Origin of the sequence: Methylocystis rosea (assembly GCF_003855495.1) — a bacterium.
Classification (GTDB): Bacteria; Pseudomonadota; Alphaproteobacteria; order Rhizobiales; family Beijerinckiaceae; genus Methylocystis; species Methylocystis rosea_A.
The window spans coordinates 793,110-904,570 of the sequence record NZ_CP034086.1 but is presented as its reverse complement, the minus strand read 5'-3'; the positions used below and the strand labels follow the sequence as shown (position 1 = coordinate 904,570).

The window sequence follows — 111,461 nt, the reverse complement described above, 5'->3', positions numbered from 1 at the left end:
CCAGACAGATGGTAAGAGGATGGCCATGGCGGACCTACACAAATTACGCGAAAGGCCGCCGGAGGCCGAGAAAATCACGATCAATGTCGGATATGTCGATCTCGGCCATATCGATCTCTTGGTGCGCGAAGGCTTCTACTCCAACCGCACCGACTTCATCCGCACGGCGATTCGCAATCAGCTCGGCGCGCATGCGGACGCGGTCAAACAGTCCATCGTGCGCAACACGCTTGATCTCGGCCTGCGCCACTACAGCCGCGAAGATCTCGAGACCGTGAAGGCGGCCGGCCGCAGACTGCGCATCCATGTCCTGGGACTGGCGTCCATCGCCGAAGACGTCACGCCGGAACTCGCGCGCGAAACCATCGAATCCATCACCGTGCTCGGCGCGCTGCAAGCGAGCAAATCCGTCAAGGCGGCGCTCCAGGACCGCATCAGTTGACCTTCCCCATTCTCCCGCGAGGCGTAGACAAAATGAAAAACCTCCTGACGAGCGCCTTCAACCGGGCGACGCAATTGACGCGCGAGCGAAATCTCGCGGAAGCGACGCGCGTGCTGATGGGCGCGCTGACGGCTGACGGCGCTGCGACGCCAACGCCGCAGCCCGCGGCGCATGCCGAGCCGCATCCCCCGACGTTTCGCCTGCGCCGTCCGCTCGGCGAGACGGTGGAGTTGCTGCGTCACGCCGGTCTTCCAGGCCTCAATCAAAGCGGCGCGCCGCTCGTCGGCCTGCGACAAGCCCCCAAAATCGACGTTCCGCCGGGCGCCGCCTATCTCTCGCGCAGCTATGTCGGCCCGGCCGGCGCCCGCGACTATAAGGTCTATGCGCCCAACGGCGTTGGAGACGGCGAACGGCCTTTGATCGTGATGCTTCACGGCTGCTCGCAGAACCCCGACGACTTCGCCGTCGGCTCGCGCATGAATGAGCTGGCTGAAGAACATGGTTTCATCGTCGCCTATCCCGCGCAGTCGACCACGGCCAATCAGATGGGCTGCTGGAACTGGTTCAACCCGGCGGATCAGACCCGCGAAAAGGGCGAGCCCAGCCTCATCGCCGGCATGACCCGCGCCATCATGGCGGAATGGCGCGTCGATGAGTCGCGCGTCTATGTGGCGGGTTTGTCGGCCGGCGGCGCCATGGCGGCGACAATGGCCGCGACCTATCCGGAGCTCTACGCCGCGGTGGGCATACATTCCGGTCTCGCGCATGGCTCGGCCAGCGACGTCGCCTCCGCCTTCGCGGCGATGGGCGGTAAATTCGAGCTCGGCGCGGCGCGCAGGTCGCTGTCTGACGACTACGTGCGGACGATCGTCTTCCACGGCGAAGCCGACCAGAAGGTGCATCCGACCAACGGGGAAACGATCATTGCAGGGGCTCGGCTCGATCTTGCCGATGCGCTCGCGCGCGAAACGCGCGAGACTGGATCGGCGGGCGGGCGAAATTACAGCCGAACCGTCATCGCTGACGCGCGCGGCGTGCCGCAGCTGGAGCATTGGGCTGTCGAGGGGCTCGGCCACGCCTGGTCGGGCGGCAATCCCGACGGCTCCTTCGCCGATCGCCATGGTCCTGAGGCCTCGCGTGAAATGGTGCGGTTTTTCCTCGCGGACGCGACGCCGTAGCGCAGGCGCTGTGGAATCTATTGCACACTGATTTTACGAAAATTGCCGTTACTGCTCCAATCAGAAGGCGGTAGGGAGAGACTTTGTGTCCTATAAAGCCAGAGGCCCTTTTTCGAAAGCTTGAAGGCCGCTACTTGATGTGCGCCTCCGACCGGCTTGGTCCACAGCGGTTTAACGAGTTCCAATTTTGGGTTGTTTGGATCCTGATAGTAGATGAATTGCCATCCGAGACCATAGTTCGGGTCTGATTGGACTTTGATGTCGAATGGCTGATTAACGATGATGCCGGCGCCATCATCTGGGCTGACGATTATGGGCGCATAAGCCTGAACGATAAGCGGTTGCGCTTTTGCTTCGGCAAGAAGCTGCTGTTTCTGCTGGACAGACAAGGCGTTCGCGGTACGCGGATAGGGCGGAACGCCCCAACTGTCCTGGATTGTATCTTCCAAATTGTAGGAGAAATCCTCGCCGCTTTTTATCACGTCCGCGCTGCATGTGACGCTGTTAAGCCAGGGGTCCACTCCCCCACAATGAGCGTGCGTCTTCACTGTCCCGTATTTTCCGAATTTCGCGATCTCCTGGACATCTTGGCCACTCCACATGCCGTCCACCGTGTAGGGTATGTTGGAGGCTGCGCCATTGCTCAACGCGCATTGGCCCTGGAAAAAATAGATGTGCGCTCCTGGACTGAATTTGTGAGACCTCAGCGTCGGCGTCGCGCAACTGACCGACGCCTCTCCCTTTGTGTCGAGAGAACAAAGAAAATGCGTTGGCCAATCGATTAAACAGTCCGCGGCCGCTGGCGATACAAACGCAACCAGCGAACCAGCGACGATGGTTGCCAACAGCGCGCGCCTCCCCTTCCGATCGCGCTCAAATGAGGCAGATTCACAGTGGCAGGTTTCGGATAGGCGCATCTTGACGAACTCCTAAACTTTGGGGTTGAGGCTCAAATTGCGTTGGCGCCACAACGCTCTACAATGTCCAATTGTCGCAACTCTCCCACGCCAGTGAAACAACCCCCATGCGACTATTCATCGCAAAGCGAACTGTCTTTCCCCCTGACAGGGAGTGGGACGTTCAAGATTTGTGGATCGATGATCGGGTTTCGGGAGACTTCAACCTGGCCCTTAGCTGAGCCCAGCCGCGCGTGTCGAACTGAACGACGCAAACTGTCACACGTCCGTCTCATAAGGTCTCCATCTGCGCGCCATGCCTTACGTCCGCGCGCTCGCCTTCGTCCTCACGATGACGGCGGCTTTTGTCTTGCTCGTCCCGCTACAGGCGCTGGCGCGCCGGCGCGGCTGGCAAATTCAGCATACGATCCAGACGCGCTTCTGCCGCGTGGTCTGCGCCGTCATCGGCATAAAGGTCGCGGCGCGCGGCGCCCTGCCCTCGACGGCGCCGCGCCTTGTCGTCGCCAACCATGTGTCATGGACCGACATCATCGCGCTCGCCAGCCTTTATCCATTCATCTTTCTGGCGAAGAGCGAAGTCGCACGCTGGCCTGTGCTCGGACTGCTCGCGCGGCTGCAAGGCACGGTCTTCGTCGAGCGCGGCGCGAGGCAGGATGTCTCGCGCGTCAATGGCGCGCTCGCTGACGTGCTGCGCGCCGGCGGCGATCTCGTCATCTTTCCCGAAGGGACGTCCAGCGACGGCGCGGCGGTCCTGCCCTTTCGCTCGGCGCATTTCGCGCCGCTGGAGGCGATGGCGGCGCGCGGCGAAGCGCCGACGCTCGCGCCCGTGGCGATCTCTTATTCCGACGGGGTGGAGAGGATAGACGTCGGCTGGTATGGCGACATGACCTTCCTGCCGCATCTGTGGAGCCTGATGAAGCGCGGCCGCACGCAGTGTCACATCGTTTTCTGCGACGCGATCCAGACGACCGGCAAGGATCGCAAGACGCTCGCGGCGGAGACGCGCGCGAGCGTGCAGAAGCTGCGCGCGTCGGTTGGTGGGGCTGAGCGAGTAGGACGCGCCACTTGCAACGACAATAAGCAGTCCTCATCCTGAGGAGCCGCCGAAGGATCATTGGCGAAGAACTATGCTTTCAAAGCCGCCATCAAAGATAGGGCGTGTGATTTGGTATCAATACTTCTGGAGACGATGTTAATTCCGCGAGAATTCGCTTTGCTTGCACCATGCGGTGAGCGCCTACTTTCTTTTTGGGAAATCTCGTGATCGATGACAGGGTTCGAAAATCCACGCCGCAATGCGTTCCATATAGCGGCGGCTGTATAGAGATGTGCATGTCACGGGTAAATAAAAGATAGGCTAACGCATCTCGGTAGCCCTCTGCATAGGAAGCGTTCCAGTAATCTCTCTTTCGTCTGAACTCCTTCGCACGCATTTCATATGCTTGTGCTAACTGCGAGACGTGGCAACAACAATGATATTCGCCCGTGCTTTTTCGCCTAGATATTCGTCCTAGTCCGTGAATGAGCCCGTCCTGGTAACTCAGCGCGAACACAAGAAGGGGATGTCGACAAGAAGATAACGCGTTGGCAGCGCTGCTATGTTCATCGACAACTCGATCCAGCAGTTCCTCGCAGGACTCAAATGCGTGATCAGGAAGTATGCCAGCCCTGCTCTCTACGTGCACGCGTAGCTGTTCAAAAAAATATGCACCGTCTGTTTCAATTGGCGTCATCGGAATTGGAAATTTACTCAACCTATCAACGTCAATATGTGGTGAAACAAAATATGAATGGCGCAAGTTAGGATAGGTAATTTTTGCAAGACGGTGAACCAGTTTCAAAAAAGTGGAGTCTGACAAAGAATATCCAGTATAAATGAACGTTTTCTGAGCTAGTAGCGCTTTGAGTTGGGCTCCCATAACGCCGTTATTAAGCCTTCGCTCCGAGGCTTTATAATCTTCTTCTGTTGCGACAATCGACCCAAGATTTCGAATTGATCCGTGGATCTTCATGAGTCTGCGTTTTGAGGCGTTCCAGAGCGGCATGTCGCTGTCGTTGACAAACGCGTCTAATACACACTCCCGTTCAAAAAAATCGTCCCAATTCGTTGTGATCACGTCCTTTATCATAAACATTGGGGAAATTGCTCTGTGAAACCGCGTCATCCGGTTGTAAAACTCTCCAAATGAAACGAAGTAGTCAAATCTGGCCTTTATAGATTGGATTAGCTTTATGCGTCCGTCCGGTTGACTGCAGTATTTGCTCATCAACTCTGGAAATGAGCTGTTGTGGTCTTCTTTCAATTCCGCAGCAATTCGTCTGTAGAAAGTGTCGCGCGCGTGATCAGGGTTCTCGGTGCTTATTCCGCCACCCGCGAACACGACGACGTTACCGTTCAGAAGTTCATCAACCAAATGGTTGGGAATCGAAAATGGTAGGTCATTTTTGCAAAAGGCGCAGCGGCACTGCTCGTCTGCTTCCATCGATTGTGCTCAAGCCAGAAACCACGACGAGCGAGGACTCGTCGTGGTTGAATAACACGGGAGGTCGAACCGAAAGCTGCCAATCGCTGATCTCACGAACACCCCGTGGTCGCCCCACACGTCTCGCACTTCAGACACGTGCCGTTCCTCACCAGCGTAAAATTCGCGCATTCGGGACAGGCTTCGCCGACATAGCCCTTCATGCGCGCTTCGGCGCGTTTCTCGGCGACGCCGGTGACGGTCTTCGTCGGCTCGGTCCAGCCGAGCGTCGAGGTCGGATCGTCCGCCTCATGCGCCGCGTCCGGCGTCTCGCGTAAAGCGACCGCCCCGCCGCCCTGCACCACCATCAGCCTGTCGGTCTTGGAGCGCAGCAGACCGCGCGAGACGACGGAGTTCGTCTCGGGCGCCTTGCCCTCATGCTGGCCCTTGCCGAGCACGTCATGGCCGACGTCTTCGGGCGACACATGCGCGAGATCGTTGCGGCCGAGATAGGAGACGGCGAGCTCGCGGAACACATAGTCGAGGATCGAGGTCGCATATTTGATCGCGTCATTGCCCTGCACCGGACCCGCGGGCTCGAAGCGGGTGAAGGTGAAGGCGTCGACATATTCCTCGAGCGGCACGCCATATTGCAGGCCGAGCGAAATCGCGATGGCGAAATTATTCATCAGGCTTCGGAAGGCCGCGCCTTCCTTATGCATGTCGATGAAGATTTCGCCGAGCCGCCCGTCTTCATATTCGCCCGTGTGCAGATAGACCTTGTGGCCGCCGACCGTCGCCTTCTGAATGTAGCTCTTGCGCCGGTTCGGCAGCTTCTCGCGCTCGCGGATCACCTGATGCACGACGCGCTCGACGATGCGTTCGGCGATGGCCGCGGCGCGCGCCGGCATGTTGGCGGTCACGAGTTCCTCGACGACGTCCATCGCGTCGATGTCGTCATCGCCGGCGATGAGCTGCGCCGAGAGCGGCTGCGAGAGCTTGGAGCCGTCGCGATAGAGCGCGTTGGCCTTGAGCCCGAGGCGCCACGACAGCAGATAGGCCTGTTCGCAATCCTCGATCGAGGCGTCATTGGGCATGTTGATGGTCTTGCTGATCGCGCCCGAGATGAAAGGCTGCGCCGCCGCCATCATGCGGATATGCGAGTCGACCATGAGATAGCGCTTGCCGGTGCGCCCGCAGGGATTGGCGCAGTCGAACACCGGATAATGCTCGCGCTTCAAATGCGGCGCGCCTTCCAGAGTCATCGCGCCGCAGATATGCACATTCGCGGCGTCGATGTCGGCGCGCGAGAACCCCAGATGCGTCAGCAGATCGAAGTTCTTGTCGTCGAGCGCGGCCGCTGGAACTTTCAACACGCCGGTGAGAAAGTCCTGCCCGAGCGTCCATTTGTTGAAGACGAATTTGATGTCGAAGGCGCTGCGCAGCGCTCCTTCCACCGCCGCGATCTTCTCGTCCGTGAAACCCTTCGCCCGCAGGCTCGTGGTGTTGATTGCGGGCGCGTTGGAGAGCGAGGCGTGGCCGACGGCATAGGCCTCGATCTCGGCGATGTCGCTCTCGCGATAGCCGAGCGAGCGCAGCCCTTCCGGCACGGCGCGGTTGACGATCTTGAGATAGCCGCCGCCAGCGAGCTTCTTGAATTTGACGAGCGCGAAATCGGGCTCGATGCCGGTCGTGTCGCAATCCATCACCAGGCCGATGGTGCCGGTCGGCGCGACGACGGTGACTTGCGCATTGCGATAGCCGTAGAGTTCGCCTTGCGCGAGCGCTCTGTCCCAGGCGGCGCCGGCGCGTTCGACCAAGAGCTGATCGGGGCAGGACGCGACGTCGAGCGGCACGGGCGCGATCGCCAGCTGCTCATAGCCGACGCGTTCGCCATGCGCGGCGCGGCGATGATTGCGGATGACCCGCAGCATCGCTTCGCGATTCTCCATGAAGCGCGCGAAGGGGCCGCGCTCCTTGGCCATTTCGGCGGAGGTCGCGTAGCACACGCCCGTCATGATCGCCGAAAGCGCGCCGGCGATGGCGCGGCCGGCGTCGCTGTCATAGGCGACGCCAGACGACATCAAGAGGCCGCCGACATTGGCGAAGCCGAGGCCCAGCGTGCGGTAGTCATAGGACAGCTGCGCGATTTCCTTTGAGGGAAACTGCGCCATCAGCACCGAGATTTCGAGCACGACGGTCCACAGCCGCACCGCGTGCTCATAGGAATCGACGTCGATGCGCTTGGTCTCGAGATCGCGGAACTGAAGCAGATTGAGCGAGGCGAGATTACAGGCCGTGTCGTCGAGGAACATATATTCCGAACACGGATTGGACGCGCGAATGGCGCCGCCCGCCGGGCAGGTGTGCCAGTCGTTGATCGTCGTGTGGAACTGAATGCCGGGATCGGCGGACGCCCAGGCGGCGTAGCCGATCTTCTCCCACAGATCGCGGGCTTTCAGCGTCTTCGCCGTCTTGCCGTCGAGGCGCTTGATGAGGCTCCAGTCGCCGTCCTTCTCGACCGCCTGCAGGAACTCGTCCGTGACGCGCACGGAGTTGTTGGAGTTCTGACCCGAGACGGTGAGATAGGCTTCGCTGTCCCAGTCCGTGTCATAGGTGTCGAAGTGAATGTCCTTGTAGCCCTGCTTGGCGAACTGAATGACGCGCTTGATGTAATTGTCCGGCACGTCGTTTTTGCGCGCGAGCTTGATCTCGCGCTTCAGCGCCGGATTGATCTCGGGGTTGAAGCAGTCGTCGCCGGGCCCTTCGCAGTTCATGCAGGCGCGCATGATCGCCTTCAGATGCTTCTTGACGATCTTGGATCCCGTGACGAGTGAGGCGACCTTCTCTTCCTCCTTCACCTTCCAGTCGATGAAGGCTTCGACGTCGGGATGATCGATGTCGACGACGACCATTTTCGCCGCGCGCCGCGTCGTGCCGCCGGATTTGATCGCGCCCGCCGCGCGATCGCCGATCTTGAGGAAAGACATCAGGCCCGAGGACGAGCCGCCGCCGGAAAGCTTCTCCTTCTCGCCGCGCAGCTTGGAGAAATTGGTGCCGGTGCCGGAGCCATATTTGAACAGCCGCGCCTCGCGCACCCAGAGATCCATGATGCCGCCGTCATTGACGAGATCGTCGGCGATCGACTGGATGAAGCAGGCGTGCGGCTGCGGATGCTCATAGGCCGATTTCGACTTCACCATCTTGCCGTTGGCGTAGTCGACATAGAAATGCCCCTGGCTCGGCCCGTCGACGCCGTAGGCCCAGTGCAGGCCAGTGTTGAACCATTGCGGGGAATTGGGCGCCGCCATCTGCATGGCGAGCATGTAGCGAAGCTCGTCGCTGAAGGCCTGGGCGTCTTCCTCGGCGTCGAAATAGCCGCCCTTCCAGCCCCAATAGGTCCAGGCCCCGGCGAGACGGTCGAAGACCTGCTTGGCCGAGATTTCGGAGCCGTTGCGCTGGTCCTTGGGGAGTTCGCTGAGCGCTTCCGTATCGGCGACGGAGCGCCACAGGAAGGACGGGACGGAATTCTCCTCGACGCGCTTCAAGCGCGCCGGCACGCCGGCCTTGCGGAAATATTTCTGCGCCAGAACGTCGGCCGCGACCTGGCTCCACTGGTTGGGGACGTCGATATTGTCGAGGGAAAAGACAATCGAGCCGTCGGGGTTGCGGATCTCGCTCTTCGTCGTGCGGAACGGAATGTTCGCATAAGGAGATTCGCCCGCCTTGGTGTAGCGCCGCTCAATTTTCATCGTCTCATCCCCTCAAAGCGCAGGCGTCCGCCCGCACGCAGCCGTTCGCCGGCCCGCGACGCAATTTCTTGCCAATTCTGAACTCGAAAGACGCGCGCCCCGCGCTCGCGGATGGATACGCCGCGATTGAAAGCACGCCGAAAACGAGGATCACGCCCACGCAAAGCAACGCTCACGTCCGGCTGTCGCCGAGAGCCGCCGAACGTCTTAAAGATCGTTCGCCGCGTCGCCATTGCGTGTTGCCTCCAGACTGCGTGAGTCCTGCGACGACGTCAAGATATAGTGATGAAAATTAAAAAAGCGACAACATGTGGATAAGTTAGTGGATAAGGGGGAAAATTCCAGTCGGGCAGGATTGAACGTCCGGCATCTGCGCAGATTCGGCAAGCGGGACTTTTTGAGCTGCATCAGCGCGCATCAGCCCTCGCCCTTCGAGACGCCTGCTATCGCAGGCTCCTCAGGGTGAGGGCATGGGGGTGGACGTTGCGTTTGGTTAACTGCGCATTGCGCTTGAGCTCACGGTGCGCCAGCAGTCCTCATCCTGAGGAGCCGCCGAAGACGGCGTCTCGAAGGACGAGGACTGCCCGCCTCCAGAACTGGCTCGGCTCTTACGGAAGATGGCTTCTCATCGTTCGAGTTTGACTATCCTCACTACTTGCAGGCTTTCGCGTCCGCCGGCTGGAGCAGAAAGGCGTGGTTCTCCGCATTGTCCGGGCTCAGATAGAGATAGCTGGAGCGCCCGCCCGCATCGGGCCCCGGCATTTCCAACCGCTCGACGACCGTCACGAGCACACGCTCGGCCAGCGCTGCGATCCGGAAGGAGCCGGACTCACTGTAGCCGATCCGGCAATGATGCACGCCGTCGTTCTTGGCCTTGCAGAGGTCGGTTTCCTCGGCGGAGACCGAAGCGTTGCATAGAAGACCGCCGCGGTCCTCCTTGCAGGCGCCGAAGGTGGAAAAGGTTCTCTTGGCGCGCCCCTTCGTCGAAAATTGCAGCGTCGCCGAAAAGGGATAGGGCGGCGTGTCCTTCCGCGTTTCGATCGACAGCCACGCTTTGTCGACGATCTGATTCTTGTGAGCGGAAAGATGCGCCTTGTCATAGGCGCGCGCGTAACAGCCGAGCGAAGGGAGCGGCTCCGCCTGCGCCGTGACCGTTGCGAAAACAAAAGCGCAGATCGCCGCGCTGACGATGAGATGAGATTTGAACATTCGGACTCCTGGAGCGAGAAGTTCAAGTGTAAACCGCAACTGGTGCGTCACAGCAGCAATTCTCGCGTCACAAAAGCTTCGCCTCCCCGTGATCTTCAAGCGGGGAGATCGCAGCGGAGCGAGTCGCACATGTGGACGGTCAACGCGGATTTCGGTCAGACGATCTTCGCCCTCGTCAATTTTCCGCAAGCGGATGCAAAAAAGCCGAAAGCGGCCAAGAAAACGCTCGGTGAAACGCTCGGCCGTCTCGGCGCGCTGGAAGTGCGGCTCGCGCGCGGCAAGAGGGAAGTGCGCAAGGCGCAGCGCCTGCGTTACGACGTCTTCTACAAGGAAGGCGGCGCCATTCCCGATGCGCGCACGGCCTTCACCCGGCGCGACGCCGACCGTTTCGACAAATATTGCGATCATCTCATCGTCATCGATCACGCGGCGCAGACACGGCGCGGCAAGATCAGGCCGAAGATCGTCGGCGCCTATCGGCTGATGCGCGACGACATGGCGAAGAAGGCCGGCGGCTTCTATTCCGAAAGCGAATATGACGTCGGGCCGCTGCTCGCCCGTCACGCCGGCAAGCGTGCGCTGGAGCTCGGGCGCTCCTGCGTGCTCGCGCCCTATCGCAGCAAGCGGACGATCGAACTCCTGTGGCGCGGGCTTCTCGCCTATGTGCGCGCGCACGACATCGACGTGATGTTCGGCTGCGCAAGTCTGCACGGCGCCAATCCGCTCGCCCATGCGCAGGCGTTGAGCTATCTGGCGCATTACGCGCCGGCGGAAGAGGCGTGGCGCGTCAGCGCGCGAGACGAGCTGCACACGCCGATGCGGATGCTGGCGCGCGACGCGTTCGATCCGCGCAAGGCGCGCGACGCGCTCTCGCCGCTGATCAAAGGCTATCTGCGGCTCGGCGCCCGTTTTGGCGACGGCGCCGTCGTCGACCGCAAATTCAACACGACGGATGTTTTCGTGGTGATGCCGGTCGCCGAGATCGACGCGCGCTATCTGGAATTTTTCGGCGGCGCGCCGCACCGCCGCGCGGCGTAGCGTTTCCATCATTCCCGACGCGCGCGCCGCCACTCGGCGCGCTGCGCAGTCCAAGGCCCTGAACCGGCTGGGCGCCGGCAGCGCCGCCCCGCTCTGGCCCCCCCCCCCGCTGTCCGGAGTCTCCCTAAAGATTTTTCCCTGCCCGCCGCCTCTTGAAGACCGGGCGCGCCGCTCTGTTTAATCAAGAGCGCGGCCGCGCGCGAAAATCGCCGCGCAGGAGCAAAAACATGGACGCGAAGAGAGCCACCACACCTGAAGAACGCCATGAGCTGCGCGAGGTCGTCGGCCTGTTCGACACCGTCGACACGCTGCAGTCGGCGATCGACGATCTTCTCACTGGCGGTTTCGACCGCTCGGAGATCAGCCTACTCGCCGAAGAGGACACCGTGCGCCAAAAGCTCGGCGATACCGACGTGAGCGCCGACGCGCTTGAAGACAGTCCCAGAGCGCCGCGCACGCCATACATCGATCGGGAGTCGCTCAATATCGGCAAGGCCTCGATCGTCGGCGTGCTGTTCTACGTCGGCGTCTTCATTGGCGCCGGAGTCGCCCTTGCCTGGGGCCTGTCGCTGACCAGCGCCATCGCGGTTGGACTGTTGACCGGCGGCGCAGCCGGGGTTTTGGGCCTGCTGGTTTCCAAGCTCGTCGGCGACCGTCAGACCAAATGGGCGCAGTCGCAATTGAAGCATGGCGGACTGCTGCTTTGGGCTCGCGTCTGGAACGACGAGCGCGAACGCGCGGCGATGGAAATCATGCAGCGCCACGGCGGCCGCGACGTGCATGCGCATGTGGGGGCATAAGCGCAACCGTCGGTTGTCAACAGCTCGGATCGCTTCTAGCATCGCCTTGTAAGGCCCGCGGCGGATCGGCGGCGGGCCGGTTCTTGTGCGTGACGCCATGCGTATCGCCGTGCGTGTTTTGGCGGTTCTTATTGTTTTTTGCTTTTGGGTCGTTGCGGCGCAGTCGGCCTTCGCTGGCGCGTGGCTCATGCCGCCGGGCGAAGGACAGGCGATCGTCACCACGACTTTCGCCGACGCGCGCAAAGCCTATGACGCCAGCGGCCGACTGATCCAAACGCCCTCCTATCGCAAGTTCGAGACGCGCCTATACGTCGAGCATGGCCTTCTTGACTGGCTGACGATCGTCGCTGAAGGCGGCTATATGAATTTCTCCGGCGCCGCCGGGCCTTACGATCACCTCAACCTGCTCGTCGAGGAAGCCAAAGCGGGCCTGCCGCTATCACTCCAGGGACCGGCGGGCGCGCGCTATGACGGTCTCGGATTGGGGGCGCTCGGCGCGCGGTCGCTGCTCTTCACCTGGGGCGATTACATCGTCTCGCTGCAGGCGGGCGTGCGGGCGGCCTCGCCCGCGGCGCGGCGGTTCCTCGATATGCGCGATCCCGTGCAGGCCGACCTGCGGCTGCTCGTCGGCCGACCCTTCGAGCTTTTCGGCTTTCCCGCCTTTGTCGACGCGCAACTGGGTTATCGGTCGCGCGGACAGAATGGCGACGAGATCCGCGCCGACCTCACCGCTGGGCTGCGACCCCTGCCCCCCATCCTGTTTCTCGCTCAAAGCTTCTCCGGCTTTGCGCCGAGAGGCGGCCCGGCGGGCGTCGTCGCCGCGCAGAAATTTCAGTTGAGCGCTGTTTACGACATGACGGCGTCGCTTTCGTTGCAGATCGGCGCGATCGCCGCGCTTGGCGGCGTCAACTCTCCCGCCGAGCGCGGTCTGATCAGCGCATTCTGGTAGCGAAAATTTCTGTGAATAAGCGTCCGCTAACGTTCGCTGAAAGCCAGTTAGAACACATAGATAGCGATTTTATGTCCGCTTGCGTTCGTGGGCGTGTCTGGGTATTTATTTGATGGATATTCGATGATTTCTGTCTGGCGGTCATGTCGAAAACGCTCAAAGAAAGCCCACTAACAACCCGCAACTCACGTGCTGCCCTGCCGATCGGACTCCATTGGCGTCGTATCGACGCCGAGGGGCATCTCGGGTATCGAAAGGGGAAACGCTCAGGCACTTGGTTCGCGCGCTGGCGCCACGGGAAGGGGTATCGGCAAGCGCCGCTTGGCCCGGCTGACGACGCCATCAACGCCGGCACGCTCTCCTTTGAGGCCGCCATGAAGGCGGCACGCGAGCTTCTCGAAAAGGAGCGCGCGGCCGCCGCCGCAGAAGCCGCGGGGCCCGTTCTCACTGTTCGCTTGGCAGTAGAGGCTTATGTTGTGATGCGCGACGCTCGCGACAGTCGCCGGGCAGGGCGAGCGAAACGCAGCGATGCGGCCTCAAGGCTCTCCCGCTACGTCATCGGATTCCGCGCATACGGCAAGCGGGTGGCGATCTCCGCTACGCCGCTTGCCGATGTGCCGCTGAATGCACTTGACGAGAAGGAGCTGCGTCGCTGGAGCGAGACGCTGCCCGAAATCCTCAAGGCGGCGACCAAGAAGCGGCTAATGGGCGACGTTCGCGCTGCGCTCAATGCCGCTTACGCGCACGATCGAGACCGCCTGCCTGCCGCACTGCCCGGCATCATCAAGCACGGCTTGCGCCCTTCTGCGCGCGACGACGACGCCGAGCCGATCGCGAGAGACAATCAGATCCTTTCCGATTCCGAAGTTGCGCGGATCTTGATGGCGGCGCGTGAAATCGACTCGGAAGAAGGTTGGGACGGCGATCTGTTTCGCTTCATTCTCGTGCTTGCAGCTACGGGGGCACGATTCTCGCAGGTCGCGCGGCTGAAGGTCGGCGACTTACAGATCAGCGAACGCCGCCTGCTTATTCCACCAAGCTATAAGGGCCGGGGCGTCCGCAAAGCGCCGGCGATAGTAGTTCCGGTAGGGGCAGATATCGTCGAGGCGCTCGCGCCTATCACCGAACGCCGGCCGAAGGATGCCCCGCTACTCGAGCGCTGGCGACACGTGCACGAGCCCGGAATCTTGGAATGGCGCAAGGATCGCCGAGTGGCGTGGAGCGATGCCAGCGAGATAGCGCCTGCGTGGCGTGCAATCCGGCAGCGCGCCGGCCTGCCTCTAGTCGTCGCCTATTGTCTGAGACACAGCAGCATTGTGAAGGGCCTTCGCGCAAACCTTCCATTGAGGCTCGTCGCCGCGCTCCATGACACGAGTAGCGAAATGATCGAGCGGCATTATGCCAAGTGGATCACGCACGGACTCGAGGAAATGGTCCGCGCCGCGATCGTCCCGCTCGTTCCGTCTGACGCTGACAATGTTGTGAGCCTGCACGAGCGCGCCAAGAGATAACGAACGCGCAGGGATAGGCCGACGGGCCGACAAGTCGGGGTGCACCTCCTGATTTCCCTGCGCACTGCAAGGTGCAACACTCGCGAGGTGCGCGATGAATGAACCACTCAACGTCCTGCGTATGCTAGCCTTGCTGGCCGTTGGCAAAATGACACCAGTCGACGCCGATAAATGGTCCAGCGAAACCGGCGAGCCGCTTCCCTACGGCAGGCCGGCGCCGGTCTTTTATGACCCAATGGGCGAAAGATACTGGTCGCCACTACAGGGCATCGCATGGATTGCGACGCGCGACGTGGAGCGGGTCCGCGACGTCTCGGAAGGATTTCGTCGATGGTGGACTGAACTGCGCGAGCGCGACGCTGATGCTGTCGACGTAGCCGATGGGCCGCGCTGCGTGTGGATTCGAGAGACGATCGGCCCCGCGACTTTCGCTGAAACGGCGGCTAATTGCCGGGAGGCCCACAAAGCGCGACACGAGTTATGGCTCGAACTGGAAAAAGGTAATATTCCAGCCTCAGGCTTCAAGGGCATTGTGCCAGACGGCCTGACGCTGCAGGGAGCCAATCTCACCGCCATCACGCCGGCGCGTGAGCGTGCGCCGATCCCGCCTTATGCCTGGGCTGATTTGAAATTCCCTGGCGAAAATTCCGATCCTTCGCAGTGGCGCGGTAGCGCCGACGAGGCGGTCGCCCTAGCGTGCATCCGCGCCGATGACCGATATAGCGACGGGCCCGATCGTGTGCGGAGCGACGCAGGGCTCGTTTACACGGGTGTGCGGATTCCGCGCGATGAGGTCCTGAAACTTTGGCGTCCGAATGTCCACGTTTCTAGACCCAGCCGCACCCCAGGCAGGCCAGGTGGGATAGCGGACAGAGTCGAAGCAAAGATGAGAATTGACGCCGCGGCAGGCTACGATTTAGCAGGCGCCACGCAGTTCGAGCTCCAAAAAAAATATGGGACCAAATCGCGCAATCCAGTCGTCGCCGCGAGGAAAAAAATTCTGTCTGAAAACAGTAGAGACAATTAGAGACCAAGGACAATTAGGGACAGTCACTAGCCTCATGCATCTTCACGTCATCGCACGGACGCGACGATTGGAGGTGCAAAATGCAGCAGCAAGACACAGGCAAAAAGATCGCGGCCCCCCTGGGCAAGGTCGCCCACAGCATCGATGGCGCATGCGAAGCAGCGGAAGTAGGCCGGACATCAATTTTTGAAGCTATTCGCGCAGGCGAACTGAAAGCCCATAAGCTCGGCCGCCGGACGATCATCCTCGATGAAGACTTGCGCGGTTGGCTCGCGTCACTCCCGCTTGTGTCAGGCGCTGCGTGAACGATGACACCCGAGCAGCGCGCCATAATCTCGACCCGCACGCGCGAAGCGATGGCGCCGCTCGAGGTGCGGCGGAGGATTTCCGAAGCGACAAAGCGCGGAATAGCGGCGCGCGCTGAATGGGCTCCGGAACTCATCGCTTTGCGAAGCGCCTGGCGGGGCGCCAGTCCTGAAGCCCGCGAGCGATTTCTTGATGAGCTGCTTCAGCCCTTGCGACGTGCTCATCTAACCTGCGCTGAAATATCAGAGAAGGCGTGAGATGAACCGAGAGTTCGCCGCGCTGAAATTTAGGTGGCTCGAAAGCATCGCCGCAAATCACCAATTGTCAGCGAGCGCATGCCGGCTCGCGATTGACTTGAGTCGTCGCTTCAACTCGGAAACTCGCACGACGTTCGTCGGCATCGACACACTCGCGAAGGACACCGGCCTTTCGCCGAGCAGCGTCAAGGGACTGCTGGCGGCGCTGGTCACCCACGGCCATCTCAGCAAAAAATCAGGGGGCGTGGGTAGGGGCGCGGCCAACGAATACAGCCCTATTGATCCGCAAAAAAAGGGGGCCAGCTCATTGACCCCTTTTCCAACGAAAGGGGCCAGCTCATTGACCCCTTTTCCAACGAAAGGGGCCAGCTCATTGACCCCTTTTCCAACGAAAGGGGCCAGCTCATTGACCCCTTTTTCTGACGAAAGGGGTCAATTTTCCCCTCAAAAAGGGGTCAGCCAGCTGGCCCCCTATCCTATAAGTATTAATCCTAATACGCGCGTGCGCGCGCGAGATCGCGCTGTCCTAGCAAGGCCAATCGAGAAGTCGACGATCGAAAGATCGCGCCAATACGATCATCAACCTGGCCCCACAGTTTTTGTCGAGAAAGGATCTTCGCAGTGGACTGCGTGGGCTGAATATTTAGCAGACCGTGGCGGCAGGCCACTAACCGCGATCCAAACACGGCTCGGCTTCGGGACATATCGATCGGCCGAATGGCCACCCGGATGCGCTCCGGCAGGCCCGCTCGTCACTGCGGAGGCGGCGGAATGATCGCGACTTCGTCGGGCCTTTTCGAACTCGCCGCCGGTCTGCGCCAGCGCGCGGATGCCGTCGAAGAGCTGGCGCGCCAGTTTCACGTCTTTGAACGCAACGCGGCCATCGTCTCGGCGTTGTGCCTTTATCCGGGAAAGCCCTCTCGTTGTGCGAAGGCTCTCGCGAGCGACTTGAAGTCGTACGCCGGCAATCAATGGCTGCGTGACCGTCGTCATGAGTCGCTGCCGGCTTTAGCCTCAGACAAGCATCGGGCCTGGTTTCGAATCTTGCGCAGCCGCAGCGGCGAGCCGATTGGCTGGCGCCAAATCCTCAACATCGCCGATTTTTGCAATGGCCAGCCGTTGAAACTGCAAAACGCGCTGTGTGACTCTGAGCACGATAGGAGCGAGATGCATGGCGATTTTTGACTTTCTAAAACCCAAAACCGGCGACGTCGCCAGTCTCGAAACACAGCTACAGCGGCTGCTCGCCGAGAAGGCACAGGTAACGGCGGAAGTCGAAGCTTACGGCTCGAGGCGCGCCGATCTGTTGCTATCCGACTCGGATGACGACGCGATCGTCAGATTTGATACTGAGCACGCTAAAGCCTGCGTGCGCTTGGAACGCTTGGAGGTCGGCGAGATCGCGCTCCTCGAGCGTATTGCCGTTGCCAAAGATGCCACGTTCCGCGCGGCCGAAGCGCTACGCCGTGAAAAGTCGGCGGAAGATCTGACCCAGCGCGCCGTCGTGATCGATCGGACGTTTGGGACGCTGTGCGCGCAGCTCGAAGAATTCATCGCCGCGACGCCGCCTGATTGCATCGACATCAAAGGCTATCGCGAGTTTTACGGCATTGGCAGCGCGCTCACGCCGACACAGGTCGCATCAGCGCTTTTGACCGAAGCATTGTATCAGCGAATGCCAGATTTATTCGAACAGGAAGGTCGCGACATTGTCGGAAATTTCTGGTCCTGCAAACTTCCGCTTCGCTACCGAAAGAAAGGAAGCGGGGTCAGCGCTGAACTTCCGAAAGGCAATGTAGAAATTCGGTTCTTGCCCTTTTCGGGTGCGGCCGATGAAACCTTGATCGCGCCTATGAGGGACAAGGCGCTCTCGCTTCGCGCCAGCGAGGAAATGCGCGAGGCCGCCGAATGACGACCGCGCCGTGCGCCTGCCTGTCCGTCAAATTCGATCACGCGCCACACGACGCTCCTGCCGCCGCGCACGACATGTTGTGCGAAGAGATCGCCGAGCTCGCCAAGACCTTCGATTTTTTTCCACTGGCGGCGCATGAGGCCGGCCACGCTGTTGCGGCCGCCATCATCGGCCGGCCGGCGAAATACGTAACTATCTCGTTGTCCGGCCCCCACACGATGTATTCCGACGTTCCGGGCGACACGCGCGTTCTCGCGTCTATCTTTTGCACCGTTGCGGGCAAAGTCGGCGATGCCGTCGCAACAAGCTCGGGCTGGTTCCCTTCGTGGCCGCTGCTTGCAAGCTATATCGAACGCGCTCGTGCGGGCGAGGGTGTAGGCCACTGCGATTGTTGTCAGGACGCCCGCCTACTGGTCGAATCCTTCCAGCATATGGATGACCAAGCGCTGGTCGAGAACTGGCGCGAAATGTTTCGCTTGGCCTTCGACGTCTTCTACGACGACGATGTGCGTGGCGCGCTGCTCAGCGTCGCCAGCGCGCTGATCGACAAGACGATCCTACATCAGGACGAAATAGCACAAATTTGCGATCGCTATTCGCTTCCAACCTTCAAGGAAATCATACCATGCAACGCTTCCTAGAGCTGCCCCGCCAGTTGCGCGGGGCGCAGCTGCGCGCCGAATCCTTCGATGGGGCGGCGAACACGGTTGTCGTCATTTGGACGACCGGCGCGAAGGTAAGGCGCTATTCGTGGCGTGACTCGACCTATTATGACGAGGAACTTGTTGTCGAGCCCGGCACCGTGCGTCTCGACCGTCTTAACGCTGGCGCGCCCTTCCTCAATACGCATAGCGACTGGTCGCTCGAGGATGTGATCGGTTCCGTCGTGCCAGGCTCCGCCCGCGTCGAGAAGGGCAATGGCTATGCGACAATCAAACTCTCCGGAGCCCCAGGCGACGCCGATAATGTCGCCAAGATCAAGGACGGCATCATCCGCAACGTCTCGGTTGGCTACATCATTCATCGCGTCGAAAAGATGGAAGCCGATGATGGGATGGTTCCGGTTTGGCGCGTGACCGATTGGGAGCCGATGGAGGTGTCCGCCGTTCCTGTTCCCGCCGATCCCGGCGCGACGATCCGCAGCGCCGCCCGCAAGGAAGACACCGAACGGCTCTATCGCGCCGTTCTAGTCGAGCCTCGGCCGTCCGTCGTGCGGAGCCGTTCATTGGCGACGCAAGACGCGCCTGGCTGGGTGGCTCCGTTGAAATAGAGGAGGCGGTCGATGGACTTCAATGACCTGCATGCTCTCGATAAGCAACGCCTGATCGATTTGGGCGATGCCTGTCGAGCGCTACCAGACCACCAAGCCACAAAAGATGCACGCATTCTGCTAGGCGTGCTGATGCGTCGTTATCGTGCTGGGGATGACTCTCAGCTCGGCGCAGTGGTCACTCGGCTTCGGGTTATCGCTGCCACCGCGGAGCGAGAGGAGTTTCCACAGCTTGCGTTGAACGCGATCGTTGGCGCGAAGGCGAGAGCAGCATCAAGCGATATGAAAAAAGCCTCGCGGGTCCTTCCTAGCCTCGCTCCGCCTGCGGGCGCGTAGCTCCCGATAAATCCCTAGAGAACCTGCCGAAAATTAGGGTTCACAAAGGTTCACAGTTAACAGATGGCCGTTAACCGTCCTAATCAGCTTGTCTCTCCTGCCACGTTCGCGCGGTCCATTGGCGTTTCGCGCCCGGCAATTAGCAAGGCGATCAAGGTTGGGCGCGTCCCCGTCTATGACATTTCCGGCGCCAGCGTGCCCGCTGATTACACCGGCCGAAAGTTTGTCCGCCGCGATGAGGCGCTCATCGCCTTCCGCTTGTCGCGCGCCCGCATTGATGACGATGTCGTCGCTGAGGCCGATGCCACTCTCGCCGCCTTGGAGCAGGAGGCGTCACCGCCGAAGACCATTGCGCTCGGATCAAATCCCTCCAGCGCTTCGTCTTCGCTGGCTTCCGCTAAAACCGAAAAAGAAGAGCTTGTGTCCGAACTCTTGCGCATGCGCTTGGCGCGCGAGCGTGGAGAACTGATCTCGCGTGGGGCTCAGCTCGCCGCTTTTGAAGCCGCAGGCTCTGCCGTGGCTCGGTCATGGCAAGCGCTCCCGACATGGGCGGAGGAATTGTTTTCCGTCGCGCAGCAAGGCGGCGTCTCGGCGCTTACCGCCTTGCTGCGCGCTAAGGCCGTTGAGCAATGCGCTCATATCGCGGATCTGATGGCCGCGGCCGCCGCCGATGAGTCGGAGAGCAGTGACGATGAATGGACATGCGAAACTGCCAAGGGCGCGAACTGATGTCCGAACAGGCGGCAGAATTCGCCGGTCAAAACGAGAGATAGCATCACCGCATGACCAAAAACTATTTCGAACCATTCGGAGGCGGCGTCTTCGCTTCTGGCCGTAAGACGATCACGGGCGGTGCGATCGAGTTCAGCATTAAGCTCGAAAACAATCTCGCGCCGCTGTTCGAGAAAGCGGGCGCGAAGTCGCTTTATGCGCTCGGCAAGGCGATCGACGAGGTCGGAAGCAAGACGAAGACACAGGTGACGCGCGCCGTCGCCAAGCAGGCCGGCGTGAAATACGGCGCGGCGAGGGGCGTGATCGTCTCGCGCCAGGCGCTCGGGCGCGGGCAAGGCGAATACAAAATCATCGCCCACGACGTGACGCTGAGCCTCAAGGAATTCTCGCCGAAGCAGACGGCGAAGGGAGTTTCGGCTGCGCCCTGGGGCAAGCGCAGCGTCTTCCCTCACACCTTCATCGGGCCGAATGGGCACGTCTTTGCGCGCGAGATGGTCGGAAACCAGCGCGCCGGCAGGCTTCCAATTTCCAAGCTGTTCGGTCCGGCGATCCCCAAGGAACTCGTTAAAGGCGAAACCGAAGCGACATTCTATCGCGTCTCTGCGAAGCTTTTCGATCAGGCGGTCGAAAAGTGGCTCACGCGCGTTTTGGAGAAATGAGAAATGGTGAAGACGCTTAAATCTGAACTCGTCCTTGGGGCAAAGGATCAAACCGGATCAACGTTTTCTCAGATCGCCGCGAAAATGCGGTCCGTTGGCGATACAGCGGCCCAGGTTTCGCGCCGAATGGACGGCGTGTCGTCGCGCATGTCGTCGGTTGGCCGACTGAACCTCCAGCGCTTGGAAGCACATGCCGCGATCGCACAGCGCATGTCGTCAGGCTGGGGCGCGCCCATCGCCGCCGCCGCCGTCAGCTCCAAGGTCGCGGCGATCAATCAGAAGATGGCGGGAATTCGCTCTGGTCTTTCGGATTTCACCGCTGCCGCCGCGCCGGGGACGGCGGGAATGATGCTCGGCATGGGAGGCGCCGCGGTCGGCGGTCTTGCTGTTGGCGGCGCTGCAGCTTATGGCCTGCGCCAGGCCGTGTCTTTCGATAAGGCGTTCGCCGACGTCAAAAAGAAGGTTGAGCTTCCGGCTGGCGAGTCGTGGGACACAGTCGAGCGGATGATCAACAGCGTTGCGCGGCGCTTCGGCATCGCGCGCGAAGAAATGGCGGCGCTGACAGCACAGGCGGGCCAGTCGGGCGTAGCGTTCAAGGACCTCGCTGGATTTATGGAATTGACTGCGAAAGCCTCTGCCGCATGGGATATGCCCGCGCAAGAGGCGTCCGAAAAATTGGCCAAGATTCAGGCTCAAACGCAATGGACAATTCCGCAGCTGAAGGAATGGGCCGATCAGGTCAACGAGCTTGGCGACAAGTCCGCGGCAGCGGAGCGGGATATTGTCGAAATGTTCGGGCGATCTGCCGCCGCGGCGAAAGCGGCGGGTGTGCCATTCGCGACGACGCAGGCGATTTTGACGTCTCTCTCGGGCGTCGGCATGCAGCCGGAAGTGTCATCTCGATTCTTGAATTCGCTGACGGGAACGCTCGCGACCGCCTCCGCGCCGAAGAAGGGCTTGGATCCCTACAAAGCGCTCGGGCTTAACGCGTCCGCCGTAGCAAGCGGCATGAAAACCGACGCGACGCATACGATCATCCAATTTCTTGAGCGACTTGGAAAGAGCAAGAACCGCGTTGCGATCGCTCAGGCACTGCTCGGAAAGGAATGGTATGACGAAGGGCTGCGCAGCGGTCAGGCGCTACCCGAGATCGTCAAGAATTTGAAGCTCATCAATTCCGGGTCTTGGCAGGGATCCCTAGATCGCAACATGGTGACGACGCTCGAAACCACCGAAAGCCATCTGAAGCGCTTCGGCATCCTCACGTCAGAAATCGGCGACCGACTGTCTCGTTGGGCGCTGCCCTCGATCAACGAAGGCATCGAGCGCACGCTCAAATCCTTCGACAAGATGCAAACGAAGGGGGTTTTGCCTGTCTTGGGCGAAAATGCATCGTCTGCCTGGTCGCATTTTCTCGCGAACAGCCGGCCGCAGCTTTCCCTCTCGATGGGCGGCGACGTTCCCGAATCCGTCGCTCGTGCGCCCCGGCCGCTATGGTCGCAGTTCATGGCGAACAGCCGGCCGCAGCTTTCCATGCCGCTCGGGTCCGACATTCCAGAATCCGCCGCCCTGCCACGCAAGCCGCTCGACCTATCCGGCATGCGCGCAATTCCAGCCGGGCCTGCGAAGTTCGGCTTTGGCCCCGCCGGGTTCGGCGCCAACTGGGGCGCGCTCGCCGCGGGATTAAATCCACACGCGCAGATTGAAGCAAAAGCGAAATTGGAAGGCTCAGCGCAGATTTCGAACAAGCTTGAAATAGGCCTCGCGCCGGGTTTCGCGCTCGTGCGCTCCGACTCCACCGTTCGCGCAGACGGCGCTTTGCGCGGCGACGTCGGCGTGACCATGCCTCATGAGTGATGCGCAAAAGCGAGCGAGGAAAAAATGACGACTGAGACAATTTTCACCGAAGACGAGCAGGCGGCGATCTTTTACCAGAAAGCTCGCGACCTCGCCGGAGACCTCGCCGTAGAGTGGGAAAAAACGCTCGACAACCCCGGACTCGCGCCGGCGATACATATTGGCGCAATCGAGGGCTTTATCGACGCGCTCGCGCGCTTGGGCGACCTCGAGCCGACGATTGAATTCCTCGAAAAAACCGCCGCCGGCCTTCGCGAGGCGGCCCAAAAACTGGAGGCCGAAAGCAAGAGCCAAGCGTCGGCGCCCGAAGATGTCGGAACGCCGCGCGCGTGACGAAAATCGTCATAGAGAATCGCTTGCTCTTTGGTCAGTTCGACGATCACGCCGCGTCGTCGACTGCTCATTCCTTCGCGAGCCTGTCGCCGCCATCGGCGACACCCTTGCTCGACGAGCGGCCAATCGACTTAGGCGCGCCGTCCGTCGAGCGCGGCGATCGCTTGTCGCCGACGACGCCGAAAGCGACGCCATCCGCGCCGACGACGCGCCGCGCCGTTCCACATATGCCCGCGACGTCTGCGCCGGTCGCGCCGCAGCCACAAGGGCGATCGCCGCCAAGCGTCGGGCCGCATGATTTCGCCCGCGGCCTCGCCCTGCGAGGTTCCGCGTTCTCTGTCCCGCCGCACGCGCAGCGCGTCCCGGCGGGGCGCGGCCGTAACGCGATCATGCAGCGCGCCGCCGCTCTCGCGCCGCCCAGCGGAACGCCTGCGCAATGGGAAGCCGCTGCGGCGCAAAGGCGTCATGACTTCGCTGAGCAGATGCGGTCGCGGTTGCCTGGACGGGCGCTGCTGCCCCGCCGCGCCCGTCCAAACGAGTTCTTCACTGGCGAGAACGCGCGGGCGCTGAAAGAGAGCGCCGCCCGGCTGAGAATTCCGCCGGAGCGTCTGGCAGAAGTCATCGCCCATGAAACGATCGGCTCATTCTCCCCACGCAAATGGGGCGGCAAGCGCGGCCGCTATATGGGGCTGATCCAGTTCGGGCCGCGCGAGCGGCGCGAATATGGCGCGCACGATCGGCAGTCATTCAAAGAACAGCTCGGCTCCATGGAGCGTTTTCTCCTCGGCCGCGGTTACAAGCCGGGGATGGGGCAACTCGACCTTTATTCGACCGTGCTCGCCGGCCGCCCGGGTCTCTATCGGGCGCGCGACAAAAACGGCAGCGTGGCCCAGCATGTCGAGCGCATGCGCAGCATATGGGGCCCGCAGGTTAAGCGATTTCTCGCTTCTGGATCGACCGGCGCTTCGCCAAGGGCAATCGCTGGCGGGGAGACGCCCCAGGGTCCGGTTCCGCCCACGTCGACGGCAGAAAAATGGTGACCGTTATGACTGCTGTGAAAGGCCATAGCGCCGTTCGGGCGATGAAGAAGCCGATCAAGCTGTCGCAAGGCACAGTATGGGAGAACTTGGAGCTGTTTCCGACGCCACCATGGGCGACGCGGGCGCTGTTCGATATCGCCCTGCCACGCGCCGACGCCGAGCTCCCCACCTTCGCGTGGGATCCATGCGCCGGCCTCGGCCACATGGCGTCGCCGCTGTCGGAATATGCCACCGTCCACGCGAGCGACGTTCACATTTACGAACTCGCGCAGCTGCCGGCCGAGCATGATCCGCGCGAGCCGGAGTTTCGCGGCGCGCCGCTGACGACGACGTCGTTCGGAATCGATCGCGTCGATTTCTTCGACGACGAAGCTGTCTGGCCGTGCCGCGGCGGGGGCTGGATCATCGGCAATCCGCCCTTCGTTCCGGCGGCGCGCATGCTCGCCAAGGCGCTTGCGCTCGACGGCGTTGAGGGCGTCGCGCTGCTCTTGCGGTTGCAATGGCTGACAACGGAAGAGCGCTGGGGCGAAATCTACTCGAAAATGCCGCCGAGCGTCGTCGCGCCCTTCGTCGAGCGCGTGCCAATGTGTCTCGGAGGCTACGATCCGGACGGGTCGACGGCCACAGATTACGCCTGGTTCATCTGGAGCGAGCCGAAGCGCTGCAAGCTTCTCGTCAGAGCTGATCCCTCATTTCCACTCCAGCATATTCCGCCCTGCCGCGCGCGCTTAACCAAGCGCGAGGACCGCGCGCTGGCGCTGCGCTGCGTGCCGGGTTTCGTTCCGCCGTCAGTGCTGAGGAAACAATCACCGCGTCAGGAGGCGCTGGCTCTTGCGTGATCGGGGCGCGCCTCCCGCCAAATCGATTGTAAGTCGTTTCGAAGAAAGGTAATTTACGGTGCTCGCCCTTGTCGCTGAGCGTATTGCGTTATCTGAAGTATTAGGAGGCTGGCCTTATGCAATTTCAAGTCACGATCGACTGTAGCACCGCAGCGCTTAGCGGGGATTCAATCTCGCGCAACCAGGAACTCGCCAATATTCTAATCGCCGCCGCCGCGGATTTGTTGGACCAAGGCTTGGCACATGGCGACAAACTGCCTTTGCGTGACCGCAATGGCGACTCTGTTGGAATAGCCCATCTGATCAAACAACCTGACGTGATCGCTTCCAGTGCGCCCCTAAAGCAGGACGTGGGAGGCGGCGCTGAACGTCTACGCCTGATAGGCGGCCAAGCGCGGCCCTTGCGTCGCGAGCTTTTAATGTCCAGACGCTGACGATCGCGGCCTTAACAGCGCGGGCATCGCTCAGAGGCTAGCGGGCTGATACATTCTCTCCCGCCTTGGCGCGTTCGATGAGGGATTTGCGCTCTTGCTCTGACGTCTTGGCAAGCGCATCGAGTTCGACGCCCTTGCCTAGGCTTGTGCCGGCGATATCGGAGAGATCATCGCCAAGAGCAGCGCCACGTGCAGCGGCGCGCTCGATTGAACGCTTATCTTTGCCTGTGGCCTTCGATGTTTCAGAACAAAACGACAATTTGTCGTTTTGATTTTCATGCACCGCTTGTGACCTGCGATCGCCACCATGCGTCGTCTCCGGATGCAGCTCTTCGTTATATAGCCTTGCGCCTGGCGATCGCCGCCGCCAAGGCTCGTTATCCGAGCACAAAAGCTTTTGGCGCATGATGGGATGCGCAGGGGTTCGAGATGAATCATCAAACGCGCGCTGCGCTTGTCGCCATGGGGCAGGATATGGCCCGCGCGCGCGAAGTGCTGGCGGCGACGGAGCGCCGGTCGATCCTCGAAATGTATCGGCATGAGTTCATGCAAGTTGGAGGCGCCTCCAAGTCACCGAAGGCGGACACTTCAAAGACGACGAAAAAGCCCGAAGACGCGATCTCTCACGACAACCGCGTCGCTGAGATCGCCGACGTTCTCTTGGCTGATTTCGACGGGTGCCGGAAATCAAAAGCTCGCTGAGACCGCGCATATAAGCGTTTCGATAAGATCGCCCGCGAGTGCTTCAATGTCCAAAACGCGCCCCGACCGATTATCCGGATAGCGTGGCCAGTGATCCGCGTGCATGTCCTCCAACACATCAAGCGCTGCAATCGAGTCTGATGACAGCGAAAATCCATGCGCCGAAGCGATGGCATATAGATTTTTGAGCGAGTGTTTTGGCAAACGCACGCTCGGCGCGTGCCGCAGGCTATAGGCCTTAAGAGCGAGCTCGCAGCCATGAAGCACCAGCATATAGGCAGGCCAATTAATTTGGCCGCCGCTTGTGCATCCCGAAAGCTTGATAGCTGCGGCCTGATATCGACGGGCGAGGCTTAAATAATCCAACGCCGTCGATCCCGACGACGATTGCGGATAGATGGGAACCATCGGTCTCATGCAAGCCTCGAAATCGTGCGCCGCGACACGTTGCCCACGGCGCGCCGAACCAAATCATCGCCTCGCCTCTGACTTCCTCAGCCGAACGCCCGGGCCCGCCGCCGTTCTCGTCGATGAATTCGACGCCGGCCGATTCGAGCGCGGCACGGATGGCAGCCTGTGGCACCGGCGTTTCAAGAGGCGGCGGCGATCGCTAGACGGAAAGCGATTTACGAAGAGCTCTACCCGGAGACGAAGGCGGGCGCGGCTGGCGCGGATGCAAGATGGAATGCAAACGACAAATTGTCGTTTGCATCAGCGACCGCTTCCGCCACCGGCAAGGATAAGCGCTCGATCGAGCGCGCCGCCGCCCGCGGCGCCGCGCTCGGGGAAGATATCAGCGCCAGAGGAAGAGCGCAGGTCTCTCATCGCGCGCGCCAACGTCTCAGCTCGGAAGGCGGACGATGTGACGCCTTACGAAGCAATTCGCTGCAAGTCTCACGACTTGTCGCTGGTTTGATACCACCTGCGCGCGCGGCGACGATCCTCTTCCGTGGGTTCCTCATACACGAACCATCCGCGCTCATTTAGCCTAACAGACAAGGGAAGTTTTGCCATAGGACGACCCCCGTCCCATTTGCCTGGAGGGAATTCGGAGCCTTTTATGGCAAAGAGGAGCCGATCAGAATCGTGCTCGGTGTGAACTAATACAACCTTCATCCTCACTCCCGGATGTCCTCCGTTGGTGAATTCTACGCCAGCGGCCTGTAGCGCGGCCTTCAACGCATCAATCGTTCTGCCTTGCGCTGCCAACGGGCCCGGAATTGTCTCAAGCCTTTTGATGGCTGGAAGAGAGATGCCGGAGGCGGCAGCTAGGTCCTTTTGTTCCCAACGCAGGAGTGCCCTGGCGGCTCGTATCTGGTCACTCGTCACGGACATTCTCTAATTCCTATGGAACATTTTTAGACCTGAGGTATTTACATTCCTCAGGACCATATGTATACCACAGGTATCATAACTGGATCCCCGTGGCAACGCCGAGAAACCCCTTTTCGGCGCACGTCGACTGCTTATCCAAAGGAAGGGCATGAGAAAATGAAACGCGACACAACTCGCCGGGCCATCATAGCCGGCCTTGCCGCTGGGCCCGCCGCCGCGCTTCCCGCTATTGCCGGCGCGGCTCCGGACGCCGATCCGATCTTGTCCGCTCTCAAGGAAGTCGAGTTCTTGGAGCGCGCTTTCAACCGCGCCAGCTCGAAGCTTGCTCAGATGGAATCCGACGCTGAAGATCGACTTGGCCATTCTCGCCCAACAGAACTCATTGTTTGGCGCGATTATTTTATAGGCGGACATGAGATCGAGCTGAGGCGACAAGCGCTCCTCGCAGCGCGAGGATTAGATCCAGCGAAGATCGAACAGGAATACATCGACGCTAAGAAACGCGAGCGTGCTGCCATCCACCTGGGGCGGCAGTGGGACGAGAGAGCGGGAGTGGCCGACCTGGTTTCGTCGGTGAGCGATCTTCGCGAGCGCTTGATGGATTCGAAAAGGCGTTTGGCGTCGACCAAACCGACCACAGCTAAAGGCGCCGCGGCGTTGATCCGCTTTCTCTATCGCGAGCTTCGTGACGAAGCCACAAGATCACACATGCGAATATTCAAGAATCTGGCTTCGGCGTTGGAGCAATGGGAGGCGCGGGCATGAGTGCGCTCGCAAACCCAGCCGCCCACCGACTTTTGGTTCGTATCGTGCGCGTTGGCTTGGCGCTGTGGGTTATGCGCGTCGCGCAGGCTCTCGACGCGCTCGCTGAACGGCTATTGCCTGAAGATTTGCGGCGCAAGCCATGATCACCTACGATGTTTACAAGCCGACGGTTTCTCATGCCGGCAAGCGAGAACGCCCCGACCGTGGATGTAACGGCGGGGCGTTTTTTTTCGCACGCCCGCCGTCGGCGTGCCTGGTGCCCTATCTCAAGCGAGGGGGCGCGCTTTGGAGGCGCAAGCTATGCGAAATCTTGCTGCAACAGTTGCCGGCGCGGCTATCAGCCTCACGGCGTTAACCGCCCTTGCGGAGGACTCCGCCGGCGGTTTTGCAGCGATGCCCTCGGAAGTCGGCCATTGGGCCAGTTTCGACGATGTGCCCACGAAAAAGCCGACCGTGTCCACTCAAAATATCACCGACGGGAATTTCGAACAGGAAGTGCTCAAATCCGCCAAGCCTGTCGTGGTCAGTTTTTGGGCGGAGTGGTGTGCGCCCTGCCGGAGGATTGCTCCGGCGCTCGAAGAGATTGCCGCTGAAATGAAGGGCAAAATCAGGATCGTCAAACTCAACATCGACGAAAACCCCATAATGCCGAAGAAGCTTGGCTTCGTATCAATTCCGACGCTCATTTTGTTCAAGGACGGCAAAGCCGCTACGCAAAGGGTTGGCGCCGCGTCTAAGGGCGAATTGTTGCGGTGGATCAGGGGGGCCCTGTGAGCGTCTCATACAAGCGACATGAGCGGCCGGGTATCAGTGGACCCAAGTCGCAAAAGGACCCCCTGTTTCGTGGCTTCAGTAATTTGCTGACTTCATTTCGAACCGACGACCCCTTGTCCCCTGATCAGCTCGTCGCTGCCGGGTCCACTTTTCAAGCATACCTGTGCGCAGACGTGCGCTGACGTTTATTTGACGTATATTCGACGGTTTTGCTTTTTATTTTGTAAGCTATTGATTTTTTACTTTTAATACAAGCTGGGCGGGCAAGTCATCTCCGCCTTCTGGTGGCGATATTAGTTCGCGACCTGCTCTACCCTGACATGCGCCACGCCTGCCGATCTGAAGCCGAGGCTGTCGGCGGCCGAGACGGAAACGTCGATCACCCGCCCGCGCGTGAAAGGTCCGCGATCGTTCACCGTGACGACGACCGAACGATTGTTATGCAAATTGGTCACCCGCACCTTCGATCCGAAGGGCAATGTTCGATGGGCGGCCGTAAGGGCGCCGACGTGCACGCCGCTCGCGGTCCGACCCTTCAGCGCGTAATAGGACGCCTTGCCGACCCACTCGCCCGCTTGCGCCGCAGTCGACGCGAAGAGGCTCGCGAGCCCGAGCGCCAGAACTCCCGACATATGTTTTTTCACAACATTCTCCTTTGCAGAGGCCGCAGGGCGACTTGGCGGAACTCTGGCCAATAGAAATCGCTCGTGACCAAACAATGGCGAGATCAGAAGCGTCACGCCGCCATCCGCTGAGCACTTAGGATAATGATGAAACCGCGCTTAAACCTACATTGTTCCATTACTGCTTATTCTTGTCTTTGATCGACATGACAACTTTGCATAAACGCGTGTTTTAGGTTTGCGACATAAGCGCAACACTCCAGAACTATTTTTAGCAGCAAGCTCCTTCCCCTACTCGAGCGTAGAGCGCAGCACTTCTTGAAGTGCGTGCGCCGCGCGCGATTTAGTGACGTTGGGCGGGGTTGGCGGCGAATATTCAGCGCGCCAGGACCGCGCATGGATTTTCGCCTGCCAGCGCAAACGCGTTGAGACCACGATCAGGAGCTGGAAATGTCTCAATCGGTCAAGACGGCGGTCGCGACGGCCGCGTTGGTTATCGGGTTGCTGGCGCATACGGACATCGCCGAGGCGCAAAGGGGCGGCTTTGGCGGCCGAGGCGGAGGATTCGGCGGCGGCGGATTCGGCGGCGGGTTCGGCGGCGGCGGGTTCAGGGGCGGCGGGTTCGGCGGCGGACTTGGCGGGTTCAGGGGCGGCGGCTTTGGCGGCGGACTTGGCGGCTTCAGGGGCGGCGGGTTCGGCGGCGGTTTCCGTGGCGCGGTTCTGCCCGGCGGGGGCTTTAGAGGCGGCTGGGGCGGCGGCGGCTGGCGCGGGCCCGGCTGGGGCGGCGGTTGGCGCGGCGCGGGCTGGGGCGGCGGCTGGCGCGGCGGCTGGGGCAGGCCTGTGATCGGCGGTTGGGGCGGCGGCTGGGGCTGGCGACGCCCGTGGGCGCGTTCTTATTGGCCGTGGTATGGCGCAGGCCTGATCGGAGCGGGGTACGGCTTGGGTTGGGGTTCGTCCTATTATTCCAACATCGGCTACGGCAGCTGCTATCAGCTTCGCAACGTGTGGACCAATTGGGGCTGGCGGCCCCAATGGGTGAACGTCTGCTACAGCGGCTGGGGCGGCGGTTGGGGCGGCTGGAACACCGGCTGGGGCTGGTAAGCCGATCGCTTCCGCCGACATTTTGAGACTCACGCGCCCTCCCGGTTCGGGAGGGCGTTTTCGCATCGGGAGAGGAGCTGAAGATGTCTAAAGCAATCAAGGCGGCGGCCGCGACCGGCGCTCTGCTTGTTGGCTTAATCGCCCATTCCGGCGCCTCGCAGGCGCAGCGATGGGACGGATGGCATGGCTTCGGATGGGGCGGCGGAGGCTTCCGCGGCGCGGTTCTGCCCGGCGTTGGCTGGGCCGGCCGTTGGGGCGGTCGGGGCGGCTGGGGCCGGCCCGTGGGCTGGGGCCAGCCTTGGGGCTGGAGCTATTACCGCACAGACCTACCCGCCTATTCCCCGGGATACGGCGCGGCCGACGGGGGCTGGCCCAGCTACGCCAACGCCGGCTATGGCGACTGCTATCAGATCCGCAGGGTGTGGACCCATTGGGGCTGGCGACGCCAATGGATGAACGTCTGCCCGGGCTGGGGCGGCGACGGCGGCTGGGGCTGGTAAGCCCTTCCGATTTTCCGGGAGGCCTTATGCATTGGCCGCCTGCCCGGCAGCCCGAGCGGTTGCGGCGACGCTGATAATGGCTAGATTGCGGGCTTCGTCACTCGCGAGGCCACCTCATGCCGCATCATGCGCGCGTCATCATCATTGGCTCCGGCCCGGCCGGCTATACGGCGGCGATCTACGCCGCCCGTGCCCTGCTCGAGCCGGTGCTCATCGCCGGCTTCGAGCAGGGCGGTCAGCTCATGATCACGACCGAGGTGGAGAACTACCCCGGCTTCGCCGAGCCGATCCAGGGGCCCTGGCTCATGGAGCAGATGCGCCTGCAGGCCGAACATGTCGGCACGAAGCTCATCTCCGACCATATTGTCGAAGCGCATCTCGACGAGCGGCCTTTCAGGCTCACTGGAGATTCGGGCAAGTCATACACCTGCGACTCGCTCATTATCGCCACCGGCGCCAAGGCGAAATGGCTGGGACTGCCGAGCGAGGAAAAGTTCAAGGGCTTCGGCGTCTCCGCCTGCGCGACCTGCGACGGATTTTTCTTTCGCGGCAAGAAAGTGCTTGTCGTCGGCGGCGGCAACAGCGCCGTCGAGGAAGCGCTGTATCTTTCAAATCTCGCGTCGCATGTGACGATCATCCACCGCCGCGACGAATTCCGCAGCGAGCGCGTCTTGGTGAAGCGTCTGCTGGCGCAGGAGAATGTTTCAATTCTCTTCAATCACGTGATTGATGAGATCGTCGGCGACGAAAATCCGCTGAGCGTCACCGGCGCGCGCGTCAAGAACGTCGCGACCGGCGCGATTCACACGCTTGCCGCGGACGGCGTCTTCGTCGCCATCGGCCATTCGCCCGCATCCGAACTGTTCCGCGGCCAATTGACGATCAAACCGTCGGGCTACATCGCCGTCGAGCCAGGAACGACGCGCACCAGCATGCCGGGCGTCTACGCCGCCGGCGATGTCGCCGACGAAGTCTATCGCCAGGCGGTCACCGCGGCGGGCCTCGGCTGCATGGCGGCGCTCGAAGTCGAGAAATTTCTCCTCGATGCGCCGACGTCGGCGGTCAAGGAAATCGCCTGAGAGAATTCCCCTCCCCCCGCTTGCGGCGGGGAGGGGCTAGGGGTGGGGGGTCGCGCAATGAACGATAAGACAGATCGTTCAGACCCTCGAACGCCCCGCGCCCGAGAATTGCGACGCGAAGCGACGCCGGCAGAACGTAAGCTTTGGACACAGCTCCGACAGCTCGAAATCAACAACGTTCATTTCCGCCGACAGGCGCCGATCGGCCCCTATTTCGCGGATTTCGCCTGTCATCGCACGCGCATCGTCGTTGAGATCGACGGCGAGCAGCATGGCTTCGACGCTGAACGGCTGCGTGATGAAAAGCGCGCGCGATTTCTTGAGACAAGCGGCTATCGCGTGCTGCGATTTTGGAATCACGAGATTTTGCGCAATCCTGAAAGCGTTGTGGACACGATCTGCGCCGCGCTCTACCAAACGTTAGAGCCCCCCACCCCTAACCCCTCCCCGCCGCAAGCGGGGGGAGGGGAATAGACTGCGCACATGTCCGATCTCCTTTTCGAACTCTTCTCCGAAGAAATTCCGGCGCGCATGCAGCGGCAGGCGGCTGACGACCTGAAGCGGCTCGTCACCAATGCGCTCGTCGATCGCGGCCTGACCTATGAGGGCGCCGCCGCTTATGCGACGCCGCGCCGTCTCGCGCTGCAAGTGGTCGGCCTGCCTTCGCGCCAGCCCGACATCCGCGAAGAGCGCAAAGGCCCCCGCGTTGGGGCGCCGGAGGCGGCGGTCGCCGGGTTTCTGAAAAGCGCCGGCCTCGCCTCGCTCGATCAGGCGAAGATCGCGAAGGACAAGAAGGGCGCAGAGTTTTATCTCGCCGTCATCGAGCGCGCCGGCGCCGAGACGATCGACGTTCTGGCTGAAATTCTGCCGGCGATCATCAAGAGCTTTCCCTGGCCGAAGTCGATGCGCTGGGGCGCGGCGTCCGAGCGCGGGGATTCGCTGCGCTGGGTGCGGCCGCTCCATTCCATTGTCGCGACCTTCGGACCGGAGACTGAATCTCCCGAAATCGTCCGCTTCGAGGTTGACGGAATCGCGTCTAGCAATGTGACCCACGGCCATCGCTTCCTGGCGCCGCAGCCCATTCGCGTGAAGCGCTTCGAGGATTATGCGCTCTCGCTCGAGCGCGCCAAGGTCGTCATCGATGCGGCGCGCCGGCGCGACATCATTTTGCATGACGCGAAAGATCTCGCCTTCGCGCAAGGGCTGGAGCTTGTCGAGGACGCAGGCCTGCTCGAAGAAGTCGCTGGCCTCGTCGAATGGCCAGTGACGCTCATGGGCGCGTTCGACGAGAGCTTTCTGTCGATCCCGCCGGAAGTCATTCGCGCGACGATCCGCGTGAACCAGAAATGTTTCGTGCTGCGCGAGGACAACGCGCTCACCAATCGCTTCATCCTCGTCTCCAATATCGAGGCCTCGGACGGCGGCGCAACGGTCGTCGCCGGCAATGAGCGCGTCATCGCCGCGCGGCTGTCGGACGCGAAATTCTTCTACGAGACCGATCTCAAAACGAAGCTTGAAGATCGACTGCCGAAGCTCGACGCCATCGTCTTTCACGAAAAGCTCGGGACGCAGGGCGAACGCGTGGAGCGCATCGCGGCGCTGGCGAGAGAACTTGCGCCGATCATCGGCGCCGACGCTTTTCTCGCCGAGCGCGCGGCGATGTTGTGCAAGGCCGACCTCGTTTCCGAGATGGTCGGCGAATTCCCCGAACTGCAGGGGCTGATGGGCCGCTATTACGCGCGCGCGCAAGGTGAAGACGCCAGCGTCGCCGCGGCGATCGAAGAACATTACAAGCCGCAGGGGCCGAACGACCACATCCCGACCGATCCCGTGTCGATCGCCGTCGCGCTTGCCGACAAGCTCGACACGCTCGTCGGCTTCTGGGCGATCGACGAAAAGCCGACCGGGAGCAAGGACCCTTACGCGCTGCGCAGGGCGGCGCTGGGCGTGATCAGGATCGTGCTGGAGAATGAGCTGCGCTTGCAGCTCCACGGCGTCATGGCCGGGCTTGTCCCGGCCATCCACGCGCGACGTGAAGGCGTGGATGCCCGGAACAAGTCCGGGCATGACGTCGCGGCGGACCTCCTCGAATTTTTCATCGATCGTCTGAAGGTCTACTTGCGCGACAAGGGGGCCAGACACGATCTGATAGATGCGGCGCTCGGGGCCTTACCCTCTCCCCTTGCGGGAGAGGGTGGCTCGCGGAGCGAGCCGGGTGAGGGGTTATCGCCCTCATCCGATCCGGCTTCGCCGGACCACCTTCTCCCGCCAGCGGGAGAAGGGAATCCGCCGCTACAGGACGAGCTGCTCATGATCACGCGTAAAGTCGAGGCGCTCGACACATTCCTCTCAACCGACGACGGCAGGAACCTGCTCGCCGGCTATAAGCGCGCCAGCAACATCCTGAAAGCCGAAGAGAAGAAGGACGGGCCAGACGCCTATACGCATCGCCATGCGCCGAACCTGCGCATCGAGCCGCAGGAGCACAAGCTTGCCGCGGCGATCGCCCGCGCGCGAGAAGAGACCGCCGAACATCTTTCGAAGGAAGATTTCGCCGGCGCCATGCGCGCGCTGTCGAAACTTCGCGAGCCGGTCGACGTCTTCTTCGACGATGTGACAGTCAACGCCGACAACGCCGATCTGCGGTTGAACCGGTTGCGGCTTCTGGCCGAACTGCGCCGCGTGATGATGGGCGTCGCCGATTTCGGCAAGATCGCAGGCGAAAGCGCGACCGCCTAGAGCGCTTCCCGATCACATGGAATCATGTGATCGATATGGAATCGCTCGAAATCAAAATGGTGGAGCAGGTTCTCATCGAAAAAGTCTGTCAACTTTTTCGGAACCTGCTCTAAGCGTTTGTCAGGGGCAGGCGCTGCAATTCAGCATGCAGGTGATCTGCGCGAACGGATCATCCGGCGGAAGAACGATCAGCGTGCAGGCATGTATGCAGTCGTGGCACGCGTCGCGCAGGCCCGCCTCTCCCGCCGCTTGCAAGATGGGCGTCACCTTGCGCATCACCGCGAAAAGCGCGGTCTCCATCCCCTTGAAGAAGGCGGCGAAGGCCTGACCTTCGGGCGAACTCGGATCCTTCATGCGCAGGCGGACATGCGGATAGCTGTCCGCGCCGCACTTCGCGTCTCCCAAAACTTCGACGTTTTCGACAAGCGCGATTGGCACGTTAATCCAGACATCCCGCGCGACATCCAGCGCGAACAGAATGGAATTCTTGTCTGCGCCCGGCTTTGAGACGCCGACGACGGTCAGCGGGAGCAGACAGGCGTCACCGCTCTGGCGTTCCAGGAACTCGGAGGGCGAATAGACGTTCGTGCGGTTGGTCGCCATGATATCCTCCACTAGAAATCAATGAATGCCGACTGAGCCCACTCTACTTAGAGCGCCGGAATGGCGCGTCGCGAAGGATGAGCGAAACGAACCGCTACGCGCCGTTGCCGGTGAAATTGCGCGGCGCGGGCGAGATGATCTTCGCCGAACCGCCGCCGATCTCCAGCACCGACAATCCGCGTTCATTGCCGCCGTCCGGCTTGAAGCGGAAGACGCCGTCGGCGCCGTTGAAACCGGAAGGGTTGGTGAGCACGCTTTCCGAATAGCGCTGCGACCCTTGCGAACGCGACAGCGCGATGGCCAGCGACACCGCGTCATAGGCGAGCGTCGCGACGCGCGCCGGGTCGGAGCCGTATTTCGCTTTGTAGCGCTGCGCGAAAGCGTTGAAGCCGGCGTTCTCCGGCGCCGTGAACCAGGCGCCCTGCAGCGCCGGCAGGCTCAGCGTGCGCGCATCATTCCACAGGCCGGTGCCGAAAATCTGCACCTTCTTGGAATCGATGCCGTTCGCCACCAGCTCCTTCGACACCGCCTGCATCTGCTCGGCCTGCTCGGGAATGAACAGCGCGTCGAACTGATCGCGCGCGGCGGCCAAACGCTTCACTGACTCGCCGGGCGCGCCGGGCTTGTAGCGCTCGATGACCGGCACGCGGATGCCGTAAGTCGCGGCGCTTTGCTGGAACTGCGCCATCGCCAGCGTGCCATAGTCGTTTTCGGGCACGAGCGCCGCAATCGACTTCTTGCCGTGCTGCGACGCGAAGCTGACGCCGCGATCGACATAACCCTCGACCGGGAAGGACAGCAGATAGCTGCCGCGGCCCGCGGCCGAAGAGTCGGTGGAGAAGGCGATCATCGGCTTGTTGGCGGAACGCGCAACGCGGCTGGCCTCCTTGACGCCGGCGCCAAACACCGGCCCCAAAATGACTTCGGCGCCCTCGTTGATCGCGGCCTGAGTCGCCGCGGCGGCGCCCGACGGCGTCGAGCGATCGTCCTTGACGAGGATGGTCACGTCATTGGCGCCGCTGTCGGCGTAGGCGAGCTTTGCGGCGTTGAGCAGCGACGCGCCGACCGAGGACGGACCTGAAGGGCCGGTCAGCGGCACGATCAGCGCGATTTTCACCGCGCCTGTTCCGATCGTCTCCCCCTCCGCGGGGGCGACCTGGGTCGCGCCGCTGAGCTTTAGATCGCGCACGCCAGGCGCCCACGGCCCGCTCGTGGGACTGCAGGCGGCGACAGTGGCCGCAAGGCCGACGAGCGCAGCGCGCATCGTCACGGCCCCGCCGCGCGTGAACGCGCCGGCCCGCGCGCGAGAAGACAATGTCGACATGAAAACCCCCTGCGGCGCCGAGGCTCTCGCCATGGCGCGGCTATTTTGCGCTAAGGGTCCGAGTCCCTAGCCGAAAGTCAATAGACGGTCCATTTGGAGGAATTGCGGCTGGCGCGCAGTTGGCGCTTGTCCTCTTAAACGAACATCTAATATCTTAAAACGAACAAAGATCGGCGACGCGCATGACCATCGAGGCCCTCTCTCCGCCTGCTGCGAGCTACACCGCCTTTGGCCTGCGGGCCGAAGCAGAGAGAATCGAGCCGGGACTGCACCTTGTCGCGACTCCGATCGGCAATCTGAAAGACGTTTCGTTTCGCGCCCTCTCCACCCTCGCCGCAGCGGACGCGGTAGTCGCCGAAGACACGAGGGTCACCAAGACGCTTCTTGCGCATTACGGGATTTCGACGCCGCTCATCGCCTATCATGAGCACAACGCGAGGGTGATCCGGCCTCACCTTCTGGCGCGTCTGGAGGCAGGGGCGAAGCTCGCGCTCGTCTCCGACGCCGGCACGCCGCTCGTCTCCGATCCGGGCTTTCGCCTTGTCCAAGAGGCGCTCGAGAAAGGCGTGCATGTGACGTCGGTGCCCGGCCCCTCCGCCGTGCTGGCGGCGCTGGTCGTCGCCGGACTGCCGACCGACCGCTTCTTTTTCGAAGGCTTTCTGCCCCACAAGAGCGGACCGCGGCGCGCGCGGCTCGCGGAACTCGCGCCGATTCCCGGAACGCTGGTGTTTTTCGAAAGCCCGCGGCGGCTGGCCGAAACGCTCGCCGATTGCGCGGCGATTCTCGGCAAGCGCAATGCGGCGATCGCCCGCGAACTGACCAAAATGTTCGAATCGGTCCGGCGCGGCGCGCTCGATGAGCTCGCGGCGACTCTCGCCGAAGAGGATCCGCCGAGGGGCGAGATCGTGCTGCTCGTCGCCCCGCCGGGAGCGGACGCGGCGCTGACCGCGGCCGCCGATCTCGACGCCAAAATCGAAGAGGCGCTGACCGCGCATTCGGTGAAGGACGCGGCGAGCGTGGTGTCCGCGGCGACGGGCCAGCCGCGCCGACAGGTCTATGCGCGGGCGCTGGAGCTGGCGGCGGGACGGGGGAAGTGAGATGAACTTGCGCCCCCTCCCCAACCCTCCCCCGCTTCGCGGGAGAGGGAGTTCGACTCGGGTCCCTGCAATGAAACTGCACAATCTGCGTCGTTAGGGTCCCCTCTCCCGCGCAGCGGGGGAGGGACAGGGAGGGGGCATAGTGATCGCGCCCGTTTCATTGTGAGCGAGACAAAGGACGACGCCCGCCGCGCCGCCTATGTCTACGGCCTTCGCGCCGAGACGGCGGCGACGCTGTGGCTGCGGGCGCGGCTCTATCAAATTCTGGCGCGCAATTTTCGCGCGCATGGCGGCGAAATCGACATCGTCGCGCGGCGCGGCCGCACCATTATTTTCGTCGAAGTGAAGGCGCGCGCCGATCTCGAGGACGCGGCCATCGCCATCACGCCGCAAAAACACCGCCGCTTCTCGCAGGCTGTGGGCCGCTGGCTCGCCGCGAACCCCTGGGCGATGAATTATACGCTGCGCGCCGACGCGGTCTTCGTTGCGCCCGGCAGGCTGCCGCGCCATCTCGAAAACGCCTTCGAGCTGCGCGTCGGATGACGCCTCACGCGGTCTGAATAAACCGCCGCTCGGCGCCGTCCAGCGCCACTGCCGTCAACACGCCGGTCTTGAACGCATGCGTGTCGAGATTGATCCGGTTGGGCAAATCCTCGACGTTGTTATGCGGCGTATGCCCATGCACGATCACCTTCCCGAAAGGCTCGCCGCAGTCGAGAAACCCCTCGCGGATGTTCATCAGATCGTGGGAGGCCTGCATATGAAGCGGCGCGCTGCGCCGTATGCCGGCGTGGCAGAAGAAATAGCCGCCATATTCCGCCCAAAGCCGCGTTTCTTCGATGAAGCGGCGATGTTCATCCGGGAAATGCGCAAGAAATTTCACCCGAACCTGTGAGGCTCCGCCTTTCGCCACCTCCTCGCCAGCGTCGACGCCATAGGAATGCAGCGTCATCAGCGCGCCGCTGCTGACCCAGTCGTCGAGCGCCGCCGCGTCATTGATGAAGCGCAGCATCGTTTCTTCATGGTTGCCGCGCAGGGTCACGACGGGCGTCGGAAAATCCCCGGTGGACAAACGTTTCAAAACGCCATTCGAGCCAAGACCGTGGTCGACGTAATCCCCGACGAAGACGGTGACCGCCTGATCGCAGCGGCGCGCCGCAAGATCATCGGCGATCGCTTCGGCGAGAACGTGCAGAAGATCGGCGCGGCCATGAACGTCGCCGATCGCATAGATGCGCATGCCGGGCGGCGCCTCGGCGGTCGTCAAAGCTGAGGGGAACCAACGCGTCGTCATGGCTTCTCCTAAAGTCATCATTTATCGTCAGGCAGCGTTTTGACGAGCCACATAGGGCGCCTGAGGGGGTGGCCTCATCGGGGGGGAAGCCTGTGGTCCTTTCCTCTGGCCGCCTCGGCCCCGACAATGCAGCCAGACGCAGAAGGGGCGAGGGAGAGCATGCTGAATTCACAAAGGGTTTCTCATTACGCGGCTCGCCTCGCGCTGATTCTCGCGTTCGCCGTGACCTTTGTCCTCTGCACGCCGGCCCTTGCGGATACGCCGGATGAAACCTTCAAGGCGCTGGGTCTTGCGAAGACCGCCTCGCCCAAGGAGCTCTATGACGCGCTGACCAAGCGCTACTATGACGAATCGCAAGGCGCCGGCAAAGGCTCGCTCTCGAAATATTGGGAGCCGATCCCGATCTCGAAATATCTCAATCCGCACGACTTCTATAAGCCGCCGCAGACGATCGACGTCGACGCGCAGCGCGCGCAATGCGTCGAATGCCACAGCCAAGTGACGCCCGGCTGGACGCACAGCTGGAAGGGCAGCGTGCACGGCAATCTCGACGCGATTCGCAATCTGCCCGACTCGGATGCGCGCGCCTATAAGAAGGCGATGATCACGGAGGTCGAGAATAACCTCCGCTCGATCGGAACGCTCAAGAACGGCGAACCTCTGAAAGAGGTCGGCTGCATCGACTGCCATATGGGCGTCGGCAAGGACCATGGCCAGCATAAAACTGAATTGCGGATGCCCGACGCCGCCGCCTGCGGACAATGCCATGTGCAGCAGTTCGCCGAACGCGAGTCCGAGCGCGACACCTTCACCTGGCCGCAAGATCAGTGGAAGCCCGGCCATCCCTCACACGCGCTGTCGATGAAAGCCAATGTCGAAAATGCGGTGTGGGCGGCGATGGAGCAGCGCGAAGTCGCGGAAGGCTGCACCTTCTGCCATACGCCGCAGACGACCTGTAACTCGTGCCACACGCGCCACGAATTCTCGGCCGTGCAAGCGCGTAAGCCGCAGGCCTGCGCCATCTGCCACAACGGCGTCGATCACAATGAATTCGAAGGCTACATGCTGTCGAAGCACGGGACGATCTATCAGACGCGCGGCGACACATGGGACTGGAACGTCCGCCTCGCCGACGCGATGGAAAAGGGCAATATGAACGCCCCGACCTGCGCCTTCTGCCACATGGAGTATCAGGGCAAGTTCACGCACAACATGGTGCGCAAGTCGCGCTGGGCCTTCGTGCCGATGCCGAAGATCGCGGAGAACCTTAACCACCCCTGGTTCACGCAGCGCAAGGATGCGTGGGTTTCGACCTGCTCCAACTGTCACTCCGACAGCTTCGCGCGAGCCTATCTCGACGGCATGGACAAGGGCATCATCTCCGGACTGGACATCACCGAGAGGGCGCGCAGCGTGTTGGTGAAGCTCTACAACGACAAGCTGTTGCCAGGTCAGACGACGAACCGTCCGGCGCCGCCGGCGCCCGAGAAGGACGACGCCGGCGGCTTCTTCCAGCTGTTCTGGCAGAAGGGCAATAATCCGAGCGCGATCGAATATGTCTTCGCCGACATGTGGGAGCACCATCAGATCAAGCACTATAAGGGGCTCGCGCATATGAACCCCGGCGGCTACACCTATACCGAAGGCTGGTCGCAGCTCATCGGCGCGGCGGCGAAGATCAACGACGAGGATACGAAGCTGCGTGAAGGCGCGGAAATTCGCGCCGAACTGAAGCGCATCGCCGGCCAGAAGCGCGGCGACCTCGATCTCGACTCGCCGGCGCGCCGCGCCTTCGCGGGCGGTCTGGGCGTCCTCGCCATGCTTGTCGGCGCTGGCCTGCTGATGCGCCGAAAACGCAAAGGCGGGTAAACGGTTCGCCTGTCATTCCCGGCGCGCGAAGGCGCGACCGGGAATCCAGGGGGCCTTCTCCGAAGCATTTGGCTGTTGCTCTGGATTCCCGCTTTCGCGGGAATGACATTCGGGTGCGGCAATGACCTCTGGCAGTGGACGCGCATGACTCCCCGCATTCGGCTCATCGCCGGCGTCGCCCTCATCGTCTCCGGCTTCGCGCTGCTGGGCTGGGCGATCTACGCCGGGCTCAATCCCACCGCGCCGTTTGAAACGCGGCTCGCGCCGATCTCGGCGGACGCGGCGAAGGATGTCGAAGGCTTCGGACTCACGCCCGAGCGCCTCCAGCAGATCGAGGTGTCGGCGAAGGACGAGCGCCGCCCCATCGCCACGGGCGTCGTCGCGCGCGATGAAGCAGGGCGACTGACGCCGCTCACTTGGCGCAATCAGGTGACGGAGCCGATCTTCTTCGCAGAAGTTTCCGCGGCCGACGCGGCGAAGGTTCTTGCCGCAATTCGCGAACATACGCCGCAGGACGCCGTCGTGCTGGCGTGGTGGGACTTGTCGCGCGCGATCCGGCTTGTCGCCGGGCGCGCCGCGCCGCTCGACGACGCAGAGGCGCGTGGACTTCTGTTGCCGGCCGCCTGGTCGGCTGCGGGGGCGGCGGAGCGCGCGCGATGGAGCGCGGGAGTCCCGACCTCGTCAGCGAACAGCTTCACGCGTTTCATGGACGCGCTGCTCGAGTCCGATGAGACGCGCGCGAGCGAGGCGTTGAAGAAGCTTGCGGACGGCAAGCCCGCCTATGTCGCCGTGCGCATTTCGGACGCGTGGATGCTCGCCGCCGCACGGCCGCAACAGCTCTCCATCGCCTATAAGGATTTCGCCGCGACCGGCGTTTCGCACGGCCTCATCAAATCCGCGCAACAATGGATGCACGATCAAAAGATCGGAAGCGGCTTCGCTGTCGAACCGATGGGCGGCGCGACGCGGCTGCACTATTTCCAGCGCAAGAGCGACGGCGACAGGCTGATTGCGCGGCTATTGCCGTTCTCCACCTCCCTGCCCTCGCCGCTGACGCGATTTTCCCTTGTCTATCAGCACAAGGGATGGTGGATTTATCGGCTGAATGAGTGAGCCCTGCCCCTATGAAATTCCGCACAGCACATGCAGCGGAAAATGCAGGAACGACCAGTTGACGCTCGTCACCAGACGCGGCGGAATATTCTTATCGATGACGCGGTGCAGTGTCGGCAATTCGCTCCAATGCGCGTGCGGGTAAAGATGATGAGCCGTATGAAATCCTAAATTTCCGCTGCGGCGGTTGAACGCCGCATGGGTCGTGTTATTGGCGATAACAAAAGGATTGCCGGACGACTCCTTGCATCCGCAGTGATTGAGAAAATCGACATACCGCGTGAAAAAGAACACGGCGAAATGCCACGGCAGAACGAAGCCGAGCGTGAGCCACGGCCGCCACGCGAATAACGCGGCGATCAGAGTGAGATAGAGGCACTGCTCCACGAAGGCCCAGCGGTAATCGATCGGCTCCCTGATGTTTTTGAGGAAGCCTTGCTCGTAGGCTTCACGAAACGGGCCCACGATCGTCGGCCACATCGAGCGCCAGCAAAACGCCAAAGCGCGGCGGCCCGAGAAAGCTGCGCTCATCTCAAAATCCCGCGCGCGAAATTTCGTCTCGCGGCCACAATGGTGGCCGTAGACATGCTGGATGCGCCAGTTCGAGGCGGTGATCCCTGTCGCCGCGCCGAGCATGAGATCGAGCAGAAGATTGAATGCGGGCGAAGTGGTGAAGGGGTAGTGGACGTGCAAATGCAGCAGATAATTGGCCGAGCCGTTCACGGCGATGAGCGCCAGCAGATAAGCTGACAGCTCGGCGAAGGAGAGAGGCAGAAAATAGGGAAGAAAAAACGCTGCAGGCGTGATAAGCGCCTGAAGAATTTTGCAAATATCCTCTCGCCGGCAGAATGGCCGGCCGTCAAAAACCGCAATGCGCATCACGCAAACCCAGCAAAAAAGTCCGGAGTCCGCCTCTAGAGAACCCCGCCCTTCTGACCTTCCAAGCTTTGCTTAACCCTTACGGCTTGTTAACGCATCCTCACTATGGTTTGTTGCGCGACGCACCGCAGCCCCACAAATGGCGAAATTGCGGGCGATAGACCGGGCGTCGCAGCCAAAGCCGCCGCAGAGCGCCTGCCGACTCAAGGACAAATCATGAATCCAGCCGAGATCGCCGCGAGCCCTCTCGCCGCTCCTGCCGCCGACATCACGATTTGGAGCATGTTTTGGGGCGCCCATATCGTCGTCAAGATCGTCATGGTCGGACTGCTCGCCGCCTCGGTCTGGTGCTGGGCGATCATCATCGACAAGACGCTGCTTTTTGCGCGCATGCGCCGCGCGATGGACCGCTTCGAAGAAAGCTTCTGGTCGGGCAATTCGCTGGAGGAGCTTTACGGCAAGCTCTCCGAGCGGCCGCAGACCGGCACGGCGACGCTGTTCGTCGCCGCCATGCGGGAATGGAAGCGCTCCTTCCAGGCGGGCGCCAGCGCCTCCTTCATGGGCCTGCAGGCGCGTATCGAGAAGGTGCTCGACGTCTCGATCGCCCGCGAGGTGGAGAAACTTGAATCCAATCTGCTCGTGCTCGCGACCGTCGCGTCGGCAGGCCCCTTCGTCGGCCTGTTCGGCACGGTCTGGGGCATCATGACGTCGTTCCGCTCGATCGCGGCCTCGAAGAACACCTCGCTCGCGGTCGTCGCGCCCGGCATCGCCGAGGCGCTGCTCGCCACCGCGATCGGTCTTTTCGCCGCCATTCCCGCGCTGATCGCTTACAACAAGATGCAGGGCGACGTCGCCAAGGCGCAGGCGCGCATGGAAAGCTTCGCCGACGAGTTCTCGGCGATCCTGTCGCGGCAGATCGACCAGCACACGGCCTCGTCGAACCGCGACCGCGCGGCCTAAGGAGCGAGCATGGGCGCTTCCCTCTCGACCCCGGGACGCAAGGGCGGCAGGCGTCGACGCGGCGTGCCGCGCTACGGCGCCATGGCCGAAATCAACATGACGCCATTCATCGACGTCATGCTGGTGCTGCTCATCATCTTCATGGTGGCGGCGCCGCTGCTCGCAACCGGCGTCGCCGTCGATCTTCCGCAGACCAAGGCCGGCGCGCTCAACATCGATCAGAAGCCGGTCTCGATCGCCATCGACGAGAAGGGACAGGTGTTCCTGATGGATCAGCCGGTCGAGACGACGCAACTGCTCGACAGGCTGAAGGATGCCGTGAAGCAGGGATTCGACGAACGCATCTATGTGCGCGGCTCCAAGGCGGTCAACTACGGCCGCGTCGCCGAAGTGATGTCGCTTGTCATCAGCGCCGGCTACAAGAAGGTCGCGCTGGTGACGGAGCAGGAGAAGAAGTGAGCTGAGCGGAAGTGAAAATTTCGCGCTCCGAACCCGGTTTTCCCCTCTCCTCGGCGATCCACGCGGGATTGCTTCTGGCGGCGTTCGTCCTGTTTTCCGACGCCCGCAAATTCGATGATGCGGTGGAGACGGTTCCGGTCGACCTCGTCACCGACAGCGAACTCACCCAGATCATGAAGGGCGAGAAAACCGCGCGAGAGATCAAGCCCACGCCGCGCGTGGACAAGGTCGCGCCGGAAGCCGAGACGAAGCCCGAGCCGCCGCTCGCACAGGCGAAGAAGGACATAGCGACGCCGCCGCCGCCCGCGCGTCCGCTGCCGCAGCCGACGGCCGACGATGCGCCGCCGACCCCGCCCAAGCGAACCGCCGCGCTGCCGCCGAAGCCGGAGCCGCCGCAAAAGCCCATCGAAAAACAGCCAGAGCCGAAACCGGCGGCAAAGCCTAAAGCCGCAGCCCCGGCACCGGAAAAGCAAGAGCCCGAGAAGAAAGAACCTGAAGAAGCCGAAGTCGTGAAGCCAAAGCCGCCCGCCCGCACGAAGCCGGACCACACGGCAAAGGACGCGGCGGCGACGGAGAAGCCGAAAGAACGGCTCAAGATCGACGAGGTGGCGAAGCTGCTCGATAGCAAGAAGCAGCAAGACAAACCTGAGCCCGAGACATCGATCGGCGAACTCGCCGAAAAGGCCGTCAAGGAATCGAAACCGAAGTCGGGCGAGGAGAATGCGCCGAAGTCCAAATTCGACGCGGCCAGCATCTCGAAATTGCTGAGCCACGAAGCGCCGCAACGAAAGGCCGCGACCGGCCGAGCGACGCAGGCGGCGGCGCTCGGCGCGCCAACGGGAGCGGCGGCAACGATGTCAGCTTCGATGGAGGCGCGCATCGCCGCCTATATCCACGATCACTATTATCCTTGCTGGGCGTCCGGATTGTCGCTCGGCGGGCAGACCTATACGCCGATCGTGGAGTTCCATCTTTCGCGCGACGGCGAACTCGAAGGGCGTCCGAAACTGCTGAACGCCTCTGCGAGCCCGACCGAACACGCCCGCGGCGAACAGGCGATGCAGGCGGTGCGCCGCTGCAGCCCGATGCGGATACCGCCCGAGTTCATGCCCTACTACGAAGAGGCTCTACGCGAAGTCACGATCCGCTTCCAGGATTCGAATTAGTGAGCTGGTTCGTTCGTGGCGAAAGGCTTCACCCCCTCCCCAACCCTCCCCCGCTCTCGCGGGAGAGGGAGCAAACACTTTGCTTCATCGGCCTCGCGCAAACGTCGATCGTGACCGTCCCCTCTCCCGCGAGCGAAGCGATGCGGGGGAGGGACAGGGAGGGGGCTGAAACGCCGCATCCAACAACTTCGTCCATCGCGGCAATGCGCTACGCTTTCTTCACGCCGATGCCTGAAAGATATCGCCTATGACACGCTACATCACCCGCCGCGCCGCCGCCGGCCTCCTCGCCGGCGCGACGTTCGCCCCTTTCCTTCCCGCTTCTCTGGCGCGCGCCGGACGCATCATCGATCTCAAGGGCGGCGGCTTTCAGCCGGTCAATATCGCCGTCGCGCCTTTTGTCGGCGACGACGCCGCGCGCACCGTGACCTCCGTGACGCTCAACAACTTCAAGCGCTCGGTGTTCTTGAATCCGATCGACCCGGGCGCCCTGCCCGCGAACGCCGCGCCGCCGGACGGCGCCCCCTATCTCGCCGCCTTCAAGGCGGTGAACGCGCAATTTGTCCTCACAGGTCGCTCCCAACGCGCCGGCGACGGCAGGCTGAAGACGGAGTTCCGACTCTTTGACGTGACGACGGGCGAACAAGTCGCGGGCCAGCAATATGTCACCGAGGCCGCCAATATGCGGCGCGTCGCACATCTTCTCTCTGACGCCGTTTTCTCCCGCATCACTGGCGAGAAAGGTTTTTTCGACACGCGCGTCGTCTTCGTCGATGAAACCGGCTCAAAGGACAGGCGCCGCAAGCGCCTCGCCATGATGGATCAGGACGGCGCGAATGTGCGCTATCTGACGCGCGGCGACGAACTCGTCGTCACGCCGCGTTTTTCGCCCAATTCGCTCGACGTCACCTACATGTCGTTTGGCGCCGACGGCGACCCGAAAGTCCTGTTGATGAATATCGAGAACAGCCAGCGCGAAGTGGTCGGCAATTTTCCGGGCATGACCTTCTCGCCGCGGTTCTCGCCCGACGGACAGAAGATCATCATGTCGCTGGCGCAGGGCTCGACGACCAATCTTTACACGATGGATCTGCGCTCGCGCACGACGATGCGCTTGACCGACACCGGCGCCATCGACACCGCGCCCTCCTACTCGCCTGACGGCGCGCGCATCGTCTTCGAGAGCGATCGCGGCGGTTCGCAGCAGATATACGTCATGGGCGCGCATGGCGGCGATGCAAAGCGCATTTCATTCGGCGGCGGGCGCTATTCGACGCCGGTCTGGTCGCCGAAGGGCGACTACATCGCCTTCACCAAGCAGAACGGCGGCAACTTCTCGATCGGCGTCATGAAGATTGACGGTTCCGGCGAGCGCATTCTTACCGAGGGCTTTCACAATGAAGGTCCGACCTGGGCGCCAAACGGTCTCTTCCTGATGTTCTTCCGCGACTCTTCGGGCGGCGGCGGACCGAAAATCCACATGGTCGACGTCTTCGGTCGTTCGGAGACTCAGGTCCCGACGCCAGGCTATGCGAGCGATCCCGCGTGGGGCCCGCTGCAGGATTGAGCATAGGCGCGCTTTTCGATTAGACTGCCTTTATGAAACGTGTCGAAGCGATCACACGATTGCAGGAATACGCGCCGGCCATCAAGGCGCGCGGCGCGACATCGTTGTTCCTCTTTGGCTCCGCCGCGCGCGATGAAGCGGCGGCGGATAGCGATCTCGATCTTTTCATCGACTATGATCCCGCCAGCCGATTCAACGCATTTGATCTTGTCGGCATTAAACTTTTTCTCGAGGATGAGTTGAAGACTGCGGTGGATTTGACCACTCGGGACGGCCTGCATCCTCGTCTGCGCCATGCGATCGAGAAATCGGCGGTCCGCGTTTTTTGAAGGCGACGCAGCCAAACATCCCATGGCGGAGCGTTCGCGCTATCGGCAATGTACTGCGTCACGAATATCAAGGGCTATCCGATCAAATCATATGGAATGTGGTGGTCGATGAATTGCCGAAACTCAAAGAGGCGATTGCGCGCATTCGGAATAAATTCGATACGACCGGCCCTTCAAAATGACCAAACCCGTCCGCATCGAAGAAAGCTGGCGCAAACATCTCGCTGCGGAATTCGACCAGCCCTATTTCCACGCGCTGCGGGAATTTGTCCGCGGCGAATATGTCGCGGGCCGGATCTATCCGCCGGCGTCGCAGATTTTTCGCGCCTTCGACGAGTGTCCATTCGACACGGTGAAAGCCGTCATTCTGGGGCAAGATCCCTATCACGGCGCCGGGCAGGCCTGCGGCCTTTGCTTCGCCGTGGGCGCCAACACGCCGCCGCCGCCTTCGCTGCAGAACATCTTCAAGGAAATCGAAGCCGATCTCGGCCGTCCGGTTTCGCGCGATCCCGATCTTTCGCGCTGGGCGCGCCAGGGCGTGCTGCTCCTCAACGCCACGCTCACCGTACGCGAGAACGCCGCCGGCTCGCACCAGAACAAGGGCTGGGAGCAATTCACCGACGCCGCCATTCACGCGCTGTCGCGCGAACGCGAAGGCGTTGTGTTCATGCTGTGGGGCGCCTACGCCCGGCGCAAGGGCGCGAGCATCGATCGGCGCAAACATCTCGTGCTCGAATGCGCGCATCCGTCGCCGCTTTCGGCGAACAATGGCTTTTTCGGCTGCAAGCATTTCTCGAAGGCGAATGATTACCTGATCGCACACGCGGAAACGCCGATCGATTGGTGAAGTTCGAGCGCGCAAAAGTCGTGCGCGATCCCTCTCCCGATGGGAGAGGGAAGACGCCTCATTTGCCCGCCGCCGCCTCATGAATCTTGAGCAGCGCTTCGTCCGTCTGGGCGACGCGCGCAAAGCATGGACGAGACGTCACGCGCTCGACATAGGCGGAGATGTGCGCGCTTTCGGGAACAAGGCCGAAACCGACTGTCCACCGCAGCGCGCCGCCCCAAAGAATGTCGGCGGCGGTGAAGCGCTCGCCGAAGAGATAAGGGCCTTGCGTCAATTGCGCGTTGATCAGCGCCATGACGCCATCAAAATCCCCGTAGGGACTTCTGCTTGCGGGCGCCGGCTCGCGCTTCATCGAACGATCGACGATCGCCGGCTCGAACGCCGACCCGTAGAACACGAGCCAGCGCAGGTAAGGCCCGCGTAAGGCGTCGCCAATCGCCGGCGCGAGACCTTTCTGTGGAAAGGCGTCGGCAAGATAGATGAAAATCGCGCCAAGCTCCGTCACAAGCGCGCCATTGTGAACGATGGCCGGCACTTTTCCGAGCGGATTGACGGCGAGGTATTCCGGCTTGCGTTGTTCGCCAAGCTGGAAATTCAACACGCGCAGCTCGTAGGGAACGTCGAGTTCCTCAAGCAGAGTCAGCACGCTAGAGGCGCGTGTGCGCGGCGCGTAATATAGGATCGGATTGTCGTCGTTCATTGGCGCTCTTTGCGTGAAGATTAGGGGACGAACAACAGAAAAATATATGTCGCAAAAACGACGAGATGCACCAGCCCGGTCATCAGATTCGTGCGGCCGGCGCCGAAGCTTACAACGCTCAGCAGCAATGTCAGCAGCAGCAAGACGGTGTCGCGTTTTTCGAGACCGAAGACGATCTCCCGGTTCGTGGCGACGCTCAACAGCGCTACGGCGGGAACCGTGAGCCCGATCGTCGCGACGACGGAGCCGAGCGCGCCATTCAAACTTGTCTGAAGCGCGTTACGGGTCGCGGCGCGGATGGAATTCATGGATTCTGGAAGCAGGACCAGCATCGCCACAGCCGCGCCGGTCACCCGGTTCACGTCGTCGACGCCCCCCCAGCGAAGCGCCTCTTCAAGACCGGGAATGACACGCTCCGCGAGAAGCGAGACGCCAAGCAGGCTGGCGCCCAGTCCCACAACTGCGAATATCGTCACCGCGCGCGAAGGCTTCGCCTCGCCGTGGCCCACGGCCGCGACATGCACGTCGATAAAATAGGACCGGTGCCGCACGGTCTGAATGAAAAGAAATGCGCCGTAGAGCAGCACCGACAGAACGCTGACGAAAATGAGCTGAGTTGTAGACAGAGTAGGTCCGTAGCTCGACGTCGTATAATCAGGCAGAATGAGCGTAAGAACGGAAAGAGCGATCAGGATGGCGAGATAGGCGCTTGTCGCCATCGGCTGGAGTTCCTGCTCGTGATGACGGAAGCCGCCGAGCAGGAGGCAGAGGCCGACGAGGCCGTTGCAAACGATGATGATTGCGGAGAACACCGCCTCGCGCGCTTCGGTCGGATCCTCGTCGCCATGTTCGATCATCGAGGCCATGATCGCGACCTCGATAAATGTTACGGCGATGGTGAGGACGAGCGTGCCATAGGGTTCGCCCGTCTTGGCGCCGAGAATTTCGGCGTGTTGCAAGGCGGCGAAGACGGCCCCGATCAACAAGACCGCCGCGAGAGTCGACGGCATAAAATCGATGGACGCTGGAATTTTCGAGATCCAGCGCTCGCCGAACAAAAAAACCCCGGCCAGCCCCAGCGCCAGCGCCGGAAACAGGACCGCGCCAACGGTGATCCTCGCCGCCTGCATGCCGTCCCCTGATCGTCGCAGCCCAAGCTTTGCCGGACTGTGGCCAGACGGTCAGGCGGGCGCAAGGCGGGGCGCCGGGGAAATGCGCGCTGGCTCGAGGTTCTACACAGAACTTTGGTCCGGGCGGCCGCCTCCAGCGAGTCTTTCCATCGCGGCCGGCGGCGAATAGATCTAGGTGAATGACCGCTCACGCAAATCCGCGCGATCTCCCCCCTGAAGAAGACGATGTCTTTGATGCGCCCGAGGTCGCGGCGGAGGCAGAGGCGGAGCTGTGCGATTCGGGAGCCGAAGCGCCCGAGACGCCCGAAAGCGTCAAGCGCGGCGTCGACGTCATCAAGAAGCATTGGCGGCACGCGCCGAACGGCCCCGGCGTCTATCGCATGATCGCCGAAAGCGGCGAGGTGCTCTACGTCGGCAAGGCGAAAAACGTGCGCAAGCGCGTCGCAAGCTATACGCGTCTCGCAGGCCATGTGAACCGCATCGCGCGGATGATCTCGGCGACGACGACGATGGTGTTCATCTCGGTCGAGACCGAAACCGACGCGCTGCTTTTGGAAGCCAATCTCATCAAGCAGTTGAAGCCGCGCTTCAACGTGCTGATGCGCGACGATAAATCCTTCCCTTACATTTTGATCGCCATGGATCATGACGCGCCGCAGATCCTCAAGCACCGAGGCGCCCGCGCGCGCAAAGGAGACTATTTCGGTCCCTTCGCCAGCGTCTGGGCGGTCAATCGGGCGCTGAACGCCCTGGAGCGCGCATTTCTCTTGCGATCCTGCTCGCAAAGCTTTTTCGACAATCGCACGCGTCCGTGCCTGCTCTATCAGATCAAACGCTGTTCGGGCCCGTGCACCGGCGAAATCTCCATGGAGGAGTACGCCGAGCTCGTGCGGGAGGCGCGGGATTTCCTCTCTGGCAAAAGTCGCAACGTCCGCGAACAGCTGGCGCGCGAAATGACCGAAGCCTCCGAGCGGCTGGAGTTCGAGCGCGCGGCGCGGCTGCGCGACCGAATATCGGCGCTTTCAGCCGTTCAAGGCGCGCAGGGGATCAATCCGCGCAGCGTCGAAGAAGCCGACGTCTTCGCCATCGCCAAGGACGCCGGACGCTTCTGCGTCGAAGCGTTCTTCTTTCGCGCCTATCAGAACTGGGGCAATCGCTCCTACTTCCCGCGCGCCGACGCGTCGCTGTCCGAGTCCGAAGTTCTCGACGCCTTTCTCGCGCAATTCTATCAGGAGCACCCTTCGGCGCGCTGCGTTTTTCTCTCGCACCCGATCGAGGACGACGAGTTGCTCGAAGAAGCCTTGACCGCGCGGCTTGGCCGCCGCGTCGAGGTGCTCGCGCCGCAGCGCGGCGAGAAACGCGAACTCGTGGACCACGCGCTTCAGAACGCGCGGCAAGCGCTCGGCCGCAAGCTTGCCGAAGACGCAAGCCAGCAGCGCCTGCTCGGAGCGCTCGGCCAGGCCTTTGGTCTCGTCTCGGCGCCGCGGCGTATTGAGGTCTACGACAATTCCCACATCGGCGGCGCGCAGGCGATCGGCGCGATGATCGTCGCGGGGCCCGCCGGATTCATGAAAGCCCACTACCGCACCTTCAACATCAGAAGCGCGGAGATCACGCCGGGGGACGACTTCGGCATGATGCGCGAGGTGCTCACCCGCCGGTTCGCGCGGCTCGCCAAGGATGGAGAAACGGAGCAGGATCGCGAGGCTTTTCCGGCCAAGCCCGATCTTATTCTGATCGACGGCGGACGTGGCCAATTCGACGTGGCGCGCGACGTCTTGCGCGAACTCGGAGTCGAAGGGGTGGCGATCGCGTCGATCGCCAAGGGCGCCGACCGCAACGCCGGGCGCGAAACATTCTTCGTCGAAGGCCGCGAGCCGTTTCGCCTGCCGCCGCACGATCCGGCGCTCTACTTTGTGCAGCGCCTGCGCGACGAAGCGCATCGTTTCGCGATCGGCACGCATCGCGCGCGGCGCAAAAAGGAATTCACCAAGAATCCGCTGGATGAGATCGCCGGCGTCGGGCCATCACGCAAACGCGCGCTGCTCCTGGCGTTTGGGTCGGCGAAAGCGGTGTCAAGGGCGGCGCTTTCGGATCTGGAGAAGGTTCCCGGCGTCAACAAGACGACGGCGCGGCTCGTCTATGAGCATTTCCAGCGCGAGTAACGCCAGCGCGCTACTGGCCGCCGCAGGAGACGTCGCCTTCTTGGCAGGTGAGCTGATGCTGCAACCGTTTCGTCTGCTGCTCGGTCACATCCGCGAGACATTGCGCCGCGACCATGCTGTGAATGCTGCCGTCGATCGTCCCCAGAGTCTCAAAGGCGCATTGCGCATCCCGGTATTTGATCCAGGAGTTCTGCGCCTCCCGCAGTTTCGGCTGGCCTGCCGCGCTGATCTTCTTCAGCAGCTTTGCGTAAACGACGTTGAGTTCCGCGTCCGCCTGTTTGAAATTGTCGCCCTCGCACAAATTCATTGCGGTCTGCGTGTCGAGGCGGCTGCAGTCCTTTGCGAGCGCCGAGCTCGACCCATACAGAAACACAAACGCCGCGCTGATGGCGCTGAAACGTCGTAAAAGATAGGTTTTCACCGACCGATCACTCCCTTGCGCCATCGCTATTCCCAGTTGGCACGCTATCATGGGTTGTCATGCGAAAGCTTTTTCGAATCTTTTATCACGCCTATCTCAAGTTTGACCGCGACGACGGCTGGGCGGTCACGAGCTATATCGCGCTCGCAATCCTGACTTCGATGTTTCCGTTTCTCATCTTTCTGACGGCGCTCGCCGGCTTTTTCGGCTTGGGTCAGGAAGCGGACGCCGCGAGAAAACTGCTCTTCGACACATGGCCCCCGGATGTGGCCGGTCCGATTTCCCGGGAGATCAGCAATGTGCTGACGCAGCCGCGCGGCGGGCTGCTGACGCTGGGCGCGATCTTCGCCATATATTTCTCCTCTACCGGCGTGGAAGCGCTGCGCGTCGCGCTGAACCGCGCCTATGACCTCAAGGACAAGCGCCCCTGGTGGCTGACGCGCCTCGAATCAATTCTTTATGTCTTTCTCGGCGCGGCCGCGCTCCTCGCCGTCGCTATTCTGCTCGTGCTGGGGCCTCTCGCGCGCGCGATCGCCGAACGCTACATCCCCGCCCTCGTGCAGGATCTTCAGCCCCTTTACGCGCCGGTGCGCTATGGCGTCACCACCGCCCTGTTGGCCATTGCCCTGTATGCGGCTCATAAATTTTTGCCCGCGGAGCGGCGCAACCTGACCTTCATCGGGCCAGGCATCGCGCTGACGCTGATCGCGTCGCTCGCGCTCGGCGCCGGCTTCGGCGCCTATCTCGCGAGATTCGCCGGCAGCTATGTTTCGACCTACGCCGGCCTCGCCTCGATCGTGATCGCCATCGTTTTTCTCCAGATGCTGGCGGCGATCTTCATCTATGGCGCCGAACTCAATCAGACGGTCGCGACGGGCGGCAACAGCCCAGAAAACCAGGGTTAAGCGCACCTTAACCGAGATTTTTTACGCTGCCCGCATCCGCGCGCCGTTGGCGGCGCTGCGATCAAGCGAGGCTTCTCCTCATATGCGCAGCCATGCAAGGGGCCATTTTACCGAGCAGCTTCGCGAGTTTGCGGCGCGCAGGCTGGCGGAAATCCTGGGCGCCGCCTTGCTCGTGAGCGCCGCCGCCCTCACACTGGCGCTCGTCAGCTGGTCCGCCCGCGATCCTTCGCTCAACCACGCGACCTCGGGCCACGTCCGCAATCTGCTCGGCGGACCGGGCGCGATCGTCTCCGATCTATTGATGCAGCTCGTCGGCTTCGGCGCCATCGCCGCCATCGTGCCGATCGCCACCCAGGGACTGCGTCTCATGCGGCGGCGCCGAATCGGCCGCGTGATGCTGCGCGTCGGCCTCTGTGTCCTTGGCGTTTTCGCAACCGCCGCGACCGCATCGCTTTTGCCCGCGACCAACCGCTGGCCGCTGCCCACCGGCCTCGGCGGCGTCGCCGGCGACGCCATCCTGACCGTTCCACGGCTGATCTTTGCCGGCTCCGGCGTCCTGACCGCGCTCTTTGGCGCCGGCGCCGCTCTCGTCGCGATCCTCGCCGTGACCGGCGCGGCGGGGCTGGGCTTCGAGTCCGAAGCGGATATGCGCAGCCGTTCCTCTGAAGATGACGCGAAGATTCGTCCTGGCGCCGACGATGACGACGACGCCGGCGGTGAACCTGGCGTCGCGTTGATCTCGCTCGGCGCGCTGATTCATCTTGGACTGGCGCTGAAGGCCTGGATGCTGCGCGCCGCCGCAAGATTCAGACGTCGCGCCGCCACGACGGACCGGCCGCCGCCGCCGCGCTATCCGCGCGTCGAGCCGACCTTCGAGGATCTGGACGTTTTTCCCGGCTTTGCGTCGTCGGGAGCCCAAGATCTCGACGAGCCGCCCTTTGAACCCGCGGTCTCCCAGCCCGCGCCTGCGCCCCGCAGGACGCGTGCGCCTGCCCGCGCCGCGCAGCCCCGCTTCAATACGCGCTATGAGACGCCGCCCCTGACCCTTCTCGCCGAGCCGAAGAAGCAGGCGAGCGGCGTCAAGCTCCCGCAGGAGGCGCTCGAGCACAACGCGCGTCTGCTTGAGGGCGTGCTCGAGGATTTTTCCGTCAAGGGCGACATCATCAACGTCCGCCCCGGGCCGGTGGTCACGCTCTATGAGCTGGAGCCGGCGCCCGGCATCAAGAGTTCGCGGGTCATCGGCCTCGCCGACGACATCGCCCGCTCGATGTCCGCCATCTCCGCCCGCGTCGCGGTCGTGTCGGGGCGCAACGCCATCGGCATCGAACTGCCGAACCAGCGTCGTGAGATGGTCTATTTGCGCGAACTCATCGCCTGCGAGGATTTCGTCCGCTCCAACCACAAGCTCGCCATCGCGCTTGGCAAGACGATCGGCGGCGAGCCGGTGATCGTCGACCTCGCCCGCATGCCGCATCTCTTGGTCGCCGGCACCACTGGCTCCGGCAAGTCGGTCGCGATCAACACCATGATCCTGTCGCTGCTCTATCGGCTGAAGCCCGAAGAGTGCCGGCTCATCATGGTCGATCCGAAGATGCTGGAGCTCTCCGTCTACGACAACATTCCCCATCTGCTGACCCCCGTCGTCACCGACCCGAAAAAGGCGGTCGTGGCGCTCAAATGGGCGGTGCGCGAGATGGAGGATCGCTACAAGAAAATGTCGAAGCTCGGCGTGCGCAACATCGACGGCTACAATGTCCGCGTCGCCGACGCGCAGGCCAAGGGCGAGACGATCACCCGCACGGTGCAGACGGGCTTCGATCGCGAGACCGGCGAGGCGATCTTCGAGCATGAGGAGATGACGCTCTCCACGCTGCCTTATATCGTCGTGATCGTCGACGAGATGGCGGATCTCATGCTCGTCGCCGGCAAGGACATCGAGGGCGCGATCCAGAGACTGGCGCAGATGGCGCGCGCCGCCGGCATCCATCTGATCATGGCGACGCAGCGCCCCTCCGTCGACGTCATCACCGGCACGATCAAAGCGAATTTCCCGACGCGCATCTCCTTCCAGGTGACCTCAAAGATCGACAGCCGCACGATCCTGGGCGAACAGGGCGCCGAGCAGCTGCTCGGCCAAGGCGACATGCTCTACATGGCGGGCGGCGGCCGCATTTCGCGCGTGCATGGGCCTTTCGTGTCCGACCGCGAAGTCGAAGACATCGTCGCGCATGTGAAGACGCAAGGCGCGCCGCAATATCTCGACGCCATCACCGCCGAGGACGATGTTGGCGAAGACGGCGAAGCGCCCCTGCCCGGCTCGATGGACGCGGAGGAAGGCGGCGACCTTTACGACCGCGCCGTCAACATCGTGCTGCGCGACAAGAAGTGCTCGACGAGCTACATCCAGCGCCGCCTCTCGGTCGGCTACAACAAGGCCGCTTCGCTTGTCGAACGCATGGAGCAGGAAGGCGTCGTCTCCGCTCCTAACCACGCCGGAAAGCGCGAAATTCTGGTCGGCGGCGGCATCGATCGCGGCGCCTTCGATATCGAGGCGGCGGAGTAGGCTTCGCCCCCAATTCCGCCAACTTATGCTAGGAAGACGGCGACAGCTTCCCCAGAATCGGAACCCGCCGTGACATACGTTCACTTTGCCGCCCTGCTCGCCGCGCTTTCATTCGCCGACCCGGCCGCCGCTGCGACGATCGCGCGCGCGGCGCCGCCATCTCAGGGAAGCGCTCCGGCGGTCGCCGAGAATAAAGCAGCGGAGGCGAAGCCCGCTCAAGCCAGTCCCGCGGAAGCAAGGTCGAAATCGGCTGAGGTCAAGCCTGAGGACGAGAAGAGCGTCGACGCCAAGGCCGTGACGGTCAAGCCCGCGCCTGCCAAGCCCGGCGAGGCGAAGCCTGTGGACCCCTCGTCAGCCGGGAAGAAGGGCGCCAAGCCATCCGCGCAGGGGTCCTCCCCCTCCTCTGCCGCCGCCACGATCGCGCCGCCGCCCGCGCCGGAGCCGGAGAAGCCGCTCACCCGCGCCGAAGCGCTCAAGCGCGCCAACGCATTTTTCAACGCTTCGCCGGTGATGACCGCCGATTTCGTGCAGATCGGCGGCGACGGCAAGCGTTCGGAAGGCAAGCTTCACGTTCAGCGCGCCGGCCGGGTGCGTTTCGAATACGCCCAGCCGGCGACGATGGAAGTCGTGGCCGATGGCGCGCAGGTCGCGGTGCGCGACCGCAAGCTCAATACGCAGGATCTCTACTTCATCACCCAGACGCCGCTCAAATTCCTGATGAAGGACAAGATCGACCTCGAAAAGGACGTCATCGTCGAAGATGTGAAAATCGACGATTCCGGCGTCACCGTCTCTATCGAGGACAAGGCGACCTTCGGCGGCACTTCGCACGTGCGTCTGATCTTCGACCCCAAGACCTTCAAATTGAAGCAATGGGAGGTGAAGGACCCGCAAGGCTATGAGACCTTGATCTCGATCTTCAACATCGACCAGGCGAAGGTGCCGGATCCGACGCTGTTCAAGATCAACAAATAAGCCGTCGGCGATTCGCTTTCGGCCGCGATCGCCCTGTTGGCGCTGGCGCTCGGCCTATCTAGCGGTGGTGACGCCTTCGGGCGTTACGCCGCTTTTTTCTTAGGCGCGAGCAGCTTGCGGTTCATCAGGACTTCCGCGATCTGAATGGCGTTGAGCGCCGCGCCCTTGCGCAGATTGTCGGAAACGCACCACAGAACCAGCCCATTATCGACGGTCGGGTCGGTGCGGATGCGCGAGACATAGGTGGCGTCTTCGCCCGCCGCTTCATGCGGCGTGATGTAGCCGCCGGCTTCGTGCTTGTCGATCACCAGCACGCCGGGCGCCGCGCGCAAAATGTTACGCGCCTCGTCCGCCGAAATCGGCTTTTCGAATTCGATGTTCACCGCTTCCGAATGGCCGATGAAGACCGGCACGCGCACGCAGGTGGCGACAAGCTTGATCTTGGGATCTAGAATCTTCTTTGTCTCCGCGACCATCTTCCACTCTTCCTTGGTGAAGCCGTCCTCCATGAAGACGTCGATCTGCGGAATGAGATTGAAGGCGATGCGCTTGGGAAATTTCTTCGCTTCGACAGGGTTGGCGACGAACACCGAACGGGTCTGCGCGAAGAGTTCGTCCATGCCCTCCTTGCCCGCGCCGGAGACCGATTGATAGGTCGAGACCACGACGCGCTTGATCGTCGCCGCGTCGTGCAAGGGCTTCAGCGCGACGACGAGCTGCGCCGTCGAGCAGTTGGGATTGGCGATGATGTTCTTTTTGGAAAATCCCGCCGCGGCGGCGGCGTTCACTTCCGGCACGACCAACGGCACATCGGGGTCCATGCGCCAGGCCGAAGAATTGTCGATGACGACGCAGCCCTGCGCGCCGATCCTGGGCGCCCATTCCTTCGCGACGGAGCCGCCCGCCGACATGAGACAAATATCGACGTCGGAGAAATCGTAGGAGTCGAGCACCTTGCACTTCAGCGTCCTGTCGCCGAAGGAGACCTCTGTGCCAATCGAGCGCGGCGACGCCAGCGCAACGACCTCCGAAACGGGGAAGCGGCGCTCGGCGAGAATATCGAGCATCTCGCGGCCTACGTTGCCCGTAGCGCCGACGACCGCAACCTTATACGCCATGATCAACTCCAGCCGGCAATCCCGGCGCTAAGATTTCAGAAGGGAAGACCGACCGACATATTTCCCGACGGCGAAACGCCAATAGGCAATTTCCCGTTCGGCGAGTTCGGCGTCTCGTCTTCCTTCTCCTTCTGCTTTCCTCCGGGGGGCGCCGCCTTGCCGGTGGACCATCCCTCAAGCTCGCCAAACTGGCGGCTGCCGCCGCCTTGCTGCTGCTGCTGGCCGGCGCCGGCGCGCGGGGATTGCTGCGCCTTCGCTTTCTTGGCCTTCGGCTGCGTCGTGACAGAACCCGAAGCGTCCAGCGCTCCGGGATCGACCTGAAGCTGCTGCGCCGAGGCGGCCTGAGGGCCGGCGATCAGGCAGGCGGCAATGATAAGCGAAGCGCAACTACGACGAGCGCTGGTCGACATGACGCAGATCTCCCAAGACGTTTGGTCCGTCCTAAACCGGCGGCGCGGCGGGATCAAGGCGGCCCCGCGCTCAGCGCGACTCCGCTTCGTCCTGGGCGATGGCCATGTTTTTAAGCTCAGCGATCGCCTTCGCCGGCGATAGACCCTTCGGGCAGACCTGGGTGCAATTCATGATCGTGTGGCAGCGATAGAGGCGGAAGACGTCGTCCACATAGGAGATTCGATCCGTCGTCGCATCATCGCGCGAGTCCTGCACCCAACGGAACGCCTGGAGCAGCGCTGCGGGACCAAGAAACTTGTCGGCGTTCCACCAATAGCTCGGACAGGCCGTCGAGCAGCAGGCGCACAGGATGCATTCATAGAGCCCGTCGAGCTTGGCGCGCTGCTCCGGCGACTGCAGCCGCTCCTTCTCGGGGTCGGGTCCGGCGCGCAGCCAAGGTTGGATCGCGGCATATTGTTCATAGAAGATCGTCAGATCCGGCACGAGGTCTTTGACCACGGCCATATGCGGCAGCGGATAGATTTTGATCGCGCCGTCGATTTCATCCATGCCCTTGGTGCAGGCGAGCGTGTTCAGCCCGCCGATATTCATCGAGCAGGAGCCGCAGATGCCTTCGCGGCACGAGCGACGGAAGGCCAGCGTCGGATCGATTCGGTTCTTGATCCAGATCAGCGCGTCGAGAACCATCGGCCCGCAATCGTCGGCGTCGATGAAATAAGTGTCGATGCGCGGATTTGCGCCGTCGTCGGGATCCCATCGATAAATGCGCAATTCGCGCAGGCGCTCGGCCCCTTCGGGCTTAGGCCAGGTTTTGCCTTCGGCGACGACGGAGTTCTTGGGGAGGGTGAATTCGACCATCTTAATACACCCGCGCCTTCGGCTCGATGTAGGCCACCTCATTCGTCATCGTGTAGCTGTGCACCGGGCGATAATCGATGGAGGTGGTCTTCCTCTCGCGATCGATCGTCGCGAGCGTATGCTTCATCCAGTTCTTGTCATCGCGACTAGGAAAATCCTCGCGCGCGTGCGCGCCGCGCGATTCGGTGCGGTTGGCGGCGCTTTCCATCGTCGTGACGGCCTGCACGATAAGGTTGTCGTATTCCAGCGTCTCGACGAGATCGGAGTTCCAGATCAGGGAGCGATCGGTGATCTTGACGTCGGCGCCGTCGCGCCAGACGGCGTTAATCTGTTCGACGCCTTCGGCGAGGACCTCGCCGGTGCGATAGACGGCGCAGTGCGACTGCATCGTGCGCTGCATCCTGTCGCGCAATGTGGCGGTCGATGTCCCGCCGTTGGCGTTGCGGAAAAAATCGAGACGCGATAGCGCGAGATCGGCCGAATTCGCGGGGAGCTCCGGCTGCGTATCGTTGGGCTTGATGAGTTCGGCGGCGCGCTGCGCCGCGGCGCGGCCGAAGACGACGAGATCAATAAGCGAATTTGAGCCGAGGCGATTGGCGCCATGCACGGAAACGCAGGCCGCTTCGCCAAGCGCCATCAGACCTGGCACCACCTCGTCGGGATTGCCGTCGCGCTTGCGCAACGCCTCGCCGTGATAATTCGTCGGTATGCCGCCCATGTTGTAATGCACGGTTGGAATGATCGGGATCGGCTGGCGCGTCACGTCGACGCCGGCGAAAATTTTCGCGCTTTCTGAGATGCCCGGCAGCCGCTCGTGCAGAATCTGCGGATCGAGATGCTCGAGATGCAGATAGGCGTGATCTTGATTCTTGCCGACGCCGCGGCCCTCGCGAACCTCGACGGTGATGGCGCGCGAAACCATGTCGCGCGGCGCGAGATCCTTCACTGAAGGCGCGTAGCGCTCCATGAAGCGCTCGCCTTCGCTGTTCGTCAGATAGCCGCCTTCGCCGCGCGCGCCTTCAGTGATCAGGCAGCCCGCGCCATAGATCCCGGTCGGATGAAACTGCACGAACTCCATGTCCTGCAGCGGCAGCCCCGCGCGCAGCACCATGGCGTTGCCGTCGCCAGTGCAGGTGTGGGCAGACGTCGCTGAGAGATAGGCGCGGCCATAGCCGCCGGTCGCGAGCACGGTGAGCGCGGCGCGAAAACGATGGATCGTTCCGTCATCGATCTTCAGGCACACGACGCCCCGACAGGCGCCGTCCTGATCCATGATGAGGTCGAGCGCGAAAAATTCGACGAAGAACTTCGTGTCCAGCTTCAGCGCCTGTCCATACATCGTATGCAGCATCGCGTGGCCGGTGCGATCGGCGGCCGCGCATGTGCGCTGCGCCGGCGGGCCGTTGCCGAAGTCCGTCGTCATCCCGCCGAACGGACGCTGGTAGATCGTCCCTTCGATCGTGCGCGAGAAGGGGACGCCCCAATGCTCCAGCTCATAAACGGCGGGCGGGGCGTTGCGGCACATATATTCGATGGCGTCCTGGTCGCCGAGCCAGTCGGAGCCTTTGACGGTGTCGTACATGTGCCATTTCCAATTGTCCGGCCCCATGTTGCCGAGCGCGGCGGCGATGCCGCCCTGCGCCGCCACGGTGTGCGAGCGGGTTGGAAAGACCTTGGTGACGCAGGCGACGTTCAGTCCCGCCTCGGCGCAGCCGACGACGGCGCGAAGGCCCGATCCGCCCGCGCCGACGACGACGACGTCAAAGGTGTGGTCGACGATCGCATAGGCGCGACCGCCCACCGACACATTTGATGCAGGACCCTTTGCAACCATTGATCAAGCCTTCTCGAATCTCATTCGCGCCGCGCGCAGCGTCGCTGCGTCGTCACAGGACGGGATCATTGCGATCAAAGCAGCGACGTCGCGCTGCTTCCTGCTCTCGCCTGTCACGTCGACGTCCGTGGATTGCATCGTCCGACTACTTCGGCGCAGCGATGAGGAGGATCGCGAGGACCCAGATCACTGCGATGGCGCGCGACGCCCATGTGTTGGCGACGATCGCCTGCGCCTTCAACACTTTGTCGTGCACGTAATCTTCGATGATGTCGTCCATGCCTTGTCGCGCATGGATCATGCCGACCACGCCGAACGCAAGAAGCACGAGTGCGGGAAACGGTCTGCCGATTTCGGCGCGCACGCCCTCGAGCGACTTGCCGGCAAGTCCAAGAATCCACCAGGCGCTTAACACGCCAAGCGGGACCAGCGCATAAGACGTCAACCGCATGAAGCGTGCGTGAGGCGAACCGCTATGGTCGGAGACATAGGCGTCGCCGGGTCCGGTTCGACCGCTCTTGAACCTTGTCGCAACCGTCATGAGTTCGCTCCGCTCAGCTCGCCAGCGTCTTGAAGATGAAGACGAGCAGCGTCAACAGGATGCCGCCAACGAGCGTCCCCTGCGCCAGCAGTTCCCGCCCTTTCGCGTCCATGTAAAGCCCGCGGTCCCAGAGCGCGTGACGCACGCCGCCGAGCAGATGGTGGAAAATCGCCCAAACGATCATCAGCACCAGCAGATTGCCGATGAAGCCCGACCCAATCCAGGAAACGGCGGAGAAAGCGCCGCCGCCAACCGCGGCGCCGAGCAGGAATAGCGCCAGAAGCGCCATGCCGACGTAAAGCCCCGCCCCGGTGATTCGATGCGCGATCGACATCATCATCGTCAGGATGGGCTTGAAGACCGTCAGATGCGGCGACAGCGGCCGCCGCGCGGCGAGCCCGTCAGTGTCGGCGTCTGCCATGTAGAACCCTCTCGCATGCGGCCGATTTCTTCTCGGAACGCTTCCAAAGCAGATAGTTCAAATGTTGCGGCGCCGCAACTACGCGGGCGGCGCCTTCGACGGCCACATATGCAAAAGCCCCGTCTCCGGGGCTTTTGTCGCTCATCCTTGTGGCGTTCGCGTTCAGTAGGCGGCCATTGGCGGGCCGGGAGGCGCAAGGAGCCAGTTAAAGCGATAATTGACGCCGGCGCGCACAGTATTGAGATGCGCGCGCTGCTGGGATTCGACGATGAACGGCGCAACGTAGATAGAGTCGTAATTCGCGCCGATGTTTGTGTAGAGATATTCGACCTTCGCCGACCAGTTCGGGAGGAAGGCGTATTCGAGCCCTCCGCCCGCCGTCCACCCGGTTCCCACGCGGGCCTGAGAGCCAAGCCACCCGTAGTTGAGACGCAGGTCGCCATAGGCGAAGCCGCCGGTGCCGTACAGGAGCAGCTGCGCGTTCAGCAACGACACGCCCGCGCGCCCGCGCACTGTGCCGAACCAGTCGACGCTGCGCGTTGCGCCCCACCCCTGATTGCCGCCGCCGCCGACGCTTGATCCTTGAAAATCGGTTTCGAGACCGACGACGAAGAGCGGGGTCAGCTGATAATTGTAGCCGATCTGGGCGCCGCCGACGACGCCGCCACTGTTCGACGCGCTCGAGGGCGCCAGCCAATGTCCATAGTCGTATCGATCAAGCCACCCGCCGCCAAGATTGAGACCGGCGTAGACCCCGGTCCAGGTGAAGATTGGCGGCGGCGGATAATAGACCGGCGGCGGCTCTTTGCGCGAAGGCAGGTCTGCGGCCGACGCCGACAGGACGGAGAGGCAAGCCGCGACGGCGACGCCGAAAGCTCGTTTTTTCATTGGTCCCTCAATGGTGCGTTCTTGAAACGCCAGCGCCCCCGCCAGTTCTGAAATGAATGATCAACAATGGCGCAATTGCGATAATTTATCGTTCATTTTCAATGTTTAATTGACATGCTTAGCCATCCCTTAACCGGCCTGAATTCCGCCCTGAAGTTGTTAACGCGCCAGCTCACCCCGGCCTGGGGACCGGCCGATCCGACCACCGCCGGCCGCGAGCCCGACGAGCGCCAGCGACGCCAAGAGCGCGCCCGCCCAGAAGGCGGACGCGGACCCAAAGGCGTCCCAGAGCGCTCCGGCGCCGGCGCTGGCCGCAAGTAGCGCGACCCCGCTTGCCAGGTTGAAAACGCCGAAGGCCGAGCCGCGTAACGCCGCCGGCGCGACGTCGGCGACGAGCGCGGCGAGAAGTCCCTGGGTAAGACCCATATGCAGACCCCAAAGCGCCACGCCAAGCCACACGAGCGGCATATGATCGGCGACCGCCAAGGCGGCGTCGGCGGCGATCAGCGTGACAAGGCCCGCCATCAGCGGCGTTTTTCTGTCGCCGCGATCCGAGAAGACGCCGACGGGATAGGAAGCGCCGGCATAGACGACGTTCATCGCCACGAGCGCCAGCGGCGCGAGCGCCACCGGCAGTCCGACGTCGCGCGCCTTCAGGATCAGAAAAGCCTCGGAAAAACGCGCCAGACTGAAGACGACGCCGATCGCCACAACGATCCAGAAGGGGCCGCCGAGCCGACGGACTTCATCGATATGCAGCGGAAAACGCGCCGGCCGCGGCGGGCGGGAGGCTTCCGGCTCGCGCACGCCGAGCGCCAGGACCACAACGGCGAGACCCGCCGGAATCGTCGCGATCCAGAACACGAAGGGGATGCTGTTGGCTGAGAACCACATCGCGGCGACCGCGACCGCCGGCCCGAGAAAGGCGCCGATCGTGTCGAGCGACTGGCGAAGTCCGAAGGCCGCGCCGCGAATCGAGGCCGGCGCGATATCGGCGACGAGCGCATCGCGCGGGGCGCCGCGTATGCCCTTGCCGACGCGATCGATGAAACGGGCGGCCATGATCCAGGCCACATTCGGCGCCAGCGGGAACATCGGCTTGGTGAGCGCCGCAAGCCCATAGCCGATGATCGCCAGCTGCTTGCGGCGTCCGAACCAGTCCGATAGCGCGCCCGAAAAGATTTTCACGATCGAGGCGGTCGCTTCGGCGACGCCTTCGATGATTCCGACTTCCGCCATCGAGGCGCCCATCGCGCCGCCGACAAGATAGATCGGCAGCAGCGCATGGATCATCTCGGAAGAGAAATCCATGAGCAGCGAGACGAGCCCGAGCGCCCAGACGCCGGACGGTATGGCGCGCAGACGGGAAGCGCTGATGAAACTATTCATGACGCCTCGAACAAACGCGCGCCAACCCTCTCTCATAGGCAGGGAGTTAGAACAAGCGCGCGACGACCCTCTCCCTTTGGGAGAGGGTCGGTCCGAAGGACCGGGGTGAGGGGTTATAGCCTCGTAATGACTAGCCGAAAGAGATTCCCTTCATCGCAATACGCAAACTCGCGGGAAGCGGAAACCCCTCACCCGGCTGCTCCGCAGCCACCCTCTCCCGACGGGAGAGGGTTGGCGCGCGCTACGCCTTCAGCGCCTGCGCCAGCCGCGCGATTCCAGTCTCGATTTCTTTTTCGGTGAGCGCGACGAAGCCGAGCATCAGCAGCCGGTCGCCACCGTCATTGTCGTCGAAGCGCAGCGCCGAGCCCGTCGCCAGCGAACAAACGCCAACGCCGACGGCAAGGCCCTTCTTCTCCACCTCGGCGGCGTCCGGAAACCCGTCCGGCAGCTTCCAGACGAGATGCATGCCGGCCTGGTCGCCGTAGATCTCGCAGGCGCCGAAATGATTCCGCAGCGCGCCCAGCAGCGCGTCGCGCCGATCGCGATAAAGCTGGCGGATGCGCCGCAAATGGCGCCCGAACTCGCCGCTCGACATGAAATCCGCCATCGCCGCCTGTTCCAGCCAGCTCTGGCCATTGTTCATCAACATTTTCATGCGCCGCCCGGCTTCGGCGAGACGGCGGGGCAGCACGACGTAGCCGAGCCGCAGGCCGGGCCCCATGCACTTGGAAAATGTGCCGAGATAGATGACGCGCTCGTTGCGATCGAGCCCCTTCAGCGCCGTCAACGGCGAACCGACAAAACGGAAGTCGCTGTCATAGTCGTCTTCCATAATGTAGGCGTCGTACTGCGTCGCCCAGGCGAGAAGCTCGAGCCGCCGCTGCAGGCTCATGGTCACGCCAATCGGATATTGATGCGACGGCGTCACATAGGCGACGGCGCCCCTGGTTTTCGGCAGCCGCGACACGTCGAGCCCGTCCTGGTCCACGGGCACGGGATAAAGCGTCGCCCCAAGGCTTTCGAGCACGAAGGCCGCGCCCTGATAGCAGGGCGATTCGACCACTGCGGTTGACCCCGGGGTCACGAGCAGCCGGCCGACCAGATTGAAGCCGTCCTGGCAGCCGCCGACGATAACGATCTGCTCGGGATCTGCGACGACGCCGCGCGCCGGCGCGAGATGTTTGGCGACGGCGCGCCGCAGCTCCATCAGTCCTGCGGCGTCATTGTAGCTCGTGAGATTGGAGCCGACCGCCTTCAACCGATTCTTGATGTGATGCGACCAGGCCTTGAGCGGGAACGAACGCGCATCGGGCCGGCCCACCCAGAAATCGGCGACGAGACGACGGCGCTCCGGATCGGCGAGGCGATGGGTGCGCAACGTTCCACAGGCCGGCGGGACATCTTCCGCAGCGCCCTGCTCTTCCTTCTGCGGCGCGCGGTGATCGGCCGACAGAAACGCCGTGTCCGGCAGATCCGGCGAAACGAAGGTGCCGACATATGGCTTCGTGCGGATATAGCCTTCGGCGATCAGCCGCTCATAGGCCAGCACGGCCGTGTTGCGCGAGACGCCAAGCTGGCTGCTCAGCTCGCGCGTGGTCGGCATCGGGTCGTCGCATCTGAGCTGGCCGTTGAGGATCATCGACCGGATCTGGTCGAAGATCTGGTTCTGCAGAGTGTTCTTGTCTGACTCAGCCAGAATGATCGACAGTTGCACATGCCCGCTCTTGACGATGGGCGTCGGACGATCCGTGGTCGTAAAGGTCATCGCTGCAATCTCCCCTGGGCGGAAGCTAATGCGCTTCTAACCCGCGCGCATAGGTCCACAGGGAACGTAAGCATTGGCGCCAACTTTCGAGCCCATTGCTAACTAGCACGCCAGCCAGAGAGGAGAACTGTTTCGATCTGGCGCCATCAGGTTGCTTGCTCCTGGCGCTTTTACTTGGACGCACATTGGGGAAAGCTGCAGTTGACCAATCAGAGGCGCCAAGAAAAATCGAGGGAGACTAAAATGTCGTTTTCGAACTCGCGCTTCGTGCCCCTCGCGTTTTGGGTTGGTTTTCTCGCCCTGGGCCTCGCCACCAACGTCAACCACGAGCAAAAGACCCGCGGGGTCGCCCACAGCAGGCAGGAAATGAGCGTCGCCAGCGCCTCGGCCAAGCGCCTGCCCCTGCTGATCCAGGACCGCACTCAGATCGTTCGCGATTAAGCGCGTGACATATTGCTCCTCTGCGCCGCGCGAGCGGCGTTTTTTTTTACGCTGAATTCCTATGGTTTGCGCAGGGGCACGAGACGGTTCAGCACGGTGATGGACAAGAAGCCGCCGATCCAGGCGCCCACCGCCGCGAACGCCACATAGGCCCAGTTCGACGTATAGCTGATCACCGCAAAGGCCGAGAGCAGATACCAGATGCTGCTCCAGCTCGCGGCGGCGACGCGCCGACGCTCCGACACGGCGGCGTTGAAGAACACATAGACCGCGTCGGTGATGGCGGTCGAGACGGCGACGCCAATTCCGATCAGCGGGTCAATCGCAGGCAGGTCCATGGTCTCCTCCGCTTTCGCCCCGTCAGGGCGAGAGCAGCTATGGGCGGGGAGACAATCTAAGGCAATCGAGACTGGCGAAGCAGTTCGCCAAACGATCGATAGGACCACACACTCCGCGACGCTTGCGGTTGAAAAATCAGCCAGACGCCGATCCAAAGAGAATACCGCGATCCAATCATCATAGTGACGTCGGAACGATCCCCATGACAATTCAATCCTAGAACGAATTCTCTCGCAGCGGCCTTGGGAACTCTATCATCTCATCGCTTCCATAGGGGTCGGGCCCGTAGCGATTTGAACCAGTTTGCCCTCGCCTGAAAACGGTTTCGAGCAATAACCACAGCTGTATCAGCGCAAGCACAAAAACGATGACGTAGAGCGGTGTTGATTTAAAGTCTTCAAGCGCTCGGCTGAATACTGGAATTCCTAAGGAGACGGCGGCGAACCACCCGGACAAACCACGGTCATGGAGCCGCCTAACGAATGTGCCCAAGCTTGAAATGAGCACTAATCCACACGCAGCAGCAGTAACAAAGGCTCCATAGCGAAGCCCGTGCGCTGCTAGGAAGATAGCAATAACGATCAAAGCGAGGGTAACAAATACAAGTCTCATACTTATTCGCAAATAGGCACTTCTGCTAAGACGTCCTTTAGGCGAGAGATAACTCGCAAGATTTTCGGAAAAAGAACCCATTTGTAAAATTCACTCCTATCAGTAGCCCGCCTTCTATTTTAAAACGATGCTTATTTAGCGATACCTAATGACGACAGCTTGTCCGTCTCTCGAATTATCCTGCGCGAGAGCGCCGGCCACCCAGGAAACTAGGGCCGCGCCTCACGCCTATTTCCTTTAAAGAATGACATTGATCTTAAATGGTGGGCGCGACAGGGATTGAACCTGTGACCCCTACGATGTCAACGTAGTGCTCTCCCGCTGAGCTACGCGCCCCCAGGCCCGTGGGCCGGAGCGCCCGTCTATACTGACGTACGCGGCGAGGCGCAAGCGGGCTTTGCCTGCGACCTTGGGAATCAGCCTCGACCGCAAGTCACGGAAAGAATTGACGTTCCGTAAAGACCGTGGGCTTCGCGTGCAAAAGTTTTGTGACGTGGGGCGATTTCGAGTCTTGCGGCGCGCCCGCTTTGTGGCAGACTTAACGCCGCTCCCGCTTGTCGAGCGGAGAGCAGTTAAGGAGGTTTCGCATGTCCTTGCAGGGCCATATCGTCGAACTCCAGCGCCGCCACGACGCGCTCAAAAAGGAGATCGAGCAGGAACAGCTGCATCCCCAAGCGGACGAATTGAAGATCCTGGAACTCAAGCGCAAGAAGCTGCAGATCAAGGACGAACTCGTCAAATTGTCGATTAGCGAAACGCGACATTAGCGTTTCCCTTCGCTCACTTTCTGCTTCACGCCATGGGCGGAGAGAGATCTCCGCCTTATTTTTTTGGCATTCGCGCCGCGGCGCGCGATTTGCGAGACCTCGTCCTTATGCCCGTTACCGAGCTTTATCGCCCCGAGACGTTACACGAAGGTCTGGGCGAGCCCTTCTTCGACCGCGTCGCACCCGCCACGTTCCCCGAACATCGACTCCGCTACCGCAATCAGCGCTGGGCGGCGCGGGTCGGCCTCGACGGGCTGAGCGATGCGGAGTGGATCGAACATTTGGGGCGTTTCTCGCCGCTCCCGGGCGGGTTCGCGCATCCGCTGGCGCTGCGCTATCACGGCCACCAATTCCGCGTGTACAACTCGGATCTCGGCGACGGTCGCGGCTTCCTCTTCGCGCAGTTGCGCGACGCCAAGGACGGCCGTCTGCTCGATCTCGGCACCAAGGGTAGCGGCCAGACTCCCTGGTCGCGGCGCGGCGACGGGCGGCTGACGCTCAAGGGAGGCGTGCGCGAGATTCTGGCGACGGAGATGCTGGAGGCGCTCGGGGTCGACACCTCCAAGACCTTCAGCCTGATCGAAACGGGCGAGGCGCTGATGCGCGGCGACGAACCCTCGCCGACGCGCTCCAGCGTGCTGGTGCGCCTGTCGCATTCGCATATTCGAATCGGAACGTTTCAGCGCCTCGCCTTCCATGACGACGCCGCGGCGATCGAGAGGCTGCTCGACCACGTCTGCCGCCACTATTTTCCCGCCATCGCCGATCTGCCGGCGGCGGAAAGGGCCCTCGCCTTTCTCGAAGAGGTCGTCGCGCGGGTCGCCCGGCTCGGCGCCGGCTACATGGCGTCAGGCTTCGTTCATGGCGTGCTGAATTCCGACAATATCAACGTCACCGGCGAAAGCTTCGACTACGGACCATGGCGCTTCGCGCCGGTCTACGACCCGACTTTCACCGCCGCCTATTTCGACGAAAGCGGGCTCTACGCCTTTGGCCGTCAGCCCGGCGCGCTCGGCTGGAATCTGTCCCGTCTGGCCGAATGTCTGATCCCCCTTATCGGGCTAAAGACCGCCGAAAAGGTTCTGGCGACCTTTCCCAACTCTATCCAGCGGGAATTTCGCGCGGCGCTGCTCCATCGGCTCGGGCTCGCCTCTGCCGGCGACGAAGTTGACGCGGCGCTGGCGAAGGCCTTTGTCGATTTTCTGACAGTGACGCAGGCCCCCTTCGAGCGGACCTTCTTCGACTGGCGCGGCGGCATGGCGTCCGCGGCGCGCGCCAAACACAGTCCGTCGGCGGCGCATTACGAAGCCGAAGCTTTCACGCCGCTGCGCGCCGCTTTGGCCGAACACGAGCCGGCGCCGACTGCGCGCCTGGATCACCCCTATTTCAAGGGCGCGGCGCCCTGTACGATGCTGATCGACGAGGTCGAGGCGCTTTGGGCGGCGATCGCCGAGCGCGACGATTGGGCGCCGCTCTACGCCAAGATCGCTGCAATCGAGGAGATGCGGAGCGCCTATGAATGACGACAGAGCAATTCGCTTGAACGCGCCATCGCTGCGGCGCGATAATTGCGCTCCAGAGCCATCGATTCCCCAGCGTTCAATGGCTAACGGCGGCTGTCAATGAACGATACGAGCGAGATCGACATGAGCGCGACCCGCGCTGAAGTCGCACGGCTTCGGCTGGAGCATCACGATCTGGAAACCGCGATCGACGCGTTGCTGGCGGTCGGCGTCGCCGATCAGCTGCAGATTCAGCGGCTGAAAAAACGCAAGCTGCTGCTGCGCGACCGCATCGCCTATCTCGAAGACCAGCTCACGCCCGACATCATCGCTTAAGCTGGATTGGCTTCGTCCCTCCCGCCGCTCGGTAGCCGGATCGCCGCTTACGGCCGCCCCCCCGCCACGAAGCCGAGGGCGCGAAGCAGCAGCGGCATGGTGAGGCCCTGAACCACAATCGAGAAACCGACCACGGCGAAAGTGATGGCGAGTATCTCGTCGCGTTGCGGCAGATCGCCCGGAAGCGACAGCGCCAGGGCGAGCGCAAGCGCGCCGCGCAAGCCGCCCCACCAGAGAACATGCTGCTCGCGAAAAGAGATCTTCCATCGCGAAATGAAAAACAACGAACTCAATGGATAGACGACGACGGCGCGCGCGAAAAGCACCGTCGCGATCCCCACGGCCAGCGCCGTCGCCCCGACGGCGCCGAACGGGGTCGACGCCACATCCGCGCCAATCATAAGGAACACCATGGAATTGGCCAGGAAAGCCGCGAAATCCCAAAAGGACAGAACGAATTCGCGCCCCTTGAGGGTGATGTAGCCGCCTTCCTGCTCGCTCAGCAGGCCCAGATTGCCCATGACGAGACCGGCCGTCACCGTCGCCAGCACGCCGGAGACATGGAAATATTCGGCGACCAGAAACGAGCCGAACGCGGCGATGGTCGTCAGCGCCGCTTCGATGAGATGTTCCGAGGTGCGCAGCGAGGCGAGGATGGCGGCCCCGCCGAACAAGGCCCCGACAACGACGCCGCCGAACACGACTTTCACAAGAGTGAGGGCGGTCGCCGCGGCGCTCTGGTCCGCGCCGCCGCTTTGCACAAAGGCGAGCGCCATGACGAAGAGCACCGCCGCAGCGCCGTCGTTGAGCAGGCTTTCGCTTTCGACCAGCAGCCGCATGCGGCCTTTGATCCGGTTGTCCTTGAACATCGCGATGATCGCGACCGGATCCGTCGCCGCGATCAGCGCGCCAAACAGCATCGCCGAGAAGAGAGGCCAGCCGAGCAACGTCGTCATCGACGCCGTGACGACGGCTGCGGAAACGACTGTTCCGATTCCCGCGAGCGCGAGCAAAGGCAGCGAATCGCGCACCAGTTCGCGCCAGGACAGGGTCAGCGCCGCCTCGAACAGCAGCGGCGGCAAGACGAGGTCGAAAATCAGATCATGAGTCAGATGCGGCGCGAAGTCAGCGCCCGACAACGCGACGGCGGCGCCGACGATGACCAGCCCGACGGTATAGGGCAGTCTGATTTGACGGGCGGCGATCGCGACGATCATCGCCACCGCCAGCACGGCGACCGCTTGCCTCAGGCCTTCATCCATAATTCAACCACGCCGATCGAGAGAATGCTGTGGAGTCTTAGCGCGGGCGCCGCACTCTCGCGAAGCGAAATCGGTCCGCGATCGACGCCGATCGCGCGCTTGCCTATCGAGAAGCCATCGTCTATGCCGCATGGCTTCCCTTTGTAAAGGAATGCAGAGTGGGGAAGTCGAAACCGCCCGTCGCCGTCATCATGGGGTCGCAATCCGACTGGGCGACGATGCGCCACGCGGTCGAAACTCTCGCGGCGCTCGAGATCGGCTACGACGCGCGCATCGTTTCGGCCCATCGCACGCCCGATCGACTGGCGGCGTTCGCGAAGGGCGCCGAATCGGAAGGCTTCAAGGTCATCATCGCCGGGGCTGGCGGCGCCGCGCATCTGCCGGGCATGACAGCCGCGATGACGCCGCTGCCGGTCCTCGGCGTGCCCGTCGAATCTGAAGCGCTGAAGGGCCTCGATTCGCTGCTCTCGATCGTGCAGATGCCGGGCGGCGTGCCCGTGGGAACTCTCGCCATCGGCAAGGCCGGGGCGATCAACGCCGCGCTGCTCGCCGCCGCAATTCTTGCCCTCGCCGACAAGGCGCTCGCCGCGCGACTCGCGGACTATCGCGCGCGTCAGACGGACAATGTAGCGGCGACGCCGCGCGACGGCGCTTGATGCTCGCGCCTGGCGCGACGATCGGCATTCTTGGCGGCGGCCAGCTGGCGCGCATGCTGGCGCTGGCGGGCGCGCGGCTCGGCCTGAGGACGCATGTCTTCTCCCCCGTCGCCGACGACCCGGCCTTCGACGTCTGCGCCGCCCGCACGCAAGCCGGCTTTAACGACGAAGCCGCTCTCGCCGCCTTCGCCGAATCTGTCGACGTCGTGACGTATGAATTCGAGAACGTGCCCGCCCGCACGGCGCAAGTGCTCGAGGCGCATCGGCCGGTGCGCCCCAATCCCAGGGCGCTGGCCCTGACCCAGGATAGGCTCATTGAGAAGCAGTTCGTGCAAAGCCTCGGAATCGCGACGGCCGATTTTGTTCCGGTCGACAACGCCGGCGCGCTTGCGCGCGCCGTCGCGCAGCTCGGCCGCAATTCGATCCTAAAGACGCGGCGCCTCGGCTACGACGGCAAAGGTCAGACCCAGTTGCGTGACGGCGGCGACCTCGCGGTCGCCTTTCGCACGCTTGGCGGCGCGGCATGCATTTTGGAGAGCGTCGTGCCGTTCGAGAAAGAAGTGTCGGTTATCGCCGCGCGTGGACTGCACGGCGAATTTCGCGCCTATGACGTCTCCGAAAACCTCCACGAGCATCACATTCTGGCGAGGACCTTGGCGCCCGCCGAGATCGCCGACGAAACGGCGACACAGGCGATCGACATCGCCCGTCGCCTCGCCGAGGCCGCCGACTACGTCGGCGTGATCGCGGTCGAGATGTTCGTGGTCCGCGATGGCGACCGCGAAACCTTGATCGTGAATGAAATTGCGCCGCGCGTGCACAACTCCGGACATTGGACGCTCGACGGCGCGCTGACCTCGCAATTCGAGCAGCATATGCGCGCGGTCGCCGGCTGGCCGCTCGGCGCCACGCGCCGGCACGGTCGTCGCGTCGAGATGCGCAATCTCATTGGCGACGACGTCGACGCATGGCCGGAGCTGGCGCGTGAGGACGGCGCCTGTCTGCATCTTTACGGAAAAAAAGAGACGCGCGCGGGCCGCAAAATGGGTCATGTGACGCGCGTGTTCAACGATTAGACTAGCCAGTCCCGCGCGCTCTCGAGAATGGCTGCGACTCCCGCGTGCTTGATTTTCCTTTGCGCGGTGATCGCATAGAATCGCTCGCTGACGCCGTCCAGCGTCGCGATATATCTGACGCCATATTGCTCCTCGACCTGGGCGCGAACGGCGGTCGGCGCCATGAAGACGCCGGCGCCCCCCGCCCCGAATGTCTTCAGCAGGGCGCTGTCCTCGACTTCCGCGACGACTCTTGGAAAGAGACTGTTGGCGTCCAGCCATTGGTCGAGCGAACGGCGCAACGCCGTGTTGGACGTCGGCAGCAAGAGCGGCGCGCCGTCAAGGCAACGCGGGAAATTCTTCCGATAGCGCTGCTGCAGTTCCAGCGTCGCAAAGGCCGCCACGCCGCTTTCGCCGATCGGATGATTGTAGATCCGCGCATCCGCGGCGCCTGTCGCAGGCCAGTCTGAAAACACGAGATCGACTCCGTGCACGGGCAGTTCGGCCAGGAGACGCTCGGTTTTATCCTCATGACAGACGACTTGATTATGCGCGGCGAGAGCGGGTTGGAGCAGACGATAGACGAGGAGTTTCGGCAGCGCGTTGGAAACGCCGACGCTCAGCCTGACGCTTACCGCCGCCGATCGATCCTTCAAGGCGCTGCCGAGCTCGCGGCCCAGCGAAAATATTTCGTCGGCGTAATTGAACACCGTGCGGCCGGTTTCGGTCATCACCAGATTGCGGCCTTCCTTGCGGAAGAGCTGCGCGCCGATCGACGCCTCGAAAGCCGCGATCTGGCCGCTGATCGTCGGCTGCGCCAATCCGAGCTTTTCGCTCGCGCGGGTGACGCCGCCCTCCCGGGCGACGTTCCAGAAGTAGAACAAATGTTGATAGTTAAGACGTTCCATGGTTCCATAGCTTTTATCGATGAAACTAATTTATATATCCTTATTTTCAATCTCAACCCCTTACGCCATCTTTGATGACGTCAGCGCTGCGGCGGCGCTCGACCAAAAGGAGGACAGGCAATGGCGCATCGCTCCGCACTCATCGCCCTGGCCTTGGCCGGTGCGCTGGCGTCGCCCGGATTCGCCACCGGACGCGAATTCATCGACGGCGCTCCTGGACACTGCCTGCTCTGCGACCTTTTTAGCCAATTGCGCAAGCGCAGCGCAGATGCGGATTGCCGACCGCCCTCGGCCGACGACGTGGGCGCATCGGAGCAGACGGATGAAAGAACCGGCGGCCTGAATTGACGCGACCGCGAGAGAGACGCTCGGGCTGTTCTCATGCGGTTGGCGCGCGATGTCGCGCATAAGCAATAGGAGCTCAAGGTGCAGCGGTTAATCGAAGGCCTACACCACTTCCAGTCGCGGGTGTTCGGTAGCCAGCGCGAATTGTTCGAACGCCTGGCCCAAGGCCAGGCGCCGGAGACGCTGTTCATCACCTGCGCCGATTCGCGCATCGACCCGTGCCTGCTCACCCAGTCGGCGCCTGGAGACCTTTTCATCCTGCGCAACGCGGGCAATCTCGTCCCGCCATACGGCGCCGTGCGCGGCGGCGAAGCGGCGACCATCGAATTCGCGATCGCCGGCCTTGGCGTCAAGGACATCATCGTCTGCGGCCACTCGCATTGCGGGGCGATGAAAGGCCTGCTCGATCCGCCGCCAGCCACAGCCTTTCCCGCGCTGAGCGACTGGCTGTCGCACGCCGAAGCCACACGGCGCATCATGCACGAAAAATATGCGGACAGAACCGGGGCAGATCAGCTTAACGTCGCCATCCAGGAGAATGTGCTCGCGCAGCTCGAAAATCTGCGCACGCATCCTGTCGTCGCCTCCGCCCTCGCTCAGGACAAACTGAGGCTGCATGGCTGGGTCTACAAGATCGAGACAGGCGAAGTCTTTGTCTATGACCCCGCGACGCGCCAATTCGCTCTCGCGCCGACGCCGTCGGAAATGCCTGCGCGCGAGGAGAGAGAACGCGTCAGCGTCGAGGTTTGACCTCGCGCCGCTTCCGCGAACCTGAACCATTAAAGGATGCGAAAATGTCTGTAGAACTTGATGTCGCGCCTTCTCGTCTCTCGACGATCAAAGACGACGTCTTCGCTTCCGTCGTCGTGCTGCTCGTGGCCCTTCCCTTGTCCATGGGTCTCGCGCTCGTGGCCGGTTTTCCCTTCGAGAACGCCGCCGCCGTCGGCCTCATCAGCGGCGTCATCGGCGGCATCGTCGTCGGCATGCTTTCGGGCTGTCCCCTGCAAGTGAGCGGCGCGGCGAATGGCGCGGCGGTGATGGCCGCCGTGTTCATTAAGGACCTCGGCTTCGAAGTCTTCGGGCTCATCGTAATACTGTCGGGCCTGATTCAGATTGCCGCTGGCGCCCTGCGCTTCGGACCGGTGTTCCGGGCGGTCGCGCCGGCGCTGATTCAGGGCATGCTCGCCGGAATCGGCTTGCTGATTTTCGCGTCGCAATTTCACGTGATGGTCGACGATACGCCGCCCGGGACGGGACAGGAGTTCGGCGGCGTCATCAATCTCTGGTCGCTGCCGCTCGCCGTTTGGAAGGGCGTGACGATGGAGGCGCACCAATCCGCCGCCCTGATCGGACTGCTCACGGTCACCGTAATTCTCTCGTGGCGCCGCTGGGCGCCGAGATGGCTGTCCTTTCTCCCTGCCCCGCTCGTCGGCGTAGGCCTGGCGACGGCGGCCGCGGCGTTCTTTGCCCTCGACATCAAATATGTCCCGGCGCCGGACGATCTTTTGGCCGCGGTGAATTTGCCGACAACTCACACCCTTGGCAGGATCGGCGAGGGCGCGCTGTGGGCGGCGGCGTTGTCGCTCGCGTTCGTTTCGAGCGCGGAATCGCTGCTGACGGCGACCGCCGTCGACGCGATGCAGCGACGCACGCCCCGCACCCGCTACAACAGGGAACTGGTGGCGCAGGGCGTCGGCAATTTCCTTTGCGGCGTTCTTGGCGTGCTGCCCATATCGGGCGTCATTGTGCGCAGTTCGGCCAATGTCACGGCAGGCGGACGCACGAGACTCTCGACCGTGCTGCACGGCCTGTGGATTCTGCTGTTCATCACCCTCGCGCCCGACGTGCTCCGCATCATCCCCGTGGCGAGCCTCGCGGCAGTGCTGGTCTACGCGGGGATCAATCTGATCAATCTCAGTTTCGCGCGCTTTCTCTGGGGTCAGGACCGTATCGAGACCGGCATCTACGCGGCGACGTTCGCGACCGTGGTCGCGACCGACGTATTGACCGGCATTGCGGTTGGCGTCGGTCTGGCGGTCGCGCGCTTGCTCTACAGGTTCTCGCATCTCAAGATCCGCAGGGAACAGATCAACGGCATGACCGTGATCCACCTGGAGGGCGCCGCGACTTTCATACGGCTGCCGCAACTCGCCGCCGCTTTCGAAGCCCTGCCGCGGGGCGCGCGCCTCCATGTGCATCTCAACGAGCTGACGTATATCGATCACGCCTGTCTCGATCTGCTCGCGAGTTGGGACGAGCAACTTCGCAGCGACGGCGGCGAACTGGTGCTCGATTGGGATGCGCTGCACGGCCTGTTCCGGGAGCGGGCCCGCCCCACGCCAACATCGGTCGCGGCCTGATCCACCTTCTCTGTGGCGTTTGACTAGCGTGAGAGGAGTCGCTCCAATGCGCTGGGTGCTCGATTTCCACGGAGACGGCGGTGTCAGCGGCGACAATTCAAAGGACGAGGCGGCTCGCCGTTTGCGGCGGGTCCTTGCTCGGAATTTTCGTGACGACCGGCCCGGCGGCGGCTGTCGACGAAGATTTCAGGATCTGGGAAAACGTCACGACCATCGCCAAGCTCGGCTCGATTGATCCGAGTTTGGAAAAATGGCGGCTGTGGTTGGAAAGCCAGGGGCGCTTTCGGAACGATGGCGCCACCGCCGATCAGGCGCTGGGGCGCGCCGGCGTCGGCTATGCGCTATCCGACAAGGCCAGCCTGTGGCTCGGCTACGCGCATATCGCGACCTTTCCGCAAGACGCCAAAACGCAACATGAAAATCGGATCTGGCAACAGGTCCTGCTGACCGACAAGGCCGCCTTCGGCGACCTGACAAGCCGCACGCGCCTTGAGCAGCGCTTCATTCAGAACGTGAATACCGTCGAATGGCGCCTGCGCCAATTTGTGCGCTTTTCGCATCCGCTCTGGGAAAACGCCCCTTTGAGCCTCGTGCTCTGGGATGAGGTGTTTGTCCGGCTGAATTCAACGACGCCCGCAACGCGGTTCGGCTTCGATCAAAATCGCGGCTTCGCCGGCCTCGGCTATAGTTTCAGCGAGAAGGCGCGCGTGGAGATCGGCTATATGAACCAGCTCATCCAATCGCGGGCCGTCTCGCGGCGCGCGCAGACGTTCGATCACCGGATGAATCATATTTTATCGGTGAGCATGTTCCTCAACCTGTAGCGCGCCGTCAGCGCGCGACGCCATTTAGGCGAACTCCATGATCACGGCGTCGACAGCAAGGCTGTCGCCGGCCTTCGCCAGGATCTTCTTCACGGTCACGTCGCGCTCGGCGCGCAGCACGTTCTCCATTTTCATGGCTTCGACCATGCACAAAGCCTCTCCGGCCTTGACTTCCTGACCCTCCGTTACGTCAACGGTCTTCACTAGGCCGGGCATCGGACACAACAGGTGCTTGGAGGCGCCGGCGTCCTTTTTCTTGGGCATGAAGGCGACAAGTTCCGCCTCGCGCTTGGTGTAGACGCGCGCCGTGACGTCGACCCCCTGATGCGACAGGCGGTAGCCGTTGAGGATGGGCCGCGCCTGCACATAGACCGTGCGGCCGTCGACATCGCCTTCGAGCACGAGTTCGCCCGGACGCCACTGGGTCGAAACGCGATGGGCGCGCTGATCGCCCTCGGCGAAACGTACGATCAGCGCTTCGCCTTGCGCCTCGACGCAGACGTCGAATCTCTGCTCGCCGAGCATGCACACGCGTTCGCGCTCGAATTCGACCGGCCTTCCGCCGCGCAGCTGCCCGGAGATCTTCCGTTTACGCTCATTGCCGATGTGGTCCATGAGCGTCGCGACCGCGGCAAGCGTGTGCGCCAAATCTCCCCGAGGCTCGGGCGGAGAAAATCCTTCCGGATATTCTTCGCTGATAAAGCCGGTCGAGAGATTGCCCGAGCGCCAGCGCGGACTCTGCATGAGCGACGACAGAAACGGAATATTGTGGCGGATTCCATCGATCACGAAGCGATCGAGGGCGTCGGCCTGCGCCACGATCGCCCGAAGGCGGTCTGGCGCATGCGTCACCAGCTTGGCGATCATCGGATCATAGTGGATCGAGATTTCGCGGCCTTCGGTGACGCCGGTGTCGTTGCGCACCGTAACGCCGCCTTCGCGCTTCTCTTCCGGCGGCCGGTATTTGACCAGTCGCCCGACCGAGGGCAGGAAGTTGCGCGTGGGGTCCTCGGCATAAATACGGCTCTCGACCGCCCAGCCGTTGATCTTGACGTTTTCCTGCTTGAGTTGCAGCGGCTCGCCCGCCGCGACGCGGATCATCTGCTCGACAAGATCAATGCCGGTGATGAGCTCCGTCACCGGATGCTCGACCTGCAGGCGCGTATTCATTTCAAGGAAGTAGAAGCTTTTGTCCTGACCGGCGACGAATTCGACCGTGCCCGCGGAATCATAGTTCACGGCCTTGGCGAGCGCGATGGCCTGCGCGCCCATTTCGCGACGAGTCTTCTCGTCCAGCAGCGGCGACGGCGCTTCTTCAATCACCTTTTGATTGCGGCGCTGAATGGAGCATTCGCGCTCGTTCAGGTGGATGACATTGCCGTGCTTGTCGCCGAGCACCTGAATTTCGATGTGGCGCGGATTGACGATGAATTTCTCGACGAAGACGCGGTCGTCGCCGAAGGAAGACGCCGCCTCCGAACGCGCGCGCGTGAAACCTTCGATCACTTCGGCGTCGGTGAAAGCGACGCGCATGCCCTTGCCGCCGCCGCCAGCCGACGCTTTCAGCATCACCGGATAGCCGATGTCCCTGGCGATCGTAACGGCCTCTTCGGCGTTCTCGATGACGCCAAGGTAGCCGGGCACGACGCTGACATTGGCGGCCGAGGCGAATTTCTTCGACTCGATCTTGTCGCCCATCGCCTCGATGGCGCGAATATTGGGGCCGATGAAAACGATATTCGCCTCGGCGAGCGCATTGGCGAAGGCGGCGCGCTCGGACAAAAAGCCATAGCCCGGATGCACCGCTTCGGCGCCGGTTTCCTTACAGGCGGCGACGATCTTATCGATCAGCAGATAGGACTGGGCGGCGGGCGGCGGGCCGAGACGGACGGCCTCGTCGGCCATTTCGACATGCAACGCGTCGGCGTCGGCGTCGGAATAGACGGCGACGGTTGCAAGTCCCATGCGCTTCGCCGTCTTAATGATGCGACAAGCGATCTCGCCGCGATTGGCGATTAGAATTTTACGAAACATGCGCGCCCCAGTGCCCCAATCCCTCAAGCAATTGGCGCCGGACGCTCAGAAAACGCGGCCGACGCCTTCGGCGTTTATCGCTTGGCGTCGCTCTCGTCGTCGGGCCGTCGCTCCTGAACGGCGTCGACGATGCCGAAATGCCGCGCCTCTTCCGCCGACATGAAATGATCGCGGTCAAGCGTGTGCTCGATCGTCTCATAATCCTTGCCGGTGTGACGGACATAGATGTCATTGAGGCGCTTTTTGACTTTCAGAATGTCTTCCGCGTGGCGCTGGATATCCGACGCCTGACCCTGAAAGCCGCCGGACGGCTGGTGAAGCATCACGCGCGCGTTCGGGAGCGCATAACGCAGACCGGCGGCGCCCGCGGCCAGCAGAAGCGAGCCCATCGACGCCGCCTGCCCCACGCAAAGCGTCGAAACCTTCGGCTTGATGAACTGAATCGTGTCGTAGATGGCGAGCCCGGACGTCACCACGCCGCCCGGCGAGTTGATGTAGAGCGAGATTTCCTTTTTGGGGTTCTCGGACTCTAGAAACAACAGCTGCGCGATGATGACCGACGCCATGTGATCTTCGATCGGCCCGGTGATGAAAATGATGCGCTCGCGCAGCAGGCGGGAATAGATGTCGAAACCGCGCTCGCCGCGCGAAGTGTTCTCGATCACCTGTGGGATGAGATATTGGCTGTAGTTTTCGATTGGGTCGCGCATCGCGTATCGCCTCTGTGGTCCGGCGGAGGCGGATGCGCCTGCGCCGGGAACTCTTGACCGTCATATATCTGCGCCCGCGCCAGACGCAAAGACTCGATTGCGGCTGTCACGCCACGATCTCCGCAGCGCGCCGTGCGCATGAGCCTGAGATGCCGGATTTCATCGCGGCGCGCCGCCGCCTGCGGGAAGAAGACAGCCGGACGACCGACTATTCCTCGTCTTCCTTGAACAGCTCTGCGCGGGAGACGGTCTTGTCGGCGATCTTGATCAGTTTGGAGAGGTGGTCGACGACGCGCTCCTCGTAGATCGGGGCACGGAGCTGGGCGAGGGCCTGCTCATTGTTGCGGTAATAGTCCCAAACCGCCTTCTCCTGGCCTGGGAACATGCGCGCCCGCTCGACCAAAGCGTCGGTCAGATCCTTTTCGTCCACCTTCACGTCGGCGCTTTTGCCGATCTCCGCCAGAACCAGCCCCAACCGCACGCGTCGTTCGGCGATCTTGCGGAACTCGGCCTTCGTCTCTTCCTCCGTCTTGCCGTCTTCGGCGACGGGTTGGCCCGCCCGCTGGCTTTCCTGCTCGTGCTGGCCCCAGATATTGGCGAATTCCTGCGCGACAAGGCTCTCCGGCAGCTCAAAGGAATAGCGTCTGTCGAGCGCGTCGAGGAGCGCGCGCTTCATCTTTTCGCGCGACGCCTTGTCGAAATCGGCTTCGAGATTGCCGCGAACGGCGGTCTTCATCGCCTCGAGCGACTCGAAGCCGTATTTCTTGGCAAGCTCCTCGTCGAGCCCGAGCGTCTTGGGCGCCGCAACGGCCTTGACCGTCACGTCGAACTCGGCGTCCTTCCCCGCGAGCTGCTTGGCCGCATAGTCCTCCGGGAACCGGACCTTGACGACGCGTTGCTCGCCGGCGGCGGCGCCCTCGAGCTGCTCCTCGAAACCGGGGATGAAGGTTCCCGCGCCCAGCACCAGATCGACGTCCCCGCCCGCGCCGCCCTCAAAGGGCTCACCGTCGAGCTTTCCGGTGAAATCGATCGTCAGTTTGTCGCCGTTCTCCGCCTTGGCCCCTTCTGGCCTCGCCTCGAATTCCTGAGCACGATCGGCGAGAGACTGCAGCGCCTTCTCGATATCGTCATCCGCCACTTCGGCGACGGGACGCTCCAGGGAGATGTCGTCGAAAGCGCCGATGTCGAACTTGGGCAGCGTTTCGAAGGTGACGACATAGGAGAAATCGCCCTCTGCCGTCAGCGCGCGCTCGACTTCCTCCTGCCCGCCGGGGAAATCGATCTTCGGCTCGAGCGCGATGCGCAGCTCGTTTTCCTCGACGATCTTGCGGTTGGCGTCGTTCACCGCCTCCTGCAAGACGTCGCTCATGATGCTCTTTCCGTAGAGCTTCTTGAGATGGCCAATCGGCGCCTTGCCGGGGCGGAATCCCTTGATCTGGCTCTTCGCCTGAATCTCGGTGAGCTGGGCGGCGAGCTTGGCGGCGAGTTCGCCGGCCGGCAGAACCACCTTGTATTCCTGCTTCAAACCCTGCGAGGAGGTCTGCGTCACTTGCATCTCAATAGCCTTCTTAATGATGACTGCGCGTCGCCGGCGCGCGACGACGATTATTCGACTGCCACGGTCGGCGGCTCTGGTGCGGGCGGAGGGAGTCGAACCCCCACGACTTTCGTCACCGGAACCTAAATCCGGCGCGTCTACCAGTTCCGCCACGCCCGCGATCGGCGGAAGGGCCGCCTCATCCCCTGCCCGTGAACCGGGATCGCTTGAGATGAAATCGCACTGTTCGACTTCCTCTCAAACGATCCTGTTCCCCCGAAAAGGCGCAGTCCCTTGCGCGTTTTGAGGGCGCGCCAAGGCGCTCCCAAGCGCGAACTCGATTCGTCGGGCGTCGCTCTATAGCATGGTCGCGGCGGGATGCCAGCCGCCGCTGTCTATTGTGGCGCCACGCGGTGATCCGCCCCCTCGAGGCCGCGGATCAGCGTAATGACCTTTTCATGACCCTGGGGATCGCGCCATTTGGCGTTGCAGAGCGTCGGACCGCAGACGACTTCCGGAAACTTATAGAGGGGCTTGCCGCGGGCGGTTTTCAGCCCGTAGCCGACATTGGGCTTCCAGCCGCCGGCGATCAGCGACTGGCGATAGTCGGAATAGCCTTGCGAAGCCTGCGCCCACGCGGTGAGCGGCAGAAACCCGCACGCGCTGCAGAAGCCCAAAATTGCGGCAGTCTTCTTCATGCGCGGCGCGCTCATGTCTCTAGCCTCCTCGTGTTTTGGCCGTTCTCGCTCCCCTCACGGCGCGCGAGACGTTGAAGCTCTCAATCATTGCCCAACGGGCCGGGCTGCGCCATAGCTAGATGGCGATGTCACAACTCCTCTCCCGCCGCGTCGTTCTTTCGGGCGTCGCCGCCAGCCTGGCGGCGCTTCCGGCGGTGGCGCAGTCGCCGCCGCGCTCCCTGCGGCAGCTCGAAGCCCGGCCGGGGAAGGCGCGCCTGTCCGGCGGCGAAACCAGCATTCTCGGTTTCGACGGAAACACGCCGGGGCCCGTCCTGCGCTACCAGCAGGGCGACGAACTCGCCGTCCGTTTCTTGAACAAGCTTGACCAACCCGCGACCATTCACTGGCATGGCTTGCGGGGCGACAATGCGATGGAGGGCGTCGCCCCGCTGACTCAGGCGGCGGTCGCGCCAGGCGGGTCCTTTGATTACCGCCGCACGCTCGCCGATCCCGGCCTATTCTGCTACCGGCCGAGCGTCTACGGCGCGACGCCGGAGCTTGTCGGGCGCGGCCTCAAGGGCCTGCTGGTCGTCGATGAGCCGACGCCGCTGCCCGCAGACGCCGACCTGCTTCTCGTGCTCGACGACTGGCGGCTTGATGACGCGGGCCAGGTCGTCGGCGGCTTCAACGATCCGGCGGCGGCAAGCGGCGTCGGCCGGATCGGCCCGCTGCTCTGCGTCAATGGCAAGGCTGCGCCGGCCCTGCAGAGCCTCGCGCCCGGCGCTAGGGTGCGGCTGCGCCTGGCCAATCTCAGCAATGCGCGCATCATGGTGCTGTCCCTCGCGGGCGCGCAGCCTTTCGTCATCGCCATCGACGGCCAGCCGTGCGACGCCTTCGAGCCGATCAAGCGGAGCATTCCCGTCGCGCCGGGGGCGCGCTTCGAGCTGATGTTCGACATGCCGGAGACCGAGGGCGCCAGGGCCAATTTGATCTTGCGCGGACCAAATGGCGAGGATCGCGACCTTTTCGTCGCGGACGCGAAGGGCGCAAAGGCGTCGAAGCGCCCACCGATAGCGTCGCTCCCGCAGAATGCGGCGCTCCCTGCCGAGATCAAGCTTGCGAGCGCCAAGAAGGTCGATCTAGTGATCGAACCGCGCAGGAACGCGGCGGGCGCCGCCTGGACGATCAACGGCGCCTTGACGAAAGGCTACGAAGGCCAGCCTCTCTTCAAAGTGGCCCGCGGAACCCCGGTGACGCTGGGCTTTGTCAACAAGTCGGCCGCGGCGCTCGCGATGCATGTTCACGGGCAGTGCATGCGTCTCCTGCATGACCTCGATGACGGATGGGAGCCCTATTGGCGCAACGGCGTGATCGTTCCCCCCGGAAAAACCAAGCACGCCGCCTTCCTCGCCGAATCGCCTGGAAAGTGGGCCATTCATGATGATATTCTGGAGCACGAAGCGGGCGGACTGGCGACTTGGTTCGAAGTCGCCTAGAGCAAGCGTCACAAAGGTTAATAGAACGCCGAAGTAGAACCACGTTTTTTCCGTCTGTTCAGACCTTTGTCTGAACTTCTGTGACGGAAAATGCTTCGAATACGAGTTGAAGGCATTGCCAAATGCTGGATCAAACTCACTTGAAGCTTGGCGGCTTAGCCCGCCCGCGCCGCCGCGCCTTGCGTCGGGACCCGGACGGCTCGTTTTTTTGCGTCATCGAGGGGGGAGGCCTTGGCCCCGAAGTATCGGATATGATCGGCGCCGCGCACCTACGGCACCCTCCCCAAGATTTTCCGCACTGGCGCTTCGAACACCTAGAAATTGAATATGACGCGCCGACGCAATCGGTGTGGATGAACTATCGCGCAGACTCGCCGCACTGTTACACTTTGCGGATGTTGCAGGAGGCGATCGAGTTTCGCGACGCGATCAAACGTCTGGCGCAGACGGAGGGCTCGAAGTGGCCGATCCGCTACATCGTGATGGCCTCCAAGAAGCCAAATGTATTCAGCTTGGGCGGCGATCTTGCGACATTCGTTTCCTGCATCAGGAACAATGACCGTGATTCCCTGTTAACCTACGCCTACGCCTGTATCGAGGTCATGTACACGCTGACATCGGCTTTCGATCTTCCTGTCCTGACGCTCTCCGTCGTCAGAGGACAGTGCATGGGGGGCGGCTTCGAAGGGGCGCTGGCCACCGATTTTGTCATCGCCGAGGAGAGCGCGCGTCTTGGAGTGCCCGAGATCGCCTTCAACACCTTTCCGGGAATGGGCGCGGTGACGTTTCTCACCAGGCGCGTGGGGCCGGCGCGAACACAACAGATTCTTTCGGCCGGCCGCGTTTATACGGCGCGCGAACTGTTCGATCTCGACATTATCGACGTCGTCGCGCCGGAAGGCCGGGCGCTCGAAACCGCCCATGAGTGGATGCTCGACCCGGACGGCGCGAACTGGCGGCGCCGTCAGGCCCTCGTCAACTTTCGCAAGCAATGTTTCCCCGTGCGCAAAGAAGAATTGCTTCGGGTGGTCGAGCTTTGGACGGATTGCTCCATGGCCATTTCACGGCACGACCTGCGTTATATGGAACGGCTTGTTTCGGCGCAGTCGCGTCTTCCCCGCGACGAGCTTCCCTCCGGCAAGGGCGAGGCTTTGAAAAAGCCGCCGCCTTTGAAAGAGGATTAGCTCATGCTCGTCCGCGCGAAGCCAGCCGCCAGCGAAAGCTCCGATCTTCAAATCCATAGCGACCTGGTTGAAACCCTGTTCGGCACCGCCGGTTCGTTTTTTGCGGGCCTTCTCGGCGGCCTCATCGCGCCTGCGCTCGCTTGGCTCCTTCTCGGCGATCGAATCTACCTCTACTTCGTGGCGCTGATCGGCGTTCTCGGCGCCTTTCGCCTTTACGTTTTCTTTGCGCATGCGAGCACGCCGGTCTCGCTTCGCCGACGGGATTCGCTGGAATGGGAGAGGCTCTACGCGATTGGCGCGGTCGGCTTCATGACGGCGGTCGGTGTGTCCGTCGCGGTCTTGTTCTACAATCACTACAACGACGTGCTCGGCATTTACAGCATCGTCATTATGATGAGCGGCCTTAGCGGACTCGCGGGTCGCAACGCCGGCCGTCCCTGGATCGTTCTCGCGCAATCGCTCGGCCTCGCGCTTCCGCTTGCGATCGCCGCGATGATGCATGAAGAACGGCGCTACCTCGGGCTTGCGCTGATTGTCGTGCTGCTGATCGTCTCCATTCATTCAACGACGAAATTTCTGCACGGCAATCTGGAGTCGGCGCTGCGCAACGGCTTGGACGCCACCCGCCAGCGGCAGAAATTCAGCCTCGCGCTGAACTCGATGACGCACGGCCTGTGCATGGGCGACGCCGACCTGTCCGTCACGGTCGTGAATCGGCGCGTGATCGATTTCTTCGGCATCGTGGCGGCGGCGACGCCGATCCGGCTCGAAGCGCTGGCGCATGCGATCGGCAAAAGCGTCGGCATGTCGCCGCAGGAAGGCAAAATTTTTTTTGAGCGATGGAAGCGGCACGTCACAATGCCGCGTGCGAACATCTTCACGCACAAGCTCGGCGAACGTTTCTTTGAGTTTCACTGCGAACGCGCCGAAGCGGGATCCTTCATTACCGTCATCGAGGACGTGACGATACAAAAGCGCGCGCTCCGTGAGATCGAGCGCATCGCGCATTTCGACGATCTGACCAATCTCCCGAACCGCTATCAATTTCAGGAGACGCTGGAGGAGGAAATGGTTCAGCTCAGGCAACGCGGGCTCCACGCCGCGCTGCTCAACATTGATCTCGATCGGTTCAAAGACGTCAATGACACGCTGGGCCACTCCATCGGCGATCAGCTGCTGTCCGCGGTCGGAGCGCGTCTCGCCGCCTGCGTGCCGCATCCGCATGTCGTGGCGAGGCTCGGCGGCGACGAATTCTGCGTGCTGCTGCGCGCCGGCGACCACCTTCCTGACGTTGATGAACTCGCCGCCAACATACTTGCCGAGATGCATCGCACCTTCATCGTCGAAAATCACGTCATCAACATCGGCGCGAGCATCGGCATGGCTGCGGCGCCCAAAGACTCGGAGACCTCCGGCGGCCTGCTCAAATGCAGCGATCTCGCACTTTACCAGTCGAAAGCTGAAGGGCGCGGCAAGGCGATTTGGTATTCCCAGGAGATGCAGGATGCGCTGACCCGAAAGCGGGTAATCGACACCGAACTGCGTCACGCGTTCCTGGCGAACGAATTGATCGTCTACTATCAGCCGGTCGTCGATTCCCGCACCGCGACCATCGTTTCCATGGAGGCGCTGCTGCGATGGCGCCACCCGACCCGGGGAATGATCTCGCCGGGCGAATTCATTCCTGTCGCCGAAGAAACCGGCATGATCATCGAACTCGGCGCCTGGGCGCTGCGGCAGGCGTGCATGGACGCGAAATCGTGGCCTTCGAACGTCCGTGTCGCCGTCAATATCGCGCCGAGACAGTTCCAACAGAAGGATCTCGCCGAGATGGTCGCGGCGACGCTCCGCGAATCTGGATTGGAGCCCGATCGTCTCGAGCTCGAAATCACCGAAACGACGCTCATGGTGTCAGATGACGTCGACAGTAAATTACGCGAGATCGAAGCGCTCGGCGTCCGTCTCTCGCTCGATGATTTCGGAACCGGCTACAGCAGCCTCGGCTATCTCAATCGTTTCCCGGTCAAGAAGGTCAAGATCGATCGCTCCTTCGCGCGGCAGGCGATCGAGTCGCCGAAGACGCAGGCGATCATTTCGGCGATCTCCGCGCTGGCGCGGGATCTGTCCATCGATCTCGTCGCCGAGGGCGTCGAAACTGACGCTCAGCTCGCCTTCATGGCAAGCAAGAATATTTTTCTCATTCAGGGATATCTATACACGAGACCTCGGCCAATAGAGGAGCTGAGACCGCTCCTCAAGTATTGGCGCGACGCGCCGCGCCTCGTCAGCGCGGCGTGATTTTTCGATAACAAGCATCAGTTGCGCTCAAGCGCCACCAGGCTCCGCCGATCAACCCCAGGTTGCACCATGCGTTGCGCGCGAAAAATCGCGTGCGAGGCGTTATAGCGTCGGCCGAACTGAGCGAGGTAGCGCTCTATCGCAGCGGCGCCAGGCTGCGGCTCGACGACGTCTCTAACGATCAGCATTTCATGGGCGTCTTCGGCGGGGAGCGCCGTATTGCCTTCCATGAGACGTTCCGCCTTGACGAAGCCGAGCGTCCGGCCAACCGCCGCGTAAAGTCCCAGAAGATCAGAGGGATCTCCCGAGAAGGAGAATTGCGCGTCCCTTTCGGCGACGATGGCGGAGCAATGCATCGCGAAGTCGAAATCGGAGCCGCTCATCAGGCCGCGCGCCCAGGCGAGCGTGATCACCGGCGTATCGACGATCAGCTCGGAATTTTCGGCAGCCATCTCTCCGAAACCCTCCGCCGGCCTCGGCGCCTCTCGCACGCCATGCGCGAAATCATAGACGAGGTAGCGGAGCTCGTTCAGCTCGCCTCGGTCAATCGCCGACAAAATCTCGGTAATTGTACGGATCGTCAGCGCGTCAAAACCCGGCCGAGTCTTGCGCAATACTAGAGCCTGGTGGTCTTTCAACCAGATGGTCGAAAGACAGCCGCCGATGACAGAAAGTTCAGCTTCGTCGCGCAGATAAGGAAAGTTCAACATGTTTCCCGCCATAGTTTGTGAAGGCTGGATTAAGTTAAATGAAAAATTAACTTCGCCAACCCTGGCGCTCATGATTGCCTTGAAATTGCGCCGAAGTTAGGCCAAGTGCATGACGCTTAAGCAACTTCTCTAACGGCAGGCCTTATGAAAAATCATCGTCAGGCGACGAGTTTGTACAATAAAAGGGCCGCGCATACTTTTTTGCGCGCGTGTGGCCGTTGGTCGCGGGACAAGTGAGCGCAGCTAATTTATATTAACTCAAGCGCTGCTGGAGGTTCCGGAATCTCGCCCGTCGCAGCTCGCCTTCGCTCAAAGGGTGTGCGAAAACTGGCGCGTCGGAACCGGGACCTGCGCGCCAAGAAGAGACCGCTCATTGCAGAGCGGCCGGTTCAGAAGGGAGAAAACCAGATGATCATGCGATTTTTCGCCGTTGTGCTGTTCGCGGCGGCCGGCTGGGTCACGCAAGCACACGCGCATGGCGACGTCGGCATCAATCAGGGCCAATGCCTGATGAAACTCGGCCCCGATACGATGACTTTCACAGGGTATCAGCCGCAAAAGTCGCGTGAACAGTTCTGCGACGACATTCCGGACGCCGGGCCCACCATTATCACCCTGGATGCGCAGCAGGACGAACTGCGAGACATGAATCTCGAAATGCGCGTCGTCCGCGACGTCGGCCAGAAGGACGACACCGAAAATCTCGAGGCGAATACAGAGTATTATTCTCCGCCCAAGAAGTATAAGTCTGGCACACTCACCTTCGAACACGTCTTTCCGCAAGAAGGCAAGTTCATCGGTCTGGTGAAGGCGAAAAGCGACGATGGCGCGAAAGAATATGTCGCTCGCTTCCCCTTTTCTGTCGGCTTGACCCAATCCAGGGAAATAACGATCGCCGTGTTCTTCGCGGGTCTGGCGCTGGTTGGCTTCGGGCTCTGGTACAAGAATCAGTTCATCGACAAAAAGAAGTCCGCGCCGAAGGCTTAAATCGGCTTCAACTTAGCAGCTCTATTCGACCGTCGCGTAGGGTTACGCGGCGGTCCATTTGTTTGGCGAGCTCCAGATTGTGAGTGGCAATGAGCGCCGCCAGTCCGGTGCTGCGCGCAAGCGCCAACAAAGTCCCGAAAACATGCTCCGCCGTGCGCGGATCGAGATTGCCCGTCGGTTCGTCGGCAAGCAGAAGATGCGGCGCGTTCGCGACCGCGCGGGCGATGGCGACGCGCTGCTGTTCGCCGCCGGAAAGCTCCGAGGGCCGGTGCGACGCGCGCGGCCCCAGCCGCAAATAGTCGAGCAGCTGTTGCGCCCGCAGGCGCGCTTCATTCGCGCTTAGGCCATTGATCATCTGCGGCAGCGCCACGTTCTCGAGCGCCGAGAACTCCGGCAGCAGATGGTGGAACTGATAGATGAAGCCGACGGTGGCGCGCCGCAGACGCGTGCGCTCGGGGTCGGACATGCGCGACGTCGGCGCATTTGCAATCAGCACTTCGCCGCCGTCCTGGCGCTCCAAGAGTCCGGCGATATGGAGGAGCGTCGACTTGCCGGCGCCAGACGGCGCCAGCAGCGCGACCGTTTCGCCCGGGTAGATGGACAGATTGACGTCCATCAGAATGTCGAGCCGCGCCTCGCCCTCGCGATAGTGGCGCGCAATGCTGCGGAATTCGAGAACGGCCTCGCTCATCGCGACTACTCGTGCCGCAGCGCTTCGATCGGATCGAGCGATGCGGCTTTCCAGGCTGGATAGATCGAGGCGAGTACGGCGAGCGTGAGCGTCATGGCCACAATCGCCGTCACCTCGCGGGGGTCGACGATCGCCGGCAAGCGCGAGAGAAAATAGAACTCCGCGGGGAAGAGATTGGCGTCAAAAAGCTTATTAACGCCGAGGCGGATGGTGTCGAGATTTTTCGCCAGCGCCAGACCTAGCGCAAAGCCGGCCAGCGTGCCAACGACGCCGATCGAAGCTCCGATAATCAGGAACACGCGCAAGATCGCGCCTCGCGTCGCGCCCATCGTGCGCAGTATGGCGATGTCCTGAGTCTTGTCCTTCACGAGCATCGTCAACCCGGAGATGATGTTGAAGGCCGCGACCACGACGATCAAAGCGAGAATGATAAAGAGGATGTTTTTCTCGACCTGCAGCGTGTCGAAGAACGTCTTGTTGCGCTGGCGCCAATCGGTGATGATCAGCGGCCGGTCGATCGCCTTTTCGACGTTGATGCGAAAATCGTCCATCTTCTCGGGATCGGTGACGAAAGCTTCGACGACGGTCGCCTCATTCTCCCTGTTGAAGAAGAGCTGCGCCTCGGTAAGCGGCATATAGACGAAGACGCTATCGAATTCGGACATGCCGATAGAGAAGATCGCGACGACTTTGTAGGCTTTGATGCGCGGGGCGACCCCGAAAGGCGTCTGCACGCCCTTGGCGATGAGCAGGCTGACCGAGTCGCCGACGCCGACGCCGAGCGTCTCCGCCAACCGCTGACCGATGGCGACGCCGCCGGCCTTATCGAATCCGGCAAGCGCGCCGCTCTTGACGTTGCCCGCCACGCCGGGAAGCCGCGTCAGGTCCTTCTCGCGCACGCCGCGCACAAGCACGCCCGATTGGCCGAACTGAGTCGATATGCCGGCCGCGCCCTCGACCATGGGAATTGCAAGCTGGACGCCGGGCAGCTTCGCCGTCTTCGCGGAGACCCTGTCCCAGTCCGTGAACGGAGTCTCCACCGCCTGCAGAAAGGCGTGGCCGTTTATGCCGATGATCTTGTCCATCAGCTCGCGATGGAATCCGTTCATCACCGAAGTTACGACGATGAGGGTCGCGACGCCCAGCATGATGCCGAGGAACGAAAAGCCGGCGATGACCGAGACGAAGCCGTCGGCGCGACGGGCGCGCAGATAGCGCAGCGCCACCATCCGCTCAAAGGTCGAAAAGGCGCCGGCGCCTCTTGCCGGTTGCGCCGCTTCGGTCATGCCTGAGCCTGTCTCATCGCGGCGACGATGCGCGTGACGGCGTCCTGAGGCGCGAGAAGCTCCCGCTCTCCGGTGCGGCGCTGCTTCACTTCCACCCTGCCCTCAGCCAGGCCCTTGGGCCCGATCAGAACCTGCCAGGGAAGGCCGATGAGATCGAGGGTCGCGAATTTCGCGCCGGGACGTTCGTCGCGATCGTCATGCAGCACGTCCAGTCCCGCGTTCTCGAGCTGCTCGACGAGATCGGCGCAGACCTTGCCCGTCGCCGGGTCTCCGACTTTCAGATCGGCGACTCCGACATGGAAGGGGGCGACGGATTCGGGCCATATGACGCCATTGTCGTCATGGCCAGCCTCGATGATGGCGGCGGCGAGGCGCGACGGTCCGATGCCGTAGGAACCCATTTGCACGACGACCTCCTTGCCGTCCGGTCCGTTGACGACGGCCCTCATCGGTTCGGAATATTTGGTTCCGAAGTAGAAAATATGGCCGACCTCGATGCCGCGCGCCGCGACCCGCGCGTCCTCGGGAACGGCGGCGAAGGCGGCGGCGTCATGCATCTCGCTCGTCGCCGCATAGCGGCTGGTCCATTTGTCGACGACCGCCTGCAACGCCGCCGCATCGTCGAAGTCGATCGAAGCGGGCGGCGGCGCGAAGGACAGAAAATCTTTGTGGCAAAAGACTTCGCTCTCGCCGGTCGAGGCGAGGATAATGAACTCGTGGCTGTTGCCGCCGATGGGGCCCGACTCCGCCGCCATCGGAATGGCGGTCAGGCCCAGGCGCGCGAAGGTGCGCAGATAGGCGACGAACATCTTGTTATAGGAATGCTGGCCGGCTTCGGCTGTGAGATCGAAGGAATAGGCGTCCTTCATCAGGAATTCGCGCGAGCGCATCACGCCGAAGCGCGGCCGCACCTCATCCCGGAACTTCCACTGGATATGAAAGAGATTGAGCGGCAGATCCTTGTATGAACGCACATAGGCTCGGAAAATCTCGGTGATCATCTCTTCATTGGTCGGGCCGTAAAGCATCTCGCGGTCATGGCGGTCGGCGATGCGCAGCATTTCCTTGCCATAGGCGTCATAGCGCCCCGACTCGCGCCACAGATCGGCGGGCTGGATGGTCGGCATCAGACATTCGATGGCGCCGGCGCGGGTCTGCTCCTCGCGGATGATGGCGTTGATCTTGTTGAGCACGCGCAGGCCGAGCGGAAGCCAGGCGTAAATGCCGGCCGATTCCTGTCGGATCATGCCCGCCCGCAGCATCAGCCGGTGCGAGACGATCTCCGCCTCTTTCGGCGTCTCGCGCAGGATGGGCAGGAAATAGCGGGAAAGGCGCATGTGGGATCCAGTTGGGCGAATCGAAGGAGCGGCGAGCATAGCCCGTTCGCCGCCCGGAAAAACGGCGCGGGCGGAGCTTTTGAACCCGGCGCGGCCGAAAACGCAAGCCATAGACGCCCTTCCCTTTTCGCCGGGCCTAGCCATTTCGGGATCATGAACGCTTGAGGAGGCCGGCATGGGCGAGGTTATGGGCAAGTCTAAAGGTGAGCCTGCGAACAGACATCCCTGGGGAAGCGTACGCGACAATCCCGAATTCAGTCGCTTCGAACTCGACATCGATGGCGAGACGGCGCTCGCCTATTACCGCATCGACAATGACGTGATGGTCTTCACCTCAACGCAGACGCCGCCAAAGCTGCGCGGTCAGGGCGTCGCCTCAGAGCTCATCCGCAACGCGCTGGAATTCGCGCGGGCGCGCGGGCTGAAGGTTCAGGGCGATTGCGCCTTCGTCGCGGACTATGTGGAAAAACATCCGGAGTACCAGGATCTTCTTCCCTAAGCGAAACGAGATCGCTGGCGGCCCTTCTGTTCTCCGTTCTCAAAAAAGAGGCCTCGACACATGCGTCGAGGCCTCTTTCAATTTGTCGCCCCGCTCGACGGCGCTGGCTTATTTCACCACCGGCATGGTGTAGGACAAAGCCCCGATATTGCCCTTGTCGCCTTTGAAATGCGCATGGCACATCACGCAGTTCTCGGACACGACGGGTATCCCGGTGGCCATCCGCAAATAGCGCTTGCCGTCCTTTTCCATGATTTCTTCATAAGCCTGCTCGCCGCCGCCGCGCAGCCTTTTCGCCGCCGTCTTTTCAAAGGCGTCTTTGGGCTCGTCGTCGGGATCGCCAACTTTGTCGGTCAGCCCGATCAGCCTGACGTCGTACCAACCGTTCTTTTTCATCGCGGCGAAGAGCGCCTTGGCCGCCGACGCGGCGGAGGGGTCCGATGGGTGTTTGACGTAAGTTTCGTCGATCAGCACCACCGCCGTCTTGAAGACGTCATCGAGCATTTTGATGTGCTGCCGCGTGCGCTCGATCTCGGGATCCTTGATCGGGGCGGCGTTTTCAGCCGATGCGGCGAGCGTCACGCCGGCCAATCCGCCGACCATCGCAACCGCCATAACAATCTTTCTGTTGATTCCCTTGGTCATCTCTTCCTCCCGGCCCCCGGCGACCGCCTGTGGGCGCATGGGCGCCAACTTCGCTCACGACTGCTGCGTGACGGTCATTGGATGAGAGCGGTCGGAAAAGGTTCCCGAATTTTTGTTTCGCGATGACAATCGCGCCAAAACGGCGCGCACGCTTTGCGCGCAGCGCGCGCCTCCGAAAGGAAACGCCTCCATGACGAACGGACCGATGTCCTTTTCCAACTGATCGCGAATGAGACGGCGGGCGCGATGCAGGCGAGTCTTCACGGTCTCGGGCCGCAATTCGAGGATCTGCGCGGTCTCGGCGACGGTGAGCCCCTCAATGGCGCGCAGGACGAAAACCAGGCGAAAATCCTCGGGAAGCCTCTCGGTGGCCTGCTCGACGAGCCGCAAAATTTCGCGTTGGGCCAGCGATCTCTCGGGATCGTCGCAGTCTTTCGCCTGTGAAGAAAAAATGCTGTCCGACTCACTCTTCTGCGCGCCGAAGACATGAATGAGCTTCGCCCGGCGGCGGACTCGCAGCCGCGCCGCGGCCTCGTTGATCGTGATCCGTGCGAGCCAGGTGGCGAGCGCGGCCTCGCCGCGAAATTCGTCGAGATGGGTGAAAGCCTTCAGGTAGGCCTCCTGGACCACGTCCTCGGCCTCGTGACTGTCGAGCACGATGCTGCGCGCGATCCGATAGAGACGGCGATTGTTGTCCGCCATGATGAGGCGCAGCGCCTCTTCTTCGCCCGCCAGAGCGCGCGCCGCGAGCAAGCGTTCGTCTCGCCGATCGGTCTCCGGCGTCATTTGCGCCGCATGCGCCGTCCCGTCCATTGATTGGTCCTTTTCGTCAATCAAGGATAGGCCTTCTCGCGCGCGACCATAGATCCAGTGGAGGCGCATTCATGCGGGCCAGCGGACCGGAGAATTTTACGCCTCCGCCTCGGCGGCGAGATCGAGCCACTGTTCCTCAGCGGCGGCGAGCGCCTGCGCGAGTTCCTCGCGCTGCGACGCGAGGCGCGCCGCCTCCTGCGGATTGCGCGCGAAGGCGTCGGGCGCGGCGAGCGCCTCGTCGACGCGGGCGATAAGCTGCGTGAATTTCTCGACGCGCGCCTCGGCGGCGGCGAGCTTGCGCCGCGCCTGCCCAGCGTCGCGGCGCTTGGGCGCCTCCTGCTTTGATCCCTCTTGCGCTGGCGCAACGGGGACGCGCCTCGGCTCTTCGTCGCGCGATTTCGAGAGCACCAGCCGCGCATAATCGTCCATATCGCCGTCGAAGGCGCGCACGGTTCCGTCGTCGACCAGCCACAGGCGATCGGCGCAGGCCTCGAGCAGATAGCGGTCATGCGAGACCAGAACGACAGCGCCCTCGTACTCGTTGATCGCCTCGATCAGCGCGGCGCGGCTGTCGATGTCGAGATGGTTCGTCGGCTCGTCGAGGATCAAAAGATGCGGCGCGTTGAAGGTGGCGACGCCGAGCAGCAGCCGCGCCTTTTCACCTCCCGAAAGCTTGGCGATGAGGGTTTCGGCCCGCGCGCCGGAAAATCCGGTCTGCGCCGCGCGACCGCGAATGCGCGCCTCGGGGGCGCCCGGCATCAGCCGCGCGAAGACGGCGTAAGGCGTCTCGCCCTCATTCAGATCGTCGACCTGATGCTGCGCGAAAAATCCCGCCTCCAGCTTCGGCGCGCGCACCATCTCGCCGGCGCAGGCCGAAAGCCGCCCGCCGAGCAATTTGGCGAAGGTCGACTTGCCATTGCCATTGGCGCCGAGCAGGCCGATGCGATCGTCGTTGGAGATCGACAGCGTGAGCCGCGACAGCACGACCCGATCGCCATAGCCGACCGCCGCTTTCTCCAGCGCGATGATCGGCGGCGATAGCGGCTTCTCGGGCGACGGCAGACGGATCGGCAGGACCGAATCGTCGACGATCGCCGCGATCGGCTCCATTTTGGCGAGAAGTTTCAAGCGCGACTGCGCCTGGCGCGCCTTCGTCGCCTTGGAGCGGAAGCGATCGACGAAGGCCTGCAGATGTTTGCGCTGCTCTTCCTGCTTCTTGGCGCCCTTGACGGCGAGGAGCTGCGCCTCGCGTCGCTGTTTTTCGAAAGAGGAGTAGTCGCCCTTATAGAGCGTCAGCTTTCCGCGCTCGAGATGCAGAATATGCGTGGCCACGTCGTCGAGCAGATCGCGGTCATGGCTGATGACGACGACGCTCGCCGGATAGCGCGACAGATAATCGACGAGCCACAACGTCCCTTCAAGATCGAGATAATTGGTCGGCTCGTCGAGAAGCAGCAGGTCGGGCTGCGCGAACAGCACCGCCGCCAGGGCGACGCGCATGCGCCAGCCGCCGGAGAATTCCGACAGCGGCCGGCGCTGCGCCGCGGCGTCGAAGCCCAGCCCGTGCAGGATGGCGGCGGCGCGGGCGGGCGCCGAATGGGCGTCGATGTCGGCGAGCCGCGTCTGAATGTCGGCGATGTCATGCGCATCATGCGCGGCTTCGGCCCGCGCCAGCAGGTCGGCGCGCTCAAGGTCAGCCGCCAGCACGAAGTCGATCAGCGCCGTCGGACCGCCCGGCGCCTCCTGCTCGACGCGCCCGAGCCTTGTGCGGGCGGGAATTGAGATCGCGCCGCTTTCCGGGGCGATTTCGCCGCTGATCAGCCGGAACAGCGTGGTCTTGCCGGCGCCGTTACGGCCGACGAAGCCCGCGCGGGAGCGCCCCGGCAGGAACACCCCGGCGTGGTCGAACAGCAGCCGGCCGCCGAGCCGGTAGACGAGATCGTTGATCGTGAGCATTGCTGCGATGCTTTAGGGCCTCCCCCGAATTGGTGCAAACGCGAGGCCATGCGCGGCGATCTGGCGCCGCCGGTCGGTCTTGTCTTGCGCCGCCCGCGCCTCTATACACGCCCTCGCGCCGCCGCAACGCGGCCGCGCAGCCGCGCCCATCGTCTAGAGGCCTAGGACGTCGCCCTTTCACGGCGAAAACAGGGGTTCGAATCCCCTTGGGCGCGCCACCTTTAAAATCAGTAGCTTACGCCGAAAACTTCGAAGTCAAAATCTGTGCTTTGTCCAATATTTGGCCAATAAGCTCTTGTGGATTGAAGCGCAGAAATGCGCAGTTGAGCGGATAGATTTCTAACACCAATCGCACCGCTTTCTCGCCCCGCGATATGCTCTCCGCGAGCCAACTGGTCAGTGTGTTCGGTGCCGTGACTGCGAACCGAGGAGATAGTCCATGCGCGTCATGGTTCTCGTGAAAGCGACGCTGGAGAGCGAGTCCGGTCTCCTGCCGTCGACCGAGCTCCTGGAGGCGATGACGAAATTCAACGAGGAACTGGTCAACGCCGGCATCATGCTCGCCGGCGAGGGCCTGCAGCCTTCCTGTAACGGTAAGCGCGTGGCGTTCAAGGGTGCCGATCGAACCGTCTATGACGGGCCATTCGAAGAGACGGCCGAGCTAATCGCCGGCTATTGGCTCTGGGAGGTCAGGGATATGGCCGAGGCGGTCGAATGGGTGAAGCGATGCCCCAACCCGATGCCCGGCCCGAGCGAGATCGAAATCCGCCCGCTCTATGAAGCGGCCGACTTCGGCGACGCCATGACGCCGGAGATCGCTGAAGCGGAAGATCGGATCCGCAAAAGGATTTCGGACCGCTAGGCCGGCCGGAGCGCCTCGCGTCATGCACCTTGCCCTCCCACGCTCGAAAGCTGGATATCCACTGAGGGGTAGATTAAGGGAGTAAAAGCCGGGATTGTTCGGTCGAAAAAAGTTGTTTTCATAGGGGCACCAATGAAACTAGTCAGTTTCCAGATCAAGAATTACAAAGTCATCGACGATACCGGACCAGTTAAAGTAGACGAGCTCGTAACTGCGCTTGTTGGCAAGAACGAAAGCGGCAAATCGTCCGTCATGAAGGCCATGTGGAAGAGTCGCAACGTGGCGGACGCCAAATTTGATAAACTCTACGACTACCCACGTGATCGCTATTCTCGAGAACGCAAGGAAACCCAGGAGGTCACACTACTTGTTTTTGATTTGACTCCCGAGGAAGCAGATGCGCTCGTCGCACACCTTCCTGGTTCCCCTCCCCAGAAGCCGACACAAATAACTTATGCGACCTCTTATGATGGCGAAGACCAAGTTCGTCACGAGATCGCGTTCGACAAGGACGTAAAGACTAGCGCCTCCGCCGCAGAAATCCTCTCTATGATCGAGGCCATTGCCAGTTCAGCCACCAATATCGATGTCGATGGCGCTCCAGCACTACAAACCGCGCTGAATTCCGCCATCGAGCGGATCAAAGTCGACACGCCATTGTGGCAGCCGGAAAGCGTCAAAGCGATTGAGGCATTCAGTGGAGCTCTAACCGCTTGGCTTGGTATTGACGCCGCGCGGCAGTCCATAGCGATTGGGGAGCGTGAACAACTGCAGCGCCTGCTCACCGAGGCTAAGCAAGGCGATCCTTTAGTAGCTGCGCGCGCCTGGGCCGAGCAAAACTTACCCATCTTTATCTATTTTGATGATTACGGTCAGCTCGAAACGCGCATTCACTTGCCGCTGTATTTACAGCGCAAAGATTCGCCAGACCCGAAAATCCGCACGCAAACTGCGTTGTTCGAGTGGAGCGGGATTGATCCCAAAGAAATCCTTGAACTGGGCCGCGCGCGCCAGAGCGGTGAAACGGACGACGAGGTTCACCGGCGTCACGAAAAACGCCGCGCACTCTTGGATTCCTCGTCATTTTCGCTGACCGGGGACTGGATCGAGTGGTGGAGCGAGAAGCGTCACAAGATGCATTTCGACGCCGACGGAGAAGACCTAGTGCTTCGAGTGTCGGACCAGCACAACGAATTTCCAGTGCCTTTTGAGGAGCGCAGCCATGGTCTGCAGTGGTTTTTTTCGTTCTATCTAGTATTTCTTGTCGAATCTCGTAAGGCGCATATGGGGGCTGTCCTGCTGCTCGATGAGCCGGGGTTACATCTTCACCCGACCCTACAGGCAAGGCTAATTGCCCTGTTCGAACGCATTTGTAAGGCTAACCAACTGATCTACAGTACGCATCTGCCGTTTCTCGTAGACGGTGGTCACCTTGAACGGGTGCGCACCGTTCATTTGTACGGTCCCGAGCCGCAAAAAACGATGATCTCTAACGACGTGCGGCCAACTGGTGACCGGGACACATTGGTCCCGCTACAGGCCGCCATAGGCTATTCGATCGCGCAGACACTATTTCTCGGCAAACGATCAGTCATCGTCGAGGGCATCACCGATTACTGGATCATTAAGGCGCTCAACGATTGTCTATCCCGAAAGGATACTCCTCCACCGTTGCATCGGGATACCGTGCTAATTCCAGCGGGAGGCACGTCACGCCTCATGCCGCTCGCTTCGATAATGATGGCATCTGCGGGAGTGAACGAGGGCCATCTCTTGGTGCTGCTCGACAGCGACAAGGAAGGAGAACAGGCAGCGAAACGGATGAATGAGGTTTTCAGCGGAGAGTCGCCGGTGCTCATGCTCGGGTCCGCGATTGGCCTGACAGAAGCAACGATTGAAGACCTCGTTCCTCGCGACGTTTATCTGGCTGCCATCGAGCACGCCGGTTACAGCGTAAGCTTGAACACCTGTGAAAAAGCCGCCGCCACAAACGTCAAAGCCATGGAACGTGCATTTGAACGCATGAGCCAGGGAAAATTCGGCATGGCAGAGAAAGCGGCGGCTGCCCTTGTGCTGATTAATTCCTGGGGTGCTGATCCATCAGCAATTAATGATCCGATTAAAGAGAAAGCCTATGCGCTATTCGAGGCGATCAACCGGCATTTCGACGTGTTGTCATGAGTTTCCATCTTTTCGTTATCTGACAGCGGTGATGAGGCAACCAGCGAATTGGCGCTAAGGCCGACGAGGGCACCTCAGCGCGCTGTCGTATTGAAACGATCGGAATACGGAGGGCCTATTGCCGCCAACGGGAAAACAATATCTCGGCGCGCGTTACCCTTGGGTACCGGAGCACGGTTATGTGCTGTCGATTGGGACAGACCGGCTTAAGGAGCTGGAAAGCGACCTCGCGGGGCAGAGCATCTGCAGCCAAGCTGTTCCAAAAATTCCGGCGGCACTCCGCAGACGCTGGATGCTATGCTTTATCAGTGCCAAGAAAGGATATCTCACACATGTAGCGCGAAGCGTAGTTTATTACCCGGCCGAGTCCGGGAGGGACAAGCTTGATATCTGGAACGTCATGCCCTTCGGGAAGGCCGTGCGCGTCTCGGCGATCAAGACAAGTCTCCGGGGCAAGCAGGCGTGGCGAGCGAAGCAGGCGCTCGGCGGAGGCCACGTTTCGGCCGCCGCTTTCGGGCTAATCATGGAGGCATTGCGTCGGGTTGACGACAAAGCGTTCAAAGTTGCTGCAGGGTTGGTGAATCGCCGCCCGCCTCCACCAGATCCAAATCCGACCCCCGCTAAGACCAATTGGGCATATCAGCGCGACGCCGTCGTCACGGCGCTCGAGTTCGCCCGAATCCCCACGGAGCAATTGAGAGTCCCGCCGCAGCTCGACGAGGACGCAACGCCTGGCCTGACATCGATCTTTGACGGCGATGAAGACGTGACGTCGATAGAAGACTTGCTAATCTTACAAGATCTTGACGAGGGCAGCGAGGGTTGGCAGTTCATAAAACGCCAGCGCTATCCCGCCAAGCTATTCACCAACGGCGATACCAAACTCACGATCATTCTGGCCAACAAACTGCCGCTCGAAAGGCAACTCGGAGTCGACCTCATCTATGTAAATGAGACGCTAAAGTCGGTGGTCTTCGTGCAGTACAAGATGTTCTCAGGAGTTGATGGCGAACTCGGCTATAGGCCAGACGATCAGCTGAAAACTGAGATCGCGCGGATGGAAGCCGCGGCGGCGAAGCTGGCGTCGGTTGCAGCAGACGAAAGTTGCGAAGGATATCGCTTCGGCTCGGACCCGTTCTTCCTCAAGTTCTGCAGCAAGCTCCTATCGCATGACGCCAAAGGTCATGTGCCAGGCATCTATGTTCCGGTGAGCTATTGGAAGAAGTTGGCGAAAACACCTGCTGCTAAGGGTAAAAAGGGGGGTGCCATCGTCTACGCGGAGACGTTCGGTCGACGATATTTCACTCCGACGCATTTTGTCGACATGGTCGGTCGTGGTTGGATAGGGACAACAGCGCTGCAAACGGATATTCTAGTCTCCTATTTGAGTGACGCGATAGAGGGAAAGAAGAGTCTCGTACTGGCAATCGAGTCGTCGACGGACGCGGGGCCGGATGACGATTTCGAGGACGGCTATGAACCACTCCGCCAGACAGTAGCGCCACCGAAACCCAGGCATCCAGGGAAGAAGCCGAAGATTATCCAGTTGTGACAAGGATGGTCGCAGCATTGCAGCGATCAGCTGCGCTCCCGCCGTGCGCGGTCACTTCACGCAGCGTCTATTCTGGGAAAAGCAGCACGTCGGCAACGAGAGCAATTGTCTATTCAACCTGGCCACTGGTCGGTCAGCTCAAAAATGCTTGCCAAGCTGTCTCCGTTAGTTCGGCGGAATCTGCCTCCATCAGGATTGAGCTCATCGACCCTCAATGAAACAGGTGGAAGTTCTCTCACAGCCCATGGATTGCGCATCAAGCGCGCGTGCCGCTGTGCGAAGTTCCAAGGATCGATCCGTTCTGTCGAGAAGACGGCGCTTATCCGCCTATTCTGCGCGCCACGCGGCCCATTCCAAATCCCATCAGGATTACGGCTAATTTCTCCGACGCGCTCTCCGTTGGGCATTGGACGTACTACGACGCGTTCCGATCCTAAAAGTGCGTCGATACAATTTCCCTCATGCTGAAATACCCCGAGCGCGTTCACGGCAACGACGTAAGGATGATCAAGGCAACCATATTTGGATGCCTTTCTTTTTAAGGCCGCTCGAATGTCGTCATCCGGCGTAATTGTTGTGGCACCAAAACTTCTTACGCCTATGGAACGATCGGCTTCGTGACGATTCTGGCGCGGCCAAGCGCGGATTACTATCTGCGCACCATGCTCCTGATAAGTGAAGGGTGCCGCATCAGGAGCGCTTTCGCCCTCTGGCAGCCTTCCAATCCAGGCGCGGAGCTCGCGTGTCATCCTCCGGATTGTAATGGGGGCTGTCGGATTGTTTCTGATTTCCAGATCGAGGAAGTGCGCCGGACATGGCACTGCGTCGATCGCAGCGAGCGCCTGGTTCAATCTGGCCTGCTCGCCACGCTCTTGTTGAGATCGACCTGTGGCTAGCGTACCCTCGAAATAGAACCGGCTTCCATCATTGCTCTCGATCAGAAAGTCTGGCGAGCTAGGTGTGTGATCGAGACTTGGTTCAATGGCCACAACCCGATGCCCGCACCGCAAAACAAGCTCGTGAAGAAACAGTTCGAAGAATGCACTCAGATGATCTGGGTCGCTACCAGAGCGGAATCGTGCCACGAGGGCATTGCGGTGCTGTGCGGGATAATTGTCTAACCAATGATCGACCAATGCACGAACGCGAGCGGCCTCGATTCGGTTCGAGCGGTTTAGGTAGGCGAACGCGGTTTCGTCCTCGCGTGGAGGATCTTCGTTGTTTTGGTCAATGTTTTCGAAAATGCTCATTTTTCGCGGTCATTCGATATGCGTGATTGAGAGCCTGACAAAACAAATGCCCCGCCGCTACATCCACGGTCGGAGCGTCGTGACGGCACAAAATCGCCGTCGGCTGACGGAAACACTACGAACAAAATCGCGCGCGCGAAAGTCCTGGGAACACCCCTACTCCCGTCAATGCGCTGCGCCTTGCATGTTGCGAATCGTGTCGGCGTGCACGCGCTTCTGGATGCCGGCGATCGACCGCGCCGTCACTCTGGAAGTAGAGCTGCGTCTATATCCCGCGCATATGTTCTCGGATCATAGCCATCCGTTCTCCGCTGAAACCGAATGAACCACTGAGGTGGGGGAGAAAAAACCAAGGACGTGTTCCATCGGTCTTAGCGATCAAAAGTCGGGCGCCGCCGCTTTTAAGGTCTAAGCTGCCGTCATTCAGAGGAACCAAACCGTATAGATCCGAGACAATATCCATATCCCCCAATCCCGAGACGACGACAGCCTTCGGCTGTCGCTCTTCGAACATCACTTCGTTTTGCTCTTTGCAAAACGAGAGCACGTCCTTTTTGAGATCCTTCAGCCTGCCGAACTGAGCTTCCAATTTGCTTCGATCCGGCGAACTCCAGAAAAAGAGTTCGGTATAGAAAATATCCGATGTTCCGAGGAGTTTCCTTGAGCGGGTGTCCCAGTTTTTAGCGCTCCGGTTCTTCTCAATTTTTTTGGCAACCCGAAAATCGTATGAGGAGCTTGCTTCCGTTGGATAGATTTCTCCCAAGTCCCTTGGTGCAAGCGTCCAGTCCGCATCTGTCTCGCCGGGATTGATTCCCATCAATATGTATTCACAACCTGTGACATTGTTGTCGATCGGAAGATCGAACAGGAAGTGATGAGATTTCATTAGCGAAGGGTGTTTGTCAGGGAATGTCCTGATCGCTTCGAGCGCTTGCTGGATCCGCTGGTTGTTCGTCATTTTTTCCTGTCGAGATGTTTTCGCTTTAGCTGACGCGACGACTCGCCGCGTCGAAGATGCTCAGCATTTTAAGGCCGAGGTCAAGGACGGCTGAGCTTTCCGCGGTCACCTGGCGTGACGCCAGAGTGGTTTGGTCTCGTCACCACTGCTGCCGTATGCGCCTGGCCCCAGGAAAGCGACGTTCGAACGCATCGGGCTTGCTGCGTCCCCATGCGCTGTCCATCGCCGCCTTCTCTCGCCCGCCCCCAGCGTCGCCAGCGTCCGCGGCCTCCCGCAGCGTATCGGCGAGCGCACGCATTTCGTCGCCCGATAGGTTTTTCGACGCCCAGCGGACAAAGAGGGCGACGCCATCGCCATCGGCGTCGTCGACGCTCAAAGGCGAGCCCGGCCCCGTCGCGGCTTTCGCGATTGATGTTCCAGCTTCGACCGCTCCGCCGATCAGGGCCGTCCCCAGCGCCACGAGGGCCGGGTTGTCCTGAGCAAATTTTCGCGTCGTCATGACCAATTCTCCATTTGAAAGAGGATCGGCGCCCCGGCCGCAAGAGCCGGAGCGCCGTGGATCGTCGCGCATACAAGAGGGGATACCGACGATCCTGCGAGGGTTTTTAGCCACCGTCCGCTGGGCCATCGCCGCCGGAGAAAGCAGCCGGCGACAATCTCAAATTCAGTCCGGAAGGCGGGCGTCCGGATCGCGCTCGAGCAACGCCAGCGCGTCCGCCCACGCGGACGTCGTCGGATGACGACTCCAACCAAAGAAGTCGCCCCGATCGGCGCTGGTCGGCAATGCGGTGGCGGAGAGGAGTCGTTCGACCGTCGCTTTCTCGCTCGCGGGAATGGCGTCTTGCGCGAGGAGAAATCTGAGGCCCAAACGGCGCTCGACGACTTGGCGTTCAAGATCGAGGAGGCCGTGCAACAGCCGCTCCGTTGCGCCGCTTGTGCGCAGCACGGCAGCCGCCATGCGGCGCGTGCGCATTTCAGCGAGACCGACTGCGCTCTTGCGTCGCTCGACTTCGTCCTTGGCGGTTTGACGGGCTTGGCGCACAGCTTCCAATTCGTGCTCGAGCGCGTTGATATCTTCCTGAACCCGTTGCGCCGGGGAGCGCTCAAGTTCGAGAAGTTCACCGCGCGCAAGAGCGGCGACTACGCTGTCTGCGGCCCCGGTGCGGCTTTTCATTAAAGCGAGGCGCTCTTTGAACGCGTCGACGTTGTTGCGCAAATCGATGCAACGGTCATCGGCGAGTTGAACGGCCCGCTTCGCTTCGGCGAGCCGATCTCGCGCCACGTCGACGGCGGCGATCGCGTCAGCCAATTGCTGGCGCGCCTGCGCGCGAGCGGCGAGAGTGTCGTTCTCAATTTCGGCGACGGTCATCGCAATTCTCCCTCAGACTGAACGAATGCCGCGCGCGGCAGGAAATCTCGCGAAGAAATCCCCCATGCCCGCAGAATCGGCGGCAACCCGGGGACGACGATCGGCGGCAGGCTGCCGCGGCGTCTCCGGCTCCTGAAATCCATTGACGTATTGCCCAAGCGCGGTTTCGACCTCGGCAAACAAGGCGGGAGGCAAGGCGCCGCTGAGAAAATCCAAAATCGCCTGCAGGTTTTCCTGGCGCGAAGGCGAGTCGACGGCGGGCTTGCGCGCGACCGAGGGCGATGGCGAAGCGCTGGGCTTTGTCGACGTCGCGGGCTTGCGGGCGAGCGCGGACGGCGCGGCGTCATAGGCGAGGCGGGCCCCCGCAATGGGGTGACGCTCGTATGTCAGACGTGATGAATGCTTCATTTTTTTCGCTCCTCTAAATCAGCCCCATCTCGAGCGCGCGGATCATCGATTCCGAAAACTCGATCAGCCGCACACCGGCGAGCGCTTCGCCGAGCGCGCCGGCGGCGCTGTTCGCAACGTCGTCGTGCCCGCCCTGCGCGTGGTCGACGCTGTCTTTCCCGCTGCGCGCGGTCCGACGTTCCAAGCCGCATAACTGCGCGATGAGGCGCTGACTATCGAGGAGCTCAACGCGCCCGCTGTTCAGCGGGGCGAGCAGTTCACGAAAAAGATCGGACTTCGGCCGCGCACTCTGCTCAACTCTCACGCCGTGCTTTGCGAACGCTTCTGCGACCCAATCGGCGCCCCAGCGATCTGCCGTTGCACGCGAGATCCCATAGCCCCTGATGATCCCTGCGAATTCTTGGGTGACGACGTCTGGTGAAAACGGCGGACGAACTTCACGCACAACGTCCAAGACAGCAACATCGCGCTCGCCGATGCGCTCGCGATGCGCGAGCGCCAGCGTCATGCTGTCACCACCCGAACCGCCCGCAGCATCAATGAACGCGACGTATCGGACGCCTGAGACGCGCGGAAGCTCGAAACGGCCAGGGATGACGCATGCGGCAACCGTTTCTGGCGACACGAACGTGTCAATGTCCGAACGCCATTGGGCGCCCCACTCAGCCGATGCCCGGGCGGCGTCCTCCTCGTAAGCAGCCGCGATCTCGTCGGCCGGCACCGTGTGGTTAAACGCCCGCGTCGGACCCCAGGCGACAAGGATGCGAGGATTGCCTGCGGGGCCGAAGTGCTTGCGCCAGACCTGAAAAGCGAAGCCCCGCTTGGCATGGGGCGAACCCAGCGAGATCAGTTGACCGCGCGTCGTGACGAGACTTGGCCGAACTGCCGCGATGATTTCCGTATCAGGTGAAGCGCTTTCGTCTGAACGCCAATGGCAGATTTCGTCGGCGAGCGCAGCGACAACGGTGGGGCCGCGTAAGCCACGATGATCGGCTGCACGAACTTCAATGTCGATGCCGGTGCCCAGTGACAGCGCCCACTGTGTTCGACCGGTCACCAACCGTGAAAGCGCGGGTGAGGCATCGAAGCAACCCGAGACGTAGTCGAGAATGGTGCGCGCCTGGCGCGTGCTTGCCGCGATGCAGAGAACCAGACCGCGTTCGCCAGCCTGAAGGGCGTCGCTGTAGTCACAAAGCCCGCTGAGATAGCAAGCGAGCGCGGCGACGCCGCTGCTCTTCCCCGATCGCCGACCGGCGAGAATATGCATTTCGCGCACACGCTGCGCCGGCGGCACCTCGCGCTGCGTAAGCTTTCTGAAATGCTCCAGCTCCGATGACGTGAGCGCCTCGCCCTGCGAAGCGAGGAGGAGTGCACGCATCGGTTCGCGACTTGCGCCGGCCATGACAGACCCGAGCAATGCCGGATCGTCGAGCGCTGCGCGCAAGCTGACGAGAGGCCTCAAGACAGCGCCTCCGCTGACCAGCGGGCGCCGTGGGCGAGGACCTCGACATAGGCCAGCTCAATGGCTGCGTCGCCGCCCTCGCGATAATCCACCGTTCCCACAAGGCGTCGCGCGATAGCTTCGACGTCCGCGGCCTCGCAACCGGGGCGCAGCGATGCCATCAATTCACCAACGTGCGAGCGAACCGTCGGGAACGCCGCCCAGCGCCGCTCGCCGAGCGCGGCGGCGCGGTGCAGTTGCTCGCCCAGTGCGTATAGCTTGGAGCGATCAGCAGAGGCGAGAGCTGCGAGGATCATCAGCGCCCATCCCCATTGTCGCCGTCGCCGGCGGGCGGTGCGGGGGTGGCTGCGGCGGCCCGGCGCGCGGCCTCATCAGCGGCGCGGTGTCGCGCGATGATGTTCGCCAAAGAATGCGCTGGCGGCGTTATCGCTGTCCGGGCAGCCTTGCGGCGGCGCAAGTCTTTCTCCACGCGCCCAATCAAATTGCTCAGCCGAACGAGATCGTCAGTCTTCGCAAGATCGCCGGCGATGACCTGAGCCTGAATCATCTCATGGCTGAACTTCAAACTCGCAAGTTCGCGGACTCGCGTCACGTCGGCATCACCGCCGAACTCGACGAGAATCGCGTCGACGATATCCTTGAACCGACGCCCCTCCGGCGTGTGCATCGATACACCCGCAAGACGGCGCGGATCGTTCGTGAGCACGCTACGAAGTTTCTTCGTAGTAGTGTCCATTGCCGCTGCGGCTTGCATCGTGCGCCCCTTCAACAAAATTGCGTCGCTCTCGCATGGCGGACGGGCGGCTGACGAAACGCGTTCGTCATGTGCGCGTCCGCGGCCCTTATTGGACAATTCTTGGACAGCATAATTTCCAGCGCACGCAAACGCATTATATTTGTTGCTTCGTATGGCTGCGCCTAGCTGTTATTTTCGCCGTGCCAAGGCGACGTGATGCGAAATGGGCGCTCCGAATGACGCGATTTCTGCACCGCCCGCCGGACACAAAAAGTCGCGATTGGTGGATGAGTCGGCGCGCGCTCTGAAGCCTCTGCAGCCTCTTTCGCGCCTGCCTATCGTGCGGTGCGGTTCTTTCTCCCGGACGGGCAGCAACGTCGGCGGCGACGCTCGCGCGCCTATGGGCGCTCACTTCGGCAGTGACGGCTGTGACGGCTTTTCTATTTTACGCGTTATACGCGCGCGCACGCGTGCGGGAGCAAAACCAGAATTGGTGTCACAGGCGTCACAGGCGTCACGGGGACGGGGCGCGCGCTCCGCGCGCACCAGGTGGTGGTGGAGGGTCTGCAAAGCACCTATGGGATAAGTGGCGCTCGATCGCTGCATGAGGGCGAGAGGGCTGATGCCGGGTATCACGGGTGAAGGAGCGAATGCGGACGCGCTCGCCGTCAGCGTGGCGAGCAGTGCGGCTTTAGCCAGAACAAGTGCGAAGTGCGATGCCGCGCAACCCTCGTGCGGTGCTTGTTCGAAAGGCCTTTGCCCCGCGCTTCTCTAGTGCGCTCACGAGGTCGTTCATGCGACCGGGTGCTTTCGCATTGGAAGCCGCATAGCGACACCACGACTTCCAAAGATCGCAACTGGGGGTGCGCATCAGTTCGTTTGCGGGATCGAAAACGCATTCTTCGTCAATCCAACGCCCGATGACGTCCTGGTCCCGGAAATACGATTCCGATGCAGCGATGACAGCGGCCGGGCGGCGAAGCCCGCCCGCCTGCCATTCGCGGCAACCTTCGATCGCCCATCGAAGAATGTTGGGCCATTCGGAGCGAAGGCGCTCTTCGAGTAGCGCATCGGGCTTGGCCGGTTTGTAATCGAACGCCACGATGCTGATGCGTCGGCGCATCGCTTCATTCACGCCGCGCAGATCCGGTTTGAAGTTTCCGGTGAACGTCAGCTTAAAGGTCGGATCGAAGTTGAAGTAGTTGCCCCGCATGAAGCGGGCCGATATCGGATCTCCGCCGGTCAGCGTTTTGAGGCGAACCTCATCCCAGGCGCGTCCACGTTCGGTCTCGCTGGCGGTGACCAGGCGAGCGCCATGAAGGGCGGCGAGGTCAGCGGGATGCTTGTCGCCGTAGGCTGCGGTAAAAGCGTCCATCGCCGCGTTGACAGCATAAGTGCCCATCACTCCGCGCAATGTATTGAGGAACACAGACTTTCCGTTCCCGCCGTCGCCGACGATGAAAAGCAAAGCGTGCTCCCGAACGTCAGCCGTTAGGCAATAGCCCGCCCAGCGCTGCAAAAAGGCGACCACCGACGCATCCCCGTCAGTGGCGTCATCGAGAAACCGAAGCCATAGCGGGCAGTCACCCCTCACGGCCGGAGCGACGGCGGTGGCTTTCGAGATCAAGTCGGCGGGGTTCGGCTCACGCAAGTTTCCGGTCCTAAGGTCGACCGTTCCGCCCGGCGTGCCGAGCAAAAATGAGTCGTGGTCCCAACACTCCGACGTTACCGCGATGCGCTGGTCGACGCGGGCCAGGGTCTCGACACCTTTAGCGAAGCCCGCGCGCCCAGTGATGGCGCGCGTGCGTTCATCATTGATGCGGCGCGCGAGTTCTCGGCCAATTTCCCGTGCCCATTCTAAAGCGCAGCGGGTGCCGTCCCGACGCCATGTCGCGCCATCAAATTTAAACCAGGCGCCGCGGCTGTGATCGAAGCGCAAAGCTTCTTGGAAGCGCTCTACGAATTCGAGCGCGGCAGAATCTTCCGTCACAGCAACCCGATCGCGCGATTTGGTGACCGAGCGGGGCCCGCTCATGGGGCGCACGACGACCGTCATGCAGCACCCCGCATTTCCTGAAGGCGGCGAAAGATCCAACCTTTTTTATATTGACACGCGGACGCAACGGCCCGCAGTCGGACTTCGTTCGCGCCGGCCCAAGCGATGCGCTGCGCGTAAGTCATCGAACGAAGTTGTTCGCCAAGCCGCGCCGTCTCCTCTGAGCGCAGCTTCATGGCGACTTCCATGCGCTCGAGCGGCGTCATCAGGCTGGCGCCGCATTCCAGACATTCGCGCGCGTTCGCCGGATTGACCGCGCCGCATTCGTTGCAGCGGCGAACCGACGCCGAGGACGTGGGGCGTTCGCGCCGCGGCTTAGAAGCCAGCGACCAAGTGCGGCTGTCGTCCGGGAGGCCGTGCCTCAAGGAATTGCGGGCGAAGTCCAAAATCAGCGCGCGGTCTTTTCCGGGCGCCGGCCGAAGCGAACGGCCGACCTGTTGAAGGTAGAGCGCAAGGCTTTGTGTCGGGCGCAGCAAAATCGCGGCGCCGATCGCGGGAACGTCGACGCCTTCGCTGATCAACCCGCAATTGGTGAGGACGTTTAACTCGCCCGTCCCGAGCTGGGCGATGAGACGGCGGCGTTCCCGAGCGGGCATCTCGCCATCAACGTGCGCTGCGCGGTAGCCATGCGATCGGAAGCGCGCGGCAACCGCCTCGCTGTGCGCGATGTCCACGCAAAAAGTGACGGCCGGCGTTCCGGGGCAGATGCGCCCATATTCGGCGGTTGCCGACTCGATGATGACGCCGCCCATCGCTGCGCGAAGGTCGCCGATCTCATAGTCGCCCATGCGAGTCCTGACGCCCGTCAAGTCGGGCGCCGAAGTGGGCGCGAATACGGTGGGGCGTGAAAGATGACCTTCCGCGATAAGATCGCCTGTCGACGGCCCTTCGATCATTGTTTCGAAGACGTCGCCAAGTCCGCGCCCGTCGAGACGTTCGGGCGTCGCCGTCACGCCGAGAATGTGCGCATTTGGCATGGCGGCAAGGATTTTTCCCCATGAGCCAGCGACGGCGTGATGCGCTTCGTCAATGACGATCAGGTCAAAGGCGCCTGCCCATCCGTCGATCCGGCGCGCCAGCGTCGCCACGGACGCGACCTGCACCGCATGGGAGGTCTCCGGAGCATCCGGCGCAATCAGCCCATGTGCGACGCCCTCACAGTCGAGGGCGGCGCCGATCTGCTCCACGATCTCGACGCGATGCGCAAGCAGTAGAACGCGCTTGCTCTTCGCCGCGGCGCCGCGGACGACTCGCGAAAAAATAACGGTCTTACCGCCGCCGGTCGGCAACACCATGAGCACGCTGCGCGCGCCGTCGCGGTAAGCGGCGCCGACGCCGTCGACGAGAGCGGCTTGATAGTCGCGGAGGACAGGTCCGGCATGCGGACGTGAAAAATATTGCGCGCCGTCGGCGCGGGGATTATTTTCGCGATCGAGCCGCCGGCCAAGCGCTCGAATTTGACGCCCGCTCCCTGAGCTATCAGGGGCGGGCGTCGCCGCGTTTGAAGGCCGCATTCACGCGGCCTCCTCTTCCGATGACGCCGATTCCTCCGCGTCCTTCTCTTTCACGTTCGATGACGCGGACTCCGTGGCCGCGATCTCTTCGGCCGCGATCTCTTCCATGCGGCGGCGCCACTCTTGGGCGGCTTCCCTCGAAATTCGCACGCCCTTCGATCCGATCCGCATCTCCCGGGGGCCGCGACCCTTGCGCTTCAGCTCGTAGTAAGCAGACTGCGACATGTCATGATCTTTGCAAAACTCCGGGACTTTATACGCCGCTCGGTTTTCCATATCTCTGCGCTCCTCGTTGTTGACAACGATGCGCAGTGTGGCGACGTCACCACCAAATCGTAGTGTCCAAAATCAATTTCGATTGGACAGGATAGAATCGA

General features: G+C 62.1%; 113 protein-coding genes and 3 tRNA genes (1 of these 116 only partly in view). 64 read left to right on the top strand and 52 right to left on the bottom strand.

The genetic code is table 11. From position 1 onward, the window contains the following. The first annotated feature begins 25 nt into the window (after positions 1-25). Both EHO51_RS04225 and EHO51_RS04220 read left to right on the top strand, forming a co-directional pair. On the top strand, positions 26-442 hold the full coding sequence (locus EHO51_RS04225; protein ID WP_124737842.1) for a CopG family transcriptional regulator: 417 nt from the start codon (positions 26-28) through the stop codon (positions 440-442). Positions 443-474: 32 nt separating this feature from the next. Continuing rightward, positions 475-1,620 (top strand): extracellular catalytic domain type 1 short-chain-length polyhydroxyalkanoate depolymerase, encoded by a 1,146-nt coding sequence (locus tag EHO51_RS04220; RefSeq protein WP_124737841.1) that lies wholly within the window; start codon positions 475-477, stop codon positions 1,618-1,620. A gap of 17 nt (positions 1,621-1,637) precedes the next feature. Here the strand turns inward: EHO51_RS04220 and EHO51_RS04215 are convergent, their stop codons facing one another. After that, positions 1,638-2,465: a hypothetical protein gene (locus EHO51_RS04215; protein WP_124737840.1), complete on the bottom strand. Its 828-nt coding sequence runs from the start codon at positions 2,463-2,465 to the stop codon at positions 1,638-1,640. 367 nt (positions 2,466-2,832) lie between these two features. On the opposite strand from EHO51_RS04215, the gene EHO51_RS04210 reads away from it, so the two are divergent. Then, a complete protein-coding gene (locus EHO51_RS04210; protein ID WP_124737839.1) occupies positions 2,833-3,633 on the top strand; it encodes a lysophospholipid acyltransferase family protein in 801 nt (266 codons plus the stop codon). Positions 3,634-3,682: 49 nt separating this feature from the next. Here the strand turns inward: EHO51_RS04210 and EHO51_RS04205 are convergent, their stop codons facing one another. The 3 genes from EHO51_RS04205 to EHO51_RS04195 form a co-directional block, all read right to left on the bottom strand. After that, positions 3,683-5,020, bottom strand: a complete 1,338-nt coding sequence (locus EHO51_RS04205; RefSeq protein ID WP_124737838.1) for an SIR2 family protein — start codon at positions 5,018-5,020, stop codon at positions 3,683-3,685. 92 nt (positions 5,021-5,112) lie between these two features. After that, complete coding sequence (locus tag EHO51_RS04200; protein ID WP_124737837.1) at positions 5,113-8,751, bottom strand: vitamin B12-dependent ribonucleotide reductase; 3,639 nt, start codon at positions 8,749-8,751, stop codon at positions 5,113-5,115. Between the two features lie 651 nt (positions 8,752-9,402). Next, positions 9,403-9,960, bottom strand: coding sequence for a hypothetical protein (locus tag EHO51_RS04195; RefSeq protein ID WP_124737836.1), 558 nt, complete (start codon positions 9,958-9,960; stop codon positions 9,403-9,405). 129 nt (positions 9,961-10,089) lie between these two features. On the opposite strand from EHO51_RS04195, the gene EHO51_RS04190 reads away from it, so the two are divergent. The 19 genes from EHO51_RS04190 (at position 10,090) to EHO51_RS04100 (ending at position 25,260) form a co-directional block, all read left to right on the top strand. Then, a complete protein-coding gene (locus EHO51_RS04190; protein ID WP_124737835.1) occupies positions 10,090-10,998 on the top strand; it encodes a GNAT family N-acetyltransferase in 909 nt (302 codons plus the stop codon). Positions 10,999-11,225: 227 nt separating this feature from the next. After that, positions 11,226-11,798, top strand: coding sequence for a hypothetical protein (locus EHO51_RS04185; protein WP_124737834.1), 573 nt, complete (start codon positions 11,226-11,228; stop codon positions 11,796-11,798). 97 nt (positions 11,799-11,895) lie between these two features. Then, on the top strand, positions 11,896-12,747 hold the full coding sequence (locus tag EHO51_RS04180; RefSeq protein WP_124737833.1) for a hypothetical protein: 852 nt from the start codon (positions 11,896-11,898) through the stop codon (positions 12,745-12,747). Positions 12,748-13,121: 374 nt separating this feature from the next. After that, positions 13,122-14,258, top strand: a complete 1,137-nt coding sequence (locus tag EHO51_RS04175; protein ID WP_245434737.1) for a tyrosine-type recombinase/integrase — start codon at positions 13,122-13,124, stop codon at positions 14,256-14,258. 94 nt (positions 14,259-14,352) lie between these two features. Continuing rightward, entirely contained in the window at positions 14,353-15,285 is a 933-nt protein-coding gene (locus tag EHO51_RS04170; RefSeq protein WP_124737831.1) for a hypothetical protein, read from the top strand. A gap of 80 nt (positions 15,286-15,365) precedes the next feature. Beyond that, the gene (locus EHO51_RS04165; RefSeq protein ID WP_245434736.1) at positions 15,366-15,590 is read left to right on the top strand and encodes a helix-turn-helix domain-containing protein; all 225 of its coding nucleotides are present in this window, start codon (positions 15,366-15,368) and stop codon (positions 15,588-15,590) included. A gap of 259 nt (positions 15,591-15,849) precedes the next feature. Further along, the gene (locus tag EHO51_RS04160; RefSeq protein ID WP_124737830.1) at positions 15,850-16,623 is read left to right on the top strand and encodes a hypothetical protein; all 774 of its coding nucleotides are present in this window, start codon (positions 15,850-15,852) and stop codon (positions 16,621-16,623) included. Further along, a complete protein-coding gene (locus EHO51_RS04155) occupies positions 16,620-17,033 on the top strand; it encodes a hypothetical protein (protein WP_124737829.1) in 414 nt (137 codons plus the stop codon). Before EHO51_RS04160 ends, EHO51_RS04155 begins: the two co-directional genes overlap by 4 nt. Then, positions 17,020-17,760, top strand: coding sequence for a hypothetical protein (locus tag EHO51_RS04150; protein WP_124737828.1), 741 nt, complete (start codon positions 17,020-17,022; stop codon positions 17,758-17,760). Before EHO51_RS04155 ends, EHO51_RS04150 begins: the two co-directional genes overlap by 14 nt. Beyond that, entirely contained in the window at positions 17,757-18,401 is a 645-nt protein-coding gene (locus EHO51_RS04145; RefSeq protein WP_124737827.1) for a hypothetical protein, read from the top strand. The genes EHO51_RS04150 and EHO51_RS04145 overlap by 4 nt, the downstream gene beginning before the upstream one ends. Beyond that, entirely contained in the window at positions 18,386-19,030 is a 645-nt protein-coding gene (locus EHO51_RS04140) for an HK97 family phage prohead protease (protein ID WP_124737826.1), read from the top strand. Before EHO51_RS04145 ends, EHO51_RS04140 begins: the two co-directional genes overlap by 16 nt. Positions 19,031-19,042: 12 nt before the next feature. After that, a complete protein-coding gene (locus EHO51_RS04135) occupies positions 19,043-19,366 on the top strand; it encodes a hypothetical protein (RefSeq protein WP_124737825.1) in 324 nt (107 codons plus the stop codon). Positions 19,367-19,429: 63 nt separating this feature from the next. Further along, positions 19,430-20,095 carry a hypothetical protein gene (locus EHO51_RS04130; RefSeq protein ID WP_164479342.1) on the top strand — a complete coding sequence of 222 codons (666 nt, stop codon included), beginning with the start codon at positions 19,430-19,432 and terminating at the stop codon, positions 20,093-20,095. A 53-nt stretch (positions 20,096-20,148) separates the two neighbouring features. Then, positions 20,149-20,757 (top strand): hypothetical protein, encoded by a 609-nt coding sequence (locus EHO51_RS04125; protein WP_124737823.1) that lies wholly within the window; start codon positions 20,149-20,151, stop codon positions 20,755-20,757. A 3-nt stretch (positions 20,758-20,760) separates the two neighbouring features. Next, positions 20,761-22,614: a phage tail tape measure protein gene (locus tag EHO51_RS04120; protein WP_124737822.1), complete on the top strand. Its 1,854-nt coding sequence runs from the start codon at positions 20,761-20,763 to the stop codon at positions 22,612-22,614. A 24-nt stretch (positions 22,615-22,638) separates the two neighbouring features. Then, on the top strand, positions 22,639-22,947 hold the full coding sequence (locus EHO51_RS04115) for a hypothetical protein (protein ID WP_124737821.1): 309 nt from the start codon (positions 22,639-22,641) through the stop codon (positions 22,945-22,947). Continuing rightward, positions 22,944-23,987, top strand: a complete 1,044-nt coding sequence (locus tag EHO51_RS04110) for a hypothetical protein (RefSeq protein WP_124737820.1) — start codon at positions 22,944-22,946, stop codon at positions 23,985-23,987. The genes EHO51_RS04115 and EHO51_RS04110 overlap by 4 nt, the downstream gene beginning before the upstream one ends. Positions 23,988-23,992: 5 nt before the next feature. Next, positions 23,993-24,826, top strand: a complete 834-nt coding sequence (locus EHO51_RS04105; protein ID WP_124737819.1) for an SAM-dependent DNA methyltransferase — start codon at positions 23,993-23,995, stop codon at positions 24,824-24,826. Between the two features lie 116 nt (positions 24,827-24,942). Further along, the gene (locus EHO51_RS04100) at positions 24,943-25,260 is read left to right on the top strand and encodes a hypothetical protein (protein WP_124737818.1); all 318 of its coding nucleotides are present in this window, start codon (positions 24,943-24,945) and stop codon (positions 25,258-25,260) included. 37 nt (positions 25,261-25,297) lie between these two features. On the opposite strand, the gene EHO51_RS04095 is transcribed toward EHO51_RS04100, so the two are convergent. Next, the gene (locus EHO51_RS04095) at positions 25,298-25,666 is read right to left on the bottom strand and encodes a hypothetical protein (RefSeq protein ID WP_124737817.1); all 369 of its coding nucleotides are present in this window, start codon (positions 25,664-25,666) and stop codon (positions 25,298-25,300) included. Between the two features lie 23 nt (positions 25,667-25,689). Between EHO51_RS04095 and EHO51_RS04090 the strand changes: the two genes are divergently transcribed. After that, a complete protein-coding gene (locus tag EHO51_RS04090) occupies positions 25,690-25,962 on the top strand; it encodes a hypothetical protein (RefSeq protein WP_124737816.1) in 273 nt (90 codons plus the stop codon). Here the strand turns inward: EHO51_RS04090 and EHO51_RS20460 are convergent. After that, on the bottom strand, positions 25,948-26,370 hold the full coding sequence (locus EHO51_RS20460) for a hypothetical protein (protein WP_164479341.1): 423 nt from the start codon (positions 26,368-26,370) through the stop codon (positions 25,948-25,950). The two genes, EHO51_RS04090 and EHO51_RS20460, sit on opposite strands and share 15 nt — an antisense overlap. Positions 26,371-27,354: 984 nt before the next feature. On the opposite strand from EHO51_RS20460, the gene EHO51_RS04075 reads away from it, so the two are divergent. Both EHO51_RS04075 and trxA read left to right on the top strand, forming a co-directional pair. Further along, complete coding sequence (locus EHO51_RS04075; RefSeq protein WP_124737815.1) at positions 27,355-28,062, top strand: hypothetical protein; 708 nt, start codon at positions 27,355-27,357, stop codon at positions 28,060-28,062. 453 nt (positions 28,063-28,515) lie between these two features. Continuing rightward, a complete protein-coding gene (trxA, locus tag EHO51_RS04070) occupies positions 28,516-28,836 on the top strand; it encodes a thioredoxin (RefSeq protein ID WP_124740037.1) in 321 nt (106 codons plus the stop codon). A gap of 293 nt (positions 28,837-29,129) precedes the next feature. Here trxA and EHO51_RS04065 read toward each other — a convergent pair whose 3' ends face one another. Next, positions 29,130-29,480: a septal ring lytic transglycosylase RlpA family protein gene (locus EHO51_RS04065; protein ID WP_245434735.1), complete on the bottom strand. Its 351-nt coding sequence runs from the start codon at positions 29,478-29,480 to the stop codon at positions 29,130-29,132. 429 nt (positions 29,481-29,909) lie between these two features. Here EHO51_RS04065 and EHO51_RS04060 point away from each other — a divergent pair, with 429 nt between their 5' ends. The 5 genes from EHO51_RS04060 to glyS all read left to right on the top strand — a co-directional run bounded on the left by EHO51_RS04060 (position 29,910) and on the right by glyS (position 34,878). Beyond that, positions 29,910-30,560: a hypothetical protein gene (locus tag EHO51_RS04060; RefSeq protein WP_124737814.1), complete on the top strand. Its 651-nt coding sequence runs from the start codon at positions 29,910-29,912 to the stop codon at positions 30,558-30,560. Between the two features lie 83 nt (positions 30,561-30,643). Further along, entirely contained in the window at positions 30,644-31,060 is a 417-nt protein-coding gene (locus tag EHO51_RS04055) for a hypothetical protein (protein WP_124737813.1), read from the top strand. A gap of 116 nt (positions 31,061-31,176) precedes the next feature. Beyond that, positions 31,177-32,139 (top strand): thioredoxin-disulfide reductase, encoded by a 963-nt coding sequence (trxB, locus tag EHO51_RS04050; protein WP_124737812.1) that lies wholly within the window; start codon positions 31,177-31,179, stop codon positions 32,137-32,139. A 57-nt stretch (positions 32,140-32,196) separates the two neighbouring features. Then, a complete protein-coding gene (locus EHO51_RS04045) occupies positions 32,197-32,613 on the top strand; it encodes an endonuclease domain-containing protein (RefSeq protein WP_124737811.1) in 417 nt (138 codons plus the stop codon). Positions 32,614-32,622: 9 nt separating this feature from the next. Then, positions 32,623-34,878, top strand: a complete 2,256-nt coding sequence (glyS, locus tag EHO51_RS04040) for a glycine--tRNA ligase subunit beta (RefSeq protein ID WP_124737810.1) — start codon at positions 32,623-32,625, stop codon at positions 34,876-34,878. Between the two features lie 120 nt (positions 34,879-34,998). Here glyS and EHO51_RS04035 read toward each other — a convergent pair whose 3' ends face one another. Beyond that, a complete protein-coding gene (locus EHO51_RS04035; protein WP_124737809.1) occupies positions 34,999-35,481 on the bottom strand; it encodes a hypothetical protein in 483 nt (160 codons plus the stop codon). A 94-nt stretch (positions 35,482-35,575) separates the two neighbouring features. After that, positions 35,576-36,805 (bottom strand): penicillin-binding protein activator, encoded by a 1,230-nt coding sequence (locus EHO51_RS04030; protein WP_124737808.1) that lies wholly within the window; start codon positions 36,803-36,805, stop codon positions 35,576-35,578. Positions 36,806-36,987: 182 nt separating this feature from the next. Here EHO51_RS04030 and rsmI point away from each other — a divergent pair, with 182 nt between their 5' ends. After that, a complete protein-coding gene (gene rsmI / locus EHO51_RS04025; protein ID WP_124737807.1) occupies positions 36,988-37,902 on the top strand; it encodes a 16S rRNA (cytidine(1402)-2'-O)-methyltransferase in 915 nt (304 codons plus the stop codon). A 162-nt stretch (positions 37,903-38,064) separates the two neighbouring features. Next, positions 38,065-38,445 carry a YraN family protein gene (locus EHO51_RS04020; RefSeq protein ID WP_124737806.1) on the top strand — a complete coding sequence of 127 codons (381 nt, stop codon included), beginning with the start codon at positions 38,065-38,067 and terminating at the stop codon, positions 38,443-38,445. Between the two features lie 4 nt (positions 38,446-38,449). Here the strand turns inward: EHO51_RS04020 and EHO51_RS04015 are convergent, their stop codons facing one another. Next, positions 38,450-39,196 carry a metallophosphoesterase gene (locus EHO51_RS04015; RefSeq protein WP_124737805.1) on the bottom strand — a complete coding sequence of 249 codons (747 nt, stop codon included), beginning with the start codon at positions 39,194-39,196 and terminating at the stop codon, positions 38,450-38,452. A gap of 222 nt (positions 39,197-39,418) precedes the next feature. Between EHO51_RS04015 and EHO51_RS04010 the strand changes: the two genes are divergently transcribed. Both EHO51_RS04010 and haoB read left to right on the top strand, forming a co-directional pair. After that, entirely contained in the window at positions 39,419-41,065 is a 1,647-nt protein-coding gene (locus EHO51_RS04010; protein WP_245434734.1) for a multiheme c-type cytochrome, read from the top strand. A 144-nt stretch (positions 41,066-41,209) separates the two neighbouring features. Beyond that, positions 41,210-42,178 (top strand): hydroxylamine oxidation protein HaoB, encoded by a 969-nt coding sequence (gene haoB, locus EHO51_RS04005; RefSeq protein ID WP_124737803.1) that lies wholly within the window; start codon positions 41,210-41,212, stop codon positions 42,176-42,178. Between the two features lie 9 nt (positions 42,179-42,187). On the opposite strand, the gene EHO51_RS04000 is transcribed toward haoB, so the two are convergent. Further along, positions 42,188-43,057 (bottom strand): fatty acid desaturase family protein, encoded by an 870-nt coding sequence (locus EHO51_RS04000; protein ID WP_124737802.1) that lies wholly within the window; start codon positions 43,055-43,057, stop codon positions 42,188-42,190. Between the two features lie 216 nt (positions 43,058-43,273). Here EHO51_RS04000 and tolQ point away from each other — a divergent pair, with 216 nt between their 5' ends. The 7 genes from tolQ to ung all read left to right on the top strand — a co-directional run bounded on the left by tolQ (position 43,274) and on the right by ung (position 48,385). Beyond that, positions 43,274-44,017 (top strand): protein TolQ, encoded by a 744-nt coding sequence (tolQ, locus tag EHO51_RS03995; RefSeq protein WP_029651194.1) that lies wholly within the window; start codon positions 43,274-43,276, stop codon positions 44,015-44,017. Positions 44,018-44,026: 9 nt separating this feature from the next. Beyond that, positions 44,027-44,476 carry an ExbD/TolR family protein gene (locus tag EHO51_RS03990; protein ID WP_018407708.1) on the top strand — a complete coding sequence of 150 codons (450 nt, stop codon included), beginning with the start codon at positions 44,027-44,029 and terminating at the stop codon, positions 44,474-44,476. 11 nt (positions 44,477-44,487) lie between these two features. Continuing rightward, positions 44,488-45,642 (top strand): cell envelope biogenesis protein TolA, encoded by a 1,155-nt coding sequence (locus EHO51_RS03985; RefSeq protein WP_124737801.1) that lies wholly within the window; start codon positions 44,488-44,490, stop codon positions 45,640-45,642. 247 nt (positions 45,643-45,889) lie between these two features. After that, complete coding sequence (gene tolB, locus EHO51_RS03980; protein ID WP_124737800.1) at positions 45,890-47,209, top strand: Tol-Pal system beta propeller repeat protein TolB; 1,320 nt, start codon at positions 45,890-45,892, stop codon at positions 47,207-47,209. Positions 47,210-47,241: 32 nt separating this feature from the next. Then, positions 47,242-47,538: a nucleotidyltransferase family protein gene (locus tag EHO51_RS03975; RefSeq protein WP_018407705.1), complete on the top strand. Its 297-nt coding sequence runs from the start codon at positions 47,242-47,244 to the stop codon at positions 47,536-47,538. Then, entirely contained in the window at positions 47,535-47,720 is a 186-nt protein-coding gene (locus tag EHO51_RS03970) for a HepT-like ribonuclease domain-containing protein (RefSeq protein WP_245434733.1), read from the top strand. Before EHO51_RS03975 ends, EHO51_RS03970 begins: the two co-directional genes overlap by 4 nt. After that, the gene (ung, locus tag EHO51_RS03965; RefSeq protein WP_124737799.1) at positions 47,717-48,385 is read left to right on the top strand and encodes a uracil-DNA glycosylase; all 669 of its coding nucleotides are present in this window, start codon (positions 47,717-47,719) and stop codon (positions 48,383-48,385) included. The genes EHO51_RS03970 and ung overlap by 4 nt, the downstream gene beginning before the upstream one ends. A gap of 58 nt (positions 48,386-48,443) precedes the next feature. Here ung and EHO51_RS03960 read toward each other — a convergent pair whose 3' ends face one another. Continuing rightward, on the bottom strand, positions 48,444-49,085 hold the full coding sequence (locus tag EHO51_RS03960) for a glutathione S-transferase family protein (protein WP_124737798.1): 642 nt from the start codon (positions 49,083-49,085) through the stop codon (positions 48,444-48,446). Between the two features lie 20 nt (positions 49,086-49,105). Then, positions 49,106-50,215 carry a calcium:proton antiporter gene (locus EHO51_RS03955; RefSeq protein ID WP_124737797.1) on the bottom strand — a complete coding sequence of 370 codons (1,110 nt, stop codon included), beginning with the start codon at positions 50,213-50,215 and terminating at the stop codon, positions 49,106-49,108. 179 nt (positions 50,216-50,394) lie between these two features. On the opposite strand from EHO51_RS03955, the gene uvrC reads away from it, so the two are divergent. Continuing rightward, positions 50,395-52,380 carry an excinuclease ABC subunit UvrC gene (gene uvrC, locus EHO51_RS03950; RefSeq protein WP_124737796.1) on the top strand — a complete coding sequence of 662 codons (1,986 nt, stop codon included), beginning with the start codon at positions 50,395-50,397 and terminating at the stop codon, positions 52,378-52,380. A gap of 10 nt (positions 52,381-52,390) precedes the next feature. Here the strand turns inward: uvrC and EHO51_RS03945 are convergent, their stop codons facing one another. Next, entirely contained in the window at positions 52,391-52,825 is a 435-nt protein-coding gene (locus EHO51_RS03945; protein ID WP_245434732.1) for a lysozyme inhibitor LprI family protein, read from the bottom strand. 35 nt (positions 52,826-52,860) lie between these two features. Between EHO51_RS03945 and EHO51_RS03940 the strand changes: the two genes are divergently transcribed. The 3 genes from EHO51_RS03940 (at position 52,861) to EHO51_RS03930 (ending at position 57,244) form a co-directional block, all read left to right on the top strand. Further along, on the top strand, positions 52,861-53,706 hold the full coding sequence (locus EHO51_RS03940) for a YihY/virulence factor BrkB family protein (RefSeq protein WP_124737795.1): 846 nt from the start codon (positions 52,861-52,863) through the stop codon (positions 53,704-53,706). Between the two features lie 82 nt (positions 53,707-53,788). Then, positions 53,789-56,269: an FtsK/SpoIIIE family DNA translocase gene (locus EHO51_RS03935; protein ID WP_124737794.1), complete on the top strand. Its 2,481-nt coding sequence runs from the start codon at positions 53,789-53,791 to the stop codon at positions 56,267-56,269. Positions 56,270-56,338: 69 nt separating this feature from the next. Next, positions 56,339-57,244, top strand: coding sequence for an outer-membrane lipoprotein carrier protein LolA (locus tag EHO51_RS03930; protein WP_124737793.1), 906 nt, complete (start codon positions 56,339-56,341; stop codon positions 57,242-57,244). A gap of 83 nt (positions 57,245-57,327) precedes the next feature. Here EHO51_RS03930 and EHO51_RS03925 read toward each other — a convergent pair whose 3' ends face one another. From EHO51_RS03925 to EHO51_RS03885, 9 genes are all read right to left on the bottom strand, one after another. Next, positions 57,328-58,362: an aspartate-semialdehyde dehydrogenase gene (locus EHO51_RS03925; protein ID WP_124737792.1), complete on the bottom strand. Its 1,035-nt coding sequence runs from the start codon at positions 58,360-58,362 to the stop codon at positions 57,328-57,330. Positions 58,363-58,397: 35 nt separating this feature from the next. After that, on the bottom strand, positions 58,398-58,772 hold the full coding sequence (locus EHO51_RS03920; RefSeq protein WP_124737791.1) for a hypothetical protein: 375 nt from the start codon (positions 58,770-58,772) through the stop codon (positions 58,398-58,400). A 70-nt stretch (positions 58,773-58,842) separates the two neighbouring features. Beyond that, positions 58,843-59,631 (bottom strand): succinate dehydrogenase iron-sulfur subunit, encoded by a 789-nt coding sequence (locus EHO51_RS03915; protein ID WP_124737790.1) that lies wholly within the window; start codon positions 59,629-59,631, stop codon positions 58,843-58,845. A 1-nt stretch (position 59,632) separates the two neighbouring features. Beyond that, positions 59,633-61,465, bottom strand: a complete 1,833-nt coding sequence (sdhA, locus tag EHO51_RS03910) for a succinate dehydrogenase flavoprotein subunit (RefSeq protein WP_124737789.1) — start codon at positions 61,463-61,465, stop codon at positions 59,633-59,635. A 145-nt stretch (positions 61,466-61,610) separates the two neighbouring features. Next, positions 61,611-62,006, bottom strand: a complete 396-nt coding sequence (sdhD, locus tag EHO51_RS03905; protein WP_124737788.1) for a succinate dehydrogenase, hydrophobic membrane anchor protein — start codon at positions 62,004-62,006, stop codon at positions 61,611-61,613. Between the two features lie 13 nt (positions 62,007-62,019). Continuing rightward, positions 62,020-62,427 (bottom strand): succinate dehydrogenase, cytochrome b556 subunit, encoded by a 408-nt coding sequence (sdhC, locus tag EHO51_RS03900; protein WP_124737787.1) that lies wholly within the window; start codon positions 62,425-62,427, stop codon positions 62,020-62,022. Between the two features lie 162 nt (positions 62,428-62,589). Beyond that, positions 62,590-63,315 carry an outer membrane protein gene (locus EHO51_RS03895; protein WP_124737786.1) on the bottom strand — a complete coding sequence of 242 codons (726 nt, stop codon included), beginning with the start codon at positions 63,313-63,315 and terminating at the stop codon, positions 62,590-62,592. Between the two features lie 159 nt (positions 63,316-63,474). Beyond that, entirely contained in the window at positions 63,475-64,704 is a 1,230-nt protein-coding gene (locus tag EHO51_RS03890) for an MFS transporter (protein WP_124737785.1), read from the bottom strand. Between the two features lie 241 nt (positions 64,705-64,945). Beyond that, on the bottom strand, positions 64,946-66,469 hold the full coding sequence (locus tag EHO51_RS03885; protein WP_124737784.1) for a PLP-dependent aminotransferase family protein: 1,524 nt from the start codon (positions 66,467-66,469) through the stop codon (positions 64,946-64,948). A 243-nt stretch (positions 66,470-66,712) separates the two neighbouring features. On the opposite strand from EHO51_RS03885, the gene EHO51_RS03880 reads away from it, so the two are divergent. After that, positions 66,713-66,910 carry a hypothetical protein gene (locus tag EHO51_RS03880; protein WP_124737783.1) on the top strand — a complete coding sequence of 66 codons (198 nt, stop codon included), beginning with the start codon at positions 66,713-66,715 and terminating at the stop codon, positions 66,908-66,910. A 59-nt stretch (positions 66,911-66,969) separates the two neighbouring features. Here EHO51_RS03880 and EHO51_RS03875 read toward each other — a convergent pair whose 3' ends face one another. From EHO51_RS03875 to EHO51_RS03865, 3 genes are all read right to left on the bottom strand, one after another. Further along, positions 66,970-67,248 carry a hypothetical protein gene (locus EHO51_RS03875; RefSeq protein ID WP_029651216.1) on the bottom strand — a complete coding sequence of 93 codons (279 nt, stop codon included), beginning with the start codon at positions 67,246-67,248 and terminating at the stop codon, positions 66,970-66,972. 217 nt (positions 67,249-67,465) lie between these two features. Further along, positions 67,466-67,942, bottom strand: coding sequence for a DUF805 domain-containing protein (locus EHO51_RS03870; protein ID WP_124737782.1), 477 nt, complete (start codon positions 67,940-67,942; stop codon positions 67,466-67,468). A gap of 180 nt (positions 67,943-68,122) precedes the next feature. Beyond that, positions 68,123-68,197 (bottom strand) — tRNA-Val (locus EHO51_RS03865). A gap of 251 nt (positions 68,198-68,448) precedes the next feature. Between EHO51_RS03865 and EHO51_RS03860 the strand changes: the two genes are divergently transcribed. The 3 genes from EHO51_RS03860 to EHO51_RS03850 all read left to right on the top strand — a co-directional run bounded on the left by EHO51_RS03860 (position 68,449) and on the right by EHO51_RS03850 (position 70,466). Further along, positions 68,449-68,628, top strand: a complete 180-nt coding sequence (locus EHO51_RS03860) for a YdcH family protein (protein WP_124737781.1) — start codon at positions 68,449-68,451, stop codon at positions 68,626-68,628. Between the two features lie 107 nt (positions 68,629-68,735). Next, positions 68,736-70,151 carry a protein adenylyltransferase SelO gene (locus EHO51_RS03855; RefSeq protein ID WP_124737780.1) on the top strand — a complete coding sequence of 472 codons (1,416 nt, stop codon included), beginning with the start codon at positions 68,736-68,738 and terminating at the stop codon, positions 70,149-70,151. 99 nt (positions 70,152-70,250) lie between these two features. Further along, positions 70,251-70,466 (top strand): YdcH family protein, encoded by a 216-nt coding sequence (locus EHO51_RS03850; RefSeq protein ID WP_029651219.1) that lies wholly within the window; start codon positions 70,251-70,253, stop codon positions 70,464-70,466. 47 nt (positions 70,467-70,513) lie between these two features. Here the strand turns inward: EHO51_RS03850 and EHO51_RS03845 are convergent, their stop codons facing one another. Further along, entirely contained in the window at positions 70,514-71,728 is a 1,215-nt protein-coding gene (locus tag EHO51_RS03845) for a cation:proton antiporter (RefSeq protein WP_124737779.1), read from the bottom strand. Positions 71,729-71,919: 191 nt separating this feature from the next. Between EHO51_RS03845 and purE the strand changes: the two genes are divergently transcribed. Both purE and EHO51_RS03835 read left to right on the top strand, forming a co-directional pair. Continuing rightward, entirely contained in the window at positions 71,920-72,384 is a 465-nt protein-coding gene (gene purE / locus EHO51_RS03840; protein ID WP_124740034.1) for a 5-(carboxyamino)imidazole ribonucleotide mutase, read from the top strand. Further along, the gene (locus EHO51_RS03835; RefSeq protein ID WP_124740033.1) at positions 72,384-73,460 is read left to right on the top strand and encodes a 5-(carboxyamino)imidazole ribonucleotide synthase; all 1,077 of its coding nucleotides are present in this window, start codon (positions 72,384-72,386) and stop codon (positions 73,458-73,460) included. Before purE ends, EHO51_RS03835 begins: the two co-directional genes overlap by 1 nt. Here the strand turns inward: EHO51_RS03835 and nhaR are convergent. After that, on the bottom strand, positions 73,457-74,347 hold the full coding sequence (gene nhaR / locus EHO51_RS03830) for a transcriptional activator NhaR (RefSeq protein WP_124737778.1): 891 nt from the start codon (positions 74,345-74,347) through the stop codon (positions 73,457-73,459). The genes EHO51_RS03835 and nhaR overlap by 4 nt on opposite strands. Before the next feature lie 120 nt (positions 74,348-74,467). Here nhaR and EHO51_RS03825 point away from each other — a divergent pair, with 120 nt between their 5' ends. The 4 genes from EHO51_RS03825 to EHO51_RS03810 all read left to right on the top strand — a co-directional run bounded on the left by EHO51_RS03825 (position 74,468) and on the right by EHO51_RS03810 (position 77,876). Continuing rightward, positions 74,468-74,695, top strand: coding sequence for a hypothetical protein (locus EHO51_RS03825; protein WP_124737777.1), 228 nt, complete (start codon positions 74,468-74,470; stop codon positions 74,693-74,695). A 78-nt stretch (positions 74,696-74,773) separates the two neighbouring features. Then, positions 74,774-75,442: a carbonic anhydrase gene (locus EHO51_RS03820; RefSeq protein ID WP_124737776.1), complete on the top strand. Its 669-nt coding sequence runs from the start codon at positions 74,774-74,776 to the stop codon at positions 75,440-75,442. Between the two features lie 44 nt (positions 75,443-75,486). Then, entirely contained in the window at positions 75,487-77,052 is a 1,566-nt protein-coding gene (locus tag EHO51_RS03815) for a SulP family inorganic anion transporter (protein ID WP_124737775.1), read from the top strand. 80 nt (positions 77,053-77,132) lie between these two features. Then, complete coding sequence (locus EHO51_RS03810) at positions 77,133-77,876, top strand: DUF2490 domain-containing protein (protein WP_245434731.1); 744 nt, start codon at positions 77,133-77,135, stop codon at positions 77,874-77,876. Between the two features lie 24 nt (positions 77,877-77,900). Here the strand turns inward: EHO51_RS03810 and EHO51_RS03805 are convergent, their stop codons facing one another. The 5 genes from EHO51_RS03805 to EHO51_RS03785 form a co-directional block, all read right to left on the bottom strand. Then, positions 77,901-79,910: an acetyl-CoA carboxylase biotin carboxylase subunit gene (locus EHO51_RS03805; protein ID WP_124737774.1), complete on the bottom strand. Its 2,010-nt coding sequence runs from the start codon at positions 79,908-79,910 to the stop codon at positions 77,901-77,903. A gap of 74 nt (positions 79,911-79,984) precedes the next feature. After that, complete coding sequence (locus EHO51_RS03800; protein WP_124737773.1) at positions 79,985-80,620, bottom strand: ATP-dependent Clp protease proteolytic subunit; 636 nt, start codon at positions 80,618-80,620, stop codon at positions 79,985-79,987. A 208-nt stretch (positions 80,621-80,828) separates the two neighbouring features. Then, entirely contained in the window at positions 80,829-82,175 is a 1,347-nt protein-coding gene (gene tig / locus EHO51_RS03795) for a trigger factor (protein WP_124737772.1), read from the bottom strand. 77 nt (positions 82,176-82,252) lie between these two features. Next, positions 82,253-82,337: transfer RNA gene (locus tag EHO51_RS03790), tRNA-Leu, on the bottom strand. Positions 82,338-82,552: 215 nt separating this feature from the next. Continuing rightward, positions 82,553-82,870, bottom strand: a complete 318-nt coding sequence (locus EHO51_RS03785; RefSeq protein WP_124737771.1) for a hypothetical protein — start codon at positions 82,868-82,870, stop codon at positions 82,553-82,555. Between the two features lie 104 nt (positions 82,871-82,974). Between EHO51_RS03785 and EHO51_RS03780 the strand changes: the two genes are divergently transcribed. The 3 genes from EHO51_RS03780 (at position 82,975) to EHO51_RS03770 (ending at position 87,812) form a co-directional block, all read left to right on the top strand. Next, the gene (locus EHO51_RS03780; protein ID WP_124737770.1) at positions 82,975-84,330 is read left to right on the top strand and encodes a multicopper oxidase family protein; all 1,356 of its coding nucleotides are present in this window, start codon (positions 82,975-82,977) and stop codon (positions 84,328-84,330) included. A gap of 122 nt (positions 84,331-84,452) precedes the next feature. Further along, on the top strand, positions 84,453-85,514 hold the full coding sequence (locus EHO51_RS03775; protein WP_245434730.1) for a crotonase/enoyl-CoA hydratase family protein: 1,062 nt from the start codon (positions 84,453-84,455) through the stop codon (positions 85,512-85,514). A 3-nt stretch (positions 85,515-85,517) separates the two neighbouring features. Next, positions 85,518-87,812 (top strand): putative bifunctional diguanylate cyclase/phosphodiesterase, encoded by a 2,295-nt coding sequence (locus EHO51_RS03770; RefSeq protein WP_124737769.1) that lies wholly within the window; start codon positions 85,518-85,520, stop codon positions 87,810-87,812. A 17-nt stretch (positions 87,813-87,829) separates the two neighbouring features. Here the strand turns inward: EHO51_RS03770 and EHO51_RS03765 are convergent, their stop codons facing one another. Beyond that, on the bottom strand, positions 87,830-88,522 hold the full coding sequence (locus EHO51_RS03765) for an enoyl-CoA hydratase-related protein (protein WP_245434729.1): 693 nt from the start codon (positions 88,520-88,522) through the stop codon (positions 87,830-87,832). Positions 88,523-88,930: 408 nt separating this feature from the next. Here EHO51_RS03765 and EHO51_RS03760 point away from each other — a divergent pair, with 408 nt between their 5' ends. Then, positions 88,931-89,509, top strand: coding sequence for a hypothetical protein (locus EHO51_RS03760; RefSeq protein WP_124737767.1), 579 nt, complete (start codon positions 88,931-88,933; stop codon positions 89,507-89,509). Positions 89,510-89,516: 7 nt separating this feature from the next. Here EHO51_RS03760 and EHO51_RS03755 read toward each other — a convergent pair whose 3' ends face one another. Genes EHO51_RS03755 through proS form a run of 3 tightly spaced genes read right to left on the bottom strand, consistent with a single transcriptional unit; the run spans position 89,517 to position 92,823 of the window. Continuing rightward, entirely contained in the window at positions 89,517-90,200 is a 684-nt protein-coding gene (locus EHO51_RS03755) for an ABC transporter ATP-binding protein (protein ID WP_124737766.1), read from the bottom strand. 5 nt (positions 90,201-90,205) lie between these two features. Next, entirely contained in the window at positions 90,206-91,486 is a 1,281-nt protein-coding gene (locus EHO51_RS03750; protein WP_124737765.1) for a lipoprotein-releasing ABC transporter permease subunit, read from the bottom strand. After that, a complete protein-coding gene (gene proS, locus EHO51_RS03745) occupies positions 91,483-92,823 on the bottom strand; it encodes a proline--tRNA ligase (RefSeq protein WP_124737764.1) in 1,341 nt (446 codons plus the stop codon). The genes EHO51_RS03750 and proS overlap by 4 nt, the downstream gene beginning before the upstream one ends. 175 nt (positions 92,824-92,998) lie before the next feature. On the opposite strand from proS, the gene EHO51_RS03740 reads away from it, so the two are divergent. Continuing rightward, positions 92,999-93,322, top strand: coding sequence for a GNAT family N-acetyltransferase (locus tag EHO51_RS03740; RefSeq protein ID WP_432431921.1), 324 nt, complete (start codon positions 92,999-93,001; stop codon positions 93,320-93,322). Between the two features lie 108 nt (positions 93,323-93,430). On the opposite strand, the gene EHO51_RS03735 is transcribed toward EHO51_RS03740, so the two are convergent. The 3 genes from EHO51_RS03735 to EHO51_RS03725 form a co-directional block, all read right to left on the bottom strand. Continuing rightward, positions 93,431-93,967 (bottom strand): c-type heme family protein, encoded by a 537-nt coding sequence (locus EHO51_RS03735; protein ID WP_164479340.1) that lies wholly within the window; start codon positions 93,965-93,967, stop codon positions 93,431-93,433. A 54-nt stretch (positions 93,968-94,021) separates the two neighbouring features. Next, positions 94,022-94,780, bottom strand: a complete 759-nt coding sequence (locus EHO51_RS03730) for an RNA polymerase sigma factor (protein WP_245434728.1) — start codon at positions 94,778-94,780, stop codon at positions 94,022-94,024. Positions 94,781-94,876: 96 nt separating this feature from the next. Beyond that, positions 94,877-96,736, bottom strand: a complete 1,860-nt coding sequence (locus EHO51_RS03725; protein ID WP_124737761.1) for an ABC-F family ATP-binding cassette domain-containing protein — start codon at positions 96,734-96,736, stop codon at positions 94,877-94,879. Between the two features lie 142 nt (positions 96,737-96,878). Between EHO51_RS03725 and EHO51_RS03720 the strand changes: the two genes are divergently transcribed. From EHO51_RS03720 to EHO51_RS03705, 4 genes are all read left to right on the top strand, one after another. Next, a tRNA-Glu gene (locus EHO51_RS03720) sits at positions 96,879-96,954 on the top strand. A 221-nt stretch (positions 96,955-97,175) separates the two neighbouring features. Then, complete coding sequence (locus EHO51_RS03715) at positions 97,176-97,598, top strand: YciI family protein (protein ID WP_124737760.1); 423 nt, start codon at positions 97,176-97,178, stop codon at positions 97,596-97,598. A 132-nt stretch (positions 97,599-97,730) separates the two neighbouring features. Continuing rightward, positions 97,731-99,779: an AAA family ATPase gene (locus tag EHO51_RS03710; protein WP_124737759.1), complete on the top strand. Its 2,049-nt coding sequence runs from the start codon at positions 97,731-97,733 to the stop codon at positions 99,777-99,779. 118 nt (positions 99,780-99,897) lie between these two features. Then, positions 99,898-101,331 carry a hypothetical protein gene (locus EHO51_RS03705; protein ID WP_124737758.1) on the top strand — a complete coding sequence of 478 codons (1,434 nt, stop codon included), beginning with the start codon at positions 99,898-99,900 and terminating at the stop codon, positions 101,329-101,331. A gap of 113 nt (positions 101,332-101,444) precedes the next feature. Here EHO51_RS03705 and EHO51_RS03700 read toward each other — a convergent pair whose 3' ends face one another. From EHO51_RS03700 to EHO51_RS03645, 12 genes are all read right to left on the bottom strand, one after another. Beyond that, positions 101,445-102,581: a hypothetical protein gene (locus EHO51_RS03700; protein WP_124737757.1), complete on the bottom strand. Its 1,137-nt coding sequence runs from the start codon at positions 102,579-102,581 to the stop codon at positions 101,445-101,447. Positions 102,582-102,846: 265 nt separating this feature from the next. Next, positions 102,847-103,539 carry a hypothetical protein gene (locus tag EHO51_RS03695; protein ID WP_124737756.1) on the bottom strand — a complete coding sequence of 231 codons (693 nt, stop codon included), beginning with the start codon at positions 103,537-103,539 and terminating at the stop codon, positions 102,847-102,849. Positions 103,540-103,678: 139 nt separating this feature from the next. After that, positions 103,679-104,038 (bottom strand): hypothetical protein, encoded by a 360-nt coding sequence (locus EHO51_RS03690; RefSeq protein ID WP_124737755.1) that lies wholly within the window; start codon positions 104,036-104,038, stop codon positions 103,679-103,681. Positions 104,039-104,203: 165 nt separating this feature from the next. Next, on the bottom strand, positions 104,204-104,908 hold the full coding sequence (locus EHO51_RS03685; RefSeq protein WP_124737754.1) for a hypothetical protein: 705 nt from the start codon (positions 104,906-104,908) through the stop codon (positions 104,204-104,206). A gap of 12 nt (positions 104,909-104,920) precedes the next feature. Beyond that, complete coding sequence (locus EHO51_RS03680) at positions 104,921-105,316, bottom strand: hypothetical protein (RefSeq protein WP_124737753.1); 396 nt, start codon at positions 105,314-105,316, stop codon at positions 104,921-104,923. A gap of 13 nt (positions 105,317-105,329) precedes the next feature. Further along, positions 105,330-106,760 carry a hypothetical protein gene (locus EHO51_RS03675; protein WP_124737752.1) on the bottom strand — a complete coding sequence of 477 codons (1,431 nt, stop codon included), beginning with the start codon at positions 106,758-106,760 and terminating at the stop codon, positions 105,330-105,332. A gap of 14 nt (positions 106,761-106,774) precedes the next feature. Further along, on the bottom strand, positions 106,775-107,074 hold the full coding sequence (locus tag EHO51_RS03670; RefSeq protein ID WP_124737751.1) for a hypothetical protein: 300 nt from the start codon (positions 107,072-107,074) through the stop codon (positions 106,775-106,777). Beyond that, entirely contained in the window at positions 107,074-107,532 is a 459-nt protein-coding gene (locus tag EHO51_RS03665; protein ID WP_124737750.1) for a hypothetical protein, read from the bottom strand. The genes EHO51_RS03670 and EHO51_RS03665 overlap by 1 nt, the downstream gene beginning before the upstream one ends. Before the next feature lie 673 nt (positions 107,533-108,205). After that, positions 108,206-109,570 carry a phage/plasmid primase, P4 family gene (locus EHO51_RS03660; RefSeq protein WP_124737749.1) on the bottom strand — a complete coding sequence of 455 codons (1,365 nt, stop codon included), beginning with the start codon at positions 109,568-109,570 and terminating at the stop codon, positions 108,206-108,208. Next, a complete protein-coding gene (locus EHO51_RS03655; RefSeq protein WP_124737748.1) occupies positions 109,567-111,084 on the bottom strand; it encodes a DEAD/DEAH box helicase in 1,518 nt (505 codons plus the stop codon). The genes EHO51_RS03660 and EHO51_RS03655 overlap by 4 nt, the downstream gene beginning before the upstream one ends. Continuing rightward, positions 111,085-111,309 (bottom strand): transcriptional regulator, encoded by a 225-nt coding sequence (locus tag EHO51_RS03650; protein ID WP_124737747.1) that lies wholly within the window; start codon positions 111,307-111,309, stop codon positions 111,085-111,087. A gap of 123 nt (positions 111,310-111,432) precedes the next feature. Beyond that, a protein-coding gene (locus tag EHO51_RS03645) for a hypothetical protein (protein ID WP_124737746.1) crosses the window boundary here: on the bottom strand, positions 111,433-111,461 show its 3' end. 715 nt of this gene lie beyond the right edge of the window; the window shows 29 of its 744 coding nt (coding positions 716-744); its start codon lies off the right edge, out of view; the stop codon is at positions 111,433-111,435.

Bases quoted from the DNA above. Each gene is read 5' to 3' on its own strand.
- EHO51_RS03655 (WP_124737748.1), bottom strand. From the start codon at position 111,084: ATGCGGCCTTCAAACGCGGCGACGCCCGCCCCTGATAGCTCAGGGAGC.
- EHO51_RS03725 (WP_124737761.1), bottom strand. From the start codon at position 96,736: ATGCTCACGATCAACGATCTCGTCTACCGGCTCGGCGGCCGGCTGCTG.
- EHO51_RS03755 (WP_124737766.1), bottom strand. From the start codon at position 90,200: ATGAGCGAGGCCGTTCTCGAATTCCGCAGCATTGCGCGCCACTATCGC.
- EHO51_RS03940 (WP_124737795.1), top strand. From the start codon at position 52,861: ATGCGAAAGCTTTTTCGAATCTTTTATCACGCCTATCTCAAGTTTGAC.
- EHO51_RS03765 (WP_245434729.1), bottom strand. From the start codon at position 88,522: ATGTTGAACTTTCCTTATCTGCGCGACGAAGCTGAACTTTCTGTCATC.
- EHO51_RS03850 (WP_029651219.1), top strand. From the start codon at position 70,251: ATGAACGATACGAGCGAGATCGACATGAGCGCGACCCGCGCTGAAGTC.
- ung (WP_124737799.1), top strand. From the start codon at position 47,717: ATGACCAAACCCGTCCGCATCGAAGAAAGCTGGCGCAAACATCTCGCT.
- EHO51_RS03800 (WP_124737773.1), bottom strand. From the start codon at position 80,620: ATGCGCGACCCAATCGAAAACTACAGCCAATATCTCATCCCACAGGTG.
- EHO51_RS03680 (WP_124737753.1), bottom strand. From the start codon at position 105,316: ATGAAGCATTCATCACGTCTGACATACGAGCGTCACCCCATTGCGGGG.
- EHO51_RS03870 (WP_124737782.1), bottom strand. From the start codon at position 67,942: ATGGGTTCTTTTTCCGAAAATCTTGCGAGTTATCTCTCGCCTAAAGGA.
- EHO51_RS04135 (WP_124737825.1), top strand. From the start codon at position 19,043: ATGGACTTCAATGACCTGCATGCTCTCGATAAGCAACGCCTGATCGAT.
- EHO51_RS03975 (WP_018407705.1), top strand. From the start codon at position 47,242: ATGAAACGTGTCGAAGCGATCACACGATTGCAGGAATACGCGCCGGCC.
- EHO51_RS04155 (WP_124737829.1), top strand. From the start codon at position 16,620: ATGATCGCGACTTCGTCGGGCCTTTTCGAACTCGCCGCCGGTCTGCGC.
- EHO51_RS03805 (WP_124737774.1), bottom strand. From the start codon at position 79,910: ATGTTTCGTAAAATTCTAATCGCCAATCGCGGCGAGATCGCTTGTCGC.
- EHO51_RS04225 (WP_124737842.1), top strand. From the start codon at position 26: ATGGCGGACCTACACAAATTACGCGAAAGGCCGCCGGAGGCCGAGAAA.
- EHO51_RS03715 (WP_124737760.1), top strand. From the start codon at position 97,176: ATGCGCGTCATGGTTCTCGTGAAAGCGACGCTGGAGAGCGAGTCCGGT.
- EHO51_RS03880 (WP_124737783.1), top strand. From the start codon at position 66,713: ATGTCGTTTTCGAACTCGCGCTTCGTGCCCCTCGCGTTTTGGGTTGGT.
- EHO51_RS04015 (WP_124737805.1), bottom strand. From the start codon at position 39,196: ATGACGACGCGTTGGTTCCCCTCAGCTTTGACGACCGCCGAGGCGCCG.
- EHO51_RS03780 (WP_124737770.1), top strand. From the start codon at position 82,975: ATGGCGATGTCACAACTCCTCTCCCGCCGCGTCGTTCTTTCGGGCGTC.
- tolQ (WP_029651194.1), top strand. From the start codon at position 43,274: ATGAATCCAGCCGAGATCGCCGCGAGCCCTCTCGCCGCTCCTGCCGCC.
- EHO51_RS04100 (WP_124737818.1), top strand. From the start codon at position 24,943: ATGCAATTTCAAGTCACGATCGACTGTAGCACCGCAGCGCTTAGCGGG.
- EHO51_RS03835 (WP_124740033.1), top strand. From the start codon at position 72,384: ATGCTCGCGCCTGGCGCGACGATCGGCATTCTTGGCGGCGGCCAGCTG.
- EHO51_RS03750 (WP_124737765.1), bottom strand. From the start codon at position 91,486: ATGACCGAAGCGGCGCAACCGGCAAGAGGCGCCGGCGCCTTTTCGACC.
- EHO51_RS03890 (WP_124737785.1), bottom strand. From the start codon at position 64,704: ATGAATAGTTTCATCAGCGCTTCCCGTCTGCGCGCCATACCGTCCGGC.
- EHO51_RS03895 (WP_124737786.1), bottom strand. From the start codon at position 63,315: ATGAAAAAACGAGCTTTCGGCGTCGCCGTCGCGGCTTGCCTCTCCGTC.
- proS (WP_124737764.1), bottom strand. From the start codon at position 92,823: ATGCGCCTTTCCCGCTATTTCCTGCCCATCCTGCGCGAGACGCCGAAA.
- EHO51_RS04205 (WP_124737838.1), bottom strand. From the start codon at position 5,020: ATGGAAGCAGACGAGCAGTGCCGCTGCGCCTTTTGCAAAAATGACCTA.
- trxB (WP_124737812.1), top strand. From the start codon at position 31,177: ATGCCGCATCATGCGCGCGTCATCATCATTGGCTCCGGCCCGGCCGGC.
- EHO51_RS04060 (WP_124737814.1), top strand. From the start codon at position 29,910: ATGTCTCAATCGGTCAAGACGGCGGTCGCGACGGCCGCGTTGGTTATC.
- nhaR (WP_124737778.1), bottom strand. From the start codon at position 74,347: ATGGAACGTCTTAACTATCAACATTTGTTCTACTTCTGGAACGTCGCC.
- EHO51_RS20460 (WP_164479341.1), bottom strand. From the start codon at position 26,370: ATGGTTCCCATCTATCCGCAATCGTCGTCGGGATCGACGGCGTTGGAT.
- EHO51_RS03775 (WP_245434730.1), top strand. From the start codon at position 84,453: ATGCTGGATCAAACTCACTTGAAGCTTGGCGGCTTAGCCCGCCCGCGC.
- EHO51_RS03815 (WP_124737775.1), top strand. From the start codon at position 75,487: ATGTCTGTAGAACTTGATGTCGCGCCTTCTCGTCTCTCGACGATCAAA.
- EHO51_RS03760 (WP_124737767.1), top strand. From the start codon at position 88,931: ATGATCATGCGATTTTTCGCCGTTGTGCTGTTCGCGGCGGCCGGCTGG.
- haoB (WP_124737803.1), top strand. From the start codon at position 41,210: ATGACTCCCCGCATTCGGCTCATCGCCGGCGTCGCCCTCATCGTCTCC.
- EHO51_RS03825 (WP_124737777.1), top strand. From the start codon at position 74,468: ATGGCGCATCGCTCCGCACTCATCGCCCTGGCCTTGGCCGGTGCGCTG.
- EHO51_RS04045 (WP_124737811.1), top strand. From the start codon at position 32,197: ATGAACGATAAGACAGATCGTTCAGACCCTCGAACGCCCCGCGCCCGA.
- EHO51_RS04125 (WP_124737823.1), top strand. From the start codon at position 20,149: ATGACCAAAAACTATTTCGAACCATTCGGAGGCGGCGTCTTCGCTTCT.
- EHO51_RS03990 (WP_018407708.1), top strand. From the start codon at position 44,027: ATGGGCGCTTCCCTCTCGACCCCGGGACGCAAGGGCGGCAGGCGTCGA.
- EHO51_RS04185 (WP_124737834.1), top strand. From the start codon at position 11,226: ATGGACGCGAAGAGAGCCACCACACCTGAAGAACGCCATGAGCTGCGC.
- EHO51_RS04120 (WP_124737822.1), top strand. From the start codon at position 20,761: ATGGTGAAGACGCTTAAATCTGAACTCGTCCTTGGGGCAAAGGATCAA.
- EHO51_RS04160 (WP_124737830.1), top strand. From the start codon at position 15,850: ATGAACCGAGAGTTCGCCGCGCTGAAATTTAGGTGGCTCGAAAGCATC.
- EHO51_RS03855 (WP_124737780.1), top strand. From the start codon at position 68,736: ATGCCCGTTACCGAGCTTTATCGCCCCGAGACGTTACACGAAGGTCTG.
- EHO51_RS03785 (WP_124737771.1), bottom strand. From the start codon at position 82,870: ATGAGCGCGCCGCGCATGAAGAAGACTGCCGCAATTTTGGGCTTCTGC.
- EHO51_RS04175 (WP_245434737.1), top strand. From the start codon at position 13,122: ATGAAGGCGGCACGCGAGCTTCTCGAAAAGGAGCGCGCGGCCGCCGCC.
- EHO51_RS04210 (WP_124737839.1), top strand. From the start codon at position 2,833: ATGCCTTACGTCCGCGCGCTCGCCTTCGTCCTCACGATGACGGCGGCT.
- EHO51_RS03955 (WP_124737797.1), bottom strand. From the start codon at position 50,215: ATGCAGGCGGCGAGGATCACCGTTGGCGCGGTCCTGTTTCCGGCGCTG.
- EHO51_RS04075 (WP_124737815.1), top strand. From the start codon at position 27,355: ATGTATACCACAGGTATCATAACTGGATCCCCGTGGCAACGCCGAGAA.
- EHO51_RS04030 (WP_124737808.1), bottom strand. From the start codon at position 36,805: ATGTCGACATTGTCTTCTCGCGCGCGGGCCGGCGCGTTCACGCGCGGC.
- EHO51_RS04180 (WP_124737833.1), top strand. From the start codon at position 11,896: ATGCGTATCGCCGTGCGTGTTTTGGCGGTTCTTATTGTTTTTTGCTTT.
- tig (WP_124737772.1), bottom strand. From the start codon at position 82,175: ATGCAAGTGACGCAGACCTCCTCGCAGGGTTTGAAGCAGGAATACAAG.
- EHO51_RS03685 (WP_124737754.1), bottom strand. From the start codon at position 104,908: ATGACCGTCGCCGAAATTGAGAACGACACTCTCGCCGCTCGCGCGCAG.
- EHO51_RS04115 (WP_124737821.1), top strand. From the start codon at position 22,639: ATGACGACTGAGACAATTTTCACCGAAGACGAGCAGGCGGCGATCTTT.
- EHO51_RS04105 (WP_124737819.1), top strand. From the start codon at position 23,993: ATGACTGCTGTGAAAGGCCATAGCGCCGTTCGGGCGATGAAGAAGCCG.
- EHO51_RS03695 (WP_124737756.1), bottom strand. From the start codon at position 103,539: ATGACGAACAACCAGCGGATCCAGCAAGCGCTCGAAGCGATCAGGACA.
- EHO51_RS04200 (WP_124737837.1), bottom strand. From the start codon at position 8,751: ATGAAAATTGAGCGGCGCTACACCAAGGCGGGCGAATCTCCTTATGCG.
- EHO51_RS03660 (WP_124737749.1), bottom strand. From the start codon at position 109,570: ATGACGGTCGTCGTGCGCCCCATGAGCGGGCCCCGCTCGGTCACCAAA.
- EHO51_RS04150 (WP_124737828.1), top strand. From the start codon at position 17,020: ATGGCGATTTTTGACTTTCTAAAACCCAAAACCGGCGACGTCGCCAGT.
- EHO51_RS04130 (WP_164479342.1), top strand. From the start codon at position 19,430: ATGGCCGTTAACCGTCCTAATCAGCTTGTCTCTCCTGCCACGTTCGCG.
- EHO51_RS04140 (WP_124737826.1), top strand. From the start codon at position 18,386: ATGCAACGCTTCCTAGAGCTGCCCCGCCAGTTGCGCGGGGCGCAGCTG.
- EHO51_RS03665 (WP_124737750.1), bottom strand. From the start codon at position 107,532: ATGCAAGCCGCAGCGGCAATGGACACTACTACGAAGAAACTTCGTAGC.
- sdhC (WP_124737787.1), bottom strand. From the start codon at position 62,427: ATGGCAGACGCCGACACTGACGGGCTCGCCGCGCGGCGGCCGCTGTCG.
- rsmI (WP_124737807.1), top strand. From the start codon at position 36,988: ATGACCATCGAGGCCCTCTCTCCGCCTGCTGCGAGCTACACCGCCTTT.
- EHO51_RS04055 (WP_124737813.1), top strand. From the start codon at position 30,644: ATGTCTAAAGCAATCAAGGCGGCGGCCGCGACCGGCGCTCTGCTTGTT.
- glyS (WP_124737810.1), top strand. From the start codon at position 32,623: ATGTCCGATCTCCTTTTCGAACTCTTCTCCGAAGAAATTCCGGCGCGC.
- EHO51_RS04090 (WP_124737816.1), top strand. From the start codon at position 25,690: ATGAATCATCAAACGCGCGCTGCGCTTGTCGCCATGGGGCAGGATATG.
- EHO51_RS04190 (WP_124737835.1), top strand. From the start codon at position 10,090: ATGTGGACGGTCAACGCGGATTTCGGTCAGACGATCTTCGCCCTCGTC.
- EHO51_RS03770 (WP_124737769.1), top strand. From the start codon at position 85,518: ATGCTCGTCCGCGCGAAGCCAGCCGCCAGCGAAAGCTCCGATCTTCAA.
- sdhA (WP_124737789.1), bottom strand. From the start codon at position 61,465: ATGGTTGCAAAGGGTCCTGCATCAAATGTGTCGGTGGGCGGTCGCGCC.
- sdhD (WP_124737788.1), bottom strand. From the start codon at position 62,006: ATGACGGTTGCGACAAGGTTCAAGAGCGGTCGAACCGGACCCGGCGAC.
- EHO51_RS03945 (WP_245434732.1), bottom strand. From the start codon at position 52,825: ATGGCGCAAGGGAGTGATCGGTCGGTGAAAACCTATCTTTTACGACGT.
- tolB (WP_124737800.1), top strand. From the start codon at position 45,890: ATGACACGCTACATCACCCGCCGCGCCGCCGCCGGCCTCCTCGCCGGC.
- EHO51_RS03960 (WP_124737798.1), bottom strand. From the start codon at position 49,085: ATGAACGACGACAATCCGATCCTATATTACGCGCCGCGCACACGCGCC.
- EHO51_RS04095 (WP_124737817.1), bottom strand. From the start codon at position 25,666: ATGCGCCAAAAGCTTTTGTGCTCGGATAACGAGCCTTGGCGGCGGCGA.
- EHO51_RS03700 (WP_124737757.1), bottom strand. From the start codon at position 102,581: ATGAGCATTTTCGAAAACATTGACCAAAACAACGAAGATCCTCCACGC.
- EHO51_RS03845 (WP_124737779.1), bottom strand. From the start codon at position 71,728: ATGGATGAAGGCCTGAGGCAAGCGGTCGCCGTGCTGGCGGTGGCGATG.
- EHO51_RS04035 (WP_124737809.1), bottom strand. From the start codon at position 35,481: ATGGCGACCAACCGCACGAACGTCTATTCGCCCTCCGAGTTCCTGGAA.
- EHO51_RS04195 (WP_124737836.1), bottom strand. From the start codon at position 9,960: ATGTTCAAATCTCATCTCATCGTCAGCGCGGCGATCTGCGCTTTTGTT.
- EHO51_RS03915 (WP_124737790.1), bottom strand. From the start codon at position 59,631: ATGGTCGAATTCACCCTCCCCAAGAACTCCGTCGTCGCCGAAGGCAAA.
- EHO51_RS03935 (WP_124737794.1), top strand. From the start codon at position 53,789: ATGCGCAGCCATGCAAGGGGCCATTTTACCGAGCAGCTTCGCGAGTTT.
- EHO51_RS03740 (WP_432431921.1), top strand. From the start codon at position 92,999: ATGGGCGAGGTTATGGGCAAGTCTAAAGGTGAGCCTGCGAACAGACAT.
- EHO51_RS03710 (WP_124737759.1), top strand. From the start codon at position 97,731: ATGAAACTAGTCAGTTTCCAGATCAAGAATTACAAAGTCATCGACGAT.
- EHO51_RS04170 (WP_124737831.1), top strand. From the start codon at position 14,353: ATGAATGAACCACTCAACGTCCTGCGTATGCTAGCCTTGCTGGCCGTT.
- uvrC (WP_124737796.1), top strand. From the start codon at position 50,395: ATGACCGCTCACGCAAATCCGCGCGATCTCCCCCCTGAAGAAGACGAT.
- EHO51_RS03730 (WP_245434728.1), bottom strand. From the start codon at position 94,780: ATGGACGGGACGGCGCATGCGGCGCAAATGACGCCGGAGACCGATCGG.
- EHO51_RS03920 (WP_124737791.1), bottom strand. From the start codon at position 58,772: ATGTCGACCAGCGCTCGTCGTAGTTGCGCTTCGCTTATCATTGCCGCC.
- EHO51_RS03735 (WP_164479340.1), bottom strand. From the start codon at position 93,967: ATGACCAAGGGAATCAACAGAAAGATTGTTATGGCGGTTGCGATGGTC.
- EHO51_RS04145 (WP_124737827.1), top strand. From the start codon at position 17,757: ATGACGACCGCGCCGTGCGCCTGCCTGTCCGTCAAATTCGATCACGCG.
- EHO51_RS03690 (WP_124737755.1), bottom strand. From the start codon at position 104,038: ATGACGACGCGAAAATTTGCTCAGGACAACCCGGCCCTCGTGGCGCTG.
- EHO51_RS03670 (WP_124737751.1), bottom strand. From the start codon at position 107,074: ATGATCCTCGCAGCTCTCGCCTCTGCTGATCGCTCCAAGCTATACGCA.
- EHO51_RS04165 (WP_245434736.1), top strand. From the start codon at position 15,366: ATGCAGCAGCAAGACACAGGCAAAAAGATCGCGGCCCCCCTGGGCAAG.
- EHO51_RS03925 (WP_124737792.1), bottom strand. From the start codon at position 58,362: ATGGCGTATAAGGTTGCGGTCGTCGGCGCTACGGGCAACGTAGGCCGC.
- EHO51_RS04220 (WP_124737841.1), top strand. From the start codon at position 475: ATGAAAAACCTCCTGACGAGCGCCTTCAACCGGGCGACGCAATTGACG.
- EHO51_RS03885 (WP_124737784.1), bottom strand. From the start codon at position 66,469: ATGACCTTTACGACCACGGATCGTCCGACGCCCATCGTCAAGAGCGGG.
- EHO51_RS03860 (WP_124737781.1), top strand. From the start codon at position 68,449: ATGTCCTTGCAGGGCCATATCGTCGAACTCCAGCGCCGCCACGACGCG.
- EHO51_RS04000 (WP_124737802.1), bottom strand. From the start codon at position 43,057: ATGCGCATTGCGGTTTTTGACGGCCGGCCATTCTGCCGGCGAGAGGAT.
- EHO51_RS03650 (WP_124737747.1), bottom strand. From the start codon at position 111,309: ATGTCGCAGTCTGCTTACTACGAGCTGAAGCGCAAGGGTCGCGGCCCC.
- purE (WP_124740034.1), top strand. From the start codon at position 71,920: ATGGGGTCGCAATCCGACTGGGCGACGATGCGCCACGCGGTCGAAACT.
- EHO51_RS03875 (WP_029651216.1), bottom strand. From the start codon at position 67,248: ATGGACCTGCCTGCGATTGACCCGCTGATCGGAATTGGCGTCGCCGTC.